The sequence below is a fragment of the Mediterraneibacter faecis genome (assembly GCF_055383675.1).
Genome location: NZ_AP043803.1, coordinates 137501 through 252843 on the forward strand (window position 1 = coordinate 137501; position 115343 = coordinate 252843).

The following is a 115343-nucleotide window of genomic DNA, read 5'->3' on the forward strand; positions in this document are numbered from 1 at the left end:
CATATGTTTACAAGCTGTGGAAGAGCTTTATATGCTCAACCGCGTACTTTTTGTAGAACGGTCCGGCGAGTTACGCTGGCTGGCGAGGTTAAGGACTAAAGGTCCGGAGCCGAAGGGAAACCAAGTCTGAATAGGGCGCATAGTCAGTCGGAGTAGACCCGAAACCGGGTGATCTATCCATGTCCAGGTTGAAGTTGCCGTAAAAGGCAATGGAGGACCGAACCCACATCCGTTGAAAAGGGTGGGGATGAGGTGTGGATAGGGGAGAAATTCCAATCGAACCCGGAGATAGCTGGTTCTCCTCGAAATAGCTTTAGGGCTAGCCTCATACGAGTCTTGCGGAGGTAGAGCACTGAATTCCTAAGGGGGCGTCAAAGCTTACTAAGGGATATCAAACTCCGAATGCCGTGTAGATGATGTATGGGAGTCAGACGATCCGAGATAAGTTGGGTGGTCAAAAGGGAAAGAGCCCAGACCAACAGCTAAGGCCCCAAAATGTGTGTTAAGTGGAAAAGGATGTGGGATTTCGAAGACAACTAGGATGTTGGCTCAGAAGCAGCCATTCATTCAAAGAGTGCGTAATAGCTCACTAGTCGAGAGGTCCTGCGCCGAAAATGTCCGGGGCTAAAACACACTGCCGAAGCTTTGGAATTGAGAATTCAATTGGTAGAGGAGCATTCTTAAAGGGACGAAGCAGTACCGAAAGGAGCTGTGGACTTTTAAGAAGAGAGAATGCCGGAATGAGTAGCGAGAGGAAGGTGGGAATCCTTCCGGCCGAATATCTAAGGTTTCCAGAGTAAAGCTGATCTGCTCTGGGTAAGTCGGGGCCTAAGGCGAGGTCGAAAGACGTAGTCGATGGATAACAGGTTGAAATTCCTGTACTATCCTGTAACAGAACTGTGGGGACACAGGCAGAGAGCGTGAGCCGGGAATGGAAAGACCGGTACAAGCGAGGTAGGAGAAGAGTTGGCAAATCCGCTCTTTAATCTGAAGACGTGATGTGGACTGAAAATAAGTAGGGAAGCACGTGAGCTGACTGTCAAGAAAAGCCGCTATTGTTTGCAGGATACCCGTACCGTAAACCGACACAGGTGGATGAGGAGAGAATCCTAAGGCCGACGGGAGAAGCATTGTTAAGGAACTCGGCAAAATGACTCCGTAACTTCGGGAGAAGGAGTGCCAGTAAGATGGCCGCAGAGAATTGGCCCAAGCAACTGTTTAGCAAAAACACAGGTCTATGCAAAACCGAAAGGTGAGGTATATGGGCTGACGCCTGCCCGGTGCTGGAAGGTTAAGGGGAGAGGTTAGCGCAAGCGAAGCTTTGAACTTAAGCCCCAGTAAACGGCGGCCGTAACTATAACGGTCCTAAGGTAGCGAAATTCCTTGTCGGGTAAGTTCCGACCCGCACGAAAGGCGTAATGATTTGGGCACTGTCTCAACAATGCACCCGGTGAAATTGAAATACCAGTGAAGATGCTGGTTACCTGCGCCAGGACGGAAAGACCCCATGGAGCTTTACTCCAGCTTGATACTGGGATTCGGTATTGCATGTACAGGATAGGTGGGAGGCTAGGAAATGGTAACGCCAGTTGCCATGGAGCCAATGTTGGGATACCACCCTTGCAGTACTGGGTTTCTAACCAGCAGCCGTGATCCGGCTGGGGGACAATGTCAGGTGGGGAGTTTGACTGGGGCGGTCGCCTCCGAAAGGGTATCGGAGGCGCTCAAAGGTTCCCTCAGAATGGTTGGAAACCATTCGAAGAGTGCAAAGGCAGAAGGGAGCTTGACTGCGACACCGACGGGTGGAGCAGGTACGAAAGTAGGACTTAGTGATCCGGTGGTATAAAGTGGGATTGCCATCGCTCAACGGATAAAAGCTACCCTGGGGATAACAGGCTTATCACTCCCAAGAGTTCACATCGACGGAGTGGTTTGGCACCTCGATGTCGGCTCATCGCATCCTGGGGCTGAAGTAGGTCCCAAGGGTTGGGCTGTTCGCCCATTAAAGCGGTACGCGAGCTGGGTTCAGAACGTCGTGAGACAGTTCGGTCCCTATCCGGCGTGGGCGTAAGATATTTGAGAGGAGCTGTCCTTAGTACGAGAGGACCGGGATGGACTGGCCGCTGGTGTATCTGTTGTCTTACCAAAGGCATAGCAGAGTAGCCAAGCCGGGAAGGGATAAACGCTGAAGGCATCTAAGCGTGAAGCCCCCCTCAAGATGAGATATCTCATAACGTCAAGTTAGTAAGACCCCTTGAAGACGACGAGGTAGATAGGGCAGAGGTGGAAGTGTGGTAACACATGGAGCTGACTGTTACTAATAGGTCGAGGGCATAACCAAAGCAGTGATAGGTTTGGATGATGATGTTGGTTTTAACTGTATGTAGTTTTGAAGGTACATAGCTTTCTGAAAATTGAAGAATGGCCCAGTGGCTCAGTTGGTTAGAGCGCCGCCCTGTCACGGCGGAGGTCGAGAGTTCGAGTCTCTTCTGGGTCGTTATGTGGGATCTTAGCTCAGCTGGGAGAGCATCTGCCTTACAAGCAGAGGGTCACAGGTTCGAGCCCTGTAGGTCCCACTTAACATGGATGGATTCCCGAGTGGCCAAAGGGGACAGACTGTAAATCTGCTGCAAATTGCTTCGGTGGTTCGAATCCACCTCCATCCATTAACCGAAAGGTTATAAGCCGATGTGGCTCAATTGGCAGAGCAGCTGATTTGTAATCAGCAGGTTATCGGTTCGAGTCCGATCATCGGCTTTTCTCTTTTGAGAAATTAATTTAATATCGCGGGATGGAGCAGTCTGGAAGCTCGTCGGGCTCATAACCCGAAGGTCGCAGGTTCAAATCCTGCTCCCGCAACTCAGACTTTTATAGTCTATGCCCAGATAGCTCAGTTGGTAGAGCAGAGGACTGAAAATCCTCGTGTCACTGGTTCGATTCCGGTTCTGGGCATTTTTATTTGCAAAAAGTGAATAAAATGATACGGGCGTGTAGCTCAGGTGGTAGAGCACTTGACTTTTAATCAAGTTGTCCGGGGTTCGAATCCCCGCACGCTCACTGAAAGAAAGCAGTAATCTATTATGATTACTGCTTTTAACTTTATATAAATAAAATATGGCATTAGGAGAATCTATCATTATTCAGATAGGTTCTTTTTACAAATAAGAGGTTATTATGGAATATTTATATGAAAAATTAACTGCATATGAAAATTCAGATTATTATGCATTTCATATGCCTGGACATAAGCGTAACATGGAGCTCATGAGAGCCAGGTTACCATATAATATTGATATAACGGAGATAGATGGATTTGATGATCTTCATCATGCAGAAGGATTATTGAAAGAATTACAGGAGAATGCAGCCAGAGTATTTCAAGCGGAAGAGACGCATTATCTGGTTAATGGGAGTACAGTTGGACTTTTGAGTGCAGTGATGGGATGTACGGAGCGTGGTGGTAGAATCTTGATGGCAAGAAATTGTCATAAATCGGTATATAATGCGGTATATATGAATGAATTACGACCGGTATATATTTATCCGGAGTTTTCAGAAGAGACAGATCTTAATGGAGAGATCCATGTAGACCAGATAAAGAAGTTACTTGAAGAATATGAAGATATTCAGGCGGTTGTTATTGTTTCACCGACTTATGAAGGAGTCGTGTCGGATATTGAAGCAATTGCGGAAATCGTGCATAAATATAAGATTCCCCTGATTGTCGACGAAGCACATGGTGCACATTTTGGATTTCATTCATATTTTCCGCAAAATGCGAATACACGGGGGGCTGATGTGGTGATCCATAGTCTTCACAAGACACTTCCGTCTTTAACTCGAACAGCATTGCTTCATATAAATGGGAGATATGCTGATCGTGAAAGGATAAGAAATTATTTGCATATGCTTCAATCCAGCAGTCCTTCTTATATTTTAATGGCGTCCATTGATGAGTGTGTCCGGGGAATGGATGAGTGCAGAGAAGAAATCATGGACACTTATGTTGAGTGTTTGCAGCAAGCAAGAGAGAGACTGAAGCAGTTAAAGAATATAAAATTAATTGAGGCAGAACATTATGACCGGTCAAAGATAGTATTATCTGTAAAAAATCTTAAGAATACAGATGGGGAAGTTTTGAATGGAAAACGATTTCAGGAAATGCTGAGATCTTATCATTTGGAGATGGAGATGGCTTCCGGGTCTTATGTGATTGCTATGACAGGACCGGGAGATACACAAGAAGGAATGGACAGATTGGTTCAGGCAGTGATGGAGATTGATAAAAATATTCTGTGCGAAGAGCTTTCAGGGAATGATGAGGATCATACTATAAAAAATATTTCTTATGAAATGATTCCATTAGAACAAGCATATTCTTCCTTTGAAGCAGGGAGAATGGAAGGTGAGAGTGTGAAATGGAATGAGGCATCAGGAAGAATCTCATTGGAATATGTCTATCTTTATCCACCGGGAATCCCAATGATTGTTCCTGGAGAGAGAATTACTTCTACTATTGTGCAAAAGATGGTAAAATATAAAGAGATGGGTTTTTCCATTGAAGGGCTAAGCCAGGAGAATTGTTTATTAGTTGCGGGGAATCCAGAATAAAGAACCGACAGGCTGGAAGTTGAGAATACGAATCCAGATGCATGTTTAAGAGCAGGAGAAAAAGTATGGGTAAAATATTTTATATTATGGGAAAAAGTGCTTCCGGGAAGGATACGATTTACAAAGAATTGATAGAAAAGATGCCCAAATTTCATTCAATCGTTCCATATACAACACGTCCAATGCGTGAGGGTGAGAAGGACGGAGTGGAATATTTCTTTGTCGATCAGGAACGATTTGATGAGATGATGGACGAGGAGAAAATCATCGAGTTTCGTTCTTACAATACAAAGTGTGGAATCTGGACTTATTTTACAGCAGATGATGGACAGATTGAATTGTGGCAGTATGATTATCTTGTGATCGGAACAATTGAGTCATATTATGCATTGAAAGAATATTTTGGTGATGATGTTATGGTTCCATTATATATAGAAGTAGAAGATGGATTAAGACTGTCGAGGGCGTTAGAAAGAGAACGGGCACAGACGAAACCGCAGTATGCAGAACTGTGCAGAAGATTTCTTGCAGATGCAGAAGATTTCTCGGAGGAGAATCTGGAAAGGGCGGGAATCAGGCGGAGATTTCAAAATATTGATAAGGAAACTTGTATGGAAGAAATTTTGCGAGAAATAAACGTGAATTTATGATATACTTAAATGGTAGTTCATAGTTTTGTAAGAAAATGATGTTAAAATTATGAATATACTATTGTTAGGTGGATAATTGTGAGAATATTATCCGCTAAAGAGGAAATAAGATACACGGCAGGTGATAGAAATGAGTAGTTTTAAAGATGTAGTAGGGCACAAAAACATAATCAAGTATATTTCGAGCGCAGTTCAGGCTGATGCAGTATCGCATGCATATATTCTGAATGGCGAAAGAGGATCTGGAAAGCGGCTTCTTGCGAATCTTTTTGCTATGAGCCTGCAGTGCCAGAATCGTGAGGAAGACGGAGAGGCATGTGGGAAATGTCAGTCCTGTAAACAGGCACAGAACGGTAATCAGCCGGATATTATTAAGGTGACACATGAGAAACCGAATACGATCAGTGTTGATGATATTCGTACACAGGTTAATAATGATATTGTGATCAAGCCGTACAGCAGCAAGTATAAGATTTATATTATTCCAGAGGCAGACTTAATGAGTGCCCAGGCACAGAATGCATTGCTTAAGACAATTGAGGAGCCACCGGAATATGCGGTGATCATGCTTCTGACAGAGAATGCAGAGGCTTTACTGCCAACGATTCGTTCCAGATGCGTTATGATGAAACTTCGTAATATTAAAGATCAGCTCGTAAAGAAATATCTGATGGAGCAGATGGAGATTCCTGATTATAAAGCAGATGTCTGTGTAGCATTTGCCCAGGGAAATATGGGAAAAGCGATTATGCTTGCGACATCAGAATATTTCAATGAGATTAAGGAAGAAGTTGTACATTTACTTAGAAATATTGATGAGATGAATGTTTCAGAACTGATGGATGCAGTGAAAAAATGTATGACATATAAGATGGAGATTAACGACTATCTGGATATGATCGCAATCTGGTACAGAGATGTATTAATTTATAAGGCAACTAAGAATGTAGACAGAGTAGTATTTTCTGATCAGCTGAGATATATCAAGGCGCGTGCAAGTAAGAGCTCTTATGAAGGAATTGAGAATATTTTGAACGCAATTGAAAAGGCGAAAGCCAGACTGAAAGCAAATGTTAATTTTGAACTGACAATGGAACTGCTCTTGCTTACAATAAAGGAGAATTAGATACATGACAAAAGTAATAGGAGTAAGATTCCGAACAGCGGGAAAGATTTATTTCTTTTCCCCGGGAGAGTTTGAAATCAAACAGGGGGATCACGTAATCGTGGAGACAGCACGGGGAATCGAGTATGGACGTGTTGTCAGTGCACCAAAAGAGGTGGACGATGATTCAGTGGTTCAGCCTTTGAAGTCTGTGATTCGTATTGCAACAGAGCAAGACGAGAAGACGGTAGAGAAGAATCGTCAGAAAGAGAAAGAGGCTTTTAAGATTTGTCAGGAGAAGATCCGCAAGCATGGACTGGATATGAAACTGATTGAAGCAGAATATACTTTCGATAATAATAAAGTCCTGTTTTATTTTACAGCGGACGGACGTATTGATTTCCGTGAACTTGTAAAGGATCTGGCAGCTGTATTCAGAACAAGAATCGAGCTTCGTCAGATTGGGGTCAGAGATGAGACGAAGATTCGCGGAGGAATTGGTATCTGTGGACGTCCATTATGCTGCAGCACATATCTGACAGAGTTTGCAGCGGTATCAATCAAGATGGCAAAGGAACAGAACCTGTCCCTGAATCCGACAAAGATTTCAGGGGTCTGCGGAAGATTGATGTGTTGTCTGACGAATGAGGAAGAGACTTATGAAGTGCTTAACAGTCAGTTACCTTCTGTTGGAGATAATGTGACAACAAGTGATGGATTGACCGGAACAGTACATTCTTTGAGTGTACTTCGCAGACTTGTGAAAGTTATTGTTAATCTGGAGAATGACGAGAAAGAGATTCGCGAGTATAAGGCGGATGATCTGAAATTCCGTCCGAGAAGAAAGAAACAGAAAGTATCGAAAGAAGAGCAGAAGAAACTAGCTGCGCTTGAACGGATGGAGAAGAAAGAGGGAGCTTCGAAGTTAGATGACAAATAATCTGAGACCAGGCGAGCGTCTGGATGATCTGCAGCTTGGAGGATTAGAATTGATCCAGAATCCTTCAAAATTCTGTTTTGGAGTGGATGCAGTATTTCTCTCTGATTTTGCAAAAGTAAAGCCGGGAGAGACCGTGCTTGATATGGGAACCGGGAATGGAATCATCCCGGTTCTACTTGCAGGAAAGACGAAAGGAAAGCATTTTACAGGGCTTGAGATACAGGCTGAGACTGCAGAAATGGCAAGACGCAGTGTTGCACATAATCATCTGGAAGACAGAATTAACATTGTAACCGGAGATATTAAAGAGGCGGCAGAACGATTTAAGCCGGCCTTTTTTGATGTGATCACAACGAATCCGCCTTATATGTTAGCGGATCATGGACTTCGGAATCCAGATGACAGTAAGGCGATTGCACGGCATGAGGTGTTGTGTACATTAGATGATATTTTAAGAGAAAGTATGCGGCTTCTTCAGGATAAAGGCAGATTTTATATGATTCACAGACCGTTTCGGCTGACAGAGATTTTGACGAAGATGCATGAATATAAGATTGAACCGAAACGGATTCAGTTTATTCATCCGTATATAGATAAAGAACCGACAATGGTTCTGGTGGAAGGAATGCGTGGGGCAAAACCTAGAGTGACAATAGAGCCACCAATCATTATGTATACGAAGGATGGGACTTTACTGCAGAAGAACGGAAATAATTCTGAAAAACAAAGGTAACTGAACAGTTACAAAGTCATGGGAGATGAAGATGGCAGGAACATTATATTTGGTAGCAACACCGATTGGAAATCTGGAAGATATGACATTTCGTGCGATCAGAACATTGAAAGAGGTAGATCTGATCGCAGCAGAAGATACAAGAAACAGTATTAAGCTGTTAAATCATTTCGAAATACAGACGCCAATGACAAGTTATCATGAATATAACAAGTTTGATAAAGGTCGTAAACTGGTGGAGAAGCTGGAAGAAGGACTGGATATTGCGGTGATCACAGATGCAGGTACACCTGGGATCTCTGATCCGGGAGAAGAACTGGTGAAAATGTGTTATGAAACAGGGATTCGAGTAACTTCTGTTCCGGGACCGGCGGCATGTGTTACAGCGCTTACAATGTCAGGACTTCCGACAAGAAGATTTGCATTTGAGGCATTTCTTCCGACAGATAAGAAAGAGCGGGAAGAAGTTTTAAAAGAGATGGCTGCTGAGACAAGAACGATCGTAATGTATGAAGCACCGCATCGTCTGGTAAAGACTTTGAAACTTCTTTCAGAGCGTCTGGGAGATCGAAAAGTAACGGTTTGCAGAGAACTGACCAAAAGGCATGAGACAGCATTTCAATCAACACTTGAAGGAGCAGTAGCTTATTATGAGGCGAATGATCCGAAGGGAGAGTGCGTGATTGTAATTGCAGGGAGAAGCCGGGAAGAAATCCGTCAGGAAGAAAAAGAGCGCTGGGAAGATATGAGTATTGAAGACCATATGGAGTACTATATTTCTCAGGGAGTGGATCGAAAAGAAGCAATGAAAAAGGTTGCGAAAGACCGCGGCGTTCAGAAGCGTGAAATTTATAATTACCTGGAGAAGCAAAAATCATAAGAAGCATGTTTTGAGAGTTGCTTGGGTAAAAAATGAGAGGACAGCTTACATGCTGTCCTCAATTACTTTTCCGTCTTTCATAAAAATGACACGAGAATTCAGGGAAACGGCTTCTTCGTAGTTATTTGTGACATAAAGAACCGTAATTCCAAGCTCTTTGTTAATTTTGAGAATATCATGGATCATATCTTTCCGAAGATCATCATCCTGATGAGCAAAATCTTCATCTACAAGCAGAACTTTTGGGTGGCAGACAATAGCCCGACCGAGTGCAACACGCTGGCGTTCAGAATCAGAAATAGAACGAATTTTTTTCGTAAGAATGTCTGAAATTCCAAGAAAAGCGGCAGCAGTCTTTACGCGGGTACTGATAACTGTACGCGGAAGATCACGAAGCTTCAGTCCAAGTGCCATATTATCATAGACATTCATGTGCTTATAGAGAATGTAATTCTGAAATGCCATGGCAAGCTTCCGGTCGCGTGGAAGAATGTCATTTAAAAAGGTATTATCAAGATAGATCTTTCCGGAAGTAATATCTTCCAGGCCGCCAATCATCCGTAAAATTGTAGATTTTCCGCATCCGCTTGGTCCGTGGAATACAACAAATTCACCGTCCTCGATCGAGAGGCTGACATCGTCTACAGATACGAATCCGTTCGGATATACTTTTTTCAAATGTTCAAATATTAAGCTGGCCATACACAACGCCTCCTGTATCTTATATAGTTGTATTTTATCACAAATAAAGAGGGGATGCATTACTGTTTGGAAACAAATTTGAGAGATGTATAAATAAGGAAGCCGATGCATAAAATTAGAGAAATAACTGTCGGAGTCTGCTATGTTGATTCAATTTTGGAAAAGGCGGAAGAAGCAGTGTGTAAGTATTGTATGTAGTATCAGTATTCTTTTCAGTTCTATTTTCTTTTTAAACGGTTGTGAAGCAACATTTTTAGAAGAAAAAAAGAGCAGTAAAGAGGTGGAGAATGAAAGATTTACATCGTTTACAGAAAAATTGTTTTGCAAAGAGGTGGCTGCAAGTCAGATCAGTCTGCACTATACATTAAAAGAGCCAGAAGCGTATGGGATTGATAAAGCGGATACCGCATATGGAACGATACAGACAGACAGTACTCAGATTAAGACAGCAGCGGAGAATATACAGCAGGCATTGTATGCATTTTCTTATGAAAAACTGAATGTAAAGAATAAAATTACATACGATCTGTTAAAGCAATATCTGAGAAGTTTGAGAGAAGAAGCGGATTATCTGTATTATGAAGAACCGTTGAATACAGTCAATGGAGTACAGACGCAGATTCCAATTGTATTATCTGAATATCAGTTTTATGACAGGACAGATGTGGAAGAGTATCTGGATGTTTTAAGTGAGACAAGGGATTATTTTCAACAGATCATTGCATTTGAAAGAGAAAAAGCAGACAAAGGATTGTTTTTGTCAGATGAAATGGCGGATCAGGTGTTAGAACAATGTAATGCATTTCTTGCAATGGGAAATGGAAATTATCTGTACTCGACATTTGTGTCCAGAATTGGTGAATTACAGGAACTGTCTGAAAAAGAAAAGAGTGATTATATTCAGCAGAACGCCAGGCAGATGGAAGAGCAGGTTTGTCCGGCGTATGAGGATTTGATACAGGCGGTTAAGGAATTGAAAGGGAAGGGAACGAATGAAAAGGGATTGTGTTATTTTCCGGAAGGGAGAAAATACTACGAATGGTATATACAGCAGAGTGTAGGAGTGACAGACACGATTCAAGAGCTTGAGCAACTAACACGCAGACAAATTTCAGAAGATATTACCGGTATGGAAGAAGCAGTCAACGAAGCGAAGCAGGCAGCAACAATATTGGAAGATGGGAAAGCAGAAAGAATTTTAGAAAAGTTAAAAAAAGGGATAGGGACTGCATTTCCTGAGATTCCAAAAACTTCTCTGCGGATAAAATATGTACCGGAGGAAATGCAGGAACATTTAAGTCCCGCATTTTATATGATACCGGCAATTGACTATACAGAAGAAAATGTAATTTATGTAAACCAAACACAGATGCGAGATGATTTGGCACTGTTTACAACGTTGGCACATGAGGGGTATCCGGGACATCTGTACCAGACAATATTTTTTGAAAGCACGAATCCTGATCCCGTCAGGAGTATTTTAAATTTTGGCGGATATGTAGAAGGCTGGGCAACTTATGCGGAAATGTGCAGCTATTATCTGATGCCGTTATCTAAGACTCAGGCAGCAATTCTTCAGAAGAACAGTTCAGTGATTCTTGCACTTTATGCATTGGCAGATATGGGAATCCATTACGAAGGATGGAGCAGAATGGATACAGTAGAATTTTATGCAAAATATGGGATTAAAGATGCTGAAACGGTTGATAAAATCTATAATCTGATTCTGGGATCGCCGGGAAATTATTTGAAATATTATATCGGATATATAAAATTTCTGGAGTTGAAAAAGGAATGGATAAAATCTGGAAATCAATCCCAGAAAGAATTCCATAAAGCTGTGCTGAGTGTGGGTCCGGCGCCTTTTGAAATTGTAGGAAAATATTTTTCTCTGTGATTCATTCTGTGTTATAATATCCACAGGCACAAAATAATAAGAGGCGGTGTCTCAAGAAAAGAGTCACTGCTTTTTTCATTTATTATAAAGAAACTATTTAGAAAGACAGGAGGACGTGAAAAATGAAATTAATGATTGCATCTGACATCCATGGATCAGCATTTTATTGTGAACAGATGATTGAGTCTTATAAAAGAGAAGGCGCAGACAAATTATTATTATTAGGGGATATTCTTTATCATGGACCGAGAAATGATCTGCCGGAAGGATATGCACCGAAGGCAGTGATCGCAATGCTTAATCCAATGAAGAAAGAACTTCTTTGTGTGAGAGGAAATTGTGATACAGAAGTGGATCAGATGGTATTGGAGTTCCCAATTCTGGCAGATTATTGTTATCTGAATCTGTCAGGAGATCCGGAAGAAAAGAACAGTGATGTTACAATATTTGCAACACACGGACATGTGTATAATCCGCATAAGCTTCCGATGTTGAAAGACGGAGATATTCTTTTGAACGGACATACGCATATTCCGGCATGTGAGGAAATCCTTGATATGAACGGTGGAAAATATCAGTACTTAAATCCAGGTTCTGTCTCGATTCCGAAAGAAGGATCCGAGCACAGTTATATGATTTATGAAAACGGTGTATTTACATGGAAGAATCTTGCAGGAGAGGAGTATCAGACATGGAAGACCGTTTCGCACTCTTAATCGATGCGGATAATGTATCTGCAAAATATATTAAGCCAATCCTGGATGAATTATCTAAATATGGAAACGTGACTTACAAACGAATTTACGGAGACTGGACAAAGTCAAACAGTGCGAGCTGGAAGGAAGAACTTCTTCAAAATTCTATTACGCCGATTCAGCAGTTCAGTTATACACAGGGAAAGAATTCTACAGATTCTGCCATGATCATTGATGCAATGGACATGCTCTATACAAGTGAATTGGAGGGGTTCTGTCTGGTATCAAGTGACAGTGATTTTACAAAGCTTGCAAGCCGGCTTCGTGAAAGTGGAAAGATGGTAATCGGAATGGGCGAGGACAAGACACCGCTTCCGTTCCGTAAAGCCTGTGATATCTTCACCGTATTAGAGGTGCTTCTGGAAGACAACACGATAGAGAAGGAAGAGAGCGAAGGAAAGTCTTATCATCCGCATGTGTTTGGAAGGGGACAGAAGAAAATTTCCGGTGCTTCATTATCATCGCCGAATGGAAGAGGTTCAAAAGAAAAGATTGAAAAGGTATCAAAGGAAAAAATAGAAGAAATCGTGGTTAAGATCATTACGGAAAACCAGAATAACGACAGGGAAACCGGGCTTGGTGAAGTTGGAAGCCGGCTGGTCAAAGTATATCCGGACTTTGATGTTCGACGTTATGGTTACAGTTTGTTATCCAAGTTCCTTGAAACTTTACCGAAATTAAAGCTGATCCAGGAAGGAACGAAAGTTTCAGTTACTTTGTATGAAGATAAGAGTAAGAAAGATATGCTTGAAGAGTATATTATCCGACAGATCCAGATGACAGGGGATCAGGGGATCTCTCTTGGAACACTGGGGAATCGAATTCGTATTCAGTTTGGTGATTTTAAAGTACGGGATTATGGATACTCACAATTTAAGCAGTATATACAAAGTTTTCCAAAGGTAGAATTGATCGAAGATGGAGAGCGTACCCGCGCTGTTTATGTGGAAGATTAAAAGTAGAGAGAATAAGATACAGAAGGGGGTGCTGATTAATGATAAAGAAATGGAACGCAGTATGTTCCTGGATGCTTACGTTATTCTTACTTGGACATATGCTTACCATGTCCATTCCTGTGTTGACAGGTGGTGGACAGGATTATTCTAATTGTCAGATACTCGCAGGAGGGATCGTGGCGACAGTTTTGATTCATATAGTTCTTTGTATTGTAAGTTATTATCCAAGACGTGGAATACTTAATTTTCACAGATACAGGAAAGAGAATTGGAGATTAATTACGCAGAGAATCAGCGGAATTGTTATACTGATTTTATTGTATCCACACATGAGAGTACTTCATCTTATAATAAGTGGAGCATCATTTTCTGGTGGAGCAAAGTTTCTTGTATTAGTGACGGAGATTCTCTTTGCAGGCGCGGCATTTCTGCATCTGAGTGTATCGTTCAGCCGTTCTATGCTGACGCTTGGTTTGTTGAGGAACGATAGGATGGAGAAGCTTGTGGATTGTGTAACATGGATCATCTGTGGATTATTAATGGTTCTTACGGTGGCTGCGCGGATAAGATTGTAGGAACAGGTGAGATTTTTAGGAAAGAGAAGATGACAAATGAAGGTATTAATTATAGGAAATGGAATTGCCGGGATGTCTGCTGCAATAGAAGCAGCAGAACTTGATGATGAGGTAATTCTTGTATCACCGGTTCAGTCAGAACGTACACAGTCAGTTATGGCAGCAGAAGGAATCAATGCAGTAGTTGATACCGCAGAGGAGGATTCTGTAGTGTGGCATGCGAATGATACGCTGGAGAGTGGGTGTTTTCTTGAAAAAGAAGAGGATGTGAGAAATCTCTGTGAGAAAGCACCGGAACATCTGAAATGGCTGGATGAGATGGGAGTTCTTTTTGATCGAAATGAAGATGATACATGGAAAGTGAAAGCTTCCGGAGGACAGAGTAGAAAAAGAACTGTTTATTCAGGTAATTCCATTGGAAAACAGATTGTTACGGCAATGACACAGAAATGCCTGGAGTATGAGATTAAAGGTAAAATAGAAAAGAAAATTGGATTGTATTTTTATTCCGCTCTTATTCGGGATGAAAAGTGTTATGGAGCGTTATTTTATAATCCAGAATCTAAAATGTTGATTCCGGTTTATGCGGATGCAGTAATCTGTGCTACCGGTGGAATGAACAAGCTATATGGAAAAACCACTGGATCTGAATTAAATGATGGTTATGTGACAGGAAAGCTTTTTTTACAGGGAGTGCAGCTGAGAAATCTCGAATTTATCCAGTATTATCCGACCACGGTTCAGCGAGGAAATAAGAGGGTTATAATCTCGGAATCTGTCAGAAGTGAAGGTTGGAGACTTTATTATAAGAATAGAAGTCACAGTGTTTATTTCATGGAAGAAAAGTATGGTACGGAAGGCAATCTGATGTCAAGAGATCTTGTCGCAAGAGAAATTGCAATGTGTCCCGGACAGGTTTATCTGGAGAATGCAAAAGAATCGATCCCTGTAACGCCGGCAATCCATTTCTTTATGGGTGGTATTAAAGTGGACGGAATGCATCAGACGAATATTGCAGGATTGTATGCTGTGGGAGAAGCTGCGTCAAAATATCATGGTGCAAATTGCCTTGGTGGAAATTCATTGATGACAGCAGTTCATTCGGGAAGAACAGCAGCGCATGCGGTGCATGAGGGACAGGGTCAGCCGATGTGCGAAGAATTGTTTGTTCCTTATATTGAGCATGAGCAGGAGAAAATTGATCGTATGGAACAGATGTCAGAGTATCGGGGCAAGTATTCAGCGACAGCAACACTGCGTAAATTAATGAAGATCATGAGTTATGGTATGGATTTGATCCGTGATGGAGAAGTTCTTCAGGATAGTATTTACGCATTGGATTCCAGCTTGAATGAGCTGAGGACATTTCCGATTGATCCAATGGTATCTGTTTATGAAAATTACAGACTATATCCGATGGCTGTTCTTGGAAAAGCGACACTTATGAGTGCCGTGGAAAGACGTGAATCAAGAGGAGCTCATTTCCGAAAAGATTTTCCAGGTGAAAAATCAGAATTCATGAAATGTTCCGTTGCAGAGTTTAAAGACGAAAAAATCAGGATTTATTTTGAACAGGAGTCAGGAGAAAAGGGAGGCGCTGTGAGATGAAAGTAAGAATCAAAAGACAGGATGGCCGAAGATCAGCGCCGTATTGGCAAGTTTTTCATTTCAGAGGAGAGGGCAGAATTACAGTAGCTGCGATTCTTGAGAAGTTAAATGAACGTGACCAGCTGGAAGATATCAAAGGAAAACAATGTAGAAAAATCCGTTGGGAATGTGGTTGTATGCAGAAAATGTGCGGAAGTTGCGCAATGGTGATCAACGGGCATCCGGCATTGGCATGTGGAGTGTTCATTAATACAGATGATACAGAGATTTTAAGGCTGGAACCGCTTACAAAATTTTCGGTTGTGGAAGATCTGATTGTTGACAGATCTGTGATATGGGAACGTCAGAAGGAAGCATTGATGTACCTTGGAATTCGGAAACATCCGGATCCGAAAGAGCATGATCATCAGTATTCGGCAGCAAAGTGTCTGAAATGTGGACTTTGTCTGGAAGTATGTCCGAATTATCTTGGGGTAAAAGATGATTTCTATGGCGCAGAGTTTGCAAATAACGCGTATCTTCTGCATTCTTCCAGTCTGAATCGAAAGCGGGCATTGGAGAAACAGTATGAAGAACATTTTGCGAAGCAATGTTCGAAATCACTGGCATGCAGAGATATCTGTCCGGCGCACCTGCAGACGTTGTCGTCGATTTCTTATATGAATAGAAGATAGAAATGAGTCAGGTATTATTCGCTGGATGCGGTTTCTCAGTGGGAAATGCAAGGAGATCGGAGAAAAATTGGAAAAAGAGAATTAGAATCTATAAGAGGCGGGTACAGTACAATGTATCCGCCTTTAAAAATAATGAGTTGTTAAATAAATTGATTGGCATAACGATTAATAATTCTTCAAATATCTAATAACCTTTTCGGTCACAGCGTTCTGATACTTTCCTTTTCTCCAAATAACACCAATGCGCTGTTCAATTGCAGGAAAGACAGGTATTCCGACAAGATCTGGGTACATATCTACCATAGATTTATATAAAAAGCAGCCAATCTTATCGGCCTTTACCATGTTGATCAGTGTTGTGATCTGGCTGGTGTTTAGTACCACATGGGGATTTACTCCTGCGGCCTTGAACTGACGGGTCAGTGTCATAACCTGGACAGAATCGGTGTTAAAAAGAACTAATGGCTCGTCAGTCAACATATTTAGAAGAAGCGTGGATTGTTCTGCAAGTGGATGCTCCTTTGATACGCAGAAGAGCAGATCTTCATTATCAATAACATGAAGGTTGCATTTATCAATCGCAAACTGTTCTGCATTGACAATCGCGAGGTCAAGTTTCTCTTCCAGAACAAGTTCACAGGCTTTGATCGATCCATATTCATATAGGCGCAAATCCACATCAGGGAATTCTTCCTTCAAAGAAAGATACATATCCGGCAGATAAATGGTTCCAAGCATGGGAGGGATTCCAATACGGACAGGGGTGATCTGCTTCCGGAGTTCATGAAGTTCAGATCTGACTGCATCTGCATGGGCTAAAAGCTCCTCAGCACTTTGATAGAATTTTTCTCCTTCCGGTGTCAGTGTCAGTTTATTATTATTTCGGTAAAAGAGATTAATACCAAATTCTTCCTCCAAAGCTTTAATCGCATTGGATACCGAAGGCTGGGTGACAAAAAGTTCTTTGGATGCGCGTGTGATATTGTGATATCTTGCAGCAACACAAAAGTATTCAATCTGAGTTAATTTCATATACGAATTCCCCCAATCTTATAGTATATATAATTTTTTTGCAAACATACTTTCCATAGTTTTTTCTTATAGTACCATATTTTTTTTAGAATGTACATTTTCACATGTTTTTTTTATAATACAGCCATAGCAAAGAGGTAATCAAATCGGCCGGAAATTACTTAAAGCGAAGCTCAAAAAAGCTGAAAAGGACTTGAAAAAGTCAGGAAGTAAAACAAAAACAGAAACAAAGGAATGGAGGAAAACATATGAGTCCATCAACAATAACTCTTCTGTTTCTCCTGTTTGCGGTAATCATGTTTGTATTAGAAAAGATACCGCTTGGAGTAACATCAATGATTGTCTGTATCGGTCTTGTAGTGACTGGGGTTTTAGACGTGAAAACAGCTTTTGCAGGATTCATTGACAGTAACGTAATCCTATTTGTAGCGATGTTCATCGTAGGGGGTGCGTTATTCGAAACTGGTATGGCGAATAAAATCGGAGGAATTGTTACGAAATTCGCCAAGACAGAAAGAATGCTGATCATTGCGATCATGATAATCGTAGGACTGATGAGCGGAATTCTGTCAAACACAGGAACGGCAGCAGTGCTGATTCCGGTAGTTATCGGAATTGCTGCGAAATCAGGATATAAGAGATCCAGACTTCTGATGCCGCTTGTATTTGCAGCAGCTATGGGAGGAAATCTTTCCCTGATCGGTGCACCTGGAAACCTGATCGCACAGAGTGCACTCAGCGAGATTGGATTAAAATTTGGATTTTTTGAGTATGCAGTTGTTGGTATGCCGATTCTGATTGTAGGAATTCTTTTTTATGCAACAATCGGTTACAGACTGCTTCCAAGTCACGATGTGAAAGACGACGGAGCTTTTGATACAACAAAGAATTTCGATAATGTGCCGAAATGGAAACAGTGGTTATCACTGATCATCCTGGTATTTACATTGCTGGCGATGATCTTTGAAGATAAGATCGGTATCAAGCTTTGTATCTCCGGTGGAATCGGAGCACTGCTTCTGATCCTCACAGGAGTTATCTCAGAGAAGGATGCGCTTAAGTCAATCGATCTTAAGACAATCTTCCTGTTCGGTGGTACACTTTCCCTCGCATCTGCTCTTCAGGAGACAGGAGCCGGAGAAGTGATCGCTAATAAAGTAATCGGAGCGTTGGGTGCGAACCCATCTCCATATATCCTGACACTTGTTGTATTCCTGCTGTGTTGTATCATGACAAACTTCATGTCAAATACAGCAACAACAGCACTGATGGTTCCAATCTGTCTCTCAATTGCACAGGGGATGGGAGCGGATCCAAGAGCGGTACTGATGGCATGTGTAATCGGTGGTTCCTGCGCATATGCAACACCAATCGGAATGCCTGCGAACACAATGGTAGTCGGAGCCGGTGGATATAAGTTTATGGACTATGTAAAAGCAGGATTCCCATTGATCATCATTGCAACAGTTGTAAGTATGATTATCCTTCCAATCGCATTTCCATTCTTCCCGTAAGAAGACATGTTGTTGGAGTGAGATATAAAAGAAACTATAAAACATGAACTAACCTAATCATCAAAGTTACTGGAAATTGCAGCAGTAATGAAAGGAGACCTAAAAATGGATAAAAAAGCACAGGTAGAGCAGCTTACTACTTATATGGCGAACTTTGTTTCCTATATTGGTAAAGTACTGCCGGATGACATCAAAGCAAAGATTGACGAGCTTGCAGAAAAAGAAGACAGCCCGCTTTCAAAGGTTATTTATCAGACAATGCAGAAGAACCAGGTTCTTGCAAAAGAGCTGAACAGACCAAGCTGTCAGGACACAGGAGTATTACAGTTCTGGGTAAAATGTGGAACAAACTTCCCGCTTATTGGAGAACTGGAAGGACTTTTAAAAGAAGCAGTTGTGAAAGCGACATTTGAAGCTCCGCTTCGTCATAATAGTGTTGAGACATTTGATGAGTACAACACAGGAAAGAATGTAGGAAAAGGAACACCGACAGTATTCTGGGATATCGTACCGGACAGTGATCAGTGCGAAATCTATACATACATGGCAGGTGGCGGATGTACACTGCCAGGAAAAGCTATGGTTCTTATGCCAGGCGAAGGATACGAAGGAGTTACAAAATTTGTCCTTGATGTTATGACATCTTACGGACTGAATGCATGTCCTCCGCTGCTTGTCGGAGTCGGTGTTGCTACATCTGTTGAGACAGCAGCATTACTTTCCAAGAAAGCTCTTATGAGACCGCTTGGAAGCCACAATGAAAATGAACGTGCAGCGTCTATGGAGAAACTGCTTGAGGATGGAATTAACGCAATTGGACTTGGACCTCAAGGAATGGGCGGAAAGTATTCTGTTATGGGAGTTCACATTGAGAATACAGCAAGACATCCATCCACAATTGGAGTTGCTGTTAATGTTGGATGCTGGTCACACAGACGTGGACACATTGTATTTGATAAGGACCTTAACTACACAATCACAACACATTCGGGGGTGACATTATAATGCTGGAAATAAAAGATGGAAAAAAGATTTTAACAACACCAGTCTCAGCTGAGGATCTCAAAGATATTCATGCAGGAGATATCATTTATCTGAACGGAAGCATGACAACTTGCCGTGACGTTGCACACAGAAGACTCGTTGAAGAAGGACGTGAGCTTCCGGTTGATGTAAAAGATGCAGCAATCTTCCACGCAGGCCCGATCATCAGACCACTTGAGAATGACAAATTTGAAATGGTTTCTGTAGGACCGACAACAAGTATGCGTATGGAAAAATTTGAGTATGAATTTGTAAAAGAGTCCGGAGTTCGTGTGATCATCGGAAAAGGTGGAATGAAAGAAAACACAGAGCGTGCATGTAAAGAATTCGGAGCAATCCACTGCGTATTCCCAGCAGGAAATGCTGTTGTTGCAGCAACAGAAGTTGAGGAAATCGTTGATGCTCAGTGGAGAGACCTCGGAATGCCTGAGACACTGTGGCACTGCCGCGTAAAAGAGTTCGGACCACTGATCGTATCTATTGACACAGAGGGACGCAACCTGTTTGAAGAGAACAAAGTAGTCTTTAATGAGAGAAAAGAAAAAGCGATCGAAGAGATCTGCAAACATGTAAGTTTTATTAAATAAGTTGTGTCAGGACATTAAAGTTTACTCGAAAAATCTGAGCCGCTCATGCCTGAAAAGCGACTCAGATTTATGAAATCAGAAATTAAACCAATTTTACTGCCATGTAAAAATATACCATAAAATATAAGCCAAATGATCTGTTCGGCCAGGGACAGATGAAAAAGATATCGGAGCACACGAAAAATGTAAGTGTGCTTCGATATCTTTTTTGTTTTGCAAAATCTATTTATTTTGTTCCGAAAATGCGATCCCCGGCATCCCCAAGTCCCGGACAGATGTAAGCATCTTTGTTCAGTTCTCTGTCAATATGTCCTACGTACAGCTGAATATCCGGATGTGCTTCCATCAGACGTTCTACGCCCTCCGGAGCAGCAATGATAGCCATGAATTTGATCTTCTTTCCGCCATGTTGTTTGATAAAATCAACAGCAGCAACAGCAGAACCACCTGTAGCAAGCATAGGATCTGTAACAACGATCAGACGTTCAGAGATTGGGCTTGGCAGTTTGCAGTAGTATTCGTGTGGCTCATGTGTCTCCTCATCACGATACAGACCAATATGACCAATCTTTGCAGTCGGGACTAAAGCCTGAAGACCGCTTACCATTCCAAGACCGGCACGTAAGATTGGTACAATAGCAAAGTTCTTGCCTGCAATCTGTGGGGTCATACATTTTTCAATCGGTGTTTCGACTTCCACATCTTCTAATGGAAGGTCTTTTAAAGCCTCATATCCCATTAACATAGCAATTTCTTCTACCAGCGCACGGAATTCAGCAGTTCCTGTATTTTTGTCTCTTAATCGGGAAATCTTATGCTGAATCAGTGGGTGCTTCATCTCAATTACATTATTCATTTTGAATTCCTCCATTCATTTTCTGCCCCCTATTATAACGAGTTTCTTGTTTTGAGACTACCCCTTTTTTTAATAAAAGGGACTTTCGAACAAGATTATTGAAAGTTTGTCGAGTTTTATTTCATACAATGAATAGGTAGCTTGAGTTTTATAAGATATTAGAGTAAAGTAATATTAAAAGAAGTCAAGAATTTCTACAGGCACTGTTCAAGGTAGCTGTGCCCTCAATGGCATAAGATATAAAGTGGTAGAGAGGTGAAAAAATTATGAAAAATTATTCAGAAGATCCGAGCAGACAATACCATATTCAGGTAGCAAAAGGAGAAGTTGGACGTTATGTGATCATGCCGGGAGATCCAAAACGCTGCGTTAAGATCGCACAGTATTTTGATGATCCGGTTTTGGTAGCAGATAACAGAGAGTATATTACTTATACAGGAACACTGGACGGAGTAAAGGTAAGCGTTACATCTACAGGTATCGGTGGCCCGTCTGCATCAATCGCTATGGAAGAGCTGTATAAATGTGGAGCAGATACTTTTGTAAGAATTGGAACATGTGGCGGAATGCAGACAGAGATTAAAAGTGGTGACGTTGTAATCGCAACAGGTGCGATCCGTATGGAAGGAACATCCAAAGAATACGCACCGATCGAGTATCCTGCAGTAGCAGATCTTGATGTTACAAATGCATTGGTTGCAGCAGCGAAAGAGAAAAACTTCACACATTATACAGGTGTTGTTCAGTCTAAAGATGCATTTTACGGACAGCATGAGCCAGAGAAAATGCCGGTAGGATATGAACTTATCAATAAATGGGAAGCATGGAAGATGATGGGATGCCTTGCATCTGAGATGGAATCAGCAGCAATGTTTATCTGTGCATCTAAATTAAGAGCAAGAGCAGGTTCTTGTTTTCTTGTTGTTGCAAATCAGGAAAGAGAGAAACTTGGTCTTGCGAATCCAGTTGTTCATGATACAGATATGGCAATCCAGGTAGCCGTTGAAGCAATTCGCAAATTGATCAAAGCAGACCAGAAAAACAAATAAGAAAACAGGTAGTAGCATATGAAAGAAAAGAGGGGGCTGTGATGGAACAGGTTATGGTTGAGAAATTGATCGATACAGCGATTGAGCAACTTAAGTTTTCCTATACACCTTATTCGAATTTTAAAGTTGGGGCAGCGCTTTTAACAAAGAGCGGAAAGATCTATACAGGATGTAATATAGAAAATGCATCTTATACACCAACAAATTGTGCGGAGAGAACTGCATTTTTTAAGGCGGTAAGCGAAGGTGTTCGTGATTTTCAGGCAATCTGCATTGTCGGTGGCAAAGATGGAAAATTGACGGAATACACTGCGCCATGTGGTGTATGCCGTCAGGTCATGATGGAATTTTGTAATCCGAAGACATTTCAGATCATTCTTGCAGTGGATAAAGAACGATATGAAATTTATACTTTAGAAGAGCTGATGCCTCTTGGGTTTGGACCATTAAATTTGGTATAATATATACGAATTAAAAGCTGACGAAGGAAGGGGGATTTAACAATGACAAGGGAAGATATTATAAAATTGCCAAAGGTGGAATTGCACTGTCATCTGGACGGATCACTGAGTCGGGAATTTGTGGAAAAGAGATTGGGAAGACAGGTGGGAAAAGAAGAACTGAGCGTGTCAGATGACTGTACAAGTCTTGCAGAATATCTGGAAAAGTTTGATCTGCCGGGACAATGTTTAAGAGACGAAGAAGGTCTTGAGGAAGCCGGATATGATGTGCTTAGAAGTATGAAACAGGAGAATGTGATTTATTCTGAGATCCGTTTCGCCCCCCTTCTTTCAGAGACAGATGATATGAATTGTAACAAAGTGATAGAAGCAGTCCTAAGAGGTCTTGAAAGAGGCAAGAAAGAGTTCGGAATTGACTTCGGTCTGATTGTATGTGCGATGCGGCATCACAGCGAAGAAATGAACTGGCGCATGATACGTACAGCGAGAGAATATCTTGGCTCAGGAGTGTGTGCAGCAGATCTTGCAGGAGCAGAAGCCATCTACCCTATGTCAGAGTTTAAAAATCTGTTCCAGAACACCCACAAGATTGGGATGCCGTTCACAATCCATGCAGGGGAGTGTGGAAGTGCTCAGAATATTATAGATTCTGTGGAGGCCGGTGCAGGAAGAATCGGTCATGGAATTGCAATGAGAGGACATAGTGATCTGATCAAAGAACTTGCAGGAAAAGGAATCGGAATTGAGATGTGCCCAATCAGTAATCTGCAGACAAAAGCAGTAGCAGGACCGGAGGAATACCCGATCAGAGAGTTCTTGAATGGCGGTTTAAAAGTAACGGTCAATACGGACAATCGTACGGTCAGTGATACAACAATGACAAAGGAACTGGAATTTATTCAAAACACATACGGAATCCAAGATGATGAAATCTATCTTTTGATGAAGAATGCAGCAGATGTAGCTTTTGCAACAGATTCTGTAAAAGATAAATTGTACCGGATGATGGGGGAAGCTTATGGCGTATAAGTATTTACACGAAATGTTACCGGTTTTCAAGTTCAGAAAACAAAGAAAAGGAGTGTGGAAATTATGTATAAGAAATTAGTTACATGTCTTGAAAGTGTAAGAAAGAAGATCGATTTTAAACCAGAAGTGGCACTGATTCTCGGATCCGGACTTGGAGACTTCGCAGATGGGATCAAGATTGAGCAGACCATCGATTATACAGAGATTGAAGGATTTCCGGTTTCTACAGTAAAGGGACATAAAGGACGCTTTGTATTTGGTTATGTAGAGGATACACCGGTTGTGATCATGCAGGGACGTGTTCATTATTATGAGGGATATAAGATGTCTGATGTTGTTCTTCCGACACGTCTGATGGGAATGCTTGGGGCGAAGAAGATTCTTCTTACAAATGCGGCAGGTGGATGTAATCCATCTTATAAAGCCGGAGATTTCATGATGATCACAGATCATATTACAACAGGAGTTCCAAGCCCATTGATCGGACCGAATATTGATGAACTTGGAACAAGATTCCCGGATATGAGCGAAGTGTATAGCAAGCGTCTTCAGGATGTGATCCGCAAGTGTGCAGCGGAGTGTGGCGTTGAGATTCAGGAAGGTGTTTACGTTCAGTTTACAGGACCGAACTATGAAACACCGGCAGAAATAAGACTTGCACAGAGCTGGGGCGGAGATGCAGTCGGAATGAGTACCGCATGTGAAGCTATGGCGGCACGTCACATGGGCATGGAAATCTGTGGAATTTCCTGTATCACAAATATGGCAGCAGGAATCTCAAAAGAGGAACTGAATCATAAAGAAGTACAGGAGACAGCAGACCGCGTAGCAAAATCATTTAAGGAGCTTGTTACAAAAGTTGTTGTAAACATGTAATGGGGTGTGATTTTTATGAAAAAATATAATCGAATTTTTACAATTGTGATCGATTCATTCGGAGCAGGAGCAATGCCGGATGCTGCAGAGTATGGGGATGCAGGAACAGACACAATGGGACATATTTCTGAGTCTGTGGATAAATTTCATATTCCGAATCTTCAGAAACTTGGAATCGCCAATTTACACCCACTGAAACAGGTGGCACCGGTAGAAAGACCGATGGGATACTATTCTTTCCTGAAAGAAGCAAGTACCGGAAAGGATACGATGACCGGACATTGGGAGATGATGGGACTTCATATCACGAAGCCATTTAAGACATTTACAGAGACGGGATTTCCGAAGGAATTGATTGACGAACTGGAAAAGAGAACAGGACATAAGGTAATCGGAAACAAGAGTGCCAGTGGAACAGAGATTCTTGATGAACTTGCAGAAGAAGAGATTGCAACAGGTCATATGATTGTCTATACATCTGCAGATTCTGTACTGCAGATCTGCGGAAATGAGGAGACCTTCGGACTGGATGAGCTTTACCGCTGCTGTGAGATCGCACGTGATATTACGATGAAAGATGAGTGGAAAGTCGGACGTGTTATTGCAAGACCTTATGTTGGAAAGAAAAAAGGTGAGTTTAAGCGTACAAGTAACAGACATGATTATGCGCTGAAACCATACGGAAGAACAGCACTTAATGCACTCAAAGATGCAGGATATGATGTGATCTCAGTCGGTAAGATTTTTGATATTTTCAATGGAGAAGGTCTGACAGAATCAAATAAGTCCAAAAGTTCCGTTCATGGAATGGAGCAGACGATCGAAATTTCAAAAAGAGATTTCAAAGGCTTGTGCTTTGTAAATCTTGTGGATTTTGATGCATTGTGGGGACACCGCAGAAACGTAAAGGGATACGCAGAAGAACTTGAACGATTTGATGTGAAATTAGGAGAATTTCTTGGTGGATTGAGAGAGGATGATCTTCTGATCATTACTGCAGATCACGGAAATGACCCGACGCACACAGGAACAGACCATACAAGAGAAATGGTTCCGTTTTTTGCATATTCTCCATCTATGGAAGGATACGGAAAACTGCCGGATTCAGATACATTTGCAGTGATCGGAGCAACGATTGCAGATAACTTCGATGTAAAGATGCCGGAAGGAACAATCGGAGCATCTATCCTGGATGAACTGAAATAAAAACTGAGAATGAAAATAATACGAAAAGCAAATTAATTTTCATCTTAAGGTAATGAAGTTTAGAACAAGGAGACAGAGAAAAATGGATGAAAGATTGAAACGACAGCTTGATTTTGCATTGGAAATAGATAAGGAAAAAAATATTCTGAGACAGACACATCTCTCAGAGCATGGCAGGCGGGAAAACGATGCAGAACATGCATGGCATATGGCGATCATGGCATATCTTTTCAGAGAGCATTCAAACGAATCGGTAGATATTGCAAAGGTAATGCTGATGTGTCTGATCCATGATATTGTGGAGATCGATGCGGGTGATACGTATGCATATGATACAGAAGGTTTGAAAACTCAGAAAGCAAGAGAAGATGCGGCGAAGGAAAGAATTTTTTCAATCCTTCCGGAAGATCAGAAACAAGAGCTGATTTCTCTTTTTGATGAGTTCGAGGCATTTGAAACAGCGGAATCTAAGTTCGCACATGCAATGGATAATCTACAGCCGCTGATGCTGAATAACAGCAATGGTGGAAATGATTGGAAAGAGCATGGAGTATGTGCAGATCAGGTTTATGGTCGTCAGAGGAAGACGAGACTTGGATCGGAAAAAATATTTGAAGTTGTAGATCAGATTATCCAGGAAAATGTAAAAAAGGGAACAATTAAAGAGTAAAATGTGAATAACTTTCTTATAAAATGAGAGGAATGTGGAAAAGAATAGCAGCTGTCTAACAAGTGTGTTGTGAGAACAGCTGCTATTCTTTTTGAGAGGGCAAAAATCAGGTGAAAAACTATTTATAATCCATTACCAGAAACATTGGCTTGATTGCAACGATTTCATCATACTCTTCTTTTTCAACTGTTACATTAGAATTCAGAGCTTTCAAATCATCTTTTAAAACCGTGAGCGCTTCAGGAATCGTTTGTGCACGGCCATCCTTCATGATATCCTGCATTCTCTTTAATACGACCGGATGTGCGTAATGTGCTGGAACCGGAAAGTCAGGATATTTCTGGATATAGGCTTCCATTTGCTGGATGGATCGTTCCAGCTGATTTTCGATATATTTTTTATTGTTTTTGGAGGTTGGCAATACATTCGCTCCTGCGAACAGGAAAATTGCTGCCAATCCAAATAACAGGAAATACATACCGAATCCGGCATGAGTCAGAAGGGAGTAGATTCCATAAAGGAATGCTCCGATACCCAATATTACAACAGCAAAAGCGACCCATTTATAAGCGGGATTGCTTCTGTCATAGGTTCTCTTTTTCTTCGCCGACAGGCTCAGATCCATGTAGTAATCAGATTGCTTTTTAAGATAATTTTCTGCGTGTTCAAGCTTGGTAAGCCGCTTTTTGATTTCTTCCGGAAGAATGCGCTCGCGCTGCTTTTCTTCCAGCCATTTTCTTTTTTCTTCCAGTTTTCGCTCGGCTTCTATGCTGTGCAGCGGAATCTGAGGAAATCTTTCTTCAATATAAGCCAAAAGACGATCCACATCTTCTTCATGTTTGAAGTTACATTGTTTTTCTTTTCCATTTTCATATACAACTACGAGATAGGATAACGTTCCAAATGCTCCTTTTCCTGTAAAACCACCTTTGCTCATGGCAATTCTTTTAAATATTCTTTCTATGGAAGAAATTGGTATGTAATAACGTCTGTCAAAATAAAAACTGTTTAAATAAATTGCTTTTTCCCCAACACCGCAAGGGCCTATTTTTTTGCAGCCTTTTTTGTCAGTGGTTAATTCAGCATCCGGGATTGTTACAGTTCCAAGTCGTTGTGGTTTAAACATAATATCATCTCATTTCATTTGTATATTGTAAAAGAACTGTGAAAAACATGATATCTGTCTGCTTTTCACAGTTCTATAATCTTAAGCCTGTTTTTTCGCAGGTTTTCTTGTTGCCCAGATAAAGATTCCAAGGAACAATGCTGCCAGGATAATTCCTACAGGATAAGCAACTGCTGTAGAGAATCCCAGACATTCATCTGCACAGAAGAAATAGGTCATGGAAACGGCACTCATAAATGTTGCAGGAACTGCTGTAATCCAGTAATTCTTCTTCTCGCGGAACAGATACATACTTGCTGTCCACAAAACGATCATTGCTAAAGTCTGGTTTGTCCAACTGAAATATCTCCATACAATGGCATAATCAAGATGTCCTACAAAAGCACCGACTGCCAGAAGCGGTACACAGAGAATCAATCGTTTCTGCAATTTATTCTGATCGATCTTGAACCAGTCTGCAAGTACAAGACGGGCACTTCTGAATGCAGTATCTCCGGAAGTGATCGGACATACGATAACACCGATCATTGCCAATGCTACACCGATGCCTCCCATTGTCTTAATACACACATCGTAGATAGCGGCTGACTGACCGTTAGCAAGAACTTCGCTTAAACCTGTGTTGAGACCACCTGTTACTTTGTAAAGTGCACATCCTGCGGCTGCCCAGATCAGTGCAATCACACCTTCTGCTACCATTGCGCCGTAGAATACGAAATGTCCCTGTTTCTCAGATTTCATACAACGAGCCATTAGAGGGGACTGTGTAGAATGGAAACCAGAAATAGCTCCACATGCTACAGTGATAAACATGAAGCTCCAGATTGGTTTTCCGTCAGGATGCATATTTGTAAAGTGGCTCCAGATTTCCGGAATTGTATAATTCGGATTTGTGAAGATACCGATGATAACACCAAGAGCCATGATGATCAGACAGATACCAAAAATCGGGTAGATGCGTCCGATAATCTTATCGATAGAAATAAAGGTCGCGATAAAATAATATAACAAAATAATCCAAAGCCAAAATTCAGGATTTGCAAGAAGTCCGGTGATACCTTTGTTTCCAAGCAAAGTGACGATCAAGCCGGCAGGACCTACTGCAAATACAGTACCAACCATGACAAGAAGTACTACACTGAATACACGCATAACATTTTTCATAACATTTCCAAGATAGATTCCACATACCTCAGAAATCGATGCTCCGTCATTTCGTTCAGAAAGCATACCGGAGAAATAATCATGCACACCTCCGGCAAAAATTGTACCGAATGTAATCCAGAGGAATACGACCGGTCCCCATAAAGCACCCTGCATGGCACCAAAAATAGGTCCAAGACCGGCAATGTTAAGTAATTGCACAAGGAATAACTTCCATTGCGGCATAACGACATAATCTACTCCGTCATTGATTCTGACAGCAGGAGTTTCTCTGTCGTCAGGTGCGAATGTGTTCTCAACCACCTTTCCATAAACAAAATATCCGCCAATAAGTAACGCTAAACAAATAATAAAACTAATCATACAAACACCTCCAGAAAACATAAATGTTAGCGTTTTTCAACCTACTTATATTATAGGATTGTTTATAAAAATTTCAAGTTTTTTAGATAAAATTTATATAATTTCTCTAAAAAAATCAAGAAAAGTATCATTTGTAGCTCCATGACTGGCGATTGTCGCATCGGATTGTTATAATAGATGAAATAAGGCCATCATGTTTGGCGTGCTGATAAGAAATATGCAATGAAAAACACAGAGATACATTTTCGTGGAGGGATACGTTATGATAACTTTAAATGATTATCTGTATTCGGGCGATACCATTTTTAAGGTGCTGCAGAATTACATTACAGATCTAAGGGAAGATGCACGAAAGACAAAAAATGAAATTGACCTGATACATTGTAATTTCCTGATTCAGATCAGAGAACTTTTGGAACATAATGAATTCCTTACGACCCAGTCACAGCAGGTTCGGGAATTCTATAAATATATGACAAAAGAATATCCATATCTTGCATTTACAGTAAAGGGAAGAATCAAGTCGTTGATCCGTGCGGAAGAGAAATTTAATGGTTATATTGTCAAGTATATTTCAGATTATTACGAAGAATATGGAAAGTATCCGACAACGGCAGAGTTAAAGCGCAGTCTTAGCTGCTTTCGAGACTTGATCGCATACCGGATTGTAATCTCCATGCCGAAATGCCATTATGAAAATGAAGAAGAACGTCAGATTGCAGAGCTGGAGTGTTTGTATGAAATAGCAAATGTACTACCGGGCTTTCTTGAGGAAAGAGGGTTTACAGCGGAGCCGGCAAATGGTGTGATGGAAAGTCATTCCCCACTCATGGATGACAATGTCAGACCATATTACAGAGATTATATTTCAGACAGCCAGCCGGATGAATACCAGTCACTGCACATTACATTCTATGATAACTGTTCAAGAAGTTATATTGAGGTTCAGATCCGTACAAAGCAAATGGATGATATTGCAGAGATTGGGCCGGCAAACCATCTGGGATATGAGAAAAAACAAGAGAAAGAGCGCGCCAGAAGAAATGCGATCCCAAGAGGTGAGTGCATTTATTTTGATGAGGCGTATGAGCGCGGAATGAAGCTGTTGGGATTGGATCTGGCGAAGCTGGATGTAAATATGTTTGCAGCGATGAATAACAGTTTGATCAATGACGGGTGTGGATTGTTTCGAGGAAGACTGATCTTGCCGTATGAGCATTTGTCGAGATTTCAGAATGATCTGATTGATTAGAAAGAAGGAATTACAAAGGAGAAAGTGTTTGATGGGGAACAACAAGAAAAAATGGTTATGGATTAGCCTTGGAATAGTTGCAGGAATCTTGGTTTTAGGGTACATAGGAACCGCTTTGTATTTTATGAGTCATTTTCTTCCGAATACAAAGGTTAACGGGAAAGATTTTTCATATGCTAAGGAAGAAGATGTGGCAGATTATCTGAAATCAGAAGTTAAGAAGTATGAATTGAAGATTACAGAACATGCGGGACTTTCTGATAGCATTACAGGAAAAGAGATCTCTGTTGAATATAAAGAAAATGGAGCGATAGATAAATTATTAAAGGAGCAGTCCGTTTTTCTGTGGCCGGCAGCATGGTCGGGAGAGGGAAAAGGATTGTCCATCACGGCAAGTGCGGATTATGATGGGAATGCATTAGATGCGAAGATTGCAAGTCTGACAGCTGTGACAACAGAACAGGTGCAGCCGATATCTTCTATGCCGGTGTTTGACGGAGAAAAGTTTGTTCCGGGAGACATTACGGAAGGGACAGCAATAGATGCAGATGCATTGAAGAAAGCGGTAGTCCAAGCGATAGAGGGACTGCAAGAGCAGTTGGATCTTGATGAAGCAGGATGTTATGTACAGCCGCTATATACAAAAGAATCACCGGAAGTTCAGCAGGCGTGCGATGCGATGAATGCATACCTGAATGCGAGTGTAACTTATGAGATGGGACTTGATACACCGGTTGTGGTTGATAAAACCGTTATTTCACAGTGGGTGACAGCAGATGAGAATTATGTGGTGACATTTCACCCGGAACTTATACAGGAATGGGTGACACAGTTTGCGCAGCAGTATGATACTGCAGGAAAGACCAGACAATTCACTACACCGGATGGAAGAGCAGCCGAAGTTTCCGGTGGAACTTACGGTTGGGAGATTAATGAAAAGGCAGAGTATGAGACACTTCTTGCGAATGTTGAAAGCGGAGAAACAATAAGTCGAGAGCCGGTTTATGTGGAAGGAAAGACTGCGGCATCGCATGGTGCGCAGGATTGGGGCTCCACTTATGCAGAAGTCGATCTGACGAATCAGAAAATGTGGTATGTCAAAGACGGAGAAGTTTTGATGTCAGCAGATGTAGTGACCGGACTTCCGAAAGGCGGAAGAAGTACTCCGGCAGGAGTTTATACGATTTTGGAACGAATGCAGAATAAAGTACTGCGCGGTAATGTAAGACCGGATGGAACAAGAGAGTATGAAACTCCTGTAAAATATTGGATGCGTGTAACGTATTCCGGTGTTGGTTTTCATGATGCAACATGGCAGAGCAGTTTTGGAGGAAATGTATATACCTACAGAGGTTCTCATGGATGTATCAATATGAGCTATTCAGATGCCGGGAAATTGTATGAGTTGATCCAGGTTGGAGATCCGGTAATTATGCACTATTAAGAAAAATAATAAGAAAAATCAAAAAAATCTGCCAATCAGCAGATTTTTTTGTATACTAGAGAGTGGCTAAAAATTGAAAAAGAGGTAAAAAAATTGAAAAAGAGGTATGTAAACAATTTAATACTTCTAATAATCGCGCTTATTTGGGGCGCAGCATTTGTTGCACAAAGTGCTGGGATGGACTACATCGGTCCATTCACATTTAACAGTGCCAGAAGTATACTTGGTGGAATTGTATTGATTCCGGTGATTTATGTATTGGATAAGAAGAGAAAGGAGAAGATATCACAAGGAAAAGAAGTTATACAAAATAAGAAAACACTTATCATCGGTGGTATTTGTTGTGGATTTTTCCTTATGCTGGGAAGTTCCTTGCAACAGATCGGGATACAATATACAACGGCGGGAAAAGCAGGATTTATCACGGCATTATATATTCTGATTGTTCCAATCCTGGGGCTGGCCGTTGGCAAAAAGGCCGGAATTAAAGTATGGATTGGTGTGGTACTTGCAGTGATCGGAATGTATTTTCTGTGTATGACATCAGGATTATCCATTGCAAAAGGAGATTTTTATATTTTACTGGGTTCTGTTGCTTTTTCATTCCATATTCTTGTGATCGATCATTTTTCACCAAAAGCAGACGGAGTGAAGATGTCCTGTATTCAGTTTTTTGTTTGTGGAATCTTATGTATGATACCGACAATTTTATTTGAGCACCCGGAAATTTATTCTATATTGCAGGCATGGAAGCCAATTGCTTATGCAGGAATCATGTCTTGTGGAGTAGGATATACTTTGCAGATTGTTGCACAAAAAAATACAGACCCGACAGTTGCATCTCTGCTGTTAAGTCTTGAGTCTGTATTTTCAGTACTTGCAGGCTGGGTGATTCTTGGAGAAACCTTGTCTCCAAGGGAACTTTTTGGATGTGCCCTTGTATTTGCGGCTGTGATTCTTGCGCAGCTTCCGGAGAGAAGGCCTAATCTCTCATGTAGAGATTTACAACGTGAAGAATCCCGTCCTCATCATTCGACTTTGTGATAAAGTCAGCAGATTCTTTGACGACCGGCTGGGCATTCTCCATTGCTACACCAAGACCGGCATATTCGATCATGGACAGATCATTGAAGCCGTCGCCGCAGCAGATCATGGAATCGGCAGTGAGACCGATACTGTTCAGAAGCTTCTGCAGAGAGTGTGCTTTATCGATATTCTGAGGCATGATCTCTAAGAAGAATGGCTCAGAACGGTAGATGTTGAGCAGCCCGTGGTATTGTTTCTGCAGCTTCGGCATCAGGTCTTCCAGGATGGAAGGTTCACCTGGGATAAGCATTTTATTGACCGGGAAATCAAGTGCGGCAGGGAAGTCCTCAACCGGACAGATCACCATGCTGTTGATGGCGGCTTCTTTCTCAGTGTATTCATTACTTTTAATACCGGAGAGGATTACTTTATCCGTATAAGAGATAAGGTCCAATCCAGGATATTCTTTTACCTCCTCGTAAATCGGACGGATGACTTCCTGTGGGATAACCTTATTATAAATAATTGCATTGTCAGAACAGCGGGTGATTCTCGCACCGTTAAAGGAGAGCATGAATCCGCCGTATTCTTTTAGATATAATTCCTCTGCCAGAGGTGCGACACCGTTGATCGGGCGACCGCTGGCGAGGACTACTTTTTTTCCATTCTGTTGAATTTCAATCAGAGCGTCCCTTGTAGGGGGCGTTATTTCTTTTTTTGAATTGGTCAGTGTACCGTCTAGATCAAGTACAATCACTTGGTATTTCATACTAATTAAAACTCCATTTCATCATATGGTGACAGTAATTAATGATGTGCTTCATTCAGCAGCTTGGTTTTTGTATCGTACAGTTTTTGGGAAAGATCCACATATACCTTATGTGGATTGAAGAGACGTTTTGTCTCATCCCAAAGTGTCTCTTTTTCCTGACGACAGAATTCTGCAATCTCCTTTACAGATGGGGACTCATACTTACATTCTCCATGCTGGAAGATTGGGACAAGCAGTTCACGCATTGTGTAGGTTCCACCCGGAAGAAGTGTTTTCTTCCATGTAGCATTTGGGTCAAAGAGAAGAAGATCTTCCCTTGTATTAAATGTCTCATCAGCAAAGCAGATCAGATCGGCACGCAGCATACCAGTCTCTTTGTCGTAAATGCGATAGATAGTTTTATTTCCTGGATTGGTGATCTTTTCAATGTTTTCAGAAATTTTAATCTTCGGCTGGAATTCTCCATCTGCGTTTTGAATAGCAGCCAGTTTATAAACACCGCCAAAGGACGGGCAGTCTTTTGATGTAATAAGGTTCGTTCCGACACCCCAGGAAGAAATTGCAGCGCCCTGCATCTTGAGATCGTGGATCAGAAATTCATCCAGGTCGTTGGAAGCGGCAATGACAGCATCCTGGAATCCGGCGTCATCCAGCATCTTACGCGCCTTTTTAGAAAGATAAGCGAGATCACCGGAGTCAAGGCGGATACCGTAGCTCTTCGGTTTGATGCCTGCTTCGCGCATCTCGGTAAAAACACGGATCGCATTCGGAACACCGGATTTCAATGTGTCATAAGTATCGACAAGCAGTGTACATGCATCAGGATACAATCTTGCATATTCTTTAAATGCAGTATATTCATCTTTGAAAGTCATGATCCAACTGTGTGCATGCGTTCCCATAATCGGTACATCAAACATTTCGCCGGCGAGTACATTGGAAGTTCCGACGCATCCACCGATCACGGCAGCTCTTGCTCCGTACAGTCCCGCATCCGGTCCCTGGGCACGGCGAAGTCCGAATTCCATGATACCGTCTCCTTGTGCCGCATAAACAACACGGGAAGCTTTCGTAGCGATCAGACACTGATGATTCAGAATTGTAAGGATTGCTGTCTCAACAAGCTGAGCCTCCATGATCGGAGCTACGACTTTCAGAAGCGGTTCTCTTGGGAAGATGACGCTTCCCTCCGGGATCGCATAAATGTCTCCGCTAAAATGAAATCCGCTCAGATAATGAAGAAAATCCTCACTGAACAATCCGAGCCCTCTTAAATAATCAACATCTTCATAAGAAAAATTCAGATTTTTAATATAGTCAATGACCTGATCTAGTCCTGCCATGATGGAATATCCGCCTTTGTTCGGATTGTCACGGAAGAAAACATCGAATACAACAGTCTGATTTTCCTGTGTTTCAAAATATCCCTGCATCATAGTAAGCTCATACAGGTCTGTCAATAAAGTAAGATTTTGTGCACTCATACTAATATCCTCTCTTAAAAATACTGCCTCAGACAGGCTGTAGGCAGAAAGATTGCTCTCACATTGAAGTAATTATACATAATTCAGAAAGGTAAATCAATTCATAGAAAGAATATGTTAAAAAAATATCAAACAAAGAATCAAAGAAATTGATGAGATTCGATTGACAACAGCATAGAAAATACCTTAAGGTATAGAAAACATATTAAAAAATGGGCCGCGTAAGCCAGCGGCAGAATGGAGAAAAGATGAGATTAGGAGTAAAACAGGTACTTACGGTAGTAAAGCTGGTAGATTTTGGAGTATATCTTGGAAGTGACGAGGAGCGTGTTCTTCTTCCAAAGAAACAGGTTCCGGACGGAATCGAACTGGGAGATCCGATCGAGGTATTCCTCTATAAAGATTCTTCCGATCGTATGATCGCAACAACGAATGAGCCAAAGATCACTCTTGGGCAGCTGGCTGTCCTGACAGTAGCAGATGTGGGCAGAATGGGTGCTTTTCTTGACTGGGGACTTGAGAAGGACCTGTTCCTTCCATTTAAGGAACAGACAGAGAAGGTAGAGAAGGGCGACCGCTGTCTGGTAAGTCTTTATGTAGATAAGAGCGAGAGACTTTGTGCGACAATGAAGATCTATCATCTTCTGCAGACAGACTCTCCTTATAAAAAGGATGATATTGTAACCGGAACAGTTTATGAGGTGAATCGTGATCTGGGAGCTTTCGTGGCAGTAGATAATCTGTATTCTGCATTGATTCCGAAGAGAGAGATGTATGGAAGAATGTATCCGGGACAGGAGATTGAAGCACGTGTGGCAGCAGTCAAAGAGGATGGAAAACTGGATCTGAGTGTCCGTGGCAAGATTCCGGAGCAGATGGACAAAGATGCAGAACTGATCCTGGAATGTATTGAGACTTGTGGGGGTAAACTTCCATTCACAGATAAAGCAGATCCGGAGCGCATTAAAGCAGAGATGGGAATGAGTAAAGCTGCGTTCAAACGTGCAGTTGGAAGACTCTTGAAACAGAAGAAAATCGTAATCAAAGAGGATGGTATTTATAGTTTGTAAAAGCAATCTGTATGCGAACCGTTACGTGTTAGAGAAAGTGACTATGACTTGTAGGAAGTGTTGTTTCAAATAAAAAAAAGTGTGAGATTCTATATGCTGAAAATAAAAAAAATAGTGATTCTTCCTACTTGTAATATGCTTTAAATACGTTATAATAACATTAGGAATGAGAAAATGATAGGTAATATCATTCCCAAATGAATTTAAGAAGTAAAGTTATAATTAAATTGTTAAAAGAAAGGAGTATTTAGAATGAAAGTTCAGAATATTACAGATGTTGAAGGATTTTTTAAGGTAGTAGATTCTTGTAAAGGAAGAGTAGAGTTAGTAACAGGTGAGGGAGACAGACTGAACCTGAAGTCTAAACTTTCCCAGTATGTATCTATGGCTAATATCTTCTCTAACGGAGAGATTCCGGAGCTGGAAGTTATCGCTTATGAGAAAGAAGATACAGATAAGCTGATCCAGTTTATGATTGATGGTGGAAATAAATAAGATTTAACATTTTAAAATTTCCATAAAGAGTGTAAAATAAAGGGAAGGGATTCTGACCTGTGTATCAAGTCAGAGCCTTCCCTTTTCTTAGTTAAAATTTGATCATTGAGGTGAACTATGAGTTTTGCACATTTGCATGTCCATACAGAATTTAGTCTGCTGGATGGATCGAATAAGATAAAAGAATACGTGTCCAGGGTCAAAGAACTTGGGATGAACAGTGCGGCAATTACAGATCACGGTGTTATGTATGGTGTGATCGATTTCTATCGGGAAGCCAAGAAGCAGGGAATCAATCCAATCCTTGGGTGTGAAGTGTATGTGGCTCCGAATTCTCGTTTTGATCGCGAGATCACAGGAGGAGATGACAGATATTATCATCTTGTACTTCTGGCAGAAAATGAGGAAGGATATGCGAATCTGACGAAGATTGTTTCGAAGGGATTTGTGGAAGGTTATTACTATAAACCGCGAGTGGATAAGGAACTTCTGCGCAAGTACCATAAAGGTATCATTGCTTTAAGTGCCTGTCTGGCAGGTGAGGTGGCAAGATTCCTGACGAAGGGACTATATGAAGAGGCGAAGAAGACAGCCTTAGAGTATCAGGAAATTTTTGGCGAAGGGAATTTCTTCCTGGAGTTGCAGGATCATGGAATACCGGAGCAGGGACTTGTCAATCAACAGCTATTCAAAATGTCTAAAGAGACAGGAATTGAGCTGGTTGCTACGAATGATATTCATTATACATATGCAGAAGATGCGAAGCCACATGATATTCTACTTTGTATTCAGACCGGAAAGAAGCTTTCAGATGAGAATCGTATGCGGTATGACGGCGGGCAGTATTATGTGAAGTCAGAAGAAGAGATGCTACGTCTGTTCCCTTATGCGAAACAGGCGTTGGAGAATACACAGAAGATTGCGGACCGATGTCATGTCGAGATTGAATTTGGTGTAACAAAACTTCCGAAATATGATGTGCCGGATGGTTATACTTCCTGGGAATATCTGCAGAAGCTTTGCTATGAAGGATTGGAAAAGCGTTACGGTGATCCTTCGGAAGAATTGAAAGATCGTTTGTCTTATGAATTGGAAACAATCCATCAGATGGGCTATGTAGACTATTTCCTGATCGTGTGGGATTTTATTAAATACGCAAAAGATCATGGAATCTCAGTAGGACCGGGACGTGGATCCGCAGCAGGAAGTATCGTGTCCTATTGCCTTGAGATCACGACAATCGATCCAATCCGTTATCAGCTGCTGTTTGAACGTTTCCTGAATCCGGAACGTGTGTCTATGCCCGATATCGACGTTGACTTCTGTTATGAGAGACGTCAGGAGGTTATTGATTACGTTACAAGAAAATATGGAAAAGACTGTGTGGCTCAGATCGTTACATTCGGTACCCTGGCAGCACGAGGTGTGATCCGTGATGTTGGACGTGTAATGGATCTGCCATATGCTTATGTGGATTCTATTTCCAAAATGATTCCGCAGGAGCTTGGAATCACAATTGATAAAGCTCTGAAAATGAATCCGGATCTGAAAAAGTTATATGATACGGATGAGACGGTGACAAATCTGATCGATATGGCGAAGCGTTTGGAAGGACTACCGAGACATTGTTCTATGCATGCTGCCGGTGTTGTTATCTGTCAGAAGCCGGTTGATGAGTATGTACCTCTTTCGAGGGCAGCAGACGGAACAATCACAACGCAGTTTATTATGACAACACTTGAGGAACTTGGACTTCTGAAAATGGACTTCCTGGGCCTTCGTACATTGACTGTGATACAGAATGCAGTGCTGCTTGCAAGAAGAAAGCAGCCGGAACTGAATATCAATCAGATAGATTACAATGATCAAAAGGTGCTGGATTATATCGGAACCGGTAAGACAGATGGTGTGTTCCAGCTTGAGAGTGCCGGAATGAAAGGGTTCATGAAGGAACTGAAGCCGCATAACCTGGAAGATGTTATTGCCGGAATTTCGCTGTATCGTCCTGGTCCGATGGATTTCATTCCGCAGTATATCCGAGGAAAGAATGACAGTTCTTCTATTACATATGATTGCCCACAACTGGAGCCGATCCTTGCCCCTACTTATGGATGTATTGTCTATCAGGAGCAGGTTATGCAGATTGTACGAGATCTTGCAGGATACTCACTTGGACGAAGTGATCTTCTGCGTCGTGCGATGTCAAAGAAAAAGGCTGCGGTCATGGAGAAAGAACGTAAGATCTTTATTTATGGTGATGAGGAGACAGGCGTACCAGGATGTATAAAGAATGGAATTGATGAACAGACTGCAAATAAGATTTATGATGAAATGATCGATTTTGCAAAATATGCGTTCAATAAGTCTCATGCGGCTGCATATGCAGTGGTTTCTTATCAGACTGCATGGCTGAAATATTATTTCCCGGTAGAATATATGGCAGCGCTTATGACATCAGTCATTGATAATCCGTCTAAGGTATCTGAGTATATTTATGCATGTCGTCAGATGAATATTAAGATCCTACCGCCGGATATTAATAAAGGTGAAGCAAACTTTTCTGTAGATGGCGGGGATATCCGTTATGGACTTGCTGCGATCAAGAGCATCGGAAGACCGGTGATCAAGGCAATCGTGGAAGACAGAGAAGAACTCGGATTATTCCAGAACCTAGAAGACTTTATTACCCGTCTTTCAGCAAAGAATATATTAAATAAACGCACGATAGAAAATCTGATCAAGGCGGGGGCATTGGATACGCTTGGCGGAACAAGAAAACAGTTCATGAGTATCTATGTACAGATCGTAGATCATGTAACTCAAGAAAAAAAGAACTCTATGGTTGGGCAGATGACATTGTTTGATCTGGTGAGTGAAGATCAGAAAGAAGAATTTCAGATCAGGATGCCTGATGTGGGAGAATACTCCAAAGAAACACTTCTCGCATTTGAAAAAGAAGTACTTGGAATCTATGTCAGCGGACATCCGCTTGAGGCGTATGAGGAGAAGTGGAAGAAATCCATTTCTGCGACAACGGCGGACTTTCAGCTGGATGAAGAGACCGGTCATACAAAAGTGCATGATGGGGCGAAAGAAATTATTGGTGGAATGATCACAGAGAAGACCATAAAGCACACAAAGACGAATCAGATGATGGCATTTATTACGGTAGAAGATCTTTTGGGAACGGTAGAGGTTGTTGTGTTCCCGCGAGATTATGAGAAGAACAGAGATTATCTGGAAGTAGATAGCAAGGTATTTGTTCGCGGAAGAGTTTCGGAAGAAGATGATAAGCCGAGTAAGATGATCTGTGAAAAAATCATTCCGTTTGAGCAGACAAAGAAAGAGCTATGGATCCAGTTCCCGGACAAAGAAACGTTCTTAGACCAGGAGCAGATCGTCTATGGCTATCTGGCGGATTCTGATGGAAATGATGAAGTTGTAATCTATTGTGCAAAGGAACGTGTGGTAAAAAGACTGCCGAAAAATAGGAATATCGGTATAAATGAACAAATTTTAAGCAGATTGATGAATCATTTCGGCGAGAAGCGTGTAAAAGTAGTTGAAAAACCTATTGAAAACATATTCTAAATAAGGTAGAATATTGGCGGAGTTGATAAAAAATTGACAATGATTGGTTTTGGCAGTAATCAGACATTTCAGAGAAAGGGTGGACTAAAACATGGCAGAAAATAAAACAGTCGACAAAGAAAAATATCTTGATGAAATCGAAGACAGCATCCGTACAATCGGTGTTCTGACAAGTGGAGGAGATGCTCCGGGAATGAACGCAGCAATCCGTGCGGTAGTAAGACGTGCACTTGCAAAAGGACTTAAGGTTCGCGGAATCCGCAGAGGTTATCATGGACTTCTGAAGGAAGAGATCATTGATATGTCAGCACGTGATGTGTCTGATATCATTGAGCGTGGTGGTACAGTTCTCCAGACAGCTCGTTGTAAGACAATGCGTACAGAAGAAGGTCAGCAGAAGGCAGCTGCGATCTGTAAGAAGTACGGAATCGACGGACTGGTAGTAATCGGTGGAGACGGTTCTTTCGCAGGAGCTCAGAAACTGGCAAACCTTGGTGTAAATACAATTGGTATTCCAGGAACAATCGACCTTGATATCGCATGTACAGACTACACAATCGGATTTGATACAGCTGTTAATACAGCAATGGAAGCAATCGATAAGGTTCGTGATACATCTACATCTCATGAAAGATGCAGTGTGATCGAGGTTATGGGACGTGATGCAGGATATCTTGCACTGTGGTGTGGTATCGCCAATGGAGCAGAGAAGATTCTCATGCCAGAGGAAAAGGACTATGATGAGAAAGCACTGATCAAAGATATTCTTGAGAATAAGAAGCGTGGTAAGAAGAACTACATCATCATCAATGCAGAGGGTGTTGGAGATTCTATCAATATGGCAAAGAGAATCGAGGATGCTACAGGAATTGAGACAAGAGCAACAATTCTTGGACACATGCAGCGTGGTGGAAGCCCGACATGTAAGGACAGAGTATATGCTTCTACAATGGGAGCTATGGCAGTCGACCTTCTTTGCCAGGGAAAGACAAACCGTGTCGTAGGATACAAGAACGGACAGTTTATTGATTTTGACATTGAAGAAGCACTTGCTATGAAGAAGACAATTCCGGCATATCAGTACGATGTAGCGAAGACTCTTGCTCTGTAAAAATGTGAAATAGCATTGCAAATATCACTTTGAGTTATTATAATAGAATAGCAATGGTTACCAGATGACTGGTAATGAAATATAACATTCAGCCATGCAGCCTTTGTAAGAAGGTTACATGGCTGAATTGTGTATCTGCGATAAGATAAAAATAACTGATAAGGATAGATTAAGGGGAGAACTTTGACGGACATGAAGAATAAAAAGATGGCACCGATCGGGGTGTTTGATTCAGGAGTCGGAGGACTGACTGTAGCGAGAGAGATATCAAGACAATTGCCGTATGAGAACATTGTTTATTTTGGGGATACGGCGCGTGTTCCATACGGTAGTAAATCACAAAACACGATCATTCGTTTTTCAGAACAGATTATCCGTTTCCTGAGGACGAAACAGGTGAAAGCAATTGTGATCGCATGTAATACGGCGAGTGCGCTTGCATTGGATGCAGTGAAGGATGAGTTTGACCTTCCGATCATTGGAGTAGTCATTCCGGGAGCGAGAGCAGCGGTAGAAGCTACAACGAATGGAAAAGTCGGTGTGGTAGGTACTGAAGCAACGGTTCAGAGTGGAATGTATACGAAAGTGATTCAGGGAATGAATCCTAAGATTGAAGTGATCGAGAAAGCCTGTCCTCTTTTCGTACCGTTAGTGGAAGAGGGATTCAAAGAACATATTGTGACAAGAGAGATTATTGAGTATTATCTCGAATCCATGCGCAATACAGATATTGATGCGATGATCCTTGGATGTACGCATTATCCGCTTCTCAGATCTAAGATCAGAGAATACATGGGGGATAAGATTCAGATTGTGAATCCTGCATATGAGACAGCGATGGATCTGAAACGTCTGTTGGAAGAGGAAGAGATGGCGAATGATGAGACGACAGAACATCATAGTGAGTATTCCTTCTATGTCAGCGATGCGGCTGAGAAGTTCAGGAAGTTTGCGAATACAGTGATGCCATTTGATGTTCCGACAACGAATGTAGTAAATATTGAAGAGTATTAATTAGTAATTTTGAATCAGGAAAGTTATTTCGTGCTTGTACGTTGGTTGCGGAAAGACTGACGGAACGAAATTTTCCTGATTCTTTTCTATGGAGAATTCATTTATGACAAAAGATGTATTGGTAAGTATTTCCGGAATGCATGAGGAGATTGTGGCGGTCACTCCGGAGGTAGAAGATGATGAGAACGAAGCAATCGAAGTTGTGACACCAGCAACATATTATTTGAAGAACGGAAAACATTATATTGTCTACGAGGAAGTTGTAGAAGGAACTTCCGGAGTGATCAAGAACAGAATTAAGATTAACGGAGATGAATGTGTAGAGATCGTGAAAAGCGGTCTTTCAAACTCTCATATGATCTTTGAGAAAAATAAAAAGAATCAGACATTTTATAAGACGCCTTATGGACAGATGCTGATCGGAGTGAATACGAGACACCTTCAGGTTGATTTTGAAGAAGATAAGATAGCGGTCCAGATTGATTATGAACTGGACGTAAATCATGAACCGATGGCAGACTGTAAGATACGGATGAATATTGTTTCCAAGGACAGTGGAAAGTTTTCAGTGCTTAGTTAAGATACAAGAACGCCGAGGCATTTTTGGATAAGCAGGCGGAAAAATGAAAAAGATAAGAATGAGAGGATAAGATGATGGTAATAACACTGATCGAGAAAGTATATTCGTTTTTATGGGGCGATCTGTTTCAGATACCGCTTCCAGGCGGCGGAAGTGTGGGAATATCACTTCTGATTATTCTGTTGATTCCAACAGGAATTTATTTCACAATCCGTACAAGATTTCTTCCAATCCGTCTTTTCCCGGAGATGGTAAGATCGTTGAATAGTAAAAAAGGGAAAGAGGATGGGTTGTCTAATTTTCAGACACTGATTGTATCAACAGCAACCCGTGTGGGAATGGGGAATCTGGTAGGTGTTGTTGCAGCTATTTCAGCCGGTGGAGCTGGAGCAGTGTTCTGGATGTGGATTACGGCACTGATCGGGTCTTCCACAGCATTTGTTGAGGCAACACTTGCACAGCTTCATAAAGAAAAAGATCCGTTGTATGGAGGATATCGCGGAGGTCCGGCATATTATATCCATCACTACATGGAGGAACATCAGGGAAAGAAAAAGAGATATTCAGTGATCGCGGTATTGTTTGCAATTTCAGGATTAATCTGTTGGTGTGGTATTAGCCAGGTGATCAGTAATTCAGTGACGTCTTCGTTTGAAAATGCATTTTCTATCCCACCGATTTATACAACTGTGATTTTGGTGGTTCTGGCAGCAGTGATCGTGCTTCGAAAGAATGCAACAGTAAAGGTTCTGGATGTTGTTGTTCCGATTATGGCAGTGTGTTATTTCCTGATCACAGTATTTTTAATCCTTACGAATCTGTCCAGCATACCGGGTGTGTTCTCACGTATTTTTGAGGAAGCATTGGGAATCCGTCAGGTGGCAGCAGGTGGTTTTGGAGCCGTTCTGATGAACGGAGTAAAGAGAGGATTATTCTCAAATGAAGCCGGTTCAGGATCTGCCCCATGTGCAGCAGCTGCGGCAGAGTGTGATCTTCCGGTAAAGGCAGGACTTGTTCAGGCATTGGGCGTATTTATCGACACAATTGTGATCTGTAGCTGTACAGCTATGATTATGTTGCTTGTTCCGCAGGATCAGATTGAGGGACTTGCAGGAATGGAACTGCTTCAGACAGCGATGAGATATCATCTTGGAGAAGCAGGGGTGATTTTTATCGCAGTGATGCTGTTCCTGTTCAGCTTTTCTACATTTCTTGGAATTCTGTTTTATGCAAGAAGTAATGTGGCGTATCTGTTCGGTGATAACTGGGTATCCCAGACAACATATAAAGTGCTCGCGCTTGTGATGTTATTCATCGGAGGAATTGCAGCGTACACATTTGTATGGGATCTGGGCGATGTCGGGATCGGACTAATGACGATCTTCAATACAGTGATTCTGTATCTGATGGGTGGTCAGGCATTGAGAGAATTGAAGAAATACGAGGCAGCGAGAAAAGAACAAAAGAAAAAGAATTAAAAAAATAAGTTCAGTCGAATTGTTTGACTGAACTTATTTTAATGTTTTTATTTTTCTTTCTTTGAGAAAAATCCTTTTTTCTTCTTTTTCTCTGGAATATCAAGACCACCGCGGACACTCTTAATGCCTGTGATATAGATACCACTTACAACGACTTTCGCTTCTTTCTTCACCGGAAGAACTTCGAAAACCTTTGCGTCACACATCAGAGTCATAACCTTTGGTCCAACCTTTGCTTTTACAACCGGTACTTTAGAACGTCTTAAATACTTTGGTGTATTCTCAAGAACAACGGCCGGGAGTCCTGCATCTTTTAGCTTCATCTTCTTTTTATCAATAATGAGCATGCTGACGGTCTGCGCAACTGCGTCCATCTGCTGCTGCTGTTCAGCCTGCTTCTTCTGCGCTTTCTTTCCGAAGAAATAGAGTGCTACGCAAACCCCGATGAGAACTACGAGGACGATGAGCATGATTATCATAGGTGTACTCACGATAAAACCCTCCTATATACTATTTTCCGCTTAATTCGCATTTAATATTGTAACATTCTTTATTACAAAGTGCAAGCAGACAGGGGACAATTTTACAATTTGGGGTTACTTTTAAGACGTAAACCGAGTATACTATGTATTATGGTGGTTTATTATTGTTTGCAGAAAGATAGCAGCGCTGGCGTTACTGTTCACTCCCGTGTCAATCACTCTGCTGATTGACACGGAGGATGCGTGTTTTGATTTGAATGCATCTCGCCCCATCGCCAAAGGCGATTTAAAATGGCGAGATGCGTTGCTGGTCGCACATCGTGTGAACAGTAACGCGCTGTCCGAAGAATGTGACGGGGTATAGTGAGTAATAATATTTTCACGTTGATTAAGAGAAAGGAAGAGTTGAATGGCAGAGACAATATGGAACACAGTGGTGATGGTTTTTCATTTTATTATGAAGAATATCGTTATCATTAATATTCTTTTATCTCTGATTATTGTATTCTTTGAAAGAAGATCACCGCAGGCAGTATGGACATGGCTGCTTTTGCTTTATTTTATTCCGATTGTTGGATTTATTCTGTATCTGATCATAGGGCAGGATTATCATAAGAATAAGATGTTTAAGGCAAAGGAGATTGAAGGTGAGCTGAAATACGCTGTGCGAAGGCAGGAGGAAACCATTTATCACAGGCAGCTGAAGATGACGAGTCCGGCACTTAACCGGTTCCGGGATCTTGTGCTGTATAATTTGGAGGCTGGACAGGCAGTTCTGACGGATAACAATGATATTCGTATTTATACAGATGGTAAAGAGAAGTTTTATGCACTGATCGAGGAAATGAAACGTGCGAAGAAATATATCCATGTGCAGTATTATATTATCAGGAACGATGAAGTGTGGCAGGATATAGAGAAGGTGCTGATCGAGAAAGCACGTGAAGGCGTAGAAGTCAGAGTTTTGTTTGATAGTATGGGATGTCGTACCATGCACAAAAAAGATTGGGACAGGCTGAAATGTGAAGGAATTCGGGTTGCAGAATTCTTCCCGGCGATTCTGGGACAGCTTCAGATGCGTGTGAATTATCGAAATCACCGAAAGATTGTCGTAATTGATGGAAAGGTTGGTTTTGTTGGTGGTTTCAATATAGGCAGGGAATATATTGGAAAAGATGAAAAGTTTGGTTATTGGAGAGATACGCATTTGTGTATTGAAGGTGCGGCAGTCACATCTCTTGCAGTGAGGTTTGTTCTGGATTGGAATTATGCAGCTCATGAGAACCTGTTTTTGGAAGATCATTTGTTTGAGATTCCGCAGTATGACAGGCATGGATTTGATCCGGTACAGATTATCTCAAGTGGACCGGACTCACAGACGAAGACAATCCATGACAATTATCTTCATCTGATCCACAGTGCAAGAAATCATGTTTATATACAGACACCGTATTTCATACCGGATGCGTCCATTTTGGATGCATTGAAGATTGCAAGCAGATCAGGGGTAGATGTCAGAATTATGATTCCATGCAAACCAGATCATCCATTTGTTTACTGGGCAACATATTCCTACATTGGAGAGATGGTTGCAGCAGGTGCAAAATGTTATGTCTATAATAATGGATTTCTTCACGCAAAGACATTATCAGTAGATGGCATGGTTGCCTGTGTAGGTACAGCGAATATGGACATCCGAAGTTTTGGCCTGAATTTTGAAGTGAATGCAACAATCTATAGTGAGCGTACAGTGCAGAGGCTGGAAAGAGCTTTTGAGAATGATATGACAATGAGTACGCAGGTGACACGAAAGAGATATGAGGAGAGGAATTTACTGATCCGGCTTAAGGAACAGTTTTCCAGATTACTGTCACCACTTTTATAGTGGATAAGACAAAAAAAGAAGAGATTATAAAAGATAAAAGAGGAGAAACAGGAAAATGAAAAAAAGAGTGATTGCGGTTCTTACAGCCGTTCTGATGACAACATCTTTAGCAGGATGCGGCAGTGGAAAGCTGTCCAATGATTATGTGACGGTAGGTAAATACAAAGCACTTGAAGTTACAGAAGTTGCAAAATCGGAGGTGTCTGATGATTCAGTAGAGCAGGAAATACAGTCCAGATTGGAGGCAGCTGCGACAGAGCAGGAGGTAACAAACCGTGCTGCACAGAGCGGAGACTGGGTAAATATTGATTACACAGGAACTCTTGATGGAACAGCATTTGACGGAGGTTCAGCAACGGGATATGATCTGGAACTTGGATCTGGCTCATTCATTGGAGCAAATGGCGACTATCAGGGATTTGAAGATCAGATCGTGGGACATAATACAGGTGAAGAATTTGATATCACTGTACAGTTTCCTGAGAATTATCAGAGTTCTGATCTTGCGGGAAAACCGGCGAATTTCCACATTGTATTGAATAAGATTTATCAGAAAGTAACACCGGAGCTTACAGACGAGTGGGTTGTGAATAACAGTGAAAGCAGCAAGACGGTTGATGAATTCGAGGAAGAGGTGAAAAATTCTCTTCAGGAGCAGCAGGACGATTCAGGTAATTCACAGCTGAAACAAGAAGTACAGACTGCTTTACTGGATCAGATAGAGGTAAATAAATATCCTGACGGTGCGGTAGACGAGCAGGTGAAACAGGCAAATGACTACTATACACAGATTGCACAGATGTACGGAGTAGAGCTGAGTGATTTCATTACAACTTATCTGAATATGACAGAAGATAAATTTAACGAAAAAATTGAAGACTCAGCAAAGCAGGCTGTTCAGCTTGAAGAGGCTGTAAAACTAATCGCAAAGAAAGAGAAACTGGAACCGTCTGATAAGGAATACGAAGAAGGAATGCAGGAGTATGCGGACAAGGCAGGCGCAGATCTGGATACTTACAAGGAGCAGGTGGGAGAAGATGTTCTGAAAGATGCAATCCTTCGTGATAAAGTACTGGATTATCTGGTAGATAATTGCGTACAGGTAGAGCAGTCCGATAAAAATTAAAGGGGGATAAAGGAGGAACAAAAAGCATGATTAAAATGGAGAATGATGTGCTTAGCGTAGAGATTGCTGAGCATGGTGCGGAGCTGACAAAACTGTATAACAAGAAAACAGGTACAGATCTTCTCTGGGATGCAGAACCAAAATTTTGGAAACGTCATTCACCGGTGCTATTTCCAAATGTGGGAAAAACCTATAAGAACACAGTGAAGATTAACGGCACACAGTATCCGACATCACAGCATGGATTTGCAAGAGACAGTGAGTTCAAATGTATTCATGCAGGGAAAGAAACATCAACATTTCTTCTGACATCAACAGATGAGATGAAGGAAGTTTATCCATTTGATTTTGAACTTTTCATTACTTACACACTGGAAAAAAATGTACTTCATGTAAAATGGGAAGTAAAGAATCCGTCTGATGAGACAATTTATTTCACAATCGGAGCGCATCCGGCCTTCCGCTTTGCAAAGAACGAGGAAGGAAAGACAGATTATATTCTGAAGTTCCCTGGAAAAGATGAATTGAAGTATTGTCTGATCAATATGAAAGAAATGGCTCCTGATCCGGAGGAACTGCATGAGATGAAACTGAATGAAGAGACATATCCGTTGACAGAAGAACTTTTTGAAAATGATGCGTTGATCTTTGATAATACGCAGATTGAAGAAGCATGGATCTGTCATAAAGACGGAACTCCGTATGTGGGAGTTAAGTCAGAAGGATTCCCAAGCTATGGAATCTGGTCTGTAAAAGACGCACCGTTTGTCTGCCTGGAACCATGGATGGGAAGATGCGATAATATTGGATTTGATAAAGAAATCTCTGAGAAGCCTGGAATTAATAAGGTAGAGAGCGGAGAGACTTTTGAAAAAGAATATCAGATCGTTGTTGCAATATGAGAATTCAGGCATACTGAGAATAGTATCCTGTAGAAAGGAAAAGCCCCCGTTAACCGGAGGCTTTTTTCTCTTTCATTCTCTTGATCACTTTCAGACGCGTGAACTCTTCACGCTCTTTTTCTTCCAGTGCATTGGTGATCGAATAGACCAGATTTGAATACATTGGAATTGTAATGTTCTGGAGAGCATTTGCTCGTTTCTGCGTCTTCTTGATATTACTTGCAAGACGGTAAGCAGCGTTTTCAACCATGGAAAGCTTGATCGTAAGGTCTTTTACCTTGCGGAAGGCCTCACGGGCAATATCAATCGATTCCTTTGTGGTACTGAAGGCATAGGTCGGCTGACCGGCGTCCGGTACATATTTCACATGAGGAATCTCGGTTCCCATGATACTTCGCGTCTGGATCGTTATGGAATTTTCAATCGGTACAGTGTAGGCGAGCTGTTCTACCATGCTGATACCGTTTTCGATATTAGCACGCTGTAGACATTGATACGCATAAGTAAATGTTGAATCAATCTCTTCCTGTATGGTGCGTGCTTCTTCGATCAGATCCATCAGTTCGCGAATTAAAATGTTACGCTTCTTATCCATCAGATCATAACCCTGCCGGGCAAGTGCAAGAGAGTTCTTGGCCAGCATCAGATTACCTTTTGTTGGAAATGTACGTGGATCCATGAAGCTCCCTCCTTTCCCTAGTCTTCTACAGCAGGTTTATAGTATTTATCAAGAATCTTCGTGTCAACACGGTCCAGTTCTTCTCTAGGGAGTTTTCCTAAAAGTTTCCATCCCAGATCCAAAGTCTCTTCCATTGTACGGTTCTCATTAACCCCCTGTCCGATGTAATGTTGTTCGAAGTCGATACCGAATTCCAGATATTTCTTATCTAGTGGTGAAAGTTCATCTTCACCGATAACAGAAGCCAGATTTCTTGCATCTCCAACCTTTGCATAAGCGGAGAATAACTGATTGGCAAGATCTTGATGATCTTCACGTGTAAAACCTTCTCCGATACCGTCCTTCATCAGACGGGAAAGAGATGGCAGGATATTGATCGGAGGATAGATTGACTGTCCATGAAGCGGGCGGTCAAGTACAATCTGTCCCTCGGTGATATATCCCGTCAGGTCAGGAATCGGATGCGTGATATCGTCGTTTGGCATAGTCAAGATCGGAAGCTGTGTTACAGATCCGTTTACGCCTTGTACAATACCGGCACGTTCGTAGATGGTTGCCAGTTCACTGTACAGATATCCCGGGAATCCTTTACGGCTAGGAATTTCTCCTTTTGAGGAAGAGACCTCACGCATGGCTTCTGCGAAAGAAGTCATATCGGTAAGGATAACGAGGATATGCATATTTTGTTCAAATGCCAGATACTCCGCAGCTGTCAGTGCAACCTTTGGCGTGATCAGACGTTCTACAACCGGGTCATTTGCCAGATTCAAAAACATTGCTACATGATCGGCAACACCGCTTTCTTCAAATGTGTTACGGAAGAAATCAGCAACGTCATGTTTGACACCCATAGCAGCGAATACGATTGCAAATTTTTCATCAGAATCGCTTCCAAGAGAAGCCTGTTTTACGATCTGTGCAGCAAGCTGATCGTGCGGAAGTCCATTTCCGGAGAAAATCGGAAGCTTCTGTCCACGAATCAGAGTTGTCAGTCCGTCGATCGCGGAAATTCCGGTGCGGATATAGTTTCTTGGGTATTCTCTGCGGACCGGGTTGAGCGGAAGTCCGTTCACATCTCTTTTTAAAGTGGAGACAAGCGGCCCGAGGTCATCGATCGGCTGTCCGATACCGTTGAAGGTACGGCCAAGGATATCCGGGGAGAGTGCAATCTCCATCGGGTGTCCGGTCAGTTTCGTATGTGTATTTTTCAGGGACATATTTTCAGAACCTTCGAAGACCTGGATTACTGCCTTGTCTTCGTAAATCTCTACAATACGTCCTATTTTGCGTTCTGTGCCGTCTACGACAAATTCTACGATCTCATCGTAAAAGGCGTCCTGTACGCCCTCTAACACGATCAGAGGGCCGTTGATACTGCTTAAGCCAAGATATTCAATTGACATGATAGTGGTCCCTCCTTATGCATTTTTCTCAAGTACGTGCTGATAGAAAGCATCAATATCTCTGTGATACTGTGCAAACATTTCCGGGCGGTCGTTCGGAACATCGTATTTGATCGCGATGACACGATCGAAAATATTCTCAGATTTTAGTACGGACATCGGATGTCCCATTGTGACAAGGGTACGTGCCTGCTTGTAAAGGTACAGGATCGTATCCATCATCAGGAACTGTTTTTCCATAGAAACGCAGGTGTCATCCGGGTGGAATGCATTTTGCTGCAGGAAACCAAGACGAATCACACGGGCAATCTCAAGGACAAGTTTCTGATCATCCGGGAGTACATCACTTCCGATCAGTTTTACGATCTCAAGAAGACTGCTTTCCTGATTCAACAGTGCCATCAGACGGTTACGGTAGTCAACAAATTTGGGAGACACATTGTCCTGATACCAATGGCTTAAGTCATTCAGATACTCACTGTAACTGGTCAGCCAGTGGATGGCCGGGAAATGTCTTGCATAGGCAAGGCTCTTATCCAGTCCCCAGAAGCAGCGGACGAATCGTTTGGTGTTCTGTGTAACCGGCTCGGAGAAGTCACCACCCTGTGGGGAAACAGCACCGATGATCGTAACAGAACCGTCTGTTCCGTTTAAGTTATGCATCATTCCGGCGCGTTCGTAGAACGCAGACAGACGGGACGCAAGATAAGCCGGGAAACCTTCCTCTGCAGGCATCTCTTCCAGACGTCCGGAAAGTTCTCGAAGAGCCTCGGCCCAACGGGAAGTGGAGTCGGCCATAATCGCTACATCGTAGCCCATATCACGGTAATATTCTGCCAGAGTAAGTCCGGTGTAAATGCTGGCTTCACGGGCGGCAACAGGCATGTTGGAAGTATTGGCAATCAGTGTAGTACGGTCCATCAGAGGTTTGCCGGTACGAGGATCGGTCAGTTCACTGAACTCTTCCAAAACCTGTGTCATCTCATTTCCACGCTCACCGCATCCGATATAGATGATGATATCTGCATCGGCCCATTTCGCAATCTGATGCTGTGTCATGGTCTTTCCGGTTCCAAATCCTCCTGGGATGGCAGCGGTACCGCCTTTTGCAATCGGGAACATGGTATCAATGATACGTTGTCCGGTAACAAGCGGAACAGATGCCGGGAAACGGTGATGAGTCGGTCGCGGAGTACGGATCGGCCAGTGCTGAGTCATAGTCAGCTCTTTCTCCTGTCCGTTAGGCAGTTCCAGACGAACCAGAGGTTCGTCAATTGTGTATTCACCGTCTGCAACAGTCACAAGAACAGTTCCCTCTACTTCAGGAGGAACCATACATTTATGAGTGATCGCATGTGTTTCAGGAACTTCTGCGATAATATCACCTGCATGGAGATAATCTCCCTGCTTTACAGTGATATGTGTTTTCCATTTCTTTGTACGGTCCAGAGAATCGACACTGACACCGCGTGTGATAAATGCGCCGCCGGAGGATTCTGCGATATCTTCCAGTGGACGTTCGATACCATCAAAAATGTTGTTCAGGATACCGGGTGCAAGTGTTACGGATACCGGACTTCCACTGGCAATAACTTCTTCGCCCGGGCGAAGCCCCGTTGTTTCCTCATAAACCTGAACGGTTGTCATATCTTTATCCAGTGCAATGACTTCTCCGACTAACTTCTGTTCGCCGACATAGACCATCTCGGACATACGGAATCCTGTGTTGCCTTTCAGATAAATGACGGGACCATTGATGCCGTAAATTTTCGCTGTCTTAAGCAATGCCGTCACCTCCTAAAAATACAAATTTGTCATACTGTTCTTTCAGCTGTGTGCTGAAGGAATTATCGATCAAAATGTTGCGGGAACGGATGACAGCACGGACACCGCCCCGGAAATCTTCGGCGCTGATCGTCAGATGAACTCTTGTAGCACCTTCCAGATCAGAACGTTTTTTTTCATCAGTTGGGTTAATATAGATCGTAAGCTCATCATTTCCGGCAAAAGCCACCGCTTTGCGGATGCATTTGATAAGAAAATTATTATAAGCTTCCGTCTTCATAAATTCATCGATTAATGCGTCTGCTTCCTCGAAGATCTTGTCTTTCAATTCCTGCTGAACCTTGCTTTGACGACGTTTGATCTCCAGCTGGGACTTGGCGAGTGCCTGGTTCAGTGAGAGCTTCGCATTGGCAGCTTCCGCCTTGATGCGAGTTTCTGACTGTCTTGTGGCTTCTGCCTTATGATCTTCGAAAACCTTCTCCAGGGCAGCCTGATGGGTGTCAATGATGACATTTCCCTCTAGGCGGGCCTGCTCCATGGATGTGGTTTGCAGGTGTGCGATTTTTTCTTCCAGAGTCAAGAGGAATCCCTCCTTTAGTTCGTAATATAATTGCGTTTATAATTTCAGTCCAATCGCCTCAGTGATATATGAGGTGATAAAGTCTTTCTGACGACCGGTTCCGTGGCGGTCAGGAATTTCGATCAATAACGGCATCTTTCGTTCCAGTCGGAAAGTGTCGATAATGTCCGGAAACTCCTGACCGAACTTCTCAGTCAGAAGAACAATACCGACAGTCGGATCGGAAAGCACTTTTTCCAAAGCTTGTTTCAGCTCATCCCGTTCATGGACGACAACTCCGTCTACACCGGCAAGACGCATTCCGGTGTAAGTGTCGACATTGTCACTGATCAGATACATTTTCATAGGCGGCTCCTTTCTGTTGAAAATCAGAAATTAGAGATTTCCTAAGATCATGAAAGAGATGATCAGTCCGTACAGACAAACACCTTCGGCAAGTCCTACGAAGATCAAGGATTTACCAAGAACGCTGGAATCCTCGCTGATTGCTCCAAGTGCTGCGCTGGCTGCACTTGCAACAGCGATACCACCGCCGATACAGGAAAGACCTGTAACAAGTGCGGCTGCAAGATATCCCATTCCTGTTGCGATTGTAGCACCGGAAGATGCGGCAGCTTCAGCAGCCTGTACATTTGCCGGACCTGCAAGCATCATGATAGATGCAATGGCAAATGCGCCGAAGAAGAAAAATGCGTTGACACCGATTGTACGTTTGTAGCGTTTTTTGTTCTTTTCACCGATCAGATAATATCCGAATGGGATGATGATGCTTAAAACAAGTGCTGCGATAAAGATGATTTTTGTTGCTAAACTCATAGTGGAATCCTCCTGATTTCTATACATTTTATGGCTGTCATAGATTTAAGCCAGATAGTTATTTCGTTTTCTTTTTTGTATATGGGTCGAATGCACGTCCGCTTCCTTTGTAGAAACGGCTGAACATCTCATAATATTCCAGACGAAGTACCTGAATACCTACGATCAGTCCTTCGAATCCGCATACGAACAGGTTGCCGAAGATTACTCCGAACCAGTTCGGATTTCCGCTTTCAGTGCCGGCCAGCTGAAGTACTACTTCCATGATAGCGGCATGGCTGACAGCAAATGCACCGATACGGATAAAGGAAATAGTGTTTGAGAAATAACTGAGCAATGTCTCAAACATCTCGAAAAAGCCTTGTACGATGTACATTCCAGGGCCTGTTTCCATTTTGTCGGCACGTTTCTCAATCATGCGGGTCAGAGGCTCTTTCAGGAAAATGAGAAGCAGCGGGACACCAAACATGATACCCATGACAATACCACCCGGAAGCGGATTACCTGTCATAAAGAGAACGATGGTTACTACAACGGCAATGTAGAAAATAAGTCCTGCCACACCGTTTGGATCAAACCAGGTACTTTCGATATCTTTGCTTCTTGCGGCATTAATAATATGTAGGATCATCGCTACGATGATCAGGAACATACCAAATGCGACAGCAACGATAAACACTGTGTTCAGTTTGCCGAGGAACGGCAGTGTAGTCATATGGTCGATTGGTCGTATCCACAATGGTTCAATGATGTCTTCAAATCCGAAAATACTTCCGAACATAAATCCGAAGATTGTGGAAAATACACCGGCAGTTGCGATAATTCCGGCAAGTGGAGCTTTCTTAAAGTGATAGATCAAGGCTCCACCGATTAAAAGCAAAAGCCCCTGTCCGACATCTCCGAACATAACTCCGAAAATAAAGGAGTATGTGATCGCTACGAAAATGGTTGGATCCATCTCATTGTGAGCCGGAAGACCATACATCTGAATGTACATCTCAAATGGTTTGAATAGCTTCGGATTTTCCAGCTTTGTCGGCGGTTCTCCGAAGTATGCATCATGGTCGTCTTCGACAACGACAAAGACTTTATCATCATCTTTGATCTCTTCCAAAAACTTCTCTACATCATCTTCTGCCATCCATCCGCAGAGGATATAAGAATCATCCTGGCTGTCTTTCATCCGAGCAGCCATCTTACGGATGTCAAAGTTCTTGGAGAGTTCCTCCAGACGGTTTTTCGCTGCAATAAGCTGTGGTGCCCGGTCAGAAAGCATCTCACCGGCTTCTTTATCCAGATCCTGGATCTCCAGATTGATCCGAGCAATGTCCCGTTCCAGTGACTGGTAAGCGAAAGACGGAGTTCCTTCAAATTCATCTTTCAGCTCGATGCGTTCAAAATGAAGAGAACGGAAAACAGCATCTACCTTTTGTGCCTCTCCTGGAGAAACGAAGTAAGCGCCGTATACGAAGCTTTCATCGCGTTCACCTTCAACGAAGATTGCACTCAAATCATCCATCAGATATTTATTCATCTTGTGATAAGATTCCAGCGCGATCCGTCCGAAACGATATGCAATATATCGATATCCGAGTACCTTGTGAAGATCACAGTCGAGCGGACGGAATGGGGAGAGCAGTTGCTGTTTGGCACGGAGCTCTTCAATCTTAGCTTTCTTTTTCTCTTTCTTTGCCTGCAGACCTTCATAATCCTCGCAGGCTTTGCGAACAACTTCAAACATGTCGTCAAGACCTAAAGAATCATCCGGTGTAATATCATCTACATTCGGAAGATAGCCGACGAACTGGGTTGCCTGGGCAAGTACATCCCGGTACGGATTAAGTTCAATGAACGGGCGAAGATTATCGACTGTCTTGAGTTCAGAAAGTGCGGACTCCAGCTGTATCTCATAACGTGAGAGATACAAGTCTGTGACACGGTCGATATCATCCCTAGGACCGGAAATGTTGATAAATTTCATTTTAACAATCATTGGGTTCTACCTCCAACGTACGCTAACGTCTCGCCTGGTGTCAGTCCGTAACGGATGCATTCCAGAGCGGTAGTCAGCTTTTTGATTTCTTCTTCTTTTAAGAAGAGGTAAGTGTTGACAGCGGCGATGGAGTATGGATTCCGCCTCCTGTCAATTGTGTACAGATGATGGAGACATTCTGAATACATCTGCTCCATGGTAAGCTGCTCAGTGGATTCATAGCGGCGGGCGTAAGGCGTCTGATTGCATAGTGTCTGCAATTCCTCTAATGTTGTTGCCTCGACCATTCCTTTGATCTGGTCGGTTGACAGACGGTAGTGGATCGGAAGAATCAGCTGGTAAATATCAGCAGGTTTCATATTAAAATATTTCTTCGCTCTGTAGATCCACTGCATGTTGAGCAGATCGATCTGAGTGCCGCAATCCCGCTGGTATAATTCCTTGTCTTCCTTTTTCAGGACTTTTTTCCGTGCTTTCCAAAGAGTTGTAAAATAATAAAGATTTAATGCCAGATCGTAGTCATAAAGAGTGACAGAAGGGGAATCCTTTAATTTCTTTAAAGGTTCATAATATTCTGTCTCCTTTAATGTCTCGATCAGTTCATCTGTGGTGCGTGAGGTGATCAGTTTTTCAATCGATATCTGTGAATACCGGTCGAAGAAAGGACGCTTGTAATCAAGATCAAAAGGTTTCTGATAATGGTTGATCACAATCCTCAAACAATAATTGATCAGCTCGACTTCATAAGATTTCAGACGTAGCTTCATAAGCTTGCGCTGCTTCTGTCCGCAAAAGCGATAAAGCTTTGCGTAGTCGCGGTAAAGTGAACGAGTCAGAATCTTCTCAATGCTTCCTCTGTGAAGCTGTTCGGGGGCCAGCTCTTCTAAAATATCTGCGTAAGCTGTCTCCTTCTTCAGATATTCAACTACCTCGGGAACATTGTGCAGGGAAGCGATTTCCTCAAATTGAGCCGGGGTGAGAAGCTTAGCTTCCATTGCCCGGGTTTTCGTTACGATACCACTGTATTCCAGTAGATTTCCCATAGGCTACACCTCAGTGATCCGTCGGAGAATCTCATGAGCATAATCAGAATGTTTTTCATCGTATTCCTTCTGCAGGGCATTAAGTTCATCCTGACTCTCCTGACTTTGCCCGGATAAGATCCGTGAGGTCTCCGCTTCCAGTTTGTCACGAATTTCTTGAATCTGCCGCTGCGTATCAGCTTCAAGCTCTTTGTCGAAATCCATCCGCTTTTTGTCAAAATTTTCATCTAATGCGGACTTTTCGGCTTCTGCATGTTGCACGATTGCAGATGCGGCAGATTCAATCTCTGTCAATTTGTTTATAATAGAGTCCATAACCAGCCTCCTTTTTGTTAGAAATTCATAATATCTTTTATAATACACCTTTTGGAGAAAATTACAAGCAATCTGAAAAGATAATTTATGTTAAATATCCAGAGGTGTTTGAGATAGAGACTGTGAGTCTGAGAATGTCATTAGTATTCTTCAAAATGGCTTTCTTGTGTGGACAGTAATTAGTTGTGAGATGAGAAAAATCATGTTATGATAAGACCTGAAATAATCCGCAGATATCAAAGAAGGTTTTACCTTATAATAGAAAGTACGCAGTAATGCTGTGGTGAAGAACAGGAGAAAAATAGCAGATGAGATTAAGAAATATACCAAGAGCAGATGGCGTGATCGATGCACATCGTGCTGTGATCAAGAAACCAGAGGAGCAGAGAGGTCAGTGGGCTCAGGTCTTTGGAAATGAGAAACCAATTCAGATTGAAATCGGAATGGGAAAGGGCCAGTTTATTTTGAATATGGCTAAGGCTCACCCAGAGATCAATTTTATTGGAATTGAACGTTATTCCAGCGTCCTGCTTCGTGCACTTGAAAAATATGATACAGAGGAATTTGAAAATCTTGAGAATATCCGTTTTATCTGCATGGATGCAAGAGAGATTGAAGCAGTGTTTGCACCGGCAGAGGTGGATAAGATCTTCTTGAACTTCTCAGATCCGTGGCCAAAGGCTAGACATGCGAAACGTAGATTAACATCAACAGAATTCCTTGCAAGATATGAGAAGGTTCTTGTGGAAAATGGAAGAGTAGAATTTAAGACAGATAATACTGAACTTTTCAACTTTTCTCTGGAGCAGGTGAAAGAAGCTGGATGGGAACTGCTTGCTTATACTTACGACCTACATCATCAGGAAGAGATGAATAAGGGGAATATTATGACAGAATATGAGCAGAAATTCTCAGAGAAGGGAAATCCAATCAATAAGCTGATCGCACAGAGAAAATAAGCATCATATATTATATAGAAAGAGTAGAATTCACAGGAGAACAGGATGAGACGGGGGAAATGTTGGAAAGCTGGGGTCCGTGAGTTGTGTTATTGTCATCAGAGACTGAATCGAAGGATTGTCTGCATTTGCAGATCCTTCGAGGAGGTGTATCGAATTTTAAATAGGGGATATTGCAACAAAGACACGGGAAAGAAGAAACGTTGCTGATATCGTCTGAATTGTATATGAAATTAATAATTTTGAAAAAAATGAAAAAATTTGAAAAAAGGGGTTGCATTCCGGCAACAACTGATATATAATACTATTTGTGTTGAGGAACACAAGACACGAAAACAAAAGAATGCGCGATTAGCTCAGTTGGTAGAGCACCTGACTCTTAATCAGGGTGTCCAGGGTTCGAACCCCTGATCGCGCACTAACAATCACTGTTTTTACAGACATAGGAGCTGTGGGGACGGTGATTTTTTTATATATTAGGAAAGTCCTTTCCTAATATATAAAAAACGCTCCGCTTAGGATGCGCACTGCGGCGTACAAGGTAGATGTCGCAAGCGACCGCCGCAGGCGCAAGAATGTGCCGAGGCACATTCTTTGTTATGCCCACATTAAGAGGTCACAACAGAACTAACTCTGTTGTGACCATCCTGTCATTCCACGAAAAGACATCATGTTATTACGGAGAATGACTATTGTTTAATTCAGATCGGCTGTCATTTCTGCAACCATAGCCAGATTGTCGTTCGTACTCTGATCCATATCTATAACCTGAACATGAATCTGGTTTGTATCTGTCTGCTCAAACTGAAGCTGGATCTCATACATCCCATTTTCTGGATCTGTTGTTGTTCCACCGAATTTTTCCAGTTTGTTTCCATCAGCATCTGTAAGAATCATCTGTACATTTTCATATTCTTCCGGTACTTCAAGATACAAATAAGTGGACGCCGGTGCTTTCACAATCTTACTTACTGTAAATCCATTGTTTTCTGTATTTACCTCATAAGTATTTAACAGGCTTGTGTCTGTATCTACTGTAAACTCAAGATTCCACTGACCTGTGATCAGATTTTCACCTTCTACATAAGTTGCCGGTTCAGGTTGATTCTCTACCGTTGCATACAACTCAGTGAATTTAATATCTACAGTGGACAGATCTTTAAATGTTTTGTCAGCCAACCATCCGGCACTGATATGCCCCAATCCGACAAAGCTTCCATCCTCTGCTTTTTTCAAGGACAATTCAGCTCCTGTCTCTTCCCCGTTTACATAAACCTGCTGGCTTTTTTCAGGCAATAAATAGTCTTTCTGATTTACCTGATCATTATCTGTTATTGCTGTTATAGTAAAATACATTTCATATCCATCACAATATGCATCTGATACTGTCACTGTCACGCCATTGCTTTCTGCTTCTGATCCTGGATTCTGCACACTTTCTGAATTGTCTGCAATCTTTCCATATGCTGTCTTGTCCTTTTCTCCATATGGCGTATTCTCCTTATTTTTCTGCAGTTTTGCAAAGACATCTCCGATCACTGGAATATTTTTCGCCAGTACTGGATTTGCATAAAATACGCTTCCTGATACTGCGATTACTGCTACCGCTGCAGCTGCCGCTGTCCATGCTTTTCTCTTCTTCTGATTACCATTGTTTAGTTTCTTCATCGTAACATTCCCTTGTCCGATTTCTCTATATGCATCCTGAATTTTCTGTTCTACAACATCTGGGATTTCCAGGTTTTTTTTCAATTCTTTTTTCATCTTTTCCTCAAATGACATCATCAAAACCTCCTTTTTGCTTGCATTTTTTATCAGCTGCATTCTAAAAGCATCCGCTATTCAAATTGGAATTCCGGGTGTTCTTTCAGGTATAGCTTTTTATATACTCCTCGGCCCCTGGAAAGTCTTGTCTTCACTGTATTTTCATTCATCTGCAGTATTTGACTGATTTCTCGGATGCTCATCTCTTCTACATAATATAAAATCAATACAACCCGATATTGCTGTTCCATCTGGTCTAACAGCTCTAGAAAGTCTTCGTTGATTGTCGCTGCTCCCGGTGGTGCTGCAATCTTTTCTTCTGCTTTCTTTCCTTTTATATCTTCTGCCCCATAATACGCTTCAATTCCGACTACTTTCTTCTGTTCCCTAAGCATCTGATTACAATTATTGATTAATATTCTGATCAGCCATGTCTTAAAATACTGTGCTTTTTTTAATTCTTTCAGCTTTTCATAGCAAGTAAGGATGCTTTGCTGAATTGCATCTGCTGCATCAAAATCGTTTTTTAAAATACCGACCGCTACTTTATACATGGCCTGCTTATTTTCTTCTATCAATTCCACGAACGCCTGATCATCTCCCCTTTGCGCCCGCTTTACAAGAGATTTCATTTTATACGCCACCTTCTTTCAATTGTTTTCAAGCTTCATCTCAACCGATTGATACTTATTAGATGAATTTATGGCATAAAAAGTTTCAAAAATGGTACAATCTATAGATAAAGAAAGAGCGATGGGAACAATAAAGCACGAAAAATCTGTTGTAGATTTTTTTACAGGTGCTGGAACCGGAATTATTGTATCCTGCTTATTTTCACCGAATTCATCGGTAAGAACTACGGTTATTATTGTTGGAATTATAATGGTATGTATTGGATGGTATAAAAAATCAAAGAGTGACAAAAAGGTATTTCAATATATTAAAGAACATGATTAAATGAATTTTAGGCAGGAACTGCCAGTCGTTGAAGGAATCCTCGTCATTGACGAGGATTCCTTCATGGAAAGAGAAAGCTTGTTACTTATAATTTTGCAGGATTTACATGAACCATGATATGTTTTACTTTAGGAAAAGTCTTTTCGATATCGTTATGCACTTTTTCGGCCACATCATGTGCATCCTGAAGTGTGATGGAGCCATCCAGAGCAATTTCAACATCAACATAGATTTTATTTCCAAAAATTCGAGTTCGAAGTACGTCAATCTTATGAACATTTGGATTGCGCATTACGCAGTTGCGAAGTTGAGTCTCCATTTCTTCGTCACAGGAGTGGTCAACCATTTTGTCGATTGCATCTTTGAAAATATCGGAAGCAGCCTTTACGATAAATACAAAAATCACTAAGCTGGCAATGGAGTCCATGATTGGAAATCCAAGTCTTGAACCGGCGATTCCGACCAATGCGCCGATGGAAGAAAATGCATCGGAACGATGGTGCCAGGCATCTGCCATTAGTGCACTGGAATCGATTCTCTTGGCGTGATATCTGGTGTACCAGTACATTGCCTCTTTACTTGCAATTGAAATTATGGCGGCAATCAGTGCTAAGATACCAGGTGTTTGTATGTTGTCAGAATTTCCCTGCAATATCGTTTTGAATGCTTCGATTCCGATTCCAAGGCCTGTGATAAGAAGAACGATTGCAAGGACAATTGCAGCTACACACTCTAGGCGTTCATGTCCATAGGGATGTTCTTTGTCCGGTTTTTTTGATGCGAGTCTGATTCCAATAATAACTACAAATGTACTGAATACATCTGATGCGGAATGAATGGCGTCACTGATCATCGCATTGGAATGCGCAACAATTCCGGCAAAAAGTTTGAGCAGGGATAGAGCGACGTTTCCAATAATTGTAATGGTAGAGACTTTATTGGCTACTTTTTGGAAATCTTCTTCGTTTGCGATGGGATTTCCGGTTTTCATTGTGCTGTTTTCCATATGTGTTACCTCCAATTTAATAGAACAAGTGAAAGATAGCTCTATGGCACTAAATATATGTGGGAAAATGAAAGAATTGTTTTAAAATAAAAAACACCCACGAATCAGTATTAGCAACTACTGTCCCGCGGATGAAAGATTCCACTGTCGCATCTGCGACCCGACTCCATGATATGATATCACGGTCTGCTCAGTTTGTACTGTAGATTTATATGCAGTGCAAAGAGTTATAGTAGATATAGCATAAAAGAGATGGGTTTGTCAAGAAAAATGAATTGATTTTTGATTACAGATATTAGGAATGATAAAGTCAAGGAATGGGTAATGAAATAAGTTACTTGCGATCCTCTTTTTTGAGTGATAAGATAAAAATACTTGTAAAGAGAGTGAGGTAGAAAAATATGTATTATGTACCAGATGGCACAAAAGAGTGCGGATATTATGAATGTAAAAAATGTGGAAGTCGATTTTTATCTTTACAGACAATGAATACAATTCCCTGTCCGGATTGCGGGATGGATATTGACTATGAAATTGGACCAGATGAAACTTTAGAGACGGCAGAGGATACAGCAGTGCTGGTAGAGAAGATTACAGGAGAAGAGGAAGTTGAGAAGATGGATGCACTTCTGAGCCTGGCAATTACGGGTGGAGACTTTAACTGGATTTAAAATATATCCGAAGATAAAAGAGATTTTTCCTATTATAGTGGAAAAATCTCTTTCCATTCTCCGGGAGAAAGTGTCTCATCGAGAATAATATCTTCTATAGAAATGCGTTTCAATTCAATTACGCAGCAGTGAACCGCTTTCATCATGCGGCGAATCTGACGCTTACGCCCTTCTCTGATTGTGATCTCTCCGTAAGTGACCGGATGAGTTGGGAGGTTATTACATACGGCATTCTGTACTTCCGGATGTAAAGTATCTATTATATTAGAAAGAATATCCTGACGAAATACTTTTAGTTTCGCAGGAGAAGTAAGAACAGGGGATCCTTTTAAGAGGATTCCTTTTTCTAATTGTCGGCATCGATCTTCGGTCAAATCGCCGAGAACCGTAAAATAATAGGTCTTCTCTTTATGATAAGAAGGGTGCGTAAGTTTCTGATTGAAAACTCCGTCATCTGTAATAAGGAGGAGTCCGGTTGTTTCTCTGTCTAATCGCCCAACCGGATTTAAATTGTCATTATTTAATTCTGAGAAATAGTCCATAACGGTTGGATAAAGGCTATCACGGCGGGCAGTGACGCAGCCAAAAGGTTTGTTGAACATATAATAATGAAACATGTTGTGTCTCCTGTGTCTTTATAAGTGAAATAAATAGATGAGATTGATTATACAGAAAAGTAATAAATTTCACAAGGTGTGCCGCTTATACCTGTCATTGGCTGTAGAAAAGGCGGTTTAATCTCTCTATTTGACATGAATTGTCGGAATTGTCTGAATTGCATGAAATATATAAAAAACATTGACAATTAAAAACAGCTGTGATAAGATAACATTCGTCGCTGAGGAACAGCAAAGAAAACAACAGAGGAACGGAAGATGAAAGAAGACGCGGAGGCGGAACATTCTTGATCGGAAGGAAACTAGAAGATTTAAAAATCAATGAAATGATTGAAAAATAAATCGAAAAAGTTGTTGACAAAGAGTTCTGAAAGTGATATCCTAAATAGGCTGTCGCGTGAGACGGCAAAGGAAAGCTCGAAAAGAGCGACAAAGAAAAATAAAAAAGTTCTTGACAAAGACAAAAGCTTTTGATAAAATATAAAAGCTGTCGCTTGAAAAGAACGACAAAAACAAAGAACCTTGATAACTGAACAATAGACAACAACAACCCTTGAAAATTTCTTTAAGAGAAGATTTTTAAGAACGGTTTTTAAACAAACCAAAACAACAGTAAAAAGGGAAGAATTAGCTAGTTAGTTGGTTCTGAACTGGATACAAACACTTTTAACGAGAGTTTGATCCTGGCTCAGGATGAACGCTGGCGGCGTGCTTAACACATGCAAGTCGAACGAAGCACCTTGATTTGATTCTCCGGATGAAGATCTTGGTGACTGAGTGGCGGACGGGTGAGTAACGCGTGGGTAACCTGCCTCATACAGGGGGATAACAGTTAGAAATGACTGCTAATACCGCATAAGACCACAGCACCGCATGGTGCAGGGGTAAAAACTCCGGTGGTATGAGATGGACCCGCGTCTGATTAGGTAGTTGGTGGGGTAACGGCCTACCAAGCCGACGATCAGTAGCCGACCTGAGAGGGTGACCGGCCACATTGGGACTGAGACACGGCCCAAACTCCTACGGGAGGCAGCAGTGGGGAATATTGCACAATGGGGGAAACCCTGATGCAGCGACGCCGCGTGAGCGATGAAGTATTTCGGTATGTAAAGCTCTATCAGCAGGGAAGAAAATGACGGTACCTGACTAAGAAGCACCGGCTAAATACGTGCCAGCAGCCGCGGTAATACGTATGGTGCAAGCGTTATCCGGATTTACTGGGTGTAAAGGGAGCGTAGACGGAGTGGCAAGTCTGATGTGAAAACCCGGGGCTCAACCCCGGGACTGCATTGGAAACTGTCAATCTAGAGTACCGGAGAGGTAAGCGGAATTCCTAGTGTAGCGGTGAAATGCGTAGATATTAGGAGGAACACCAGTGGCGAAGGCGGCTTACTGGACGGTAACTGACGTTGAGGCTCGAAAGCGTGGGGAGCAAACAGGATTAGATACCCTGGTAGTCCACGCCGTAAACGATGACTACTAGGTGTCGGGCAGCAAAGCTGTTCGGTGCCGCAGCAAACGCAATAAGTAGTCCACCTGGGGAGTACGTTCGCAAGAATGAAACTCAAAGGAATTGACGGGGACCCGCACAAGCGGTGGAGCATGTGGTTTAATTCGAAGCAACGCGAAGAACCTTACCTGCTCTTGACATCTCCCTGACCGGCAAGTAATGTTGCCTTTCCTTCGGGACAGGGATGACAGGTGGTGCATGGTTGTCGTCAGCTCGTGTCGTGAGATGTTGGGTTAAGTCCCGCAACGAGCGCAACCCCTATCTTTAGTAGCCAGCGGTTCGGCCGGGCACTCTAGAGAGACTGCCAGGGATAACCTGGAGGAAGGTGGGGATGACGTCAAATCATCATGCCCCTTATGAGCAGGGCTACACACGTGCTACAATGGCGTAAACAAAGGGAGGCAGAACCGCGAGGTCGAGCAAATCCCAAAAATAACGTCTCAGTTCGGATTGTAGTCTGCAACTCGACTACATGAAGCTGGAATCGCTAGTAATCGCGAATCAGAATGTCGCGGTGAATACGTTCCCGGGTCTTGTACACACCGCCCGTCACACCATGGGAGTCAGTAACGCCCGAAGTCAGTGACCCAACCGTAAGGAGGGAGCTGCCGAAGGTGGGACCGATAACTGGGGTGAAGTCGTAACAAGGTAGCCGTATCGGAAGGTGCGGCTGGATCACCTCCTTTCTAAGGAAGAAAAAAGTAGAGAGTTTTTACTGTTGTCTATTGTTGGGTTATCAAGTAACCAAAGCTTTTGGTGGCGATGCGCTTAGGGGTAACACCCGTTCCCATCCCGAACACGATGGTAAAGACCTAAGCGGCCGATGGTACTGCACTGGAGACGGTGTGGGAGAGTAGGTGGCCGCCAAATTAAAAGAAAGAAACTAAGGCAGAGACGCTGCCGAAGTTGAACATATAGATACAGGCAAAGATGAGCAACAACTTATCACCGCCAACCCAATCAGCAGGGCAGTGCTGTTATGATAGCTGGTTTCACCAGTGATTAGATATACAAAGAGATTTGTGTATGTAATGACTGATGAAAATATCAGTCGGATGAAGAACTGAATAAGGACTTCATCTTATGTACCTTGAAAACTGCATATAGTAAAAATCAATAGATTTAGATAAATATCTAATCAAGACATCCGAGGTAATGTTAACAACATTAACTTACAGTCTGAAGAAAACAGACTTAAAATAAATTGACTATCACCAACGCATACAACGCTATGTATGTGTGGACATTATCCCATTCCCGTGGGATGAGGTCGAGTTGGTTATGCTGATAAGAGCGTATGGTGGATGCCTTGGCACTAAGAGCCGATGAAAGACGTGATAAGCTGCGAAAAGCTTCGGGGAGGAGCAAATATCCTTTGATCCGGAGATTTCTGAATGGGGAAACCTACTTGAGCAAACCTCAAGTATCCTTAAGCCAATACATAACTTAAGGAAGGGAACCCGGTGAACTGAAACATCTAAGTAGCCGGAGGAAGAGAAAACAACATGTGATTCTGTGAGTAGCGGCGAGCGAAAACGGAAGAGCCCAAACCAGCGTGCGTGCATGCTGGGGTTCGGACCGCGGAATTGATTCAACGAGTTTAGCAGAACGGTTTTGGGAAAGCCGGCCAGAGAGGGTGAAAGCCCCGTAAGCGAAAGACGAGTTGACATGGCGGGATCCAGAGTACCACGAGACACGTGGAACCTTGTGGGAAGATGCGGGGACCACCCCGTAAGGCTAAATACTACTTAGTGACCGATAGCGCATAGTACTGTGAAGGAAAGGTGAAAAGGACCCCGGGAGGGGAGTGAAAAAGAACCTGAAACCATATGTTTACAAGCTGTGGAAGAGCTTTATATGCTCAACCGCGTACTTTTTGTAGAACGGTCCGGCGAGTTACGCTGGCTGGCGAGGTTAAGGACTAAAGGTCCGGAGCCGAAGGGAAACCAAGTCTGAATAGGGCGCATAGTCAGTCGGAGTAGACCCGAAACCGGGTGATCTATCCATGTCCAGGTTGAAGTTGCCGTAAAAGGCAATGGAGGACCGAACCCACATCCGTTGAAAAGGGTGGGGATGAGGTGTGGATAGGGGAGAAATTCCAATCGAACCCGGAGATAGCTGGTTCTCCTCGAAATAGCTTTAGGGCTAGCCTCATACGAGTCTTGCGGAGGTAGAGCACTGAATTCCTAAGGGGGCGTCAAAGCTTACTAAGGGATATCAAACTCCGAATGCCGTGTAGATGATGTATGGGAGTCAGACGATCCGAGATAAGTTGGGTGGTCAAAAGGGAAAGAGCCCAGACCAACAGCTAAGGCCCCAAAATGTGTGTTAAGTGGAAAAGGATGTGGGATTTCGAAGACAACTAGGATGTTGGCTCAGAAGCAGCCATTCATTCAAAGAGTGCGTAATAGCTCACTAGTCGAGAGGTCCTGCGCCGAAAATGTCCGGGGCTAAAACACACTGCCGAAGCTTTGGAATTGAGAATTCAATTGGTAGAGGAGCATTCTTAAAGGGACGAAGCAGTACCGAAAGGAGCTGTGGACTTTTAAGAAGAGAGAATGCCGGAATGAGTAGCGAGAGGAAGGTGGGAATCCTTCCGGCCGAATATCTAAGGTTTCCAGAGTAAAGCTGATCTGCTCTGGGTAAGTCGGGGCCTAAGGCGAGGTCGAAAGACGTAGTCGATGGATAACAGGTTGAAATTCCTGTACTATCCTGTAACAGAACTGTGGGGACACAGGCAGAGAGCGTGAGCCGGGAATGGAAAGACCGGTACAAGCGAGGTAGGAGAAGAGTTGGCAAATCCGCTCTTTAATCTGAAGACGTGATGTGGACTGAAAATAAGTAGGGAAGCACGTGAGCTGACTGTCAAGAAAAGCCGCTATTGTTTGCAGGATACCCGTACCGTAAACCGACACAGGTGGATGAGGAGAGAATCCTAAGGCCGACGGGAGAAGCATTGTTAAGGAACTCGGCAAAATGACTCCGTAACTTCGGGAGAAGGAGTGCCAGTAAGATGGCCGCAGAGAATTGGCCCAAGCAACTGTTTAGCAAAAACACAGGTCTATGCAAAACCGAAAGGTGAGGTATATGGGCTGACGCCTGCCCGGTGCTGGAAGGTTAAGGGGAGAGGTTAGCGCAAGCGAAGCTTTGAACTTAAGCCCCAGTAAACGGCGGCCGTAACTATAACGGTCCTAAGGTAGCGAAATTCCTTGTCGGGTAAGTTCCGACCCGCACGAAAGGCGTAATGATTTGGGCACTGTCTCAACAATGCACCCGGTGAAATTGAAATACCAGTGAAGATGCTGGTTACCTGCGCCAGGACGGAAAGACCCCATGGAGCTTTACTCCAGCTTGATACTGGGATTCGGTATTGCATGTACAGGATAGGTGGGAGGCTAGGAAATGGTAACGCCAGTTGCCATGGAGCCAATGTTGGGATACCACCCTTGCAGTACTGGGTTTCTAACCAGCAGCCGTGATCCGGCTGGGGGACAATGTCAGGTGGGGAGTTTGACTGGGGCGGTCGCCTCCGAAAGGGTATCGGAGGCGCTCAAAGGTTCCCTCAGAATGGTTGGAAACCATTCGAAGAGTGCAAAGGCAGAAGGGAGCTTGACTGCGACACCGACGGGTGGAGCAGGTACGAAAGTAGGACTTAGTGATCCGGTGGTATAAAGTGGGATTGCCATCGCTCAACGGATAAAAGCTACCCTGGGGATAACAGGCTTATCACTCCCAAGAGTTCACATCGACGGAGTGGTTTGGCACCTCGATGTCGGCTCATCGCATCCTGGGGCTGAAGTAGGTCCCAAGGGTTGGGCTGTTCGCCCATTAAAGCGGTACGCGAGCTGGGTTCAGAACGTCGTGAGACAGTTCGGTCCCTATCCGGCGTGGGCGTAAGATATTTGAGAGGAGCTGTCCTTAGTACGAGAGGACCGGGATGGACTGGCCGCTGGTGTATCTGTTGTCTTACCAAAGGCATAGCAGAGTAGCCAAGCCGGGAAGGGATAAACGCTGAAGGCATCTAAGCGTGAAGCCCCCCTCAAGATGAGATATCTCATAACGTCAAGTTAGTAAGACCCCTTGAAGACGACGAGGTAGATAGGGCAGAGGTGGAAGTGTGGTAACACATGGAGCTGACTGTTACTAATAGGTCGAGGGCATAACCAAAGCAGTGATAGGTTTGGATGATGATGTTGGTTTTGACTGTATGTAGTTTTGAAGGTACATGGAATATAGACAGGAATGAGAAGCAGTGCGAAAGCGCTGTTTTTTTCTTGCAAAAAAATCAAGTTTCTTGACAAAGAAAAGATTTTGCTATATGTATATATCAGATGAGGATTGTGTGTCTCACGGCAAAAATGCTGGTGGCATTCTTGAAAAAAGTATATAGAAAAGATGGGACAATAAATGACCAAGGGAAGAATCATAATAGCTGATATAGAAAAAATATCATGTAAGGAAGAGTGGATTCTCTCACAGATAGCACAAAGATATGTTGAAAAGTATCAGAAGCATAAGAGAGAAACGGATAAAAAACAGGAGCTGATAGCGGGATATCTTTTAAAAGAGTATTTAGGTGTAGAAAATGATGCTCAGCTTGTAATGAATAAAAATGGGAAGCCTATGCTTGTGGATGCGAGAAAACATTTTAACCTGTCACATAGCGGTAAATATGTAGTTCTAGCGATTGCTGATCAGGAAGTAGGCATTGATATTGAACGTGTGCGTCCGTATCATGAAGCTACAGCGAAGAAGATATTTTCGAATGAAATACAAAATGCAATCTCTGAACTTTGTGGGGAGGAAAAAGACCGGATATTTACTCAATTATGGACAGAACTAGAAGCGAAGCTGAAAGTAAAAGGCATTGGATTTAGCAAAGAATGGGAAAATGAAAAAGCAAAGGAATATTTTATTGAGACAAGATGTATAGATGAATATTATGTAAGCTTAGCGACAAAAGAAAAAATTTCTATAGAAACAGAATGGTTTGCAGGGAATGGAAAGGAAGTAAAATAGTATGATTAAGCCTATTATGAGAGACATATTTTTCTTAAATCAGAAATCAGAATTGGCAACAGAAGCGGATAAGCAGGTGGCAATAGATCTGCTGGATACACTGAAAGCAAATGAAGCAGGCTGTGTAGGAATGGCTGCGAATATGATCGGAGTAAAAAAGAGAATCATTGCAGTGAATATGGGGTTGTTTAATATTGCTATGTTTAATCCGAAAATCGTGAAACGCACAGGCGCTTATGAGACGGAAGAAGGTTGTCTGTCATTGGATGGAGTGCGAAGCTGCAGACGTTATCAGGAAATAGAAGTTGAATATCAGGATATGAATTTCAAAAAGAGAAGAGAAAAATACAGTGGATGGACGGCTCAGATCATTCAGCATGAAATAGATCATTGCGATGGGATTTTGATATAAATTTTGTTTGTGCATTGAGGAGGTGTGTCGCATGGATTTCAAGTATTGCAAATTAGAAATCTTTATTCCAGAAACACATATTTCGCAGCTACAGAAAGCATTGCAGTCAGTAGATGCCGGTCATATAGGAAATTATGATTCCTGTATGTCCTGCTCCAAGGTCACCAGTTACTGGAGACCATTAGATGGAACTTCTCCTTACATTGGAAATGTAGGAGAGATTAGTTGTGAGCCGGAAGTGAAAGTTGAAGTGACTGTATTTACAGAAAAAGTGGATGAAACAATTCAGGCAATTAAAGAGATACATCCATATGAGGAACCGGTAATCAATGCATTGCCGATTTATCGGACAAGCTTTTAAGGGAAAAAGAAGTCTTACGATCAGACAGAAAGGAGACTTCTTTTATTATACAACAGATTCTGATTTCATGCATAGAATAGTTAAGAGAAAATATCGGCAATCATGGAATAATGCCTATGAGATTTTGCGAATTGAAGGAAAAGGAAGTTGTGAATATCTGCAATGGCAAGTGCCTTGGAGGTGTAGTAGATCTGCAGATAAATGTATGCTCCGGTGCGATAGAAGCATTGATTGTTCCTGGGCCGGGAAAGTTCTGTGGATTCTTTGGAACGGATAGCGAATATGTGATACCATTTGCATGTATAAAGAAGATTGGACCGGATATTATTCTTGTGGAAATTAAAGAAGAAAAGTTTTTGCAAAAATATTAGACATTGTGTATAATGAAGGCAATAAGATACGTGGAAAGGCGGAGTGGATTATATGAAGTGTCCATATTGTGGCAATCCAGATACAAGAGTGATTGATTCCAGACCAGCAGAGGATAATAGTTCTATCAGAAGAAGACGTTCCTGTGATGAATGTGGTAAGCGTTTTACAACTTATGAAAAGGTAGAAACGATCCCACTGATTGTAATTAAGAAAGATAATAACCGTGAACAGTATGAAAGAGCGAAGATAGAGAATGGAGTTCTGAATGCATGCTACAAGCGTCCGGTTCCGGCTGAAGAGATTCAAAAGACAATTGATGCGATTGAACTGTCAATTTTTAATCGTGAAGAGAAAGAAATCCCAAGCAGTGAGATTGGTGAAATTGTTATGGAGAATTTGAAGGCATTGGATCCGGTTGCATATGTCAGATTTGCATCTGTCTACAGAGAGTTCAAAGATGCGAATACATTCATGGATGAATTGAAGAAATTTCTAAAATAATAAAAATCGGTTATACTCTGTTCGTGAGTATAACCGATTTCAATCTTTCGGAGAATGTTAGTATATTACACGGGAGGCGAGAATGAGAACTTATAAATTAACAATTGCTTATGACGGAACTGCATATCAGGGATGGCAGAGACAGGCAAACACAGAGAACACTTTGCAGGGAACTCTGGAGCGAACAATTTCGTCAGTGGCAGGATATCCAGTGGAGATTGATGGTTCAGGACGAACAGATGCAGGTGTTCATGCGAATGGACAGACTGCAACAGTAGTTCTTTCTGGTCAGGTGGAGGATGGATTTTTTACAGAAAAGATAAATTCAAGATTACCCGGAGATATTCGGATTTTAGATGCAGAGCTTGTGAGGAATGGATTTCATGCGAGAAAAAGTGCAGTTGGAAAAAGATACATTTATCAGCTGGATTTGGCGGAGAAACCAGATGTATTCACAAGACGATATACATATCATTTTCCGCAGAGATTGGATTTAGATGCGATGAGAAAGGCAGCACAATTGTTGATTGGCACGTATGAGTTTGCCGGATATACGGATAAAAAGGATGAAAAGTCCACAAAAAGAACAATTTATGCTATAATGATTTGCGGACAAGGAAGCAAAGTCAGTATTCAATATGAAGGAACAGGATTTCTTTACCATATGGTAAGGATTTTGACAGGAACTTTGCTGGAAGTTGGAACCGGAGCACGAAGCATAGAGAGTGTGAAGGAACCTTTGAAATCAAAAGATAGAAGTCAGGCTGGATTTTTAGCACCTGCAAGAGGGTTATTCCTTGATGAGGTGTATTATTGATTCGGTTATGGAAAGTTGCTGATTATTCACAGAAGAGTTGGCGAATGGACGGTGAACAGCAACACTCTTGAAAGGGAGGATGCAGCGTATTGAAATTAATATCATGGAATGTAAATGGTATTCGTGCCTGTGTACAGAAAGGATTTCTTGATTTCTTTCATGAGGCAGATGCGGATATCTTCTGTATTCAAGAGACGAAGATGCAGGAAGGACAGCTAAATCTGGAATTAGAAGGCTATTATCAGTATTGGAATTATGCTGTGAAGAAGGGATATTCCGGAACAGCTGTGTTTACAAAGAAAGAACCATTGTCGGTGAGTTATGGAATCGGTATTGAGGAGCATGACCAGGAAGGACGTGTGATTACGTGTGAATTTGAAGAGTTTTATTTCGTCACAGTATACACACCAAATTCTCAGAATGGGCTGGCAAGGTTAGATTACAGAATGAAGTGGGAGGATGACTTCCGCACTTATCTGAAGAAGTTAGAAGAGACAAAGCCGGTGATTGTGACTGGAGATATGAATGTAGCGCACAAAGAGATTGATCTTAAGAATCCGAAGACCAACCGTAAGAATGCAGGTTTTACGGATGAGGAAAGACAGAAGTTTACTGAACTTCTGGATGCAGGATTTATTGATACATTCCGGTACTTTTATCCGGAGCAGACAGGAATCTATTCCTGGTGGTCTTATCGTTTCAGTGCCAGGGCGAAGAATGCAGGCTGGCGTATCGACTACTTCTGTGTCTCGGAAAGTTTAAAGGACAGACTGGACGATGCGAAGATACTTACAGATATTATGGGATCAGATCATTGCCCGGTTGAATTGGATTTGAAATAATAGAAAGAGGAGAAGAGAACAATGACAAAGATTGACATTATTTCAGGATTTCTTGGAGCAGGAAAGACAACTTTAATTAAGAAGCTTCTTTCTGACGCATACAAGGGAGAACAGGTTGTATTGATCGAGAATGAATTTGGAGAGATCGGTATTGATGGTGGATTTTTGAAGGAAGCAGGAATTGAGATTCGTGAGATGAATTCAGGATGTATCTGTTGTTCACTGGTTGGAGATTTTGGGAAATCTCTTCATGAGGTCGTAGATACTTATCATCCGGATCGTATTCTGATTGAGCCATCAGGAGTTGGAAAGCTTTCTGATGTAATCAAGGCTGTACAGGATGTTCAGGGTGAAATCGATGCAGAGCTCAATAGCTTTACAACAGTTGTAGATGTAACAAAGTGCAAGATTTACCGTAAGAACTTTGGCGAATTTTTCAGCAATCAGATTGAATATGCAGGTGCAGTTATTTTAAGCCGTACAGATAAAGCGAAACCGGAGAAGATTCAGGAAAGTGTTGCACTGTTAAGAGAACTGAATGAAAAAGCTCCAATCATCACAACACCGATCGAGCAGCTTCCGGGCGAGAAGATTCTTGAAACAATGGAATCAATCAAATCTCTTGAAGATGAGTTACTCGCAGAAGTAGCCAAGGAAGTACATGATCATGAACATCATCACCACCACGATCATGAAGAGTGCGATCACGAGCATCATCACCATCACGATCATGAAGAGTGTGATCACGAGCATCATCACCACGATCATGAAGAGTGTGATCACGAGCATCATCACCATCACGATCATGAAGAGTGTGATCACGAGCGTCATCACCACGATCATGAAGAGTGCGATCACGAGCATCATCACCACCACGATCATGAAGAGCATGAGCACCATCATCATGACGGAGAGTGCAGTTGTGGATGTGGACATCACCATCATGATCATGAAGGCCATCATCATGCAGATGAAGTTTTCACAAGCTGGGGTAAAGAGACAATTCATACTTATACAAAGGATGAGGTCAGTGCAATTCTGAAGACTCTTGAAGAGGACGGCTCTTACGGAAATGTACTCCGTGCAAAAGGAATGGTTGCAGGTGCAGACGGTGAGTGGATTTACTTTGATATGGTTCCAGAGGAACATGAAGTAAGAACAGGAGCACCGGAATACACAGGAAGAATCTGTGTGATCGGAGCAGAGCTTAACGAAGACAAGCTTGCAGAATTATTTAAGCTGAAATAAAAAGGATAAGCAAAGCAGTACCCCATAGGGGGCTACGTAGCATTATGTAATAACAGATGTCTTCTGCGAAAGGGAGACGGAATGGAGATAGATATGATGAAAGAGCCAGATGTTATGGTTTATCTGATGACAGGTTTTCTTGATAGTGGAAAGACACAGTTTCTGAATTTTACATTGTCACAGGACTACTTCCAGATCGACGGTAAGACACTTCTGATTCTTTGTGAAGAGGGAGAAGAAGAGTATGATCCGAGAGAATTGCTGAAGTATGGTGTCATTATTGAGACTGTAGAAGATAAAGAAGATCTGACAGAAGAATGGCTGGAAGAGATGAATAAGAAGCACAAGCCGGAACGTGTGGTTATCGAGTATAACGGTATGTGGCAGGTGAGTGAATTTGAGAAGATGAAGCTTCCGGCAGGCTGGGCTATTGAGCAGAAGATCACAACGGTAGATGCAAGTACTTTTCAGATGTATCTGACAAACTTAAAACCACTGTTTGTAGAGATGGTAAAGGGCGCAGAGCTTGTTCTGTTCAACCGTTGCGAGGATAAGAAACCGTTGGCAGGATACCGCAGAAGTGTTAAGGTTGTAAGCCCTCAGGCAGAAGTAATCTTTGAGGATGAGAACGGTGAGGTAGACAATATCTTTGAAGACGAAGTACCATATGATCTCAAAGCACCTGTGATTGAGATTCCAAGAGAAGATTATGGTATCTGGTATATTGATATGCAGGAGCATCCGGAGCGCTATAAAGGAAAAATTGTAGAATTTGTTGCAAAGGTTATGAAACCAAAAGCATTTCCGTCTAAGGTATTCTATCCGGGGCGTATGGCAATGACTTGCTGTGCAGATGATACATCTTTCCTTGGATATGTTTGCAGAAGCGCTTATGCGCCGAAGCTGAATGCGGGAGACTGGGTAAAAATTCGTGCAAAAGTGCGTTATGCGAATCTGTCCGTATACGGCGGAGAAGGACCGGTGCTTGAGGCAGAGAATATTGAGCCTGCAGAACCAATTGAAGAGTTAGTATATTTTAATTAAGACAAGCAATAAGACAAAGTAATAAAACAAGAAATAGGAGGAGAACTTCATGGCAAAGAAGTATGATGTAATCGCATTAGGAGAGCTTCTGATTGATTTTACAATGAATGGACAAAGCGAGCAGGGAAACAATATGTTTGAGGCTTGCCCGGGAGGTGCACCGTGTAATGTGCTGGCACTTCTGAACAAGATGGGAAAGAAGACAGCATTTATAGGAAAAGTTGGAAAAGATCAGTTTGGAGCGTTATTAAGAGATACGATTACGGAAGCCGGAATCGATGCCTCTAATCTGATGGTTGACGAAAATGTGAATACAACACTTGCGTTTGTACATACATTCCCAGATGGAGACAGAGAGTTCTCATTTTATCGTAATCCGGGAGCAGATATGATGCTTACAGCAGATGAAGTGAATCCAGAAGTAGTAAAAGATACAAAAGTCTTTCATTTCGGAACACTTTCTATGACACATGAAGGTGTGCGTGAAGCAACAAAGAAAGCGGTAGAAACAGCAAAAGCAAATGGTTGCCTTGTATCCTTTGATCCAAATCTGAGACCGCCGCTGTGGAGTTCTCTTGATCTTGCAAAAGAGCAGATGGAGTATGGATTTGGAAAATGTGATATCCTGAAGATCTCTGATAATGAAATTCAGTTTGTATCCGGTAAGGAAGACTATGATGAGGGAATCGCATATCTGCAGGAGACATACAATATTCCGCTGATTCTTCTGACTATGGGAAAAGACGGAAGCAGAGCTTATTACAAAGGCATGCGCGTAGAGAGACCCGGATTTTCAGTGAAAGCAATTGAGACAACCGGTGCAGGAGATACTTTCTGTGGAAGTTCTTTGAATTATCTGGTTGATCATGATTTTGAGAATCTGACAGAGGAACAGTTAGGAGAGATGCTGACATTTGCGAATGCGGCAGCAGCACTTGTAACAACAAAGAAGGGTGCGATCAAAGCAATGCCTGTAAAAGAAGAAGTTCTTGAACTGATTCAGAAATAATTGACAAGAAAACAGTCAATCATTATAATGTAACACAGAAACAAGGGCGTTTCCAACTTAGGTGGAGAACGCCCTTTTATCGTATCAGTTTATGATAAAGGAGGTCGAAAAATAATGCATAACTATACAAGAGATGATATTTTTCACATAGTAGAGGAAGAAGATGTCGCTTTCATCAGATTGCAGTTTACAGATATTTTTGGAACGATGAAAAATATGGCGGTAACAGTAGGACAGCTTGAAAAAGCATTGGATAACCGCTGTATGTTTGATGTTTCTTCCTTGGAAGGGGTTGCAGATGAGGAAGAATCAGATATGTATTTATATCCGGATTTGAGTACATTTGAAATCTTTCCATGGAGACCACAGCAGGGAAAAGTTGCAAGACTGATCTGTGATGTGTATAAAAAAGATGGAACACCGTATGAAGGCGATCCGCGTTATGTACTCAGAAAGGCTGTTGCTGAGGCGAAAGAGATGGGATATACGATGAATGTCGGCCCGGAATGCGAGTTCTTTCTTTTCCATACAGATGATGACGGTAGACCGACAACAGTAACTCACGAGCAGGGAGGATATTTTGATGTAGGGCCATTGGATCTTGGAGAAAATGCGAGAAGAGATATGATCTTAACATTAGAAGATATGGGGTTTGAGATTATTTCCTCACATCATGAGATTGCGCCGGCGCAACATGAAATCGACTTTCACTACGATGAGGCGATGATTACAGCAGATAATCTGATGACATTTAAGATGGTTGTCAAGACAATCGCAAAACGACACGGTCTGCACGCGACATTTATGCCAAAGCCGAAGAGTGAGACTTATGGGTCAGGAATGCACATTAATTTGTCTTTATATAAAAACGATGGAACAAATGCACTTTATAACGCAGAGGATGAGAATGGACTCAGCCAGGAAGGATATTATTTTATTGGTGGCTTGATGAAACATATGAAGGCAATCACCTGTATTACAAATCCAACGATCAATTCGTATAAACGTTTTGTGCCGGGGTATGAAGCACCTGTTTATATGGGATGGTCAGCTAAGACAAGAGGACCTTTGATTCGTGTGTCTATGGAGAAAGAAGACAATTCAAGACTGGAACTTCGTAGTCCGGATGCTACGGCGAATCCATATCTGGCGCTTGCAGTACTTCTGAAAGCCGGGGTGGACGGAATTAAGAATCAGATTATGCCTCCGAAGAATATTGATGAAAATATTCAGAAGATGACGCAGGAAAGAAGAGATGAACTTCAAGTGGAAGAACTGCCGAGAACGCTTGGGGCTGCTACAGCAGAGCTTGAGAAAGATGAACTGCTGATCAGCGTATTAGGGAAAGAGCTTGCCGAGAAGATCATAAAAGCAAATAAGAAAGAATATAAAGAATATTGTATGCAGGTGACAGACTGGGAGATTAATCATTATCTTTACAGGCTGTAGTTCGGGTATCCTGGCATTGGGCATTTAGAGATCGCATATGTTAGTATAGAACATTTTAGAGAAAACAGATTGATAGAAGAGTAGTTAGCGGAAGAGGTGAGCAGATATGAGCAACATTATTGTCGTTTTTCCAAAGAGGGAAAATGCAGTAAATATCCGTAATAGTTTGGTTCGTGCGGGTATTGAAGTATCTGCGGTATGTTTGACAGGAGCTAAGGTTTTGCAGTATGCTGATAACTGGAACGATGGAATTGTCGTGTGTGGTTATCGGTTTCAAGATATGCAGTATACAGATTTACGAGAATCTCTTCCGGATACGTTTGACATGCTTTTGGTGGCTTCAGCGGATAAGTGGATGGATGGACTGCCGGATGGGGTTGTAGGACTTCCACTCCCAATCAAAGTTTATGATTTGGTAAATACCGTTGAAATGATTCAGCAGACACAGAGTAGGAAGAGAAGAAAGCGCAGAGAAACGATACGAAAGAGAGACGATTCTCAGAGAAAGATAATCGATCAGGCGAAAGCGCTTCTGATAGAACGAAATAACATGTCAGAAGAGGAAGCACATCGATATTTACAGAAGAGCAGTATGGAAAGTGGGACTAATATGCTCGAAACAGCACAGATGGTGCTGACAATTATGAATGAATAAGAGGCAGCTGTTAACAGTAACGAATAAGAAGTGCTGTAAACAATAACAAATGAGAGGACTGTCAGTGATGACAGTGGAACGGAGAAGAGAATGAAATTTACAAAAATGCAGGGAATTGGAAATGATTATGTGTATGTAAACTGTTTTGAAGAGAAGGTAGAAGATCCATCAGCGTTGGCAATCCAGGTGAGTGACAGACATTTTGGAATAGGATCTGATGGATTGATCCTGATCTGTCCGTCGGAAGTGGCAGACTGTGAGATGGCCATGTATAATGCGGATGGCTCTAGAGGAGAAATGTGTGGAAATGGAGTTCGCTGTGTTGGAAAATATATGTATGATTACGGCCTGACTGACAAAACAGAGATTACAGTTGAGACTTTAGCAGGAATCAAAACACTTCAGCTTTTCGTAGAAAATGGAAAAGTTGCGAAGGTTCGAGTTGATATGGGAAGCCCAATCTTGACACCGGCAGAAATTCCGGTTGTGGCTGAGGGAGATAAAGCTGTAGATGAACCGATTCTTGTGGATGGAAAAGAATATCATATGACTTGCGTGTCTATGGGAAATCCGCACGCAGTTGTTTATGTAGATGATGTTGATAATCTTCCGATTGAAGAAATCGGACCAAAATTCGAAAGCCATGAGAGATTTCCAAGACGTGTGAACACAGAGTTTGTAAAAGTACTGGATAGACATACTGTACAGATGCGTGTTTGGGAGAGAGGATCTGCGGAGACACTTGCCTGCGGAACAGGAGCATGTGCTGTAGCTGTTTCCTGTATTCTGAATGGATTGACAGAAGATGAAGTAACTGTAAAGCTTCTTGGCGGAGATTTGGAGATTCAGTGGGATCAGGAGAAGAACACAGTTTATATGACAGGACCGGCAACCGTTGTATTTGATGGGGAGCTGAAATAAAGAAGTGTTGACTAGATTTTCGATTTTTGTATTCATAGTCAAGTATATATAGAGATGTGTTGACTAATATTTCATTTTTGGGGTTTTTAGTCAACACATCTTACTATTTTATTGACCTGTTTTTGAGAATTTTAAAACCTGGATACAACTTCTGGTTTTATGACTGACTGAATTAGAGATTTTGGAATTAATAGTCACCGAATCATATTCTCACTTTACTTGCGCCCAACAAATTGCATTCTGTGCAAGTATAGATAGATTATACAACAAAAAAAAGAGATTACAAATTGTAATCTCTTAAAACATCGGAGTGACAAGATTCGAACTTGCGACCTCTACGTCCCGAACGTAGCGCTCTACCAAACTGAGCCACACTCCGATAAAATAGGGAACTTGCCGAAGCAAATTCCCAGCTACGGAAAAGGGACTTGAACCCCTACTAACAGAGTCAGAGTCTGCTGTGCTGCCAATTACACCATTCCGCATTACTTGAGTTTTGTTTGTTGCTTGTTTCAAACAACATGGTTATTATATCAAAGCTACAGAAAAATGCAACCCCTTTTTTTATATTTTTGCGTTAGACTTTTTAAAGAAATTGTCTTAAATGTCAGAAAATTAAGAAAATTCATTTCGCCAAACGAAAAAGGGTATCGATGGTAGCGAAAAAAGCATCAATGGCAGAAAAAAGGGCATCGACAGTTACTAAAATCTATAAGATCACTCTACAAGAAAAGCTCTGCAATAAATACAACTACGCAGCAAAGAACTGCGACCGGCAGCAGTCCTGCACCACACCATGCGGCTACAACTCCAACAACGAGAGCGAGAACTCCGGAGATTGGAGACTGTGTGGCATGAAGGATCGCCGGGAATGTCATTACTGCTAGTGTGACATAAGGTACATAGTATAGAAAGGACTGAAGAAACTGGTTCTTCAAAGGTTTTCGAATCAAGGTCATCGGCAGTACGCGGATTAAATAAGAGATACCGCCCATGATAAGAATATAAATATAAATATTGTGTGTCATAATTTTATTCCTTTTGAGTAACTGAACAGTTACGTTTTTATTATTGCTTAGTTGAAGCTGAAGTTTCATCTTCTGTCGGTATAGGGAAGAAGAATGCTGCTCCGGCTGAAAGTACAACGGTCAGTATAATTGTTCTGGTACCATCCGACAGAGTGGAGATCCAAGGCAGGCAAGTTGCTGCGAAGCTTGAGATAAATGCAAGAGTAACCAGTCCCGCAACGACTTTATTCTGCTTCGAAGGAGGAATGATGATAGCGATAAACATTCCAAAGAGGGCAACACTAAATGCACTGACCATACGCGGTGACATGATATTTCCGGCAATGACACCGAGCATAGTTCCAAAAGCCCAGCCCGGAAGCGGAGTTACCATCGCGCCATAGGTATAATAAGGGTTTAAAGTACCGGGTCTGCTGATCGCAATTCCAAAAAGTTCGTCTGTGATATCATAACTCATCAGCAGACGGTGTCCTAACGAAAGGTCGGGACTCAAACGCTGACTCATGGCACAGCTCATCAGAAGATAACGCGCATTCGTGATCAATGTGACAATTGCGACCTCAATATAAGGAGAGTTTGCAGCAATTACAGTCAGTCCGGCATACTCTCCGGCAGATGCATTATTTAACAGACTCATAAGGAATCCCTGAAATGCATTCAGGCCGATATTTCTTGCGGCAATACCGATTGAAAAGGAGACCGCAAGATATCCAAGTCCGATCGGAATTCCATCGCGAAAACCACGACGAAATGCCTGGCTATTAGATTCTTTCATAATAATAAACCACCTTAGTTACAAATTTTGTCTCTGAGGGATATTGTATCATTTTTGCTGAGGAAATCAAAGTCGGAAATGAGGCCAAATCCTCCAATTTATAACATTTCTTGACGCATTTGTGTAAGTGTGATAGAATGACCCCGTTGTAACATATAATTTAATACAGATGCGTGAGGTGTCAGTCAGATGGATGATGGCGTTCTGATTATGAATGATCAGAGGAACGACGTGGAAAATCTGGACTGGTGAAAAGGGAAACAGGTGAGAATCCTGTACGAACTCGTCACCGTATTTCGTGAGCTTGTGTTTTGAGACCACTGGGAGACCGGGAAGGTGAAGCAGAAGCATTTGAACGATCAGCCGGGAGACCTGCCTTTCGCAGTACAGGAATGAAGAATTCATGCCACGAGGAATTGGCCGTACGAAAGGAAATGATTTAGACTGCAGTAATTATTTACAGATAGATTGTAAATGATCACCGGTTTTTCTTTGCGTACCCTCGTTTGATTCGAGGGTGTTTTCATTTCTGAGAATAAGAAATCAGGAGGATGACAATGAAAAAGAAAGTATTAATGGTTTTACTGGCAGCAACACTTAGTGTGTCCATGATTGCAGGATGTGGATCAAAGGGCGACAACAACACTGACACAACAAAGACAGAGTCTAAACAGGACAGTGATCAGGAAGCAGCAGATAAAGTTGCGAAGCTGATTGATGACATTTATGTTCAGGAAAGAACAGACAAGACAGATGAGCAGTGTAAAGCAGCGAAAGAAGCATGGGATGCACTGACAGATGCACAGAAAGAACTTGTTGAGGGAGAGAATGCGGATCCGGATTATTTCGGAAGAGATACAGGAGATGCATCCAAGGATGATCCGCTCAACGCTGATGAAATCGGTGAAAATGAAATCCTTGTAGTAAGTTTTGGAACATCCTTTAATGACAGCCGTGCGACAGATATCGGTGGTATTGAGAAGGCAGTTCAGGCAGCTTATCCGGACTGGTCTGTAAGAAGAGCATTTACAGCACAGATCATCATCAATCACGTACAGGCCCGTGATGGCGAGAAGATCGACAATGTGGATCAGGCATTGCAGAGAGCTGTAGACAATGGAGTGAAGAACCTTGTTGTACAGCCGACACATCTGATGCATGGAGCAGAATATGATGAACTTACAGCAGCATTAGAGGGATATAAAGATAAGTTTGAATCTGTTAAGATTGCAGAGCCACTTCTCGGAGAAGTTGGAGCTGATGCAACTGTTATCAATGCAGACAAGGCAGCAGTAGCAGAAGCAATCACAGCAGAGGCTGTTAAAGATGCAGGATTTGACAGTCTGGATGCAGTAAAAGAAGACGGAACAGCATTTGTATTCATGGGACATGGTACATCTCATACTGCAAAGGTAAGTTATTCTCAGATGCAGACACAGATGGAACAGCTTGGATATGACAATGTATTTATCGGAACTGTAGAGGGTGAGCCGGAAGATACATCCTGCGAGGCAGTGATCGAGAAACTGAAAGAAGCAGGATATAAGAAAGTAATCCTTCGTCCGCTGATGGTTGTTGCAGGAGACCATGCGAACAACGATATGGCCGGAGATGACGATGATTCCTGGAAGAGCCAGTTTGAGGCATCAGGAGCATTTGACAGCATTGATACTCAGATTGCAGGTTTAGGAGAGATCCAGGCAATCCAGCAGCTGTATGTAGCACATACACAGGCTGCAATTGATGCAGAGTAATTTGTAAGAAGATATTGAGAAGGTCATGCTTGTTCAGAGAAAAAGGAATTGCATGACCTTTTTTGAATCAATGAAAGGAAGGATTTAGATGAAAAAGAAGTTATTAATGGTATTGGTTTCTGTTTCTATGATCGCATCTGTATTTACAGGATGTGGAAATAGCACAGAGGCTAAAGACAGTGGAAAAGCACAAACAGAACAGGCGGATACAAAAGAGGATTCTGCAGATAAGGCAGAAGATGAACAGGCAGCACTGGAAGACGGAACATATACAGCAGAGTTCCAAACAGACAGCTCTATGTTCCATGTGAATGAAGCAATGGATGGAAAAGGAACACTGACAGTAGAGGATGGGAAAATGACAATTCATATCAGTCTGGTGTCTAAAAATATTGTCAATCTGTTCGAAGGAACTGCCGAGGATGCACAGAAGGACGGCGCAGAACTGCTTCAGCCTACAACAGATACTATTAATTACAGCGATGGAACATCTGATGAGGTCTATGGATTCGACGTTCCGGTTCCGGCACTGGACAAAGAATTTGATCTTGCATTGATCGGAAAAAAGGGAACATGGTATGATCACAAGGTCAGCGTGACAAATCCGGTGGAAGTAGAAGAATAAAATGCATTTGTAATCTTTACAAAGCGGCAAAGAAGGGATAAGATACTTTTATAAAATAATTTATAAAAGGAGCCTTGGATATGGCTGGAGCGGAAAAGAGAAATATTACAAAATCAAAAATAGTAAATTATATTATAAATCACGAAGCAACGTCTAAAGTGGAATTGTCGAAGGATCTCAATCTTAGTATGCCGACTGTATTGTCGAATGTGAATGAGCTTTTGGCTAATGGAATTGCGGTTGAAACCGGAGAATATGAATCTACAGGCGGGCGAAAAGCAAAACGAATCAGTATTAATCCAGCGTACCGTTATGCGGTTGGGATAAGGATCACTGCGAAGCATGCAGGATTTGTACTTGTGAATTTGAGCTATGAGATAGAGAAATATGAAAGGATCCGCTTAGAATTTTCAACAGAGGCCGCTTACTACTTACAATTGAGCGAAGCATTGGAAAGATTTCTTTCAGATGTAGAACACAGAGAACGAATCTTGGGAATCGGAATTTCAATTCCGGGAATTGTTAATTCGAAAGAACGAATGCTGATCAAATCTCATGCGCTCCAATTGGAGAATTATAGTTTAAGCTTTTTGGAACAGATCTTTTCACTTCCGGTTTATTTTGAAAATGATGCCAATGCGGCAATGATGGCAGAGGATTTAAATAACTATAGAAATGCATTGTATCTTTCATTGAATAACACACTCGGGGGAGCATTTTGCATTGACGGGAAATTGATTCCGGGAGCGAATCAGAAAGCCGGAGAATTTGGACATATGATCCTTGTTCCGGGCGGAAAGAAATGTTATTGCGGAAAACAAGGCTGTGCGGATGCTTACTGTGCGGCGAGCGTGCTGACAGATGACACCAAAGAGACACTGGAACAGTTTATGAAGAAGGTGGAAGAGAAGGACGGACAGGCTGTGAAGGTTTGGAAAGAGTATCTTAATAATCTGGCAATCCTTATTTCAAATCTGAGAATGGCATATGATATGGATATTATTCTTGGAGGAGAAGTAGGGGGATATCTTGCAGATCATATGATAACCTTAGGGAAAAAAGTAATGGAATATAATGGATTTGAGCATGATGCGAGATACCTGAAAGTTTGTTCATATAAGAGAGAAGCCTCGGCAGTTGGTGTGGCAAAACATTATTTGCAGGCTTTTATTAAAACATTATAACGATCAGAATGATGGAAAGTTAGAAAATCCAGAGAAGAAACATTTTTAATACATATTTCTTCCCTGGATTTTTTTGCGCAAAGTGCATAAAAATTATAGCGAAATCTTGTGCAATAGGCAGAATTGAACAATAACATATTGACAAAATACATTTCCTGAACAATAATGTAATTACTTTAATAAAACATTTAATAAAAGATATTCAATAAAGGAGGAAAACATTATGTTACAGCAGGTAATGACAAACCCGGGAGAAATTATTTTCAGAGAGGTACCGGTTCCGGAAGTGAAAGATGATCAGGTACTGGTTAAGATTATGAATATTGGAATCTGTGGATCTGATATTCACGTATATCATGGAAAGCATCCATTTACAAAATACCCGGTGACTCAGGGACATGAGGTATCCGGTGAGATTGCCAAGGTCGGAAAAGATGTTACAGAATTTCATGAAGGACAGAAAGTTACGATCGAGCCACAGGTTTACTGCGGACAGTGTTATCCGTGCCGCCATGGAAAATATAACCTTTGTGAGGAACTTAAGGTTATGGGATTCCAGACAACAGGAACAGCTTCAGAATATTTTGCAGTAGATGCCTCTAAAGTAACACCGATTCCGGAAGATATGTCTTATGAAGAAGGTGCCATGATCGAGCCTCTGGCAGTTGCAGTGCATGGAGTGAAGCAGGTAGGAGATGTAAAGGGATTGAATATTGCAGTTCTTGGTGCAGGACCGATCGGTAACCTGGTTGCACAGGCAGCAAAAGGAATGGGCGCCGCAAAGGTAATGATCACAGATGTCAGCGACCTTCGTCTGGATAAGGCAAAAGAATGTGGTATTGATGTATGCGTTAATACTATGGAGAAGGACTTTGGAGAGGCAATGGTTGAAGCCTTTGGTCCTGACAAGGCAGATGTGATCTATGATTGCGCAGGAAATAATATCACAATGGGACAGGCAATTAAATACGCAAGAAAAGGAAGTATCATCGTTCTTGTTGCCGTATTTGCGGGAATGGCAACAGTAGACCTTGCAGTTGCAAATGATCACGAACTGGATATCAAGAGCACAATGATGTATCGTCATGATGATTATGTAGATGGTATAGAACTTGTAAATGAAGGAAAAGTTCATTTAAGACCATTGATTTCTAAGACATTTGCATTCAAAGATTATCTGAAAGCATATCAGTATATTGATGATAACCGCGAGACAACGATGAAAGTAATCATCAATGTGCAGGAGAAATAGGAGATCGAATCAAGAGAGAGCAGAGTTTTATCAGAAACTTTGGCTAGGAGGTAATTAATGGAAAACGAGAGCAATAATGGAAAAGTGCCTCTGATCAGCAAGATTGCATATGGTTTCGGAGATGTAGGATGTAACTTTAGCTGGATGTTTGTCAGTAACTTTTTAATGATTTTCTATACAGATGTATTTGGAATCAGTATGGCAGCAGTATCAGCATTGATGCTTTTCTCAAGATTCTGGGATGCAATCAATGATCCGATCGTAGGTGGATTAACAGATAAAACAAACACAAGATGGGGAAGATACCGTCCATGGCTGTTAGTGGCAGCACCGATTACATCAGCGCTTTTGATCCTCTCTTTCTGGGCGCACCCAGATTGGTCAAATACATCGAAAATAGTTTACATGGTAATTACATACTGTCTTCTCGTCTTAGGATACACCTGTGTAAACATTCCATATGGAACACTTTGCGGTGCTATGACACAGGATATTGATGAGCGTGCCAAGATCAATACATCTCGTTCTGTAGCGGCAATGATCGCAATCGGAATCATCAATATCGTAACAGTGCCACTGATCAGCAGGCTTGGAAGCAACAGTGTAAAGAACGGTTATCTGTTTGTTGCAATTATTTACGGATGCATCTTTGCTGCATGTCATTTCTTCTGTTTTGTAAAGACAAAAGAGCAGGTGACAATTCCGGAGAAAGAAAAAATCTCCATTAAAGTACAACTGAAGGCCGTTATGCAGAATAGACCATATCTGCTTGCATTAGTTGGACAGGTGCTGTTTGGATTCACATTATATGGAAGAAATGCAGATATTTTATATTATTTCACTTATGTAGAAGGAGATGCTTCCTATTATACAACATATTCCATGTGTATTATTATTCCTTCAATTATCGGTGCAGCTTGCTTCCAGCCGGTATTCCGCAAGTTGAATAATAAAGGAAGAACAGCATCTGTTTTTGCATTACTTACAGGAATCGCTATGCTTGCAATGTTCTTCTTTAATGTAAAAGAATCTCCAATTGTATTCTATGCATTGGCGGGTATTACACAGTTCTTCTTTTCAGGATTTAACACTGCAATCTATGCGATCATTCCGGATTGTGTGGAATATGGTGAGTGGAAAACAGGACTTAGAAATGATGGATTCCAGTATGCATTTGTTTCTCTTGGAAATAAAATCGGAATGGCTATAGGAACTGCACTCCTTGCAGCTCTGCTTGGTAAATATGGATATGTGGCAAATCAGGTACAGAATCCGGAAGTGATTGCAGTTATGAAACATGCATTTTCAACAATTCCAGGAATTTTGTGGATTGTCACAGCAGTTGTTCTGTTCTTCTACCGTTTGAATAAAAAACGTTACAATGAAATCGTGGAAGATCTGAAAAATGGAAAAAGAGGTTAAGAAAATATAATAACAAAAACGTGGCCCGGTGCACTGCACCGGGCCATTATCTATATAAACTATTCGTAATTTTTGGTCGAAGTCCGGCAATCATAAAAGATCTGTCGCTAATACAATCACCGTCTTCTTTTCTATGTATGATACTTTTGTAATTCATTTGTATCAACTTGATGATGTTATTATACGGAAGAATTGTGAACACCTCGTGTCACGAAAGCTAAAGAAAAGTAAAATTTATTAAGAGAATATAATCTAAAACTGAAGAATTGTTTAATCCAGATTATAGACAAAATGTCGATAATTTTGTTAATGGAAGACTGGAAATTTTTCACGATACATGATATGATGATGTAAATGTCAAAAAGTATAAATTGCGTTTGTGCTCGCACAAATAAGCAATTTATACTTTTTGACACGCCGAACACCGAAAACGGAATAAAATGGTGTGAACACACCATTTTATGGGAGCTTGAGGTGTTCGAGGATTGCGGGAATTGCATAGCAATGGAGCAATCCGGTTACATCAGTGAGTGTCAAAATTTACTTTTGACACTCGCATCATATGATAGAAAACGGTAAAAAAGGAAGGATGAAAATAATGGATATCAAAGAAAAGATTCATGCAACAACAGAAGAATTGTTAAGCAATATGGAAAGACTTGTAGCGATAGATTCACAGCTTGGAACACCAGCAGAAGGAATGCCATTTGGAGAGGGACCGGCAAAGGTTCTTCACGAAGCACTGCAGATTGCAGATGAGCTCGGATTCAAGACAGTGAATCTGGATAACTACTGTGGATATGCAGAGATGGGAGAAGGCGAAGAGATCGTTGGTATCGCAGGACATCTGGATATCGTACCGGCGGGCGGTGACTGGACATATGATCCATTCAAGCTGACAAGAGAAGGAGATTACGTTTACGGACGTGGAACAACAGATGATAAAGGACCTGTTATGGAAGCGCTTTATGCAATGAAGCTTCTTCGTGATTCAGGTGTGAAGCTCAACAAGAGAGTTCGTCTGATCATGGGATGTAATGAGGAAAATGGTTCCAGATGTATGGAGCATTATAATGAAGTGGCAGAAGAGTTATCTTGTGGATTTACACCGGATGCAAATTACCCATGTATTCACGGAGAGAAAGGTATGCTTGGCATGCTGGCAACTTCTAAAAATACAAAGATTATTTCTATCAATGGTGGATTTGTATTCAATGCCGTATGTGATGCATGTACAGCAGAGATTCCGGCAGAAGAAGGACTGAAAGGCAGACTGGAAGCTGCTTTCGCAGAGACAAAACTTCAGGAATACAAAGTAACAGAGGAAGATGGAAAGATCACTATTTATGCAAAGGGAGTATCTGCACATGCAAGTACACCGGCATTTGGAGTTAATGCTGCAGGTGTTATCTTTGACTGTCTTGCAAAAGCCGGATTTGAAGATGATTTCGTAGAATTCTATAACTCACACATTGGTACAGCATGTGACGGATCAGGAATCGGACTGAAATGCGCAGATGAGTTTGGAGAGCTTACATTCTGTAACGGAATCGTTAAGAAAGAAGACGGTGTGATCTCCGCTACAATCGATATCAGATTCCCGGTAACATATTCTGTAGAAGATATGCTCAAGATGTGCGAAGGAAAGCTCGAAGACGAGAACGGACGCATTGAGATCCACACAACTACAAAACCATTGTTCTTCCCAAAAGAGTCTCCACTTGTAGAGGCACTGTACAAAGCTTATACAGATGTAACAGGAGATACAGAGAACAAACCGTTAGTAATCGGTGGTGGAACATATGCGAAGTCCTTAAAAAATATCATCGCATTCGGACCGGAGAAACCGGGCGTAGATTACCGCATCCACGGTGCAGACGAGTACACACTCGTATCTGAAGTTGAAGAAGCAGTACAGATTTACATGGAAGCAATTAAGAACTTGCTTGCAATTTAATAGATGTTACTAAGTATTGCTTTGATCTTGCTTGTAGGAATGTCTATGGGCTGGATCTGTAAGAAAATCAAATTGCCAAGCTTGCTTGGAATGATGATCACGGGGATGATACTCGGCCCATATGTACTGAATCTGTTGGATGAGAGTATTCTTGGAATCTCAGCCGAGCTTCGAAAGATCGCGCTGATTATCATCCTTACAAGAGCCGGTCTTGGTCTGGATCTTTCAGGACTTAAAAAGATCGGAAGACCGGCTGTGATGATGTGTTTTGTTCCGGCAACGTTTGAGATTGTTGGAATTGTACTGCTGGCTCCGAAGCTGATGGGATTATCTATACTTGAAGCTGCAATTATGGGAGCTGTGCTTGCAGCAGTTTCACCGGCTGTTGTAGTACCGAGAATGGTGAAGCTGATGGAGGAAGGCTATGGCGTGAAACAGGGGATTCCGCAGCTGATTCTTGCGGGCGCATCTGTGGATGACGTCTATGTCATCGTGCTGTTCTCAACATTTACAGGAATGATGCAGGGACAAAGTACATCTATACTCAGTTTTATCAATATTCCGGTTTCTATTTTCCTTGGAATTGGGATTGGATTATTAATAGGGACATGTCTTGCGTATTACTTTAAGAAAATGCATATAAGAGATACCTCGAAAGTGTTGATCATTTTGAGTATTTCTCTGTTGCTTGTTGTTATGGAAGACAGTTTGAATACGGCGATTACATTTTCAGCATTGATCGCGATCATGTTCATTGGGATCGGTTTGCAGAAGAAGAGAGAAGTTGTTGCGAAGAGGATTTCTGTGAAATATGGAAAGCTGTGGGTGGCAGCAGAAGTATTTCTGTTTGTGCTTGTAGGAGCAACAGTGAATGTCGGATATCTTGGAAAAATCGGTGTGAAAGCGATAGTTGTTATCGTAGGTGCACTGGTGTTCCGTATGCTTGGTGTATCCGTCTGCCTTCTTGGAACAAGTCTCAAGAAGACAGAACGGTTATTTGCCATGATAGCTTATACACCGAAAGCAACAGTTCAGGCCGCAATCGGTGGAATCCCTCTTGCGATGGGATTTGCATGCGGAGATACTGTTCTTACCGTGGCCGTTTTAGCGATTGTGCTGACAGCTCCGCTGGGCGCATTTGCGATTGATTTCTCGTATAAGAAATTATTGAAAAAATCAAAATAGAAAATGTTATTAAAACAGTTCATGTAGAAAAAACAACCATTTATGAAAGCAGACCTTAACGGTCTGCTTTTTATGTTATGATAAGTTCAGTAAAAAAGACACTTGTGATATGGAAAATGCAAGAAAACTGATCACAGGTACTGCGAAGGGTAACAAAGTAACATAGTACACAATAAAAGGTAGGTTTCAAAATGAGTCTGAAATATGAAAAGTTGATCAGAAAAATGACACTGGCAGAGAAAGCAATTATGATGTCAGGAAAGAACACATGGGAGACAGTTGATTTAGAAAAATATGGGATTCCGTCTATGGTAATGTCCGATGGACCGCATGGGCTGAGAAGACAGGCAGGAGCAGGAGACCATTTGGGATTGAATGCCAGTCTTCCGGCAACTTGTTTTCCGACAGCAGCAGGAGTGGCAAACAGCTGGGACGAAGCACTTGGAGAAGAAATTGGAGAAGCACTTGCAGAGGAAGCAGTGACGATGGGTGTCAATGTGATCCTTGGACCGGGACTTAATATTAAGAGAAGTCCTTTGTGCGGAAGAAACTTCGAGTATTTTTCAGAGGATCCATATCATGCAGGAAAAATGGCGGCGGCATATGTTTGTGGAATCCAAAGTAAGGGAATTGCAGCCTGCCCGAAACATTTTGCAGCAAACAGTCAGGAGCTGCGCCGCATGGCAAATGATTCCGTTGTAGACGAAAGAACGTTCCGTGAGATTTATACGACCGGATTCGAGATTGCAATTAAGGAAGGTAAATCAAAGTCCATCATGTCTTCCTATAATGAAGTAAATGGAGTCTATGCAAATGAAAACAGTCATATGCTGCAGGAAATCCTGGTAGATGAGTGGGGATTTGACGGATTTGTCGTGTCTGACTGGGGCGGAAGTAATGATCATGCACTTGGTGTGAAGAACGGAAGCCATTTGGAAATGCCGGGAACAGGAAAATCAGGTATGTATGATATTATTCATGCAGTTGAGAACGGTGATCTTGATGAAGCAGTATTAGATCAGAGACTGGATGAGCTTTTAAATGTGATTTTCTCAACACATCAGGCAACAGAAGACGCAAAGGGAAAAACATTTGATGTGGAAGCGCATCATAACCTGGCAAGAAAAGCAGCTGAGGAAAGTATTGTCCTTCTGAAAAATGAGGATCAGATCCTTCCGTTGAAACCGGGAACGAAAGTTGCAGTGATCGGTGATTTTGCAAAGACACCAAGATATCAGGGCGCAGGATCATCACTTGTAAACCCGGCAAAACAGCCGGAAGCAATCCTTGATGTGATTGGATCAACAGATCTGGATGTTGTTGCATATGAGCAGGGATATATTCGTAACAGAAAACCGAATCAAAAGTTGACAAAGGCAGCAGTAGAACTTGCAAAGAAGGCGGATTGTTCGTAATCGTAAGTAATCTGATCACTGTACTTAAATATGTAATGTTGCTGTTTTTGCCACTGGCATTCGCAGGACTTCCGAATATTGATTTCGGTTTCCCGGGAATCGACATTACATTATTCGGTGAGACATTTAAGTGGAATATTATCGGATATGATGCGGCACATGGCGGTCTTCCGTATTTCTGTGCATACATGATCGCAATGCTCGTTGGTGAGTGTATCAACTTCCCAATCCAGAGAAGCTTTGTGTTCCGCAGCAAAGGAAAGATCTGGTATCAGGCGTTCTGGTATCTGATCGCATTCTGTATTGTTACATGTATTGTAAACTCAATCAATTGTATCTGGGTTGCAGTTGCCGGAATGTTTGTACCGGGATGGCTTTATAATATCGGAACAACCGTGCTGAACGGAGGAGTGTCGATGGTGGTATTCTTCTTCGTGAATAAGATTATTTTCCCGGAGGGAGAAGCAAAGTAGAATATAGAAAAGAAGAACAGGGCAGTGCGCGTTAGCGTGCTGTCCTGTTCTTTTAACATGAAAATCATTTTCCAATTCATCTTGACAATAAAATTTTTTGCGTTAAAATAAAAAAATGATTTTTGATAGATTCGAGATGGAAGTAAAGTAATGTTGGAATTTGTAAAACAGAGCAAGAAAAGAAAGTTATATTGTATCCTTGGCATATTGTATCTGCTGTGTATTATCTTTGTTGCAAATGATGCATGGTTGTATAGCACACCCATTGCAAAACTGACAAAGGTCGAAACCAGTGTCTCAGGAGAAGAGATAGGAACCAGAGGAACGAAGGAGAAAAAATATAAGCAGAACATCCAGGGAGTAATCCTAAATGGAGAAAACAAGGGAAAGACAATAAGTTTTACGAATGAGTACACGTATACCGGAATGATGAAACAGCCATATCATAGAGGAGATAAGGTCTTGCTCAATGGAACCAGCAAGAGAATGGGTTCTGGAATTCGTGGACTGAAACGAGATACAGAGCTTATGATACTTGTAGGATTCTTAATGTTTGTATTAATTACCATTGCAGGAAGACAGGGTGCGCTTACGATAGTGACCGTTATTTTCAATGTTGCTGTTTTTGCAATTGGTTTTTGGAAAGCGGGAGATACATCAAATGTGCTGGAAATGTGCAGTAGGCTGGTGATTCTTTTTGCAGTTATTACATTGGTTGGATTAAACGGGATTCATAAAAAGACATGGGCAGCACTTTTTACAACATTGATTGTTCTTGTAATGATCATGGGAATCTTTGATGTTGTAATCCATCATGCAGAAGATCTTGATTATTCGACCATGGAGTATCTTGGAAGTATTGAAAATCCGGATGAAATTTTCCATGCAGAAATCCTGATCTCAGGACTGGGAGCAATCATGGATGTGGCGGTCGCCATCGCTGCATCCTTAAGTGAAATTGTTGAAAAGAAGTCGGAAGTGACATTTTTGGAATTATTTAAATCAGGAAGAGAAATTGGATATGACATTATGGGAACGATGATAAATGTGCTGTTGTTTGTCTTTGGCTGTGGACTGATCCCAATGTGTCTGATTCGGATGAATAATGATGTGAGTTTAATTACTATTATAAAATTGCACATTCCATGTGAATTGTGCAGATTCCTGGTGGAAAGTATAGGAATTGTTCTGGCAATACCGATTTCTATTTTGGTTACTTCTGTGATGATAAAGGTCCCAGGAATGTTTCATAGACAGAAGAAAGCAAGAAAGGTGCAGGGAGAAGGAAAATGCTGATAACACTTGGATTGATTTTACTGATTTTAATTATGGTCGTCGGTGGAGACAGAGGTGTCGTTTCGCTTATTGCTTTGTGTGGAAATCTGTTGATCTTAAGTCTTGCAATCTGGCTTATGGCATCAGGAGTTCCTGTTCTTCTCGTTACGGTTTGTGTCGGTGTTGTCATTTCCTGTATTACGTTGTTCTATCAAAATGGTAGAAATGGAAAGACATGGAGTGCATTTCTGGCAACTATGATCACAATGCTGTTGCTGTTTTTCTTCATATATATCGTTGTATGGAGAAGTGAGGCGGGAGGTCTTAACGAGATACAACAGGTTGGAGAAGATGTATTTTATTATAATATGAACCTGAATATCAGTATGAGAAATGTTGCTGTCTCTGTTATACTTCTCAGTACTCTTGGAGCTGTTCTTGATATGGCACTGACAGTTACCACATCTGTTTATGAAGTGAAAAGCCATAAAGAAGATATGACTTTTAAAGAACTGATTCACAGCGGAATGCAGATAGGAAAAGAAGTGACCGGAACAACAGTGAATACACTTCTGTTTGCATATTTAGGAGAATCACTTCTGCTTTTTTCCTATCTGCGGATGCAGGGATATTCGTTTGAACTACTGTTGAATTCTAAAATCATGTTTGAAAATTGTGCCTCAATGATCTTCGGAGCAATCGCCTGCGTGGTTGTAATGCCGGTGGCAGCGGTTGCAGGGGGCTATTTTTTCCGGTTTAAATAAACATAAAATCCAACGTTCAACATAATTCCAACTGCTGTAGAAACCGGTGCAGCAAGACCGATCTTTGTCAGGCTGGCATTCGGCTGGATACTCATGATGTATGCCATTGGCAAACGGACCAGAAGTGTCTGAATCAGACCTTGCGTCATAACCCAAAGAGTCTTATCATTTCCATTAAAATATCCTACCATACTGAAAAGAACGGCTGTTACAATTGTTTCCGGTGCGAATCCTCTCAGGTAAGCAAAACCATTCTGAATAACAGCTGCATCGGTAGAGAAGAATCCGGCCAGCACATCTCCCTTAAGAAATACAAGAGTGAAGACGAAACATCCGACAACCAGGCCGACTCCGATTCCGGTGAACATAGATCTCTTTGCACGCTTTGATTTTCCGGCACCGACATTCTGAGAGACGAAAGAAGCCATGGACTGCATGAGTGCGCTAGGTACCAGCATTGCAAAGTTTACGATTTTGCAGGCAACGCCGTAACCAGAAGAAGCCTCCAGCCCGAGCCGATTTACAAAAGCGCAGAGTGCGAGGAATGACATCTGTGTCAGGAATTCCTGGAGAGCAAGAGGCAGTCCAATGATGAGGAATTTCTTGCACTGTGGATTCAGACAGAAGTCTTTCTTTCTAATCTTGAATGGTAGTTCTTTTTTGATAAGAAGAACTACTGCGAAGACAACACTGATTGCCTGGGCGAAAACAGTTGCAATCGCGGCACCGGCTGCGTTCATGTGGAAACCTGCAACAAGTATCAAGTCACCGAAAACATTTATGATGCATGCGACAAGTACAAAAAGCAGAGGAGACTTGCTGTCTCCGAGTCCACGGAAAATTGCGGAAAGCAGGTTGTAAGCGACGATAAAGAAGATTCCAGCGCCACAGATACGGATGTAAACAGCAGTCAATTCGACAGTTTCAGCAGGTGCCTGCATCAGGATCGCGATTGGATGCGCAAAACAAACCATAACGATGAACAATCCAACTGAAATCGCTGTAAATACAATTGCAGCACCGCCAATGACGGAGCCAATCTGTTCCGGTTTCTTTTCGCCGAGATAACGTGCAATCAGAACCGTGATACCCATAGCAAACTGGACGACTACGAAAGTGACCAGATTCAGAACCTGACTTCCGGTAGAAACTGCAGAAAGCCCGGAGGTAGAACCAAATCTTCCAACGACCAGAAGGTCAACCGCTCCATATGCTGCCTGAAGGATTAGTGCACCAAGCACAGGCATCATAAATGCCACCAGTTTCTTTAAAATACTTCCTTGTGTAAAATCAGCAGTTTTATCTGTCATTTTGAATGCTCCTTTCACACATGATGTCGTAAAATTTCTGAATTGTCCGGATCATATAGTCGGCTTCAGTGTCAGATATAGCATCAAGGTAAGGAAGTAGCTCATTAAAATAATTTTCATTATACTTTTCAGATAGCTCCTTGCCATGTTCGGTCAAAGACAAGTATGTGACACGTCCGTCATCCGGAGAGGAGATCTTTTGAACTAATCCTTTCTTCTCCATTTCTTTTATTGTCCTTGTGACACCCGGTCGCGGGATATTCAGAATGTCACTCAGATCAGAAACTTTTACATGGTCGTTCTGTTTCTGAAGCTCCTGGATCATATCCATATAGCGGATGTGAGATGACATGATACCTTCCGGAAGCGGAGGGAGCATCTCACGAATTCGCTTTGCCTGATAACATGCATCGAGCATGCGTTTGATTTTTTCATTTGTCATAATAAAACTCCTATATAGTTACCAAAGTTAATTACCATAGATAATTATATGGAGATTTGAGGAATTGTCAAGAGAAAATGTTGATTGTGATGATAATTTGAGGAAAATGTGGGGAGAAGTCTTGATATGTTCGCAAATTAATAAAAGACAAGAAAACGTACAAGATAACAAGCAAGTTATAGTAAAATAAATAAAAATTTAGTATAATATAGTAAGAAAACGTACAAGATAATAAGTAAGTTATACGAGGGGAAATGATATGAATACTTATGCACCACCATTCAAACTTACAAATACAATGCTGGATTTAGTCGCATCAATTTCTGAAAAAGTAGGAAGAATCACTACTGGAAAAAATCTGGAGTCAAAGCCAGATTTGAGAAAAAATAACAGAGTTAAATCAATCTATTCTTCTTTGAAAATCGAGGCAAATTCATTGACGATCGGACAGGTAAGAGATGTCATAGACGGAAAGCTTGTACTTGGAGAACAAAAGGAAATACAAGAAGTAAAGAATGCATACGAAGCATATGAGAAAATAAATGAAATCGATCCTTATGATATTGAAGAATTAAAGCATATGCATGGGATTATGACGAAATATCTGGTAGATGAATCAGGATGTTTCAGACATGGAGAAGAAGGTGTTTTTAATGGAGAGGAATGTATCTTCATGGCACCGCCGGCAAGATTCGTCCCACATCTTATGGAAGAACTGTTTGATTGGATGGAACGAGAAAAAGAAGAAGTTCATCCATTGATCCTGTCCTGCGTATTTCATTATGAATTCGTATTTATTCATCCATTCGCAGATGGGAATGGACGCATGGCAAGGCTGTGGCATACTTGTTTTTTAGCAAATTGGAAGCCTTTCTTTCAATACATTCCAATAGAAAGTCAGATTGAAAGATTCCAGGAAGAATATTACAATGTGATCGCACAATGCCATGTAAATGGTGATTCAAATCTATTTATCGAATTTATGTTGCGCCAGATTGATCAGATTTTAAAAGAAGTTCTGTTACAGTCGGAAGGACAAAGGGAAAATATATCAGAATATGTAAAACGATTATTAGATGTTATGGAATACGAAGTTCCGTACACCGCAGTTACTTTGATGGAGTTGTTGGGTCTAAAGTCAAAGGAATCATTTCGCAAGAATTATCTGAATCCGGCAATAGAACTTCAATTGATACGAATGACAGTTCCTGACAAGCCACGTAGCAGAAATCAGAGATATGTGAAAAGATAGATGTTGCTGGGCAAATATGAATGCGGATGCAGTAGCAGCACAGATTAAGAAACGGAACTACCCGGCGGCAATCAAGGAGTTTGGCGGTGAGATTTTGCTGGTCGGAATTAATTATGATATACTAGACATAATGAGTTGGTAGTGAGAGTGGAGCAAGCTGGCCTGCTTTCCATCAGCGATATGATTATATTAAAACAAAGGAGGACTTACTCGATGAGAGAAGTAAAAGCAGTAAAGATTAATGCGGCAGATTTTGCACCGTACGGAACATTTTGCAGTATGACAGAACCAGAGGGATATCCACTGGAGGGAGAGATTCATAAATTCTATCCGGACCGCATCTCAGGAACCTGTGTTGGAACAATGGCATTTTCACCGATTGAAGTTCGCAAGGACGAAAGAATTGTCAAGATGGCGGAATATCATACAACTACATGGGAAGGGATTGTTGCTCTTGATGACGACATGCTTATCCATGTTGCACCTGCTTCCGGCGGAACACCGGTTCCGGAACTTGCGAAGGCTTTCCTTGTACCAAAGGGATGCATGGTAAAGATCAATGCAGCGATCTGGCATCTGTGTCCACTTCCGGCGAATAATGAGGTACTTCATGCAATGATCGTACTTCCAGAATGTACTTATGCAAATGATTGTACGGTTGTTGAATTTGAAGAGAAAGATTGGTTTAAGATAATATTATAAAGATGAAACAGATTGATTTTGACCATGGAACGGTTACAGGGAATATTTTAGGAGCAGCATTACCGATGCTTGTGGCACAGATATTGAGCCTTTTGTACAATATCGTAGACCGTATTTATATTGCCAGGATTCCGTCCGTGGGAACAACAGCGCTTGGAGCAGTGGGATTGTGCTTTCCAATCATTGTGATCATCACTGCATTCAGCAATTTATTTGGAAGTGGCGGTGCCCCGTTATTTTCAATTAACCGAGGCAAAGGAAACATAAAAAAAGCAGAAGCGATCATGAATACATCATTTTCAATGCTGTGCATTTGTGGAGTGACATTGATGGTGATTGGAATGCTGTTCGCAAGTCCGATTCTGGTGTTGTTCGGGGCGTCGGAAGAAGGGCTGTCTTACGCATATCCATACATGATGATTTATTTGATCGGAACAGTCCCATCTATGATTGCAATAGGGATGAACCCATTTATTAATGCGCAGGGATATGCAACTTCAGGAATGTTATCGGTTACAATTGGAGCCGTTGCCAATCTGATTCTGGACCCATTATTTATATTTGGATTGAATTTAGGCATAAAAGGAGCGGCGATCGCAACAATCATCTCACAGACTTTATCGGCAGCATATGTATTTTATTTCTTGAGAAAGAAAGCGGAATTGAAAGTGCGGGTGCTGTCAAAAGGAGAATGGAAAGCATGTAGAGATGATGCGAAGAATATTGTGAGCCTTGGAAGTGCAGGGTTTATCATGCAGCTGACCAATAGTCTGGTAACAATATGTTGTAACAGCGTCTTATCAGGAATTGGCGGTGATGTATATATCTCTGTTATGACGATCGTATCAAGTGTTCGTCAGATGGTGGAAACTCCGATCTATGCTATCAATGAAGGAACTTCTCCGATCTTGAGCTATAATTATGGAGCTCAGCGTCCGAAGAAAGTCAAGAAAGCTATCTGCGTATTGACTTGTATGATATTGATCTATACAGCAATTGCGTGGAGCGTGATTATTTTCGAACCGGAATTTCTGATCGGAATTTTCAGCACAGACAGTGAATTACTTGCCGATTGCGTAGAAGCACTGAAACTTTATTTCGCAGCATTTATATTTATGGATCTGCAGTATGTTGGGCAGACGGTTTTCAAATCATTGAACAAGAAGAAGCAGGCAATTTTCTTTTCGCTACTTAGAAAAGTATTTATCGTTGTGCCGCTTACATATTTGTTTCCGTATGCATTTCACATGGGAACGAAAGGGGTGTTCTTAGCAGAGCCTATATCTAATGTGATTGGTGGAAGTTTGTGCTTTATTACAATGCTGGTAATGCTGAAAAGATCTATTTGACAAAGAAAGAACTTGTTATCCGTTTACTGTAGAAAAAAATAGACATGAAAAAACATGACATGATATAATTAAAAATAACAGAAAACATTGAAGATGAAGAGGCAACAGTAAATGGAAAAGGGAAGTACCGGTTCTAAACAGACAAAAAGATACAGTTGGATCATTGGCTTGCTTATTTTTATAACAGCACTTCTTTTGGGCTGTATTATTGTAAAGAACATAGAGAAAGAAAAAAAGACAGCAGCTGCTTATACTGCACAAAGTACAGTAAAGCGGATCAATGCACAATTAGATCAGTATGTTGAACTTTCAGAATTTCTTGAAAACGTGATTCTTGCAGGATATGATCTGAATCAGACTACATTCTCAGAATTGGCAGAAATGCTTCCGAATGAAGCAGGTGTTGTAAAAGCATTCGAACTCGCACCGGATGGGATTATTACTGATATTTTTCCAGAGCAGGGAAATGAGCAGGCTTTTGGAATGGATATGCTGACAGAGCATGAACGCAGTGGAGACGCAAAGCGTGCCAAAGAAACAGGAAAATATACTCTTGGAGGTCCATATCAATTAAAACAGGGAGGAACAGGAGCTTTGCTGTTCAATCCGGTTTATCAGAATAATATTACAGGAAATGACACCTTTTGGGGGTTTGTGATCATAGTTATCGACTGGGATAAATTTATAGATGAAATTGGCATGGAACGGCTAAGTGAAGCATCCTATTGTTATGAGATATGGACGAATGATGAGAATACCGATGATCGGATTGTTCTGGCTCAAAATCAGGAACATATGCCTGAGAATAGCCTTACGGTAGAGTGTGAGATTCCTAATTACACATGGTATGTGGATATCGTACCAAAGGAGGGATGGATTTCAATTTATCAATGGATTGCTGTTATTGTATCAGCCCTCATAATTGCCATGATGGGTGCTACTATTTTTGATCAGATCTGCAGCAAAAAACGTCGAGAGAAGCAGTATGCAGCTGAATTGAAAAAATCGGCAGAACAGGCAAAAGAAGCAAGTGAGGCAAAAACACGATTTCTGTTTAATATGAGTCATGACATCCGAACCCCGATGAATGCAATTATTGGATTTTCAGATCTTCTCGGAAAGAATCTTAAGAACGAGGAAAAAGCAAGGGAGTATTTAAGAAAGATCAAGTCCTCGGGCAATTTTCTGATGACGATTATTGATCAGGTGTTGGAAAAGGCTCGCATTGAAAGTGGAACAGCTGTGTTAAAAATGCAGGCAGAGAATTTGAGCGAAATGTTTTATTCTGTAAATACAGTATTTGAATCTGCTATCCAATCGAAGGAAATTCAATATTCGATAGATACAAATATACAGCATAAATATGCAGTCTGTGATAAGACAAAACTTCAGGAAATATATTTAAATATAGTGAGTAATGCAATCAAATATACTCCAAACGGTCAGGCGATTCATGTAAATATTACGGAAACAGCATCAGATGATAAGAAAGCATGGTATGTATTCATCTGTGAAGATACCGGAATAGGAATGAAGCAGGAATACCTTCCACATATTTTTGATGAATTTTCAAGAGAACATACAGCGACAGAGAATAAAGTGGTCGGTACTGGTCTTGGACTTTCTATTGTAAAATCTTTTGTTGAACTGATGGGCGGAAAGATTTATGTAGAAAGCGAACAGGGGAAAGGAACAAAATTCACAGTGGAAATTCCACTGGAGATTGCATCAGAAGAGGATGTATACAAAAAGAAAGAGTCGGAACAGTCTGTTATATCTGATAAGAGTATTGGAAAGCGAATTCTTCTTGCGGAAGATAATGAATTAAATGCTGAAATTGCGATAGAACTGTTGAAAGAAGAGGGGATTTTGACTGACTGGGCAAAAGATGGTCAGGAATGCTGTGATATGCTGGGACAAGCAGAGGATGGATATTATGCGTTGATTCTCATGGATATTCAGATGCCGAGGTTAAATGGATATGAAGCGACTGCAAAGATACGGCAGATGGAAAACCGGAAAAAAGCCGCCATACCGATTATTGCCATGACTGCGAATGCTTTTGCGGAAGATATACAGATGGCAAAAAATGCAGGAATGAACGGTCATATTGCAAAACCATTGGATGGGGAAAAAATGATCACTGTGTTAAAACAGTGTCTGGCAGATAACAGTGACGTCAAAATACAGGAAGATTTATAAAAAGGCATTCTTGAAAGAAATAACAGGTGGTGTGGGATTTGATATGATCCCACACCATCTGTTATTTATTCAGAGAACTTATCACTGTAACGGATATGCATATCAGCCCAGTCCATAAACAATACATAAAATACTCTTCCATATTGCTGGTTTTCTACAATTCTTCCATGGTCAAGTACAGAAAGGTAAGTTCCATCAGCTTTTCGAAGATGAAAATAAATATAGTCATTTTCATTGCCGCTGTCGATTTGCTGCCAGATACTTGCCTCAATCTGCTGTTGCTCATCTTCCCGGATAAGGTTTCGAAAGCTCTTCTTTGTAAGCTTAAACAGCTCATCTATATCTTTATATCCGGCCATGTGGAGAAACTCATGGTTTGCATAAAAGAGTTCATCATTTTCCTTATCCGCTCTGTAGATAATAAACGCACCAGGAAGATGTTCAGAGATATCCTTGAGTGCAAATCCAAGTTGTTTGCGGACACCGGATTGAAGTCCTTCCCTGTAAGCCATACATCCATTCTTTCCATGTAGTTTTACTTCATAAAGTGCGGCATCTGCACAGCGCATGAGCTGCGCACGGTTTGATGCAGCGGTAGGGTATTCAGCATATCCAAGAGAAATATAAAATGGGTAGTCATTTCCCTTGTATGAGAATATCTTTGGAAGCATAGTGAATTGTTGTAACTGTTCTTTCGCATCATCATATGTGCGATTTGGGAGAAGAATACAGAATTCGTCACCGCCGTTTCGCCCCAATAATGCATCCGATGGAAAAGATTTTTTCATACTGTCAGCAAGATTCTTTAAAGCCCTGTCACCGTAAACATGTCCATAGATATCATTAATAAACTTAAAATCATCTATATCGAAGAGTGCAACTACATAATGGGCGTTCGGATTTTTAGCGATCATTTCTTCTGCTAATTCATCAAATCCATAACGATTATAAATATTGGTAAGTGAATCCATATGTGCCAGTTTCTGGAATCTGTTCTTATTTTCTTTTGATGTCAGCCAGACCCAGATAAGAACCGACAGAATCAATATGATAGAAGTAAAAAATCCGATAATTATAGCTATAAGTGCAGTGTTTCCCCAGCCATTCTCAGGCATTACTTCAAATATCCAGTTCTCTTCACCTATTGTAAAATCATAAGAAACCGGATTTGTTAAAGTTCCATCTGACTGATAAACAACTTCATATGTGTCATTCCAGGGAGAGGATGTTTTCGAAAGCTTATATTTATAACCAAAATCCGAAAGTGCGTTGATTGAGTCTGAAAAAATATCAGGAACACGCAAAATAACAATCGTAAATCCCCAGAAATATTCCTGTCCATTTTCATCCTTTAAGTAGACCGGATTGCGAACTGCAATTCCATAGCCTCCTTGTTTTAATTCAAAGGGACCTTGTGTGATCAAAGTATGGTTATCCCTCGCATAACAGGAAATTTCTCCACGATCTTTATCATGGAGCAGATCAATCTTGCCCGCTTCATTTCCTTCAGCAGGATAAATATCTGTCACAACACCATTTGGGGCGAGCTGTATACTTTCTATAGAGTCGGACATAATATTTTTGGAAATGGTATCAAAATAATTGATCTCTCCATTTTCACTGATCAAGATTTGTTGTAACGTATCAGTGATCTCAATCCCATTAGTAATCTCATTCTTTATACGTTCACCGTAAGTTGTTGCATTTAATTGTGCGGTCGTGCGTTTCTGTTCTTTTTCAATGGCATCTGTTTTGTATACAATCAAACCAACAAGGCACATGCCCAGTAAAAAAACGATAAGAGGCACAAGCGTTTTCTTCTTCAAGTAATTCACCTCTGTTTAAGCATCGTATATTTTCGCAATGTCATATTATAGCACAGAAATTGAAAGATTGAGTGAAATCTGTGAAAAAAACAGGAAAATTGGATGGGAAAGTGATCAGGCAGAAAAGTTGCTTCTTGCTATACAATTCCTTAAGTGATATACTGAACTAGAAAAAAAATAATCCGTGTGGAATTACAGTTTCGATTTTACACGGATTTTTAGAAAATGAGTAGTTAGTTAAAACTAACCAAGAAAGGAGATGCGTAAATGGAAATTTTTCTTGGTATACTGATTCCGTTCATTGGAACAACGCTCGGTGCAGCATGTGTACTTTTTATGAAAAAAACACTTAGAAAACAGGTGCAGCGTGCACTTGCAGGATTTGCAGCAGGGGTAATGGTTGCGGCATCCATCTGGAGTCTTTTGATTCCGGCTATTGAACAATCCGAAAATATGGGAGCTTTATCATTTTTCCCGGCAGTAGTCGGTTTTTGGATTGGCGTGTTGTTTTTGCTTACGCTGGATCATTTGATTCCACACCTTCATGTTGGAAGTGAACAGTCAGAAGGCCCTAAAAGCAAGCTTGAGCGTACAACGATGATGGTACTGGCGGTTACACTGCATAATATTCCTGAGGGGATGGCAGTTGGTGTAATGTATGCAGGTCTTCTTGCAGAAAATACAAAGATTACAGCAGCGAGTGCGCTTGCTTTATCACTTGGAATTGCAATTCAGAATTTCCCAGAAGGAGCAATTATATCTCTGCCGCTTAGAGCCGAAGGAGAAAGTAAGGGGAAGGCATTTCTAGGAGGTGTGCTTTCAGGTGTGGTTGAACCAGTTGGAGCAGTACTTACAATCATTGCTGCGCAGTTGATAATCCCGGCATTACCATATTTACTGAGCTTTGCAGCAGGAGCAATGCTTTATGTTGTGGTTGAAGAACTGATTCCGGAAATGTCGCAGGGGGAGCACTCTAATATCGGTACAGTTTTCTTTGCAGTTGGATTCAGTTTGATGATGGTTCTGGATGTGGCGTTGGGATGATAGAGAATCTTAAAAGATTTATTTGATATAAGAAAAAGAAATGCTGCCAATTATAGATGCACTGGCCGATTTTGGGAATTATTATAAATCAATCATAGATTGATTCTTTATTAGGAATTTAAACAACATAGAAATCAGAATTTTCTTATGAAGTTTCCAATATTAATTTATACAGGAGATATTATGAAAATTACTTACATTAACCACAGTGGATTTTTACTTGAAACCAAAGATTGCTACTATATTTTTGATTATTATAAGGGTGAATTACCGCACCTTGATAAGGAAAAAGAAGTAATCGTTTTTTGTAGTCACTTCCATAAGGATCATTTTAACCCTCAAATTTTTGAGATTCTTGATGATATGGGGATGACTTATCAGGCAGTCCTGGCGAATGATATACGAAAAAGAAATCATTTGACAGATATGAAGATTACATATGTTTATCATGATCAGACTTATAATCTGGATAATGATACCAAAGTTGATACATTGCTGTCTAACGATAGTGGTGTAGCATTTATTGTCAAAACAAAGGAAGGTACCATTTATCATGCCGGCGACTTAAATGACTGGTATTGGGATGGTGAACCGAAAGCTGACAACCAGAGACTTACTTCAGCATATCGTGCAGAAATCAGGAAAATTAAGGGTATGCATTTTGATGCTGCATTTGTTCCTTTAGATCCGAGGCAGGAAGATCACTATGCCGACGGAATTCTGTATTTCCTTAAAAATGTAGATTGCAATGTCATTTTTCCAATGCATTACTGGAATGATGCCAATGTAATTAAGCGGTTTATTACTGAATATCCGCAATATAAGTCACGTATTAAAGACACAGAATGTACAAAAGGAGAAGAATTATGAAGTTTAAGATGATTCACGATCAGACCTGGAGCGATCTATTAAATTTTACAACGAGGCCCTTGATCTGCACGAAGTGAGAAGAAAGACTACTGATGATTTTATCAAAGATCCAGAGGGATACTGGCTTGAGATTCTGCCATAAAGCTAGTTGAGAAAAAGAAAAATAGGAAAATTTCAGATAACAAAAAAATAAGAGAAATCCTTATAAAATAAAGATTTCTCTTACATTCCATCAATGCGGAAGAGGAGACTTGAACCCTGTGCCGCGTCGGAAACACTGATAGAAAGGGGCTTTCCGCACATCATCATGCCCAGGTAACCATAGTGGTAACCAAAATATACTAAAAAAGTAGGTTTATAGTGGGTTTTATATTGTTAAAAGAGAGGACTACCTATCATCAATCTTTCAATGACGGGCAGTCCTTCTGTTTTAAAATTTTTAGGAAATGTAATGCCATGTACTGTGCTTCTCTCTGTAGATAGAAGCGTGGTCACAAGTATTTCCTTTTATTCCTTATCGCCGAATAATTTTTTAAAATAAGACATGTTTTCTTTGAAAGTCTTTTCCCGTTTGTTTTTACCGTCCACTAAGATCGGTGTACACTGCTCCAGAATCCGGTCATAGATTCTTCTCTTATCAATATTAGGTTCTCCTTTTCTTTTTAAACAAATAGTAAGAATGAGAGTGTAATACACAGAACGGAAAATCACTCGACTATTTATACTAGGTGTGTTAGTATATATAAAAATAAACTTATTAAAATGGGGAAAGAAAAAATGAGAAAAAGACATACTTTAAAGAAAGAGTTAACAGTATTTATGTCACTTGCATCAGTAGTTACATTAATGCTGGTTGTGCTGGCGGTGTGTTATGTCTTTTTCTCATTTTTTTTCGAAAATACGCAGGAAGATATAGAATATGTACTCAATAATACAACACAGCAGTACCAGTCACATATGCAATTTATAGAGGATGGGGCGATTGCTATAAGGCATAATAGTCTGCTGGATAGTTTTTTTCAATGTGATAATTATGATTCAGAAGAAGCTAAAAAACAATTAGTATATAGCATGGAACTATTTGCGCAAAGAAATAGAGTCAATCAGCAATATCCATTCGTTACGAGTATGTATCTGTTTAATAATCAGGATCAGTGTGTGAAAGAGCACTATTATGCTATAACGCTGAGCGCTGAGAAGGAACAGGAAGTATATTATCAAAATATGCAACAGTGGTTTAAACTGGAAAAAAATCGGTATGCATGTGTTGCGGATAGAGAGAATCTGAATATTCTTTTTCGCATTTATGATGACAATATGAAAGAGAAAGGAATCGGCATAGCACAAATTAGTTGTGATGCAATTCGAGAAATATTTAAGGAGATAGAAGACTATCAGGATTCTTCTTGGATTGTATTATCTAATAATGATTTGCTGTTAGTATCCGGTGGAGATGAGAAACAAAATGAGCTGATGAAAGAAACATCCGTATCCTGGGTGGGAAATAAGAAAATCGAAGGAAAAAAAGTAATTGGGAGTGCAGATTCGAGTGGATTTGGAACAAGAACTGTCATTGCTGTAGGACAGAGCAATGTTTTAGAAATTTTACGACCAACGTTATTTATCTTTTGGGCAGGACTTGTTATTGTATTATTTTTTACATTTTGTGTTTCTTATGGACTTAGTAATCGATTTTCAAAACCAGTAACGAGAATGATTTCCAATATTCGTGCATTTGGAAATCAGAACCTGGATGTGAGAATGGAGGATTCCACAATACAGGAATTTCATGATATGGGACAAGTGTTTAATGAGATGGCAGATCGAATCAAGTATTTGATCACAGAGGTATATGAAAAGCAGTTATTAGCCACTAAATCACAGGTGAAATATCTTCAATCGCAGCTTAACCCTCATTTTCAGTTTAACATACTTGCGATGCTCAGTCTCAAAGCGAAAATGTCAGGAAACGAGGAATTATATGAAAGTCTGAATGCTTTTTCAAAATTAATGCAAGGTAAAATTTTCCGTGATAAGGAAATAAAAATAAAAGTGAAGGAAGAATTGGAAATTGTTCAGTTCTATTTGTTTTTGCAAAAAGAACGTTATCAAGATAAATTAATGTATGAAATTAATTTATCTGACGAGCAGATAAAAGAGAACCTTATTCCTCGACTTTTAATCGAACCACTTGTGGAAAATGCTGTTTCACATGGGTTAGAACCTCAAAAAGAGAGTGGAATGATAAAAGTGAGTTTGTATGAGGAAAATACGTCAGAGGAATCTGCAAAGGAAGAAAAAATCAATCATACAGAACAGATAAAGAGGCTCCATATTATTGTTGAGGACAATGGAGTTGGAATGGATTATGAAAAGCTGAATGAGGATCAAGAGAATGAAATCCCGGAGAATGGGAAAATAGGACATACTCACACCGGATTAAAAAATACACAAAGAATGTTACAGATTTTGTATGGCGAAGATTATGAGCTTGACATTGAGAGTAAAAAGGGGAAAGGAACTAGAATCGAAATCATTCTTCCGTCAGAAAGGGGGGCAATGCTATGTGGAAAGTAGTTGCGGCAGATGACGAAGGTTATATAAGGGAAGCATTAAAAAAACTGATTAATTGGGAGAAAATGGATTGTGATTTGATAGCAGTGTTAGAGGACGGACAAGAGCTTATCGAATGTATCGAAAAAGAATCACCGGATATTGTTATTACAGATATTCAGATGCCTGAAGTAAATGGACTTGATGTGTGCAAGTATTTATATGAAACCAGGCCTGAAACACAGGTGATAATATTAACAGCATACTCTAATTTTGATTATGCAAAATCTGCAATCAAATACAGTGCATGTGAATATGTTTTGAAGATTGCGATTATGGATGAACTTCCGGAAGCGTTAGGAAAAGCAACCGGAAAACTATTAAAATTGAAAAAAGAAGTTGAAAAAGAGGAAGTTATTGTACCAGAGCAAAAGACACTTCTTCAGCAGATTGAACAATATGTAAAACAAAACTATAAAAGCAAGATTTCTTTGGAAGAAATTGCAGACGAATTACATGTTAACAGAAGTTATTTAAGTAGGTTTTATAAGAATAAAACAGGCGTAAATCTTTTTGATGAGATATTAAAGCTTCGTATCGAGTCAGCAAAAGAATATCTTTTAAAAACAGACATGAAAACTTATGAAGTTTCGGAAGCCGTTGGATTTGAAGATGCAGGGTATTTTTCAAAGATGTTTAAAAAGATCACAGGGGTTTCGCCGAAGGACTTTAGGAAGCAGGAAAAGGATGAAAAGAAGAATTAGACAAGTTATATTTTTATTGGGAATTTTAATAAGTTGTTGCTTATTGGGCGGTTGCGAAAGTGAGGATAATCATAATGTCTCAATTACTTTAATTCATGCCTGGGGCGGTACAGAAAAAGATCATGCTGAAATGAGAGATATTTACGCTGAGTTTCAAAAAGAGTATCCGGAGATTGACTTACAGATTATTTCGATGCCGACGAGTGAAGAGATGATGAGAAAGGTAGAAGATATGGTAATGGTTGGCAATGTTCCGGATATTATCTCTTTTAGTGGAGTTGGTGAAAATTGTCTGTATGATTTTTTAGTTGAAAATGATATGGCATTAGATATTCAGCCATATATAGAGCGAGATAATGATTTTTCCCAAAGCATATCAGATGTGAATAAGGAATATTGGAAAACCAAGAATGGAGAGTTGTATTCTGTGTCAGATGTTCTTATGTTAAGTGGTGGATATTGGTACAATGAGGATATTTTAAATGCAGCAGGAATTGAGCAAGTGCCGAAAAGTTGGGATGAATTTCAGATGATGTGTAACCAGATCAGTGATTGGGCATTGAAAGAAGGAACAGAGATAACAGCACTTCAACCAGCGGCAGAGGGATATTTATATTGTATAGATCATATGCTTTCAGGTAGTGAACAAGCCAGGACAAAGGGACAGCAGTTTGTATATCAAGAGGAAGAGTTCACTACTGCGATAAATCAGCTGAAACAATTGTATAGTTTATCTGTTTCAAAAACTCCAGAGTATAGTTATCGAGATGAAACGAATCTCTTCAATGAAGGAAAACTGGCAATTTACATCAATGGTGTATGGAGTGCTCCAATGATTTCAGATGATATTAATGCAAAGTATGCTTTACTTCCATCATGTACAGAAAAAACTGTATCATGTGAATCTTCAGGTCTTGGATATGTATTAGGAAAGAGTGGAAATGAAGAAAGACAGGAAGCGGCAGTAAGCTTTTTAAAGTACATGCTTAGCAAAGACGTTCAGTTACAGATTCTTGAGAGGACGGAACAAATTCCGGCGAATCCGGATGTTTCGGTAGAGCTATATAAGGAAAATAAAGATAAATTATATCAAGCGGTATCATTGGTTCTTGAAGCTGATGAAAAAATAGAAGTTCCAAGTAACATCTGGTCACTAGAACAAAAAAATTATTTTACTGAATCAATTTTTGATTTATTGGCGGGAACAATCTCAGTACAAGAATTTGAAGAAAATATAAAAATGAAATAGTTGGAGAGAGTGCATATTGACTTGAAGTGAGTTGGTGTGCACTCTTTCTTTGTGCAAAACATGTAAAATATTGACACGAGGTAAAAATAATCCATGCTTTGTTCGGTAATGTGTAAACAACATGCATGTTATTGTCAATACCATACATTCAAAATGCACAAAAAGTAGGGTAGAATTAATTCAACAAATAAGGAGAAACACAGGAGGAAAAAAGATGAGAAAGAAATTGGTAAGTGTACTTCTAGTAGCAGCAATGGGTGTATCCGTATTAGCAGGATGTGGAAGCAGTTCAGGAAACGAAGGAGATAAGAAAGCTTCCGGTGATGAAAATGTTTTGGAGTTTTATCATGGATATTATCAGGATGAAAGTGAATGGCCGGCAGCACAGGTAATGAGAGATATCTATGATGAATTTGCACAGGAACATGCAGACGGAGATGTAACTTTTAAACCGATTGCTGTTGAGAACAGAGATGATATTGTTAGTGCACAGGTTGCTGGTGGATCATACCCGGATATGGTAGATGTTGGAGGAAATGGAGTACCACAGGCTGCAATTTCACAGGAGCTTGTTTATGATCTGAAGCCATATATTGATGAAAATAATCTTCAGGACGCAGTAGGACTTAACTATACACAGCATGATCTAGATGGTCATATTTATGCTGTACATGATCAGATCGAAAGTCGTGGTCTTTGGTATAATGCAGCGCTGTTTGAAAAAGCGGGTGTTTCTGCAGATGCATTTGCAGACTGGAATACATTCGGAGATGCAATGACAAAGATTGCAGGTTTAGGTGATGAATCCTATGGATATATTGCCGGACAGGGATCTGGATGTATTATAAATGCAATTATGGCATCTACAGACGCTGGAAAGAAGATGGTAGAGTCTGAGTTGACAGAAGATATTGTTAATTCTGATGAGTTTGCTAATGCATTCAAGACAACAGCAAAATTAGATCAGGCAAATGGTTCAGAGCATACAACAGATGATAATGGAAATCTGATGGCTGAGTTTAATACAAATGGAAAAGTAGGAGTACTTTTCAATGGTGTATGGAATGCAAGTGGAATTGATGAATCTCTGGTTGATGCAATTGAGCCAGCACTGTTCCCGGGAAATATCTCTATTTCATCAGCAGGTGGCGGACTTACAGTTGCAAACAGCATGAGTGAAGAGAAGACAGCACTTGCGCTTGAATTTGTTAAGTATATGACAAGTGCGGAAGTTCAGGAAAAAATTTTTACAGGTGCTCAGGCAAACCCATGTAACACAACAGTTGATCTGAATGCACTTGCAGAGCAGAGCGGAGATGCTGCTACAATGAAACTTGCTAAAGCATGTGCTCAGGTTAATGAAGCAGATACAATTGTAATCGACATGAAATATACATGGGGATCTGACGTTAACAAAGCGATTATAAACGCACTTATGGAGTGTGCTGTTTCCGGAACAGACATTGATGCAAGATTTGAAGCACTTCAGAAAGAATTGCTTGCATTGATTGGTTAATTATAAATGATTTAGTTTCAATGAGGGAGGGGAATGTTGTCCCTTCCCGTTTTTATTGGAGGTATTAAATTGAAAGAAAGTATTAACAATAAGAAAAAAAGTAAATTGGGGATGAGACGTACAGGATTTATTATTGCCTTTTTAGCACCAACAATTCTGGCATTCTGTGTGTTCTACCTTTATCCAATCATTACGGTATTTGTGACATCTTTCTGTAAGTGGGATTACAGTAATATTACATCTCCGGAATTTTTTGGATTTCAGGATTTATGGAACAACTATGAGTACATATTTAAAAAATATCCATTCTTTTGGGAAGCACTTAAAAACTCTGCAACCTGGGCACTCCTTGGTGCAATAGTTCAGATTCCGATTGCTACCTTGATAGCACTTGCATTATCAAGAAAGGTAAAGGGAATTAAGTTTGTACGAAATGTTTACATTATTCCGAATATGATTTCCACAGCGGCGATGGGAGTGATTTTTTTACAGTTATATAATCCATCCTATGGAATTATCAATCCTATCATTAGAATTTTCAACAAGGACTTTACAGATAGTGTTCTGTTGTTAAAAGGACCGGCATTTATTGCTATGACATGTGCCTATATTTTCTTTACAGGAACAACAACATTAATGATACTTGGTAATATCATGGCAGTTCCGGAAGAAGTGAGAGAAGCGGCAATGTTAGATGGAGCCAGCGGATTAAAGCAGGATTGGTTCATTACAATTCCAATGATTAAAGGAACGCTGAAAACAGTATCTGTGCTTGCAGCAACCTCAGGATTCCTTCTTTACAACGAAGTTTATTTCCTGACAAAAGGAGCAGCGGGAACGTACAGTATCAGTTATGTGATTCGAGAGTTAGCAATCACAAGTCCGAGGACTCAGTTTGGACGAGCAAATGCGGTGGCTATGATACAGATTTTAGCAGGTATGGTCATTATTCTTGTAATTAATTTCGCATACAGTGTTTCATTCAAAAAAGAGAAACATTAGGGAGGAGCGTGATAAATAATGAAAAAATCTTTACATGGAAAAACAGTAAAAAATATGCCGACAGGGACTAAAATCGTTACATATATTTGTTTAGCATGGGCACTGATTATATCACTCGTACCATTAGTATGGTTGGGATTATCAAGTTTGAAAAAAGATCCTATGGCAAGACCAGGATTTCAACTTCCGGAGTCGATTTGCATTGATGGATATATTTCTACATTTAAAGACCTTCATGTACTTCGTTATTTCGGAAACAGTTTGTTTGTTGCAGGCGTATCTGTATTGATCAGTGTGGTTATGATCTCTATGTCAGCTTATGTAGTGGCAAGAATGGAATTTCGTGGTAAAGCACTGGTAAATATTCTTTTATATTCCACTATGTTTATTCCCGCAACAGCTTTAACATATCCGGTATATAACCTTATTAATAATCTGCATTTATATGATACACGTGCGGCATTAATTTTAATTTACTCTTGTAGTGGTATCGCAGTCAGCTTCTTTGTTATAAAAAATTATTATGACAATATTCCAAAAGAGTTGGAGGAAGCTGCAAGAATTGATGGTTGTACTTATTTCCAAACATGGGTAAAAGTTATTTTCCCAATTGCACGACCGGGAATTATGACAGCTGCAGTTTTAGCCTTTCTGAGTAACTGGAATGAATATTACTGGGCATCACTTGTATTGATCACAAGAGAAAAATTAACAGTTCCGGCATTGCTGTCAACATTTACAACATCATTTAATACGAACTATAACGGACTGTTTTCAGCAATGGTTGTTATCATTCTTCCACCGGTAATCTTATATTGCGTATTTAGTAAATTCTTTATTGAAGCATTATCCGGCGGTGCTGTGAAAGGTTAATTGTAGATAATTGAAAGACGAGGAGAAAATAAATGAATCAGGAAATTAGAGAACGAACAAAGTGGTTTATGGATGCACGATTTGGAATGTTTATACATTGGGGATTATATTCAATTCCGGCTTGTGGTGAATGGGTTATGTCGGAAAAAGAGATGACTGTAGAAGAATACAGAACGTATTTTGAACAATTTGATCCAGTAGATTATGATCCAAAAAAATGGGTTCGATTAGCCAAAGAAGCAGGAATGAAATATGTAGTATTAACTGCAAAACACCATGATGGTTTTTGTTTGTTTGATTCCAAACTTACAGATTATAAATCAACAAATACAAAAGCCGGACGTGATCTGGTAAGAGAATTTGTAGATGCATGTAGAGAAGAGGATTTAAAGGTAGGACTTTATTTTTCCATTATTGACTGGAAACATCCGGATTTCCCGAAATATGGAGATCGTCAGCACCCGATGAGAAATAATGAAGCATACAAGGATGAAAAAATTGATTTTGACAGATATTTGGATTACATGCATGGACAGGTAAAAGAACTTGTTACAAATTATGGGAAATTAGATTTATTATGGTTTGATTTTTCTTATGACGATATGACAGGTGAAAAATGGAAAGCAACAGAATTGATCAAAATGGTACGTCACTATCAGCCGGATGTAATCATTGATAATCGTTTAGAAGGTGCTGGAGATAACCATGGAAGTATTGCAACAGATAATCCGTTAATTTACAGTGGTGATTTTGCAAGTCCGGAACAGATCATTCCGCCAAAAGGAGTATGTGATATCAATGGAGAGCCAATTCCATGGGAACTTTGCGCAACAATGAATAATCACTGGGGATATTGCAACTTCGACCATCAGTATAAAACACCAGAAATGTTAGTGAGAAAACTTGTAGAGTGTGTTAGTAAGGGTGGAAATATGATTTTGAATGTAGGACCTGATGCAAAAGGAAACATTCCAAAGGAAAGTGTTGAAATACTCAAAGAAGTCGGAAACTGGATGGATAAGAATAAAGAAAGTATTTATGGATGTGGAATATCAGATCTTGAGAAACCTGATTGGGGAAGATATACAGAGAAAGACGGAGTGATTTATGCACATGTTTATGAGACACCTTTAGGAGCACTTCCGCTCTATGGAATCAGTCCTGAAAAACTGGATAGAATTACATATTTAGCTGATGGAAGTGAAGTGAAAAGAGGAGAAGCATGGAATACAGCTCTTTATACAGATGTTGCATTCGTATCATTTGGAGATGATCCGGTATTTACTTATCCATTGCCTGATGAAAAAGACACGGTATTAAAAATACAACTTAAGAATTGAGAATGAGGAAGGAAGAAAAACGATGAAGCAGGTAACCAGTATTTTGATTGGGGCAGGATTGAGGGGTGGCTATGTATATTCTCAGTATGCATTGGATCACCCAGATGAATTTAAAGTGGTAGCTGTGGCAGAACCAGACCAAGAACGTAGAGAACTTTTTGCGGCAAAACATAATATTCCAAAAGAGCTACAGTATGAATCATATGAAGAATTATTACAACAAGACAAAATTGCAGATTGTGCTATGATTTGTACACAGGATAAAATGCACTATGAACCGGTTACTATGGCATTGCAAAAAGGATATCATGTTTTATGTGAAAAACCGATGTCTCCAAATAAAGACGAAATTGTAAAAATGGGAGCAATGGCAAAGAAATATAATCGAATATTATCGGTATGCCATGTTTTGCGCTA

Annotated in this window: 101 protein-coding genes, 10 tRNA genes, 4 rRNA genes, 2 pseudogenes and 2 riboswitches (2 of these 119 running past the window's edge); of the genes and pseudogenes, 89 read left to right on the forward strand and 28 right to left on the reverse strand. The window is 41.1% G+C overall.

The window, feature by feature from the left end; genetic code table 11:
* From ACZ47Z_RS00645 to rsmI, 14 genes are all read left to right on the forward strand, one after another.
* Nucleotides 1–2341, forward strand: a 23S ribosomal RNA gene (locus ACZ47Z_RS00645) (it extends 549 nt beyond the left edge of the window).
* 82 nt (nucleotides 2342–2423) lie between these two features.
* Nucleotides 2424–2497: transfer RNA gene (locus ACZ47Z_RS00650), tRNA-Asp, on the forward strand.
* Between the two features lie 6 nt (nucleotides 2498–2503).
* Nucleotides 2504–2576 (forward strand) — tRNA-Val (locus ACZ47Z_RS00655).
* An 8-nt stretch (nucleotides 2577–2584) separates the two neighbouring features.
* Nucleotides 2585–2666: transfer RNA gene (locus tag ACZ47Z_RS00660), tRNA-Tyr, on the forward strand.
* Nucleotides 2667–2684: 18 nt separating this feature from the next.
* Nucleotides 2685–2757: transfer RNA gene (locus tag ACZ47Z_RS00665), tRNA-Thr, on the forward strand.
* 28 nt (nucleotides 2758–2785) lie between these two features.
* Nucleotides 2786–2859, forward strand: a tRNA-Met gene (locus ACZ47Z_RS00670).
* 20 nt (nucleotides 2860–2879) lie between these two features.
* A tRNA-Phe gene (locus ACZ47Z_RS00675) sits at nucleotides 2880–2952 on the forward strand.
* Nucleotides 2953–2984: 32 nt separating this feature from the next.
* Nucleotides 2985–3057 (forward strand) — tRNA-Lys (locus ACZ47Z_RS00680).
* Between the two features lie 117 nt (nucleotides 3058–3174).
* A complete protein-coding gene (locus tag ACZ47Z_RS00685) occupies nucleotides 3175–4611 on the forward strand; it encodes an aminotransferase class I/II-fold pyridoxal phosphate-dependent enzyme (RefSeq protein ID WP_464525759.1) in 1437 nt (478 codons plus the stop codon).
* A gap of 65 nt (nucleotides 4612–4676) precedes the next feature.
* On the forward strand, nucleotides 4677–5261 hold the full coding sequence (locus tag ACZ47Z_RS00690; protein ID WP_054754154.1) for a nucleoside/nucleotide kinase family protein: 585 nt from the start codon (nucleotides 4677–4679) through the stop codon (nucleotides 5259–5261).
* A 130-nt stretch (nucleotides 5262–5391) separates the two neighbouring features.
* Complete coding sequence (gene holB / locus ACZ47Z_RS00695) at nucleotides 5392–6387, forward strand: DNA polymerase III subunit delta' (protein WP_117569960.1); 996 nt, start codon at nucleotides 5392–5394, stop codon at nucleotides 6385–6387.
* A 4-nt stretch (nucleotides 6388–6391) separates the two neighbouring features.
* A complete protein-coding gene (locus ACZ47Z_RS00700; protein WP_015529431.1) occupies nucleotides 6392–7306 on the forward strand; it encodes a PSP1 domain-containing protein in 915 nt (304 codons plus the stop codon).
* Entirely contained in the window at nucleotides 7296–8039 is a 744-nt protein-coding gene (locus ACZ47Z_RS00705; RefSeq protein WP_464525760.1) for a tRNA1(Val) (adenine(37)-N6)-methyltransferase, read from the forward strand. The genes ACZ47Z_RS00700 and ACZ47Z_RS00705 overlap by 11 nt, the downstream gene beginning before the upstream one ends.
* A 31-nt stretch (nucleotides 8040–8070) precedes the next feature.
* Nucleotides 8071–8919: a 16S rRNA (cytidine(1402)-2'-O)-methyltransferase gene (rsmI, locus tag ACZ47Z_RS00710; protein ID WP_054754150.1), complete on the forward strand. Its 849-nt coding sequence runs from the start codon at nucleotides 8071–8073 to the stop codon at nucleotides 8917–8919.
* A gap of 45 nt (nucleotides 8920–8964) precedes the next feature.
* Here the strand turns inward: rsmI and ACZ47Z_RS00715 are convergent, their stop codons facing one another.
* Complete coding sequence (locus ACZ47Z_RS00715) at nucleotides 8965–9621, reverse strand: ABC transporter ATP-binding protein (RefSeq protein ID WP_054754148.1); 657 nt, start codon at nucleotides 9619–9621, stop codon at nucleotides 8965–8967.
* Between the two features lie 142 nt (nucleotides 9622–9763).
* Between ACZ47Z_RS00715 and ACZ47Z_RS00720 the strand changes: the two genes are divergently transcribed.
* The 6 genes from ACZ47Z_RS00720 (at nucleotide 9764) to ACZ47Z_RS00745 (ending at nucleotide 16086) form a co-directional block, all read left to right on the forward strand.
* The gene (locus tag ACZ47Z_RS00720) at nucleotides 9764–11518 is read left to right on the forward strand and encodes a DUF885 domain-containing protein (RefSeq protein ID WP_464525761.1); all 1755 of its coding nucleotides are present in this window, start codon (nucleotides 9764–9766) and stop codon (nucleotides 11516–11518) included.
* A gap of 122 nt (nucleotides 11519–11640) precedes the next feature.
* Complete coding sequence (yfcE, locus tag ACZ47Z_RS00725; RefSeq protein WP_226871694.1) at nucleotides 11641–12234, forward strand: phosphodiesterase; 594 nt, start codon at nucleotides 11641–11643, stop codon at nucleotides 12232–12234.
* Nucleotides 12210–13229, forward strand: coding sequence for an NYN domain-containing protein (locus ACZ47Z_RS00730; RefSeq protein WP_118175428.1), 1020 nt, complete (start codon nucleotides 12210–12212; stop codon nucleotides 13227–13229). The genes yfcE and ACZ47Z_RS00730 overlap by 25 nt, the downstream gene beginning before the upstream one ends.
* Nucleotides 13230–13267: 38 nt before the next feature.
* On the forward strand, nucleotides 13268–13804 hold the full coding sequence (locus ACZ47Z_RS00735) for a hypothetical protein (protein ID WP_054754144.1): 537 nt from the start codon (nucleotides 13268–13270) through the stop codon (nucleotides 13802–13804).
* A 36-nt stretch (nucleotides 13805–13840) separates the two neighbouring features.
* Entirely contained in the window at nucleotides 13841–15412 is a 1572-nt protein-coding gene (locus tag ACZ47Z_RS00740) for an FAD-binding protein (protein ID WP_278824418.1), read from the forward strand.
* On the forward strand, nucleotides 15409–16086 hold the full coding sequence (locus ACZ47Z_RS00745) for a 2Fe-2S iron-sulfur cluster-binding protein (protein ID WP_464525762.1): 678 nt from the start codon (nucleotides 15409–15411) through the stop codon (nucleotides 16084–16086). Before ACZ47Z_RS00740 ends, ACZ47Z_RS00745 begins: the two co-directional genes overlap by 4 nt.
* Nucleotides 16087–16251: 165 nt before the next feature.
* Here ACZ47Z_RS00745 and ACZ47Z_RS00750 read toward each other — a convergent pair whose 3' ends face one another.
* On the reverse strand, nucleotides 16252–17118 hold the full coding sequence (locus ACZ47Z_RS00750) for a LysR family transcriptional regulator (RefSeq protein ID WP_464525763.1): 867 nt from the start codon (nucleotides 17116–17118) through the stop codon (nucleotides 16252–16254).
* A gap of 248 nt (nucleotides 17119–17366) precedes the next feature.
* Here ACZ47Z_RS00750 and ACZ47Z_RS00755 point away from each other — a divergent pair, with 248 nt between their 5' ends.
* The 3 genes from ACZ47Z_RS00755 (at nucleotide 17367) to ttdB (ending at nucleotide 20263) form a co-directional block, all read left to right on the forward strand.
* A complete protein-coding gene (locus tag ACZ47Z_RS00755) occupies nucleotides 17367–18632 on the forward strand; it encodes an SLC13 family permease (RefSeq protein WP_464525764.1) in 1266 nt (421 codons plus the stop codon).
* Between the two features lie 105 nt (nucleotides 18633–18737).
* A complete protein-coding gene (ttdA, locus tag ACZ47Z_RS00760; protein WP_020436783.1) occupies nucleotides 18738–19637 on the forward strand; it encodes a L(+)-tartrate dehydratase subunit alpha in 900 nt (299 codons plus the stop codon).
* A complete protein-coding gene (gene ttdB, locus ACZ47Z_RS00765; RefSeq protein WP_015529418.1) occupies nucleotides 19637–20263 on the forward strand; it encodes a L(+)-tartrate dehydratase subunit beta in 627 nt (208 codons plus the stop codon). The genes ttdA and ttdB overlap by 1 nt, the downstream gene beginning before the upstream one ends.
* Before the next feature lie 226 nt (nucleotides 20264–20489).
* Here the strand turns inward: ttdB and upp are convergent, their stop codons facing one another.
* Nucleotides 20490–21119 carry a uracil phosphoribosyltransferase gene (gene upp, locus ACZ47Z_RS00770; protein WP_020436784.1) on the reverse strand — a complete coding sequence of 210 codons (630 nt, stop codon included), beginning with the start codon at nucleotides 21117–21119 and terminating at the stop codon, nucleotides 20490–20492.
* Between the two features lie 266 nt (nucleotides 21120–21385).
* Here upp and udp point away from each other — a divergent pair, with 266 nt between their 5' ends.
* The 6 genes from udp to ACZ47Z_RS00800 all read left to right on the forward strand — a co-directional run bounded on the left by udp (nucleotide 21386) and on the right by ACZ47Z_RS00800 (nucleotide 26410).
* Complete coding sequence (gene udp / locus ACZ47Z_RS00775) at nucleotides 21386–22168, forward strand: uridine phosphorylase (RefSeq protein ID WP_054754130.1); 783 nt, start codon at nucleotides 21386–21388, stop codon at nucleotides 22166–22168.
* Nucleotides 22165–22629 carry a cytidine deaminase gene (locus ACZ47Z_RS00780; RefSeq protein WP_464526035.1) on the forward strand — a complete coding sequence of 155 codons (465 nt, stop codon included), beginning with the start codon at nucleotides 22165–22167 and terminating at the stop codon, nucleotides 22627–22629. Before udp ends, ACZ47Z_RS00780 begins: the two co-directional genes overlap by 4 nt.
* 42 nt (nucleotides 22630–22671) lie before the next feature.
* Nucleotides 22672–23658, forward strand: coding sequence for an adenosine deaminase (add, locus tag ACZ47Z_RS00785; protein WP_464525765.1), 987 nt, complete (start codon nucleotides 22672–22674; stop codon nucleotides 23656–23658).
* A 63-nt stretch (nucleotides 23659–23721) separates the two neighbouring features.
* A complete protein-coding gene (locus ACZ47Z_RS00790; protein WP_464525766.1) occupies nucleotides 23722–24534 on the forward strand; it encodes a purine-nucleoside phosphorylase in 813 nt (270 codons plus the stop codon).
* Nucleotides 24535–24549: 15 nt separating this feature from the next.
* The gene (locus ACZ47Z_RS00795) at nucleotides 24550–25740 is read left to right on the forward strand and encodes a phosphopentomutase (RefSeq protein ID WP_464525767.1); all 1191 of its coding nucleotides are present in this window, start codon (nucleotides 24550–24552) and stop codon (nucleotides 25738–25740) included.
* A gap of 82 nt (nucleotides 25741–25822) precedes the next feature.
* Nucleotides 25823–26410, forward strand: coding sequence for an HD domain-containing protein (locus tag ACZ47Z_RS00800; protein ID WP_020436790.1), 588 nt, complete (start codon nucleotides 25823–25825; stop codon nucleotides 26408–26410).
* A 118-nt stretch (nucleotides 26411–26528) separates the two neighbouring features.
* Here the strand turns inward: ACZ47Z_RS00800 and ACZ47Z_RS00805 are convergent, their stop codons facing one another.
* Nucleotides 26529–27536 (reverse strand): ATPase P, encoded by a 1008-nt coding sequence (locus ACZ47Z_RS00805; protein ID WP_464525768.1) that lies wholly within the window; start codon nucleotides 27534–27536, stop codon nucleotides 26529–26531.
* Between the two features lie 81 nt (nucleotides 27537–27617).
* Nucleotides 27618–29063 (reverse strand): carbon starvation CstA family protein, encoded by a 1446-nt coding sequence (locus ACZ47Z_RS00810; protein ID WP_055173626.1) that lies wholly within the window; start codon nucleotides 29061–29063, stop codon nucleotides 27618–27620.
* 262 nt (nucleotides 29064–29325) lie between these two features.
* On the opposite strand from ACZ47Z_RS00810, the gene ACZ47Z_RS00815 reads away from it, so the two are divergent.
* The 3 genes from ACZ47Z_RS00815 (at nucleotide 29326) to ACZ47Z_RS00825 (ending at nucleotide 32803) form a co-directional block, all read left to right on the forward strand.
* Nucleotides 29326–30315 (forward strand): nucleotidyltransferase family protein, encoded by a 990-nt coding sequence (locus tag ACZ47Z_RS00815; RefSeq protein ID WP_015529408.1) that lies wholly within the window; start codon nucleotides 29326–29328, stop codon nucleotides 30313–30315.
* Nucleotides 30316–30346: 31 nt separating this feature from the next.
* Nucleotides 30347–31759, forward strand: coding sequence for a L,D-transpeptidase family protein (locus tag ACZ47Z_RS00820; RefSeq protein WP_054754121.1), 1413 nt, complete (start codon nucleotides 30347–30349; stop codon nucleotides 31757–31759).
* Between the two features lie 93 nt (nucleotides 31760–31852).
* Nucleotides 31853–32803, forward strand: a complete 951-nt coding sequence (locus tag ACZ47Z_RS00825) for a DMT family transporter (protein ID WP_178414033.1) — start codon at nucleotides 31853–31855, stop codon at nucleotides 32801–32803.
* Here ACZ47Z_RS00825 and ACZ47Z_RS00830 read toward each other — a convergent pair.
* Both ACZ47Z_RS00830 and ACZ47Z_RS00835 read right to left on the reverse strand, forming a co-directional pair.
* Nucleotides 32742–33554 (reverse strand): Cof-type HAD-IIB family hydrolase, encoded by an 813-nt coding sequence (locus ACZ47Z_RS00830; protein WP_464525769.1) that lies wholly within the window; start codon nucleotides 33552–33554, stop codon nucleotides 32742–32744. The genes ACZ47Z_RS00825 and ACZ47Z_RS00830 overlap by 62 nt on opposite strands.
* A gap of 38 nt (nucleotides 33555–33592) precedes the next feature.
* Entirely contained in the window at nucleotides 33593–35041 is a 1449-nt protein-coding gene (locus ACZ47Z_RS00835; protein ID WP_464525770.1) for a nicotinate phosphoribosyltransferase, read from the reverse strand.
* A gap of 248 nt (nucleotides 35042–35289) precedes the next feature.
* Between ACZ47Z_RS00835 and ACZ47Z_RS00840 the strand changes: the two genes are divergently transcribed.
* The 7 genes from ACZ47Z_RS00840 to ACZ47Z_RS00870 all read left to right on the forward strand — a co-directional run bounded on the left by ACZ47Z_RS00840 (nucleotide 35290) and on the right by ACZ47Z_RS00870 (nucleotide 44380).
* Nucleotides 35290–36111 (forward strand): CvfB family protein, encoded by an 822-nt coding sequence (locus tag ACZ47Z_RS00840; protein ID WP_020436798.1) that lies wholly within the window; start codon nucleotides 35290–35292, stop codon nucleotides 36109–36111.
* Nucleotides 36112–36363: 252 nt separating this feature from the next.
* Complete coding sequence (locus tag ACZ47Z_RS00845) at nucleotides 36364–36606, forward strand: hypothetical protein (protein ID WP_015529387.1); 243 nt, start codon at nucleotides 36364–36366, stop codon at nucleotides 36604–36606.
* A 117-nt stretch (nucleotides 36607–36723) separates the two neighbouring features.
* The gene (locus ACZ47Z_RS00850; RefSeq protein WP_464525771.1) at nucleotides 36724–40197 is read left to right on the forward strand and encodes a DNA polymerase III subunit alpha; all 3474 of its coding nucleotides are present in this window, start codon (nucleotides 36724–36726) and stop codon (nucleotides 40195–40197) included.
* A gap of 91 nt (nucleotides 40198–40288) precedes the next feature.
* A complete protein-coding gene (pfkA, locus tag ACZ47Z_RS00855) occupies nucleotides 40289–41308 on the forward strand; it encodes a 6-phosphofructokinase (RefSeq protein ID WP_054754118.1) in 1020 nt (339 codons plus the stop codon).
* A gap of 192 nt (nucleotides 41309–41500) precedes the next feature.
* Nucleotides 41501–42322, forward strand: a complete 822-nt coding sequence (murI, locus tag ACZ47Z_RS00860) for a glutamate racemase (RefSeq protein WP_015529384.1) — start codon at nucleotides 41501–41503, stop codon at nucleotides 42320–42322.
* A gap of 103 nt (nucleotides 42323–42425) precedes the next feature.
* Entirely contained in the window at nucleotides 42426–42902 is a 477-nt protein-coding gene (locus tag ACZ47Z_RS00865; RefSeq protein ID WP_020436801.1) for a YwiB family protein, read from the forward strand.
* A gap of 74 nt (nucleotides 42903–42976) precedes the next feature.
* Nucleotides 42977–44380 (forward strand): alanine/glycine:cation symporter family protein, encoded by a 1404-nt coding sequence (locus tag ACZ47Z_RS00870; RefSeq protein ID WP_464526036.1) that lies wholly within the window; start codon nucleotides 42977–42979, stop codon nucleotides 44378–44380.
* A gap of 47 nt (nucleotides 44381–44427) precedes the next feature.
* On the opposite strand, the gene ACZ47Z_RS00875 is transcribed toward ACZ47Z_RS00870, so the two are convergent.
* A complete protein-coding gene (locus tag ACZ47Z_RS00875) occupies nucleotides 44428–44871 on the reverse strand; it encodes a hypothetical protein (protein ID WP_117825962.1) in 444 nt (147 codons plus the stop codon).
* A gap of 400 nt (nucleotides 44872–45271) precedes the next feature.
* Here ACZ47Z_RS00875 and cls point away from each other — a divergent pair, with 400 nt between their 5' ends.
* Genes cls through ACZ47Z_RS00890 form a run of 3 tightly spaced genes read left to right on the forward strand, consistent with a single transcriptional unit; the run spans nucleotide 45272 to nucleotide 48775 of the window.
* Nucleotides 45272–46747, forward strand: a complete 1476-nt coding sequence (gene cls / locus ACZ47Z_RS00880; RefSeq protein ID WP_054754113.1) for a cardiolipin synthase — start codon at nucleotides 45272–45274, stop codon at nucleotides 46745–46747.
* Nucleotides 46748–46802: 55 nt separating this feature from the next.
* Nucleotides 46803–47873: a trigger factor gene (gene tig / locus ACZ47Z_RS00885; RefSeq protein WP_464525772.1), complete on the forward strand. Its 1071-nt coding sequence runs from the start codon at nucleotides 46803–46805 to the stop codon at nucleotides 47871–47873.
* Between the two features lie 29 nt (nucleotides 47874–47902).
* Entirely contained in the window at nucleotides 47903–48775 is an 873-nt protein-coding gene (locus tag ACZ47Z_RS00890; protein WP_117570021.1) for an aldose 1-epimerase family protein, read from the forward strand.
* Between the two features lie 49 nt (nucleotides 48776–48824).
* On the opposite strand, the gene ACZ47Z_RS00895 is transcribed toward ACZ47Z_RS00890, so the two are convergent.
* From ACZ47Z_RS00895 to ACZ47Z_RS00935, 9 genes are read right to left on the reverse strand one after another with little or no spacing between them, the layout of a single operon-like run.
* On the reverse strand, nucleotides 48825–49454 hold the full coding sequence (locus ACZ47Z_RS00895; RefSeq protein ID WP_015529378.1) for a V-type ATP synthase subunit D: 630 nt from the start codon (nucleotides 49452–49454) through the stop codon (nucleotides 48825–48827).
* Between the two features lie 17 nt (nucleotides 49455–49471).
* A complete protein-coding gene (locus ACZ47Z_RS00900) occupies nucleotides 49472–50857 on the reverse strand; it encodes a V-type ATP synthase subunit B (RefSeq protein WP_020436807.1) in 1386 nt (461 codons plus the stop codon).
* A gap of 15 nt (nucleotides 50858–50872) precedes the next feature.
* A complete protein-coding gene (locus tag ACZ47Z_RS00905) occupies nucleotides 50873–52642 on the reverse strand; it encodes a V-type ATP synthase subunit A (RefSeq protein WP_117836466.1) in 1770 nt (589 codons plus the stop codon).
* A complete protein-coding gene (locus ACZ47Z_RS00910; RefSeq protein WP_464525773.1) occupies nucleotides 52635–53222 on the reverse strand; it encodes a V-type ATP synthase subunit E in 588 nt (195 codons plus the stop codon). The genes ACZ47Z_RS00905 and ACZ47Z_RS00910 overlap by 8 nt, the downstream gene beginning before the upstream one ends.
* A gap of 36 nt (nucleotides 53223–53258) precedes the next feature.
* Nucleotides 53259–53567 (reverse strand): V-type ATP synthase subunit F, encoded by a 309-nt coding sequence (locus tag ACZ47Z_RS00915; RefSeq protein WP_020436810.1) that lies wholly within the window; start codon nucleotides 53565–53567, stop codon nucleotides 53259–53261.
* Nucleotides 53568–53597: 30 nt separating this feature from the next.
* Nucleotides 53598–54038, reverse strand: a complete 441-nt coding sequence (locus ACZ47Z_RS00920) for an ATP synthase subunit C (RefSeq protein ID WP_015529375.1) — start codon at nucleotides 54036–54038, stop codon at nucleotides 53598–53600.
* Nucleotides 54039–54096: 58 nt separating this feature from the next.
* Nucleotides 54097–56031 carry a V-type ATP synthase subunit I gene (locus ACZ47Z_RS00925; protein WP_464525774.1) on the reverse strand — a complete coding sequence of 645 codons (1935 nt, stop codon included), beginning with the start codon at nucleotides 56029–56031 and terminating at the stop codon, nucleotides 54097–54099.
* Nucleotides 56028–57074, reverse strand: a complete 1047-nt coding sequence (locus ACZ47Z_RS00930) for a V0D/AC39 family V-type ATPase subunit (protein ID WP_117569907.1) — start codon at nucleotides 57072–57074, stop codon at nucleotides 56028–56030. The genes ACZ47Z_RS00925 and ACZ47Z_RS00930 overlap by 4 nt, the downstream gene beginning before the upstream one ends.
* Before the next feature lie 3 nt (nucleotides 57075–57077).
* On the reverse strand, nucleotides 57078–57389 hold the full coding sequence (locus tag ACZ47Z_RS00935) for a hypothetical protein (protein WP_054754106.1): 312 nt from the start codon (nucleotides 57387–57389) through the stop codon (nucleotides 57078–57080).
* A 308-nt stretch (nucleotides 57390–57697) separates the two neighbouring features.
* Here ACZ47Z_RS00935 and trmB point away from each other — a divergent pair, with 308 nt between their 5' ends.
* Together trmB and ACZ47Z_RS00945 are read left to right on the forward strand one after the other, a co-directional pair.
* The gene (gene trmB / locus ACZ47Z_RS00940) at nucleotides 57698–58348 is read left to right on the forward strand and encodes a tRNA (guanosine(46)-N7)-methyltransferase TrmB (protein WP_054754104.1); all 651 of its coding nucleotides are present in this window, start codon (nucleotides 57698–57700) and stop codon (nucleotides 58346–58348) included.
* A 345-nt stretch (nucleotides 58349–58693) separates the two neighbouring features.
* A tRNA-Lys gene (locus ACZ47Z_RS00945) sits at nucleotides 58694–58766 on the forward strand.
* Between the two features lie 278 nt (nucleotides 58767–59044).
* On the opposite strand, the gene ACZ47Z_RS00950 is transcribed toward ACZ47Z_RS00945, so the two are convergent.
* On the reverse strand, nucleotides 59045–60133 hold the full coding sequence (locus tag ACZ47Z_RS00950) for a DUF4179 domain-containing protein (protein WP_167549891.1): 1089 nt from the start codon (nucleotides 60131–60133) through the stop codon (nucleotides 59045–59047).
* Nucleotides 60134–60186: 53 nt separating this feature from the next.
* The gene (locus ACZ47Z_RS00955; RefSeq protein ID WP_117891097.1) at nucleotides 60187–60744 is read right to left on the reverse strand and encodes an RNA polymerase sigma factor; all 558 of its coding nucleotides are present in this window, start codon (nucleotides 60742–60744) and stop codon (nucleotides 60187–60189) included.
* 121 nt (nucleotides 60745–60865) lie between these two features.
* Between ACZ47Z_RS00955 and ACZ47Z_RS00960 the strand changes: the two genes are divergently transcribed.
* Entirely contained in the window at nucleotides 60866–61069 is a 204-nt protein-coding gene (locus tag ACZ47Z_RS00960; protein ID WP_117569881.1) for a hypothetical protein, read from the forward strand.
* Nucleotides 61070–61154: 85 nt separating this feature from the next.
* On the opposite strand, the gene ACZ47Z_RS00965 is transcribed toward ACZ47Z_RS00960, so the two are convergent.
* Complete coding sequence (locus ACZ47Z_RS00965) at nucleotides 61155–62075, reverse strand: cation diffusion facilitator family transporter (protein WP_464525775.1); 921 nt, start codon at nucleotides 62073–62075, stop codon at nucleotides 61155–61157.
* Nucleotides 62076–62193: 118 nt separating this feature from the next.
* Nucleotides 62194–62279: riboswitch (NiCo riboswitch) on the reverse strand.
* A 197-nt stretch (nucleotides 62280–62476) separates the two neighbouring features.
* On the opposite strand from ACZ47Z_RS00965, the gene ACZ47Z_RS00970 reads away from it, so the two are divergent.
* Nucleotides 62477–62746: an FmdB family zinc ribbon protein gene (locus ACZ47Z_RS00970; RefSeq protein ID WP_054754097.1), complete on the forward strand. Its 270-nt coding sequence runs from the start codon at nucleotides 62477–62479 to the stop codon at nucleotides 62744–62746.
* Between the two features lie 32 nt (nucleotides 62747–62778).
* Here ACZ47Z_RS00970 and ACZ47Z_RS00975 read toward each other — a convergent pair whose 3' ends face one another.
* Complete coding sequence (locus ACZ47Z_RS00975; RefSeq protein WP_117542279.1) at nucleotides 62779–63363, reverse strand: pseudouridine synthase; 585 nt, start codon at nucleotides 63361–63363, stop codon at nucleotides 62779–62781.
* A 665-nt stretch (nucleotides 63364–64028) separates the two neighbouring features.
* Here ACZ47Z_RS00975 and ACZ47Z_RS00980 point away from each other — a divergent pair.
* The 16 genes from ACZ47Z_RS00980 (at nucleotide 64029) to dapF (ending at nucleotide 79523) form a co-directional block, all read left to right on the forward strand.
* Nucleotides 64029–65559 (forward strand): 16S ribosomal RNA (locus ACZ47Z_RS00980).
* A 66-nt stretch (nucleotides 65560–65625) separates the two neighbouring features.
* Nucleotides 65626–65743 (forward strand): 5S ribosomal RNA (rrf, locus tag ACZ47Z_RS00985).
* Between the two features lie 407 nt (nucleotides 65744–66150).
* Nucleotides 66151–69040: ribosomal RNA gene (locus ACZ47Z_RS00990) — 23S ribosomal RNA — on the forward strand.
* Together the 16S, 23S and 5S rRNA genes form the textbook arrangement of a ribosomal RNA operon.
* A gap of 240 nt (nucleotides 69041–69280) precedes the next feature.
* Nucleotides 69281–69892: a 4'-phosphopantetheinyl transferase family protein gene (locus ACZ47Z_RS00995; RefSeq protein ID WP_054751837.1), complete on the forward strand. Its 612-nt coding sequence runs from the start codon at nucleotides 69281–69283 to the stop codon at nucleotides 69890–69892.
* 1 nt (nucleotide 69893) lies between these two features.
* Nucleotides 69894–70304 (forward strand): peptide deformylase, encoded by a 411-nt coding sequence (locus ACZ47Z_RS01000; RefSeq protein WP_054751839.1) that lies wholly within the window; start codon nucleotides 69894–69896, stop codon nucleotides 70302–70304.
* Nucleotides 70305–70335: 31 nt separating this feature from the next.
* A complete protein-coding gene (gene cutA / locus ACZ47Z_RS01005) occupies nucleotides 70336–70665 on the forward strand; it encodes a divalent cation tolerance protein CutA (protein ID WP_054751841.1) in 330 nt (109 codons plus the stop codon).
* A gap of 116 nt (nucleotides 70666–70781) precedes the next feature.
* On the forward strand, nucleotides 70782–71036 hold the full coding sequence (locus tag ACZ47Z_RS01010; protein ID WP_020436629.1) for a YlmC/YmxH family sporulation protein: 255 nt from the start codon (nucleotides 70782–70784) through the stop codon (nucleotides 71034–71036).
* Between the two features lie 52 nt (nucleotides 71037–71088).
* Nucleotides 71089–71538: a transcriptional regulator NrdR gene (gene nrdR / locus ACZ47Z_RS01015; RefSeq protein WP_054751843.1), complete on the forward strand. Its 450-nt coding sequence runs from the start codon at nucleotides 71089–71091 to the stop codon at nucleotides 71536–71538.
* 82 nt (nucleotides 71539–71620) lie between these two features.
* Nucleotides 71621–72355, forward strand: coding sequence for a tRNA pseudouridine(38-40) synthase TruA (gene truA / locus ACZ47Z_RS01020; protein ID WP_270841173.1), 735 nt, complete (start codon nucleotides 71621–71623; stop codon nucleotides 72353–72355).
* 89 nt (nucleotides 72356–72444) lie between these two features.
* Nucleotides 72445–73197: an exodeoxyribonuclease III gene (locus tag ACZ47Z_RS01025; protein ID WP_054751846.1), complete on the forward strand. Its 753-nt coding sequence runs from the start codon at nucleotides 72445–72447 to the stop codon at nucleotides 73195–73197.
* Between the two features lie 21 nt (nucleotides 73198–73218).
* A complete protein-coding gene (locus ACZ47Z_RS01030) occupies nucleotides 73219–74445 on the forward strand; it encodes a CobW family GTP-binding protein (RefSeq protein WP_464525776.1) in 1227 nt (408 codons plus the stop codon).
* A gap of 96 nt (nucleotides 74446–74541) precedes the next feature.
* A complete protein-coding gene (locus ACZ47Z_RS01035) occupies nucleotides 74542–75489 on the forward strand; it encodes a TIGR03943 family putative permease subunit (protein WP_464526037.1) in 948 nt (315 codons plus the stop codon).
* A gap of 49 nt (nucleotides 75490–75538) precedes the next feature.
* Nucleotides 75539–76498 carry a carbohydrate kinase family protein gene (locus tag ACZ47Z_RS01040; RefSeq protein WP_015529921.1) on the forward strand — a complete coding sequence of 320 codons (960 nt, stop codon included), beginning with the start codon at nucleotides 75539–75541 and terminating at the stop codon, nucleotides 76496–76498.
* A gap of 114 nt (nucleotides 76499–76612) precedes the next feature.
* Nucleotides 76613–77947 carry a type I glutamate--ammonia ligase gene (glnA, locus tag ACZ47Z_RS01045; protein WP_117908310.1) on the forward strand — a complete coding sequence of 445 codons (1335 nt, stop codon included), beginning with the start codon at nucleotides 76613–76615 and terminating at the stop codon, nucleotides 77945–77947.
* A 106-nt stretch (nucleotides 77948–78053) separates the two neighbouring features.
* Nucleotides 78054–78602: an ANTAR domain-containing response regulator gene (locus ACZ47Z_RS01050; RefSeq protein ID WP_015529923.1), complete on the forward strand. Its 549-nt coding sequence runs from the start codon at nucleotides 78054–78056 to the stop codon at nucleotides 78600–78602.
* Nucleotides 78603–78692: 90 nt separating this feature from the next.
* A complete protein-coding gene (gene dapF / locus ACZ47Z_RS01055; protein WP_020436623.1) occupies nucleotides 78693–79523 on the forward strand; it encodes a diaminopimelate epimerase in 831 nt (276 codons plus the stop codon).
* A 305-nt stretch (nucleotides 79524–79828) separates the two neighbouring features.
* On the opposite strand, the gene ACZ47Z_RS01060 is transcribed toward dapF, so the two are convergent.
* From ACZ47Z_RS01060 to ACZ47Z_RS01075, 4 genes are all read right to left on the reverse strand, one after another.
* Nucleotides 79829–79902, reverse strand: a tRNA-Pro gene (locus ACZ47Z_RS01060).
* Nucleotides 79903–79936: 34 nt separating this feature from the next.
* A tRNA-Gln gene (locus ACZ47Z_RS01065) sits at nucleotides 79937–80008 on the reverse strand.
* A 237-nt stretch (nucleotides 80009–80245) separates the two neighbouring features.
* Nucleotides 80246–80551 carry an AzlD domain-containing protein gene (locus ACZ47Z_RS01070; RefSeq protein ID WP_054751854.1) on the reverse strand — a complete coding sequence of 102 codons (306 nt, stop codon included), beginning with the start codon at nucleotides 80549–80551 and terminating at the stop codon, nucleotides 80246–80248.
* A gap of 40 nt (nucleotides 80552–80591) precedes the next feature.
* On the reverse strand, nucleotides 80592–81326 hold the full coding sequence (locus tag ACZ47Z_RS01075; RefSeq protein WP_020436582.1) for an AzlC family ABC transporter permease: 735 nt from the start codon (nucleotides 81324–81326) through the stop codon (nucleotides 80592–80594).
* A 205-nt stretch (nucleotides 81327–81531) separates the two neighbouring features.
* Nucleotides 81532–81720: riboswitch (cobalamin riboswitch) on the forward strand.
* 163 nt (nucleotides 81721–81883) lie between these two features.
* On the opposite strand from ACZ47Z_RS01075, the gene ACZ47Z_RS01080 reads away from it, so the two are divergent.
* The 11 genes and pseudogenes from ACZ47Z_RS01080 (at nucleotide 81884) to ACZ47Z_RS01130 (ending at nucleotide 94632) form a co-directional block, all read left to right on the forward strand.
* The gene (locus ACZ47Z_RS01080) at nucleotides 81884–83080 is read left to right on the forward strand and encodes a sirohydrochlorin cobaltochelatase (RefSeq protein WP_117916555.1); all 1197 of its coding nucleotides are present in this window, start codon (nucleotides 81884–81886) and stop codon (nucleotides 83078–83080) included.
* A gap of 88 nt (nucleotides 83081–83168) precedes the next feature.
* Nucleotides 83169–83705, forward strand: coding sequence for a hypothetical protein (locus tag ACZ47Z_RS01085; protein ID WP_054751858.1), 537 nt, complete (start codon nucleotides 83169–83171; stop codon nucleotides 83703–83705).
* 80 nt (nucleotides 83706–83785) lie between these two features.
* Nucleotides 83786–84889, forward strand: coding sequence for an ROK family transcriptional regulator (locus ACZ47Z_RS01090; RefSeq protein WP_464525777.1), 1104 nt, complete (start codon nucleotides 83786–83788; stop codon nucleotides 84887–84889).
* A gap of 223 nt (nucleotides 84890–85112) precedes the next feature.
* Nucleotides 85113–86141 (forward strand): zinc-dependent alcohol dehydrogenase, encoded by a 1029-nt coding sequence (locus tag ACZ47Z_RS01095; RefSeq protein ID WP_015529930.1) that lies wholly within the window; start codon nucleotides 85113–85115, stop codon nucleotides 86139–86141.
* Nucleotides 86142–86198: 57 nt separating this feature from the next.
* The gene (locus ACZ47Z_RS01100; protein WP_054751863.1) at nucleotides 86199–87563 is read left to right on the forward strand and encodes an MFS transporter; all 1365 of its coding nucleotides are present in this window, start codon (nucleotides 86199–86201) and stop codon (nucleotides 87561–87563) included.
* Nucleotides 87564–88161: 598 nt separating this feature from the next.
* Nucleotides 88162–89520 (forward strand): M20 family metallopeptidase, encoded by a 1359-nt coding sequence (locus ACZ47Z_RS01105; RefSeq protein ID WP_464525778.1) that lies wholly within the window; start codon nucleotides 88162–88164, stop codon nucleotides 89518–89520.
* 3 nt (nucleotides 89521–89523) lie between these two features.
* On the forward strand, nucleotides 89524–90705 hold the full coding sequence (locus ACZ47Z_RS01110; protein ID WP_464525779.1) for a cation:proton antiporter: 1182 nt from the start codon (nucleotides 89524–89526) through the stop codon (nucleotides 90703–90705).
* A gap of 191 nt (nucleotides 90706–90896) precedes the next feature.
* Nucleotides 90897–92111: pseudogene (locus ACZ47Z_RS01115) on the forward strand (glycoside hydrolase family 3 N-terminal domain-containing protein); the annotation flags it as partial.
* Nucleotides 92111–92593, forward strand: coding sequence for a GtrA family protein (locus tag ACZ47Z_RS01120; RefSeq protein ID WP_020436590.1), 483 nt, complete (start codon nucleotides 92111–92113; stop codon nucleotides 92591–92593). The pseudogene ACZ47Z_RS01115 and the gene ACZ47Z_RS01120, both read left to right, overlap by 1 nt.
* Nucleotides 92594–92743: 150 nt before the next feature.
* A complete protein-coding gene (locus ACZ47Z_RS01125; protein WP_054751867.1) occupies nucleotides 92744–93889 on the forward strand; it encodes a YibE/F family protein in 1146 nt (381 codons plus the stop codon).
* Nucleotides 93883–94632 carry a YibE/F family protein gene (locus ACZ47Z_RS01130; RefSeq protein ID WP_020436588.1) on the forward strand — a complete coding sequence of 250 codons (750 nt, stop codon included), beginning with the start codon at nucleotides 93883–93885 and terminating at the stop codon, nucleotides 94630–94632. Before ACZ47Z_RS01125 ends, ACZ47Z_RS01130 begins: the two co-directional genes overlap by 7 nt.
* On the opposite strand, the gene ACZ47Z_RS01135 is transcribed toward ACZ47Z_RS01130, so the two are convergent.
* Both ACZ47Z_RS01135 and ACZ47Z_RS01140 read right to left on the reverse strand, forming a co-directional pair.
* Nucleotides 94611–95942, reverse strand: coding sequence for an MATE family efflux transporter (locus ACZ47Z_RS01135; protein WP_054751871.1), 1332 nt, complete (start codon nucleotides 95940–95942; stop codon nucleotides 94611–94613). The genes ACZ47Z_RS01130 and ACZ47Z_RS01135 overlap by 22 nt on opposite strands.
* Nucleotides 95932–96384 (reverse strand): MarR family winged helix-turn-helix transcriptional regulator, encoded by a 453-nt coding sequence (locus ACZ47Z_RS01140; RefSeq protein ID WP_054751873.1) that lies wholly within the window; start codon nucleotides 96382–96384, stop codon nucleotides 95932–95934. The genes ACZ47Z_RS01135 and ACZ47Z_RS01140 overlap by 11 nt, the downstream gene beginning before the upstream one ends.
* 259 nt (nucleotides 96385–96643) lie before the next feature.
* Here ACZ47Z_RS01140 and ACZ47Z_RS01145 point away from each other — a divergent pair, with 259 nt between their 5' ends.
* The 5 genes from ACZ47Z_RS01145 (at nucleotide 96644) to ACZ47Z_RS01165 (ending at nucleotide 101889) form a co-directional block, all read left to right on the forward strand.
* Entirely contained in the window at nucleotides 96644–97636 is a 993-nt protein-coding gene (locus ACZ47Z_RS01145; RefSeq protein ID WP_464525780.1) for a Fic family protein, read from the forward strand.
* Nucleotides 97637–97652: 16 nt separating this feature from the next.
* The gene (locus ACZ47Z_RS01150; protein ID WP_464525781.1) at nucleotides 97653–97778 is read left to right on the forward strand and encodes a hypothetical protein; all 126 of its coding nucleotides are present in this window, start codon (nucleotides 97653–97655) and stop codon (nucleotides 97776–97778) included.
* A 71-nt stretch (nucleotides 97779–97849) separates the two neighbouring features.
* On the forward strand, nucleotides 97850–98338 hold the full coding sequence (locus tag ACZ47Z_RS01155) for an ureidoglycolate lyase (protein ID WP_015529939.1): 489 nt from the start codon (nucleotides 97850–97852) through the stop codon (nucleotides 98336–98338).
* 2 nt (nucleotides 98339–98340) lie between these two features.
* Nucleotides 98341–99687, forward strand: coding sequence for an MATE family efflux transporter (locus tag ACZ47Z_RS01160; RefSeq protein ID WP_464525782.1), 1347 nt, complete (start codon nucleotides 98341–98343; stop codon nucleotides 99685–99687).
* Nucleotides 99688–99798: 111 nt separating this feature from the next.
* Nucleotides 99799–101889 carry an ATP-binding protein gene (locus ACZ47Z_RS01165; protein ID WP_464525783.1) on the forward strand — a complete coding sequence of 697 codons (2091 nt, stop codon included), beginning with the start codon at nucleotides 99799–99801 and terminating at the stop codon, nucleotides 101887–101889.
* A 65-nt stretch (nucleotides 101890–101954) separates the two neighbouring features.
* Here the strand turns inward: ACZ47Z_RS01165 and ACZ47Z_RS01170 are convergent, their stop codons facing one another.
* Nucleotides 101955–103724 carry a diguanylate cyclase domain-containing protein gene (locus tag ACZ47Z_RS01170; RefSeq protein ID WP_270376709.1) on the reverse strand — a complete coding sequence of 590 codons (1770 nt, stop codon included), beginning with the start codon at nucleotides 103722–103724 and terminating at the stop codon, nucleotides 101955–101957.
* 258 nt (nucleotides 103725–103982) lie between these two features.
* On the opposite strand from ACZ47Z_RS01170, the gene ACZ47Z_RS01175 reads away from it, so the two are divergent.
* The 11 genes and pseudogenes from ACZ47Z_RS01175 to ACZ47Z_RS01225 form a co-directional block, all read left to right on the forward strand.
* A complete protein-coding gene (locus ACZ47Z_RS01175) occupies nucleotides 103983–104759 on the forward strand; it encodes a ZIP family metal transporter (protein ID WP_118175638.1) in 777 nt (258 codons plus the stop codon).
* Nucleotides 104760–104942: 183 nt separating this feature from the next.
* Complete coding sequence (locus ACZ47Z_RS01180) at nucleotides 104943–105629, forward strand: MBL fold metallo-hydrolase (RefSeq protein WP_055158307.1); 687 nt, start codon at nucleotides 104943–104945, stop codon at nucleotides 105627–105629.
* Nucleotides 105626–105732, forward strand: a pseudogene (locus ACZ47Z_RS01185) (lactoylglutathione lyase); the annotation flags it as partial. The gene ACZ47Z_RS01180 and the pseudogene ACZ47Z_RS01185, both read left to right, overlap by 4 nt.
* 674 nt (nucleotides 105733–106406) lie before the next feature.
* Nucleotides 106407–108206: a sensor histidine kinase gene (locus ACZ47Z_RS01190; protein WP_270376710.1), complete on the forward strand. Its 1800-nt coding sequence runs from the start codon at nucleotides 106407–106409 to the stop codon at nucleotides 108204–108206.
* Nucleotides 108194–108946 (forward strand): response regulator transcription factor, encoded by a 753-nt coding sequence (locus ACZ47Z_RS01195; protein ID WP_226871131.1) that lies wholly within the window; start codon nucleotides 108194–108196, stop codon nucleotides 108944–108946. The genes ACZ47Z_RS01190 and ACZ47Z_RS01195 overlap by 13 nt, the downstream gene beginning before the upstream one ends.
* Nucleotides 108930–110195, forward strand: coding sequence for an ABC transporter substrate-binding protein (locus tag ACZ47Z_RS01200; RefSeq protein WP_054751883.1), 1266 nt, complete (start codon nucleotides 108930–108932; stop codon nucleotides 110193–110195). Before ACZ47Z_RS01195 ends, ACZ47Z_RS01200 begins: the two co-directional genes overlap by 17 nt.
* A 214-nt stretch (nucleotides 110196–110409) precedes the next feature.
* Nucleotides 110410–111711: an ABC transporter substrate-binding protein gene (locus ACZ47Z_RS01205; RefSeq protein ID WP_054751884.1), complete on the forward strand. Its 1302-nt coding sequence runs from the start codon at nucleotides 110410–110412 to the stop codon at nucleotides 111709–111711.
* A 111-nt stretch (nucleotides 111712–111822) separates the two neighbouring features.
* Entirely contained in the window at nucleotides 111823–112713 is an 891-nt protein-coding gene (locus ACZ47Z_RS01210; protein WP_117890907.1) for a carbohydrate ABC transporter permease, read from the forward strand.
* Between the two features lie 18 nt (nucleotides 112714–112731).
* Entirely contained in the window at nucleotides 112732–113586 is an 855-nt protein-coding gene (locus ACZ47Z_RS01215; protein WP_054751886.1) for a carbohydrate ABC transporter permease, read from the forward strand.
* 32 nt (nucleotides 113587–113618) lie between these two features.
* Nucleotides 113619–114926, forward strand: coding sequence for an alpha-L-fucosidase (locus tag ACZ47Z_RS01220; protein ID WP_054751887.1), 1308 nt, complete (start codon nucleotides 113619–113621; stop codon nucleotides 114924–114926).
* A 22-nt stretch (nucleotides 114927–114948) separates the two neighbouring features.
* Nucleotides 114949–115343 carry the 5' end (the start) of a Gfo/Idh/MocA family protein gene (locus ACZ47Z_RS01225; RefSeq protein ID WP_117860621.1) on the forward strand. Its footprint extends 868 nt past the window's final position, so 395 of the gene's 1263 nt are visible here — the first part of the coding sequence; the start codon lies at nucleotides 114949–114951; its stop codon lies off the right edge, out of view.

Coding starts and splice junctions, on each gene's coding strand:
- ACZ47Z_RS01205 (WP_054751884.1), top strand. CDS start 110,410: ATGAGAAAGAAATTGGTAAGTGTACTTCTAGTAGCAGCAATGGGTGTA.
- ACZ47Z_RS00750 (WP_464525763.1), bottom strand. CDS start 17,118: ATGAAATTAACTCAGATTGAATACTTTTGTGTTGCTGCAAGATATCAC.
- ACZ47Z_RS00740 (WP_278824418.1), top strand. CDS start 13,841: ATGAAGGTATTAATTATAGGAAATGGAATTGCCGGGATGTCTGCTGCA.
- ACZ47Z_RS00950 (WP_167549891.1), bottom strand. CDS start 60,133: ATGATGTCATTTGAGGAAAAGATGAAAAAAGAATTGAAAAAAAACCTG.
- ACZ47Z_RS01150 (WP_464525781.1), top strand. CDS start 97,653: ATGAATGCGGATGCAGTAGCAGCACAGATTAAGAAACGGAACTACCCG.
- ACZ47Z_RS01000 (WP_054751839.1), top strand. CDS start 69,894: ATGATTAAGCCTATTATGAGAGACATATTTTTCTTAAATCAGAAATCA.
- ttdA (WP_020436783.1), top strand. CDS start 18,738: ATGGATAAAAAAGCACAGGTAGAGCAGCTTACTACTTATATGGCGAAC.
- ACZ47Z_RS01210 (WP_117890907.1), top strand. CDS start 111,823: ATGAGACGTACAGGATTTATTATTGCCTTTTTAGCACCAACAATTCTG.
- ACZ47Z_RS01070 (WP_054751854.1), bottom strand. CDS start 80,551: ATGACACACAATATTTATATTTATATTCTTATCATGGGCGGTATCTCT.
- ACZ47Z_RS01035 (WP_464526037.1), top strand. CDS start 74,542: ATGAAAGAGCCAGATGTTATGGTTTATCTGATGACAGGTTTTCTTGAT.
- nrdR (WP_054751843.1), top strand. CDS start 71,089: ATGAAGTGTCCATATTGTGGCAATCCAGATACAAGAGTGATTGATTCC.
- ACZ47Z_RS00870 (WP_464526036.1), top strand. CDS start 42,977: ATGGTAATAACACTGATCGAGAAAGTATATTCGTTTTTATGGGGCGAT.
- ACZ47Z_RS00715 (WP_054754148.1), bottom strand. CDS start 9,621: ATGGCCAGCTTAATATTTGAACATTTGAAAAAAGTATATCCGAACGGA.
- ACZ47Z_RS00720 (WP_464525761.1), top strand. CDS start 9,764: ATGTTGATTCAATTTTGGAAAAGGCGGAAGAAGCAGTGTGTAAGTATT.
- udp (WP_054754130.1), top strand. CDS start 21,386: ATGAAAAATTATTCAGAAGATCCGAGCAGACAATACCATATTCAGGTA.
- ACZ47Z_RS00915 (WP_020436810.1), bottom strand. CDS start 53,567: ATGAAAATGTATCTGATCAGTGACAATGTCGACACTTACACCGGAATG.
- rsmI (WP_054754150.1), top strand. CDS start 8,071: ATGGCAGGAACATTATATTTGGTAGCAACACCGATTGGAAATCTGGAA.
- ACZ47Z_RS00820 (WP_054754121.1), top strand. CDS start 30,347: ATGGGGAACAACAAGAAAAAATGGTTATGGATTAGCCTTGGAATAGTT.
- ACZ47Z_RS00935 (WP_054754106.1), bottom strand. CDS start 57,389: ATGGACTCTATTATAAACAAATTGACAGAGATTGAATCTGCCGCATCT.
- ACZ47Z_RS01200 (WP_054751883.1), top strand. CDS start 108,930: ATGAAAAGAAGAATTAGACAAGTTATATTTTTATTGGGAATTTTAATA.
- ACZ47Z_RS00835 (WP_464525770.1), bottom strand. CDS start 35,041: ATGAGTGCACAAAATCTTACTTTATTGACAGACCTGTATGAGCTTACT.
- cutA (WP_054751841.1), top strand. CDS start 70,336: ATGGATTTCAAGTATTGCAAATTAGAAATCTTTATTCCAGAAACACAT.
- ACZ47Z_RS01195 (WP_226871131.1), top strand. CDS start 108,194: ATGTGGAAAGTAGTTGCGGCAGATGACGAAGGTTATATAAGGGAAGCA.
- ACZ47Z_RS01110 (WP_464525779.1), top strand. CDS start 89,524: ATGTTACTAAGTATTGCTTTGATCTTGCTTGTAGGAATGTCTATGGGC.
- ttdB (WP_015529418.1), top strand. CDS start 19,637: ATGCTGGAAATAAAAGATGGAAAAAAGATTTTAACAACACCAGTCTCA.
- ACZ47Z_RS00705 (WP_464525760.1), top strand. CDS start 7,296: ATGACAAATAATCTGAGACCAGGCGAGCGTCTGGATGATCTGCAGCTT.
- trmB (WP_054754104.1), top strand. CDS start 57,698: ATGAGATTAAGAAATATACCAAGAGCAGATGGCGTGATCGATGCACAT.
- ACZ47Z_RS00850 (WP_464525771.1), top strand. CDS start 36,724: ATGAGTTTTGCACATTTGCATGTCCATACAGAATTTAGTCTGCTGGAT.
- ACZ47Z_RS01215 (WP_054751886.1), top strand. CDS start 112,732: ATGAAAAAATCTTTACATGGAAAAACAGTAAAAAATATGCCGACAGGG.
- ACZ47Z_RS01095 (WP_015529930.1), top strand. CDS start 85,113: ATGTTACAGCAGGTAATGACAAACCCGGGAGAAATTATTTTCAGAGAG.
- ACZ47Z_RS00730 (WP_118175428.1), top strand. CDS start 12,210: ATGGAAGACCGTTTCGCACTCTTAATCGATGCGGATAATGTATCTGCA.
- yfcE (WP_226871694.1), top strand. CDS start 11,641: ATGAAATTAATGATTGCATCTGACATCCATGGATCAGCATTTTATTGT.
- ACZ47Z_RS01085 (WP_054751858.1), top strand. CDS start 83,169: ATGAAAAAGAAGTTATTAATGGTATTGGTTTCTGTTTCTATGATCGCA.
- ACZ47Z_RS00745 (WP_464525762.1), top strand. CDS start 15,409: ATGAAAGTAAGAATCAAAAGACAGGATGGCCGAAGATCAGCGCCGTAT.
- ACZ47Z_RS00805 (WP_464525768.1), bottom strand. CDS start 27,536: ATGTTTAAACCACAACGACTTGGAACTGTAACAATCCCGGATGCTGAA.
- ACZ47Z_RS00930 (WP_117569907.1), bottom strand. CDS start 57,074: ATGGGAAATCTACTGGAATACAGTGGTATCGTAACGAAAACCCGGGCA.
- pfkA (WP_054754118.1), top strand. CDS start 40,289: ATGGCAGAAAATAAAACAGTCGACAAAGAAAAATATCTTGATGAAATC.
- ACZ47Z_RS01165 (WP_464525783.1), top strand. CDS start 99,799: ATGGAAAAGGGAAGTACCGGTTCTAAACAGACAAAAAGATACAGTTGG.
- ACZ47Z_RS00845 (WP_015529387.1), top strand. CDS start 36,364: ATGAAAGTTCAGAATATTACAGATGTTGAAGGATTTTTTAAGGTAGTA.
- glnA (WP_117908310.1), top strand. CDS start 76,613: ATGCATAACTATACAAGAGATGATATTTTTCACATAGTAGAGGAAGAA.
- dapF (WP_020436623.1), top strand. CDS start 78,693: ATGAAATTTACAAAAATGCAGGGAATTGGAAATGATTATGTGTATGTA.
- ACZ47Z_RS01075 (WP_020436582.1), bottom strand. CDS start 81,326: ATGAAAGAATCTAATAGCCAGGCATTTCGTCGTGGTTTTCGCGATGGA.
- ACZ47Z_RS01105 (WP_464525778.1), top strand. CDS start 88,162: ATGGATATCAAAGAAAAGATTCATGCAACAACAGAAGAATTGTTAAGC.
- ACZ47Z_RS00700 (WP_015529431.1), top strand. CDS start 6,392: ATGACAAAAGTAATAGGAGTAAGATTCCGAACAGCGGGAAAGATTTAT.
- ACZ47Z_RS01220 (WP_054751887.1), top strand. CDS start 113,619: ATGAATCAGGAAATTAGAGAACGAACAAAGTGGTTTATGGATGCACGA.
- ACZ47Z_RS00840 (WP_020436798.1), top strand. CDS start 35,290: ATGAGATTAGGAGTAAAACAGGTACTTACGGTAGTAAAGCTGGTAGAT.
- ACZ47Z_RS00815 (WP_015529408.1), top strand. CDS start 29,326: ATGATAACTTTAAATGATTATCTGTATTCGGGCGATACCATTTTTAAG.
- ACZ47Z_RS01040 (WP_015529921.1), top strand. CDS start 75,539: ATGGCAAAGAAGTATGATGTAATCGCATTAGGAGAGCTTCTGATTGAT.
- ACZ47Z_RS00965 (WP_464525775.1), bottom strand. CDS start 62,075: ATGGAAAACAGCACAATGAAAACCGGAAATCCCATCGCAAACGAAGAA.
- ACZ47Z_RS01175 (WP_118175638.1), top strand. CDS start 103,983: ATGGAAATTTTTCTTGGTATACTGATTCCGTTCATTGGAACAACGCTC.
- ACZ47Z_RS01030 (WP_464525776.1), top strand. CDS start 73,219: ATGACAAAGATTGACATTATTTCAGGATTTCTTGGAGCAGGAAAGACA.
- ACZ47Z_RS00975 (WP_117542279.1), bottom strand. CDS start 63,363: ATGTTTCATTATTATATGTTCAACAAACCTTTTGGCTGCGTCACTGCC.
- ACZ47Z_RS00995 (WP_054751837.1), top strand. CDS start 69,281: ATGACCAAGGGAAGAATCATAATAGCTGATATAGAAAAAATATCATGT.
- ACZ47Z_RS00690 (WP_054754154.1), top strand. CDS start 4,677: ATGGGTAAAATATTTTATATTATGGGAAAAAGTGCTTCCGGGAAGGAT.
- upp (WP_020436784.1), bottom strand. CDS start 21,119: ATGAATAATGTAATTGAGATGAAGCACCCACTGATTCAGCATAAGATT.
- ACZ47Z_RS00790 (WP_464525766.1), top strand. CDS start 23,722: ATGTATAAGAAATTAGTTACATGTCTTGAAAGTGTAAGAAAGAAGATC.
- ACZ47Z_RS00795 (WP_464525767.1), top strand. CDS start 24,550: ATGAAAAAATATAATCGAATTTTTACAATTGTGATCGATTCATTCGGA.
- ACZ47Z_RS01180 (WP_055158307.1), top strand. CDS start 104,943: ATGAAAATTACTTACATTAACCACAGTGGATTTTTACTTGAAACCAAA.
- ACZ47Z_RS01100 (WP_054751863.1), top strand. CDS start 86,199: ATGGAAAACGAGAGCAATAATGGAAAAGTGCCTCTGATCAGCAAGATT.
- ACZ47Z_RS00685 (WP_464525759.1), top strand. CDS start 3,175: ATGGAATATTTATATGAAAAATTAACTGCATATGAAAATTCAGATTAT.
- ACZ47Z_RS01050 (WP_015529923.1), top strand. CDS start 78,054: ATGAGCAACATTATTGTCGTTTTTCCAAAGAGGGAAAATGCAGTAAAT.
- ACZ47Z_RS00810 (WP_055173626.1), bottom strand. CDS start 29,063: ATGATTAGTTTTATTATTTGTTTAGCGTTACTTATTGGCGGATATTTT.
- ACZ47Z_RS00925 (WP_464525774.1), bottom strand. CDS start 56,031: ATGATTGTTAAAATGAAATTTATCAACATTTCCGGTCCTAGGGATGAT.
- ACZ47Z_RS00895 (WP_015529378.1), bottom strand. CDS start 49,454: ATGGATCCACGTACATTTCCAACAAAAGGTAATCTGATGCTGGCCAAG.
- ACZ47Z_RS00865 (WP_020436801.1), top strand. CDS start 42,426: ATGACAAAAGATGTATTGGTAAGTATTTCCGGAATGCATGAGGAGATT.
- truA (WP_270841173.1), top strand. CDS start 71,621: ATGAGAACTTATAAATTAACAATTGCTTATGACGGAACTGCATATCAG.
- ACZ47Z_RS00955 (WP_117891097.1), bottom strand. CDS start 60,744: ATGAAATCTCTTGTAAAGCGGGCGCAAAGGGGAGATGATCAGGCGTTC.
- murI (WP_015529384.1), top strand. CDS start 41,501: ATGAAGAATAAAAAGATGGCACCGATCGGGGTGTTTGATTCAGGAGTC.
- ACZ47Z_RS00830 (WP_464525769.1), bottom strand. CDS start 33,554: ATGAAATACCAAGTGATTGTACTTGATCTAGACGGTACACTGACCAAT.
- ACZ47Z_RS00800 (WP_020436790.1), top strand. CDS start 25,823: ATGGATGAAAGATTGAAACGACAGCTTGATTTTGCATTGGAAATAGAT.
- tig (WP_464525772.1), top strand. CDS start 46,803: ATGAAAAAAAGAGTGATTGCGGTTCTTACAGCCGTTCTGATGACAACA.
- ACZ47Z_RS00735 (WP_054754144.1), top strand. CDS start 13,268: ATGATAAAGAAATGGAACGCAGTATGTTCCTGGATGCTTACGTTATTC.
- ACZ47Z_RS01125 (WP_054751867.1), top strand. CDS start 92,744: ATGTTGGAATTTGTAAAACAGAGCAAGAAAAGAAAGTTATATTGTATC.
- ACZ47Z_RS01145 (WP_464525780.1), top strand. CDS start 96,644: ATGAATACTTATGCACCACCATTCAAACTTACAAATACAATGCTGGAT.
- cls (WP_054754113.1), top strand. CDS start 45,272: ATGGCAGAGACAATATGGAACACAGTGGTGATGGTTTTTCATTTTATT.
- ACZ47Z_RS01140 (WP_054751873.1), bottom strand. CDS start 96,384: ATGACAAATGAAAAAATCAAACGCATGCTCGATGCATGTTATCAGGCA.
- ACZ47Z_RS01155 (WP_015529939.1), top strand. CDS start 97,850: ATGAGAGAAGTAAAAGCAGTAAAGATTAATGCGGCAGATTTTGCACCG.
- ACZ47Z_RS00900 (WP_020436807.1), bottom strand. CDS start 50,857: ATGTCAATTGAATATCTTGGCTTAAGCAGTATCAACGGCCCTCTGATC.
- ACZ47Z_RS00755 (WP_464525764.1), top strand. CDS start 17,367: ATGAGTCCATCAACAATAACTCTTCTGTTTCTCCTGTTTGCGGTAATC.
- ACZ47Z_RS01190 (WP_270376710.1), top strand. CDS start 106,407: ATGAGAAAAAGACATACTTTAAAGAAAGAGTTAACAGTATTTATGTCA.
- ACZ47Z_RS01135 (WP_054751871.1), bottom strand. CDS start 95,942: ATGACAGATAAAACTGCTGATTTTACACAAGGAAGTATTTTAAAGAAA.
- ACZ47Z_RS00970 (WP_054754097.1), top strand. CDS start 62,477: ATGTATTATGTACCAGATGGCACAAAAGAGTGCGGATATTATGAATGT.
- ACZ47Z_RS00920 (WP_015529375.1), bottom strand. CDS start 54,038: ATGAGTTTAGCAACAAAAATCATCTTTATCGCAGCACTTGTTTTAAGC.
- add (WP_464525765.1), top strand. CDS start 22,672: ATGACAAGGGAAGATATTATAAAATTGCCAAAGGTGGAATTGCACTGT.
- ACZ47Z_RS01130 (WP_020436588.1), top strand. CDS start 93,883: ATGCTGATAACACTTGGATTGATTTTACTGATTTTAATTATGGTCGTC.
- ACZ47Z_RS01160 (WP_464525782.1), top strand. CDS start 98,341: ATGAAACAGATTGATTTTGACCATGGAACGGTTACAGGGAATATTTTA.
- ACZ47Z_RS01010 (WP_020436629.1), top strand. CDS start 70,782: ATGAGATTTTGCGAATTGAAGGAAAAGGAAGTTGTGAATATCTGCAAT.
- ACZ47Z_RS01090 (WP_464525777.1), top strand. CDS start 83,786: ATGGCTGGAGCGGAAAAGAGAAATATTACAAAATCAAAAATAGTAAAT.
- ACZ47Z_RS00960 (WP_117569881.1), top strand. CDS start 60,866: ATGGGAACAATAAAGCACGAAAAATCTGTTGTAGATTTTTTTACAGGT.
- ACZ47Z_RS01080 (WP_117916555.1), top strand. CDS start 81,884: ATGAAAAAGAAAGTATTAATGGTTTTACTGGCAGCAACACTTAGTGTG.
- holB (WP_117569960.1), top strand. CDS start 5,392: ATGAGTAGTTTTAAAGATGTAGTAGGGCACAAAAACATAATCAAGTAT.